This is a genomic window from Nonomuraea sp. B208, assembly GCF_057536035.1.
This window is the reverse complement of sequence record NZ_BAAJOU010000022.1, coordinates 113,651-210,657: the sequence shown is the minus strand read 5'-3', so window position 1 is coordinate 210,657 and position 97,007 is coordinate 113,651. Positions and strand designations below refer to the sequence as shown.

96 protein-coding genes and 1 pseudogene are annotated in these 97,007 nt (G+C 72.5%); 55 read left to right on the top strand and 42 right to left on the bottom strand.

The window, feature by feature from the left end:
• Positions 1–92 precede the first annotated feature (92 nt).
• On the top strand, positions 93–827 hold the full coding sequence (locus AC27IY_RS23820; protein WP_364451826.1) for a GntR family transcriptional regulator: 735 nt from the start codon (positions 93–95) through the stop codon (positions 825–827).
• Positions 828–917: 90 nt separating this feature from the next.
• Positions 918–1,109 (top strand): hypothetical protein, encoded by a 192-nt coding sequence (locus AC27IY_RS23815; RefSeq protein ID WP_344204760.1) that lies wholly within the window; start codon positions 918–920, stop codon positions 1,107–1,109.
• A 42-nt stretch (positions 1,110–1,151) separates the two neighbouring features.
• Here the strand turns inward: AC27IY_RS23815 and AC27IY_RS23810 are convergent, their stop codons facing one another.
• The 7 genes from AC27IY_RS23810 to AC27IY_RS23780 all read right to left on the bottom strand — a co-directional run bounded on the left by AC27IY_RS23810 (position 1,152) and on the right by AC27IY_RS23780 (position 10,529).
• A complete protein-coding gene (locus tag AC27IY_RS23810; protein ID WP_487179198.1) occupies positions 1,152–2,171 on the bottom strand; it encodes a TerC family protein in 1,020 nt (339 codons plus the stop codon).
• Positions 2,168–2,659: a hypothetical protein gene (locus AC27IY_RS23805; RefSeq protein ID WP_344204763.1), complete on the bottom strand. Its 492-nt coding sequence runs from the start codon at positions 2,657–2,659 to the stop codon at positions 2,168–2,170. The genes AC27IY_RS23810 and AC27IY_RS23805 overlap by 4 nt, the downstream gene beginning before the upstream one ends.
• Positions 2,659–4,149 carry an Nramp family divalent metal transporter gene (locus tag AC27IY_RS23800; RefSeq protein ID WP_364451331.1) on the bottom strand — a complete coding sequence of 497 codons (1,491 nt, stop codon included), beginning with the start codon at positions 4,147–4,149 and terminating at the stop codon, positions 2,659–2,661. The genes AC27IY_RS23805 and AC27IY_RS23800 overlap by 1 nt, the downstream gene beginning before the upstream one ends.
• A gap of 80 nt (positions 4,150–4,229) precedes the next feature.
• Positions 4,230–6,344: an acetate--CoA ligase family protein gene (locus tag AC27IY_RS23795; protein WP_487179197.1), complete on the bottom strand. Its 2,115-nt coding sequence runs from the start codon at positions 6,342–6,344 to the stop codon at positions 4,230–4,232.
• Positions 6,345–7,568, bottom strand: coding sequence for a formyl-CoA transferase (gene frc / locus AC27IY_RS23790; RefSeq protein WP_344204767.1), 1,224 nt, complete (start codon positions 7,566–7,568; stop codon positions 6,345–6,347). It abuts the gene before it with no gap.
• A gap of 28 nt (positions 7,569–7,596) precedes the next feature.
• On the bottom strand, positions 7,597–9,267 hold the full coding sequence (locus AC27IY_RS23785) for a thiamine pyrophosphate-binding protein (RefSeq protein WP_487179196.1): 1,671 nt from the start codon (positions 9,265–9,267) through the stop codon (positions 7,597–7,599).
• Between the two features lie 92 nt (positions 9,268–9,359).
• Entirely contained in the window at positions 9,360–10,529 is a 1,170-nt protein-coding gene (locus AC27IY_RS23780; protein WP_487179195.1) for a molybdopterin molybdotransferase MoeA, read from the bottom strand.
• Between the two features lie 75 nt (positions 10,530–10,604).
• On the opposite strand from AC27IY_RS23780, the gene AC27IY_RS23775 reads away from it, so the two are divergent.
• From AC27IY_RS23775 to AC27IY_RS23735, 9 genes are all read left to right on the top strand, one after another.
• Positions 10,605–11,582 (top strand): 2-dehydropantoate 2-reductase, encoded by a 978-nt coding sequence (locus tag AC27IY_RS23775; protein ID WP_344205290.1) that lies wholly within the window; start codon positions 10,605–10,607, stop codon positions 11,580–11,582.
• Positions 11,583–11,620: 38 nt separating this feature from the next.
• Positions 11,621–13,522: a molybdopterin oxidoreductase family protein gene (locus AC27IY_RS23770; RefSeq protein WP_487179194.1), complete on the top strand. Its 1,902-nt coding sequence runs from the start codon at positions 11,621–11,623 to the stop codon at positions 13,520–13,522.
• A 3-nt stretch (positions 13,523–13,525) separates the two neighbouring features.
• Positions 13,526–15,343, top strand: a complete 1,818-nt coding sequence (locus AC27IY_RS23765) for an NAD(P)H-dependent oxidoreductase subunit E (RefSeq protein ID WP_487179193.1) — start codon at positions 13,526–13,528, stop codon at positions 15,341–15,343.
• Positions 15,340–16,182, top strand: coding sequence for a 2Fe-2S iron-sulfur cluster-binding protein (locus AC27IY_RS23760; RefSeq protein ID WP_423445156.1), 843 nt, complete (start codon positions 15,340–15,342; stop codon positions 16,180–16,182). The genes AC27IY_RS23765 and AC27IY_RS23760 overlap by 4 nt, the downstream gene beginning before the upstream one ends.
• 11 nt (positions 16,183–16,193) lie before the next feature.
• The gene (gene fdhD / locus AC27IY_RS23755; RefSeq protein WP_487179192.1) at positions 16,194–17,003 is read left to right on the top strand and encodes a formate dehydrogenase accessory sulfurtransferase FdhD; all 810 of its coding nucleotides are present in this window, start codon (positions 16,194–16,196) and stop codon (positions 17,001–17,003) included.
• Between the two features lie 351 nt (positions 17,004–17,354).
• Positions 17,355–18,296 (top strand): metal ABC transporter substrate-binding protein, encoded by a 942-nt coding sequence (locus AC27IY_RS23750; RefSeq protein ID WP_487179191.1) that lies wholly within the window; start codon positions 17,355–17,357, stop codon positions 18,294–18,296.
• A complete protein-coding gene (locus AC27IY_RS23745) occupies positions 18,293–19,072 on the top strand; it encodes a metal ABC transporter ATP-binding protein (RefSeq protein WP_423445159.1) in 780 nt (259 codons plus the stop codon). The genes AC27IY_RS23750 and AC27IY_RS23745 overlap by 4 nt, the downstream gene beginning before the upstream one ends.
• A complete protein-coding gene (locus tag AC27IY_RS23740; protein WP_344205292.1) occupies positions 19,072–19,941 on the top strand; it encodes a metal ABC transporter permease in 870 nt (289 codons plus the stop codon). The genes AC27IY_RS23745 and AC27IY_RS23740 overlap by 1 nt, the downstream gene beginning before the upstream one ends.
• Positions 19,938–20,330: a Fur family transcriptional regulator gene (locus AC27IY_RS23735; RefSeq protein WP_364451301.1), complete on the top strand. Its 393-nt coding sequence runs from the start codon at positions 19,938–19,940 to the stop codon at positions 20,328–20,330. Before AC27IY_RS23740 ends, AC27IY_RS23735 begins: the two co-directional genes overlap by 4 nt.
• Here AC27IY_RS23735 and AC27IY_RS23730 read toward each other — a convergent pair.
• Positions 20,267–21,169, bottom strand: a complete 903-nt coding sequence (locus AC27IY_RS23730; RefSeq protein WP_487179190.1) for a DMT family transporter — start codon at positions 21,167–21,169, stop codon at positions 20,267–20,269. The genes AC27IY_RS23735 and AC27IY_RS23730 overlap by 64 nt on opposite strands.
• A gap of 91 nt (positions 21,170–21,260) precedes the next feature.
• Between AC27IY_RS23730 and AC27IY_RS23725 the strand changes: the two genes are divergently transcribed.
• On the top strand, positions 21,261–21,809 hold the full coding sequence (locus AC27IY_RS23725; protein WP_344204782.1) for a CGNR zinc finger domain-containing protein: 549 nt from the start codon (positions 21,261–21,263) through the stop codon (positions 21,807–21,809).
• Positions 21,810–21,829: 20 nt separating this feature from the next.
• Here the strand turns inward: AC27IY_RS23725 and AC27IY_RS23720 are convergent, their stop codons facing one another.
• Positions 21,830–22,189, bottom strand: coding sequence for a hypothetical protein (locus tag AC27IY_RS23720; RefSeq protein ID WP_449943267.1), 360 nt, complete (start codon positions 22,187–22,189; stop codon positions 21,830–21,832).
• A 206-nt stretch (positions 22,190–22,395) separates the two neighbouring features.
• Here AC27IY_RS23720 and AC27IY_RS23715 point away from each other — a divergent pair.
• The 3 genes and pseudogenes from AC27IY_RS23715 to AC27IY_RS23705 all read left to right on the top strand — a co-directional run.
• Positions 22,396–22,476, top strand: a pseudogene (locus tag AC27IY_RS23715) (sigma factor-like helix-turn-helix DNA-binding protein); the annotation flags it as partial.
• Positions 22,477–22,540: 64 nt separating this feature from the next.
• Complete coding sequence (locus AC27IY_RS23710; protein ID WP_487179189.1) at positions 22,541–23,242, top strand: DUF2975 domain-containing protein; 702 nt, start codon at positions 22,541–22,543, stop codon at positions 23,240–23,242.
• The gene (locus AC27IY_RS23705) at positions 23,242–23,481 is read left to right on the top strand and encodes a helix-turn-helix domain-containing protein (RefSeq protein ID WP_344204786.1); all 240 of its coding nucleotides are present in this window, start codon (positions 23,242–23,244) and stop codon (positions 23,479–23,481) included. The genes AC27IY_RS23710 and AC27IY_RS23705 overlap by 1 nt, the downstream gene beginning before the upstream one ends.
• A gap of 44 nt (positions 23,482–23,525) precedes the next feature.
• Here AC27IY_RS23705 and AC27IY_RS23700 read toward each other — a convergent pair whose 3' ends face one another.
• Together AC27IY_RS23700 and recO are read right to left on the bottom strand one after the other, a co-directional pair.
• Positions 23,526–24,299, bottom strand: coding sequence for an isoprenyl transferase (locus AC27IY_RS23700; protein WP_423445164.1), 774 nt, complete (start codon positions 24,297–24,299; stop codon positions 23,526–23,528).
• Positions 24,296–25,030: a DNA repair protein RecO gene (recO, locus tag AC27IY_RS23695; RefSeq protein ID WP_344204789.1), complete on the bottom strand. Its 735-nt coding sequence runs from the start codon at positions 25,028–25,030 to the stop codon at positions 24,296–24,298. Before recO ends, AC27IY_RS23700 begins: the two co-directional genes overlap by 4 nt.
• Positions 25,031–25,181: 151 nt before the next feature.
• Here recO and AC27IY_RS23690 point away from each other — a divergent pair, with 151 nt between their 5' ends.
• From AC27IY_RS23690 to AC27IY_RS23675, 4 genes are all read left to right on the top strand, one after another.
• The gene (locus tag AC27IY_RS23690; protein ID WP_344204790.1) at positions 25,182–26,714 is read left to right on the top strand and encodes a CDP-alcohol phosphatidyltransferase family protein; all 1,533 of its coding nucleotides are present in this window, start codon (positions 25,182–25,184) and stop codon (positions 26,712–26,714) included.
• Positions 26,711–27,430 carry a DUF5941 domain-containing protein gene (locus tag AC27IY_RS23685; RefSeq protein ID WP_329582716.1) on the top strand — a complete coding sequence of 240 codons (720 nt, stop codon included), beginning with the start codon at positions 26,711–26,713 and terminating at the stop codon, positions 27,428–27,430. Before AC27IY_RS23690 ends, AC27IY_RS23685 begins: the two co-directional genes overlap by 4 nt.
• Positions 27,431–27,611: 181 nt before the next feature.
• Complete coding sequence (locus AC27IY_RS23680; RefSeq protein WP_487179188.1) at positions 27,612–29,024, top strand: glycoside hydrolase family 16 protein; 1,413 nt, start codon at positions 27,612–27,614, stop codon at positions 29,022–29,024.
• A gap of 70 nt (positions 29,025–29,094) precedes the next feature.
• A complete protein-coding gene (locus AC27IY_RS23675) occupies positions 29,095–30,048 on the top strand; it encodes an isopenicillin N synthase family dioxygenase (RefSeq protein ID WP_487179187.1) in 954 nt (317 codons plus the stop codon).
• Here AC27IY_RS23675 and AC27IY_RS23670 read toward each other — a convergent pair.
• Positions 30,045–32,393 carry a GH1 family beta-glucosidase gene (locus AC27IY_RS23670; RefSeq protein ID WP_487179186.1) on the bottom strand — a complete coding sequence of 783 codons (2,349 nt, stop codon included), beginning with the start codon at positions 32,391–32,393 and terminating at the stop codon, positions 30,045–30,047. The genes AC27IY_RS23675 and AC27IY_RS23670 overlap by 4 nt on opposite strands.
• 93 nt (positions 32,394–32,486) lie before the next feature.
• Between AC27IY_RS23670 and AC27IY_RS23665 the strand changes: the two genes are divergently transcribed.
• The 3 genes from AC27IY_RS23665 to rocD all read left to right on the top strand — a co-directional run bounded on the left by AC27IY_RS23665 (position 32,487) and on the right by rocD (position 35,090).
• Positions 32,487–32,960, top strand: a complete 474-nt coding sequence (locus AC27IY_RS23665; RefSeq protein ID WP_329582728.1) for an Lrp/AsnC family transcriptional regulator — start codon at positions 32,487–32,489, stop codon at positions 32,958–32,960.
• A 113-nt stretch (positions 32,961–33,073) separates the two neighbouring features.
• Complete coding sequence (gene ddaH, locus AC27IY_RS23660) at positions 33,074–33,871, top strand: dimethylargininase (protein WP_423445168.1); 798 nt, start codon at positions 33,074–33,076, stop codon at positions 33,869–33,871.
• A 1-nt stretch (position 33,872) separates the two neighbouring features.
• The gene (gene rocD, locus AC27IY_RS23655) at positions 33,873–35,090 is read left to right on the top strand and encodes an ornithine--oxo-acid transaminase (RefSeq protein WP_487179185.1); all 1,218 of its coding nucleotides are present in this window, start codon (positions 33,873–33,875) and stop codon (positions 35,088–35,090) included.
• 23 nt (positions 35,091–35,113) lie between these two features.
• Here rocD and AC27IY_RS23650 read toward each other — a convergent pair whose 3' ends face one another.
• On the bottom strand, positions 35,114–36,670 hold the full coding sequence (locus AC27IY_RS23650; RefSeq protein ID WP_423445170.1) for an alkaline phosphatase D family protein: 1,557 nt from the start codon (positions 36,668–36,670) through the stop codon (positions 35,114–35,116).
• Between the two features lie 214 nt (positions 36,671–36,884).
• Here AC27IY_RS23650 and AC27IY_RS23645 point away from each other — a divergent pair, with 214 nt between their 5' ends.
• A complete protein-coding gene (locus tag AC27IY_RS23645; RefSeq protein WP_371251103.1) occupies positions 36,885–38,162 on the top strand; it encodes a Glu/Leu/Phe/Val family dehydrogenase in 1,278 nt (425 codons plus the stop codon).
• A gap of 62 nt (positions 38,163–38,224) precedes the next feature.
• On the opposite strand, the gene AC27IY_RS23640 is transcribed toward AC27IY_RS23645, so the two are convergent.
• On the bottom strand, positions 38,225–38,671 hold the full coding sequence (locus AC27IY_RS23640) for a MarR family winged helix-turn-helix transcriptional regulator (protein WP_091083688.1): 447 nt from the start codon (positions 38,669–38,671) through the stop codon (positions 38,225–38,227).
• 48 nt (positions 38,672–38,719) lie between these two features.
• Between AC27IY_RS23640 and AC27IY_RS23635 the strand changes: the two genes are divergently transcribed.
• The 4 genes from AC27IY_RS23635 to AC27IY_RS23620 are packed head-to-tail and all read left to right on the top strand — an operon-like array spanning position 38,720 to position 43,104.
• On the top strand, positions 38,720–39,799 hold the full coding sequence (locus tag AC27IY_RS23635; RefSeq protein WP_423445173.1) for a substrate-binding domain-containing protein: 1,080 nt from the start codon (positions 38,720–38,722) through the stop codon (positions 39,797–39,799).
• 56 nt (positions 39,800–39,855) lie between these two features.
• A complete protein-coding gene (locus AC27IY_RS23630; RefSeq protein WP_487179184.1) occupies positions 39,856–41,223 on the top strand; it encodes an APC family permease in 1,368 nt (455 codons plus the stop codon).
• The gene (locus tag AC27IY_RS23625; RefSeq protein WP_344204807.1) at positions 41,220–42,224 is read left to right on the top strand and encodes an acetamidase/formamidase family protein; all 1,005 of its coding nucleotides are present in this window, start codon (positions 41,220–41,222) and stop codon (positions 42,222–42,224) included. Before AC27IY_RS23630 ends, AC27IY_RS23625 begins: the two co-directional genes overlap by 4 nt.
• Positions 42,225–42,279: 55 nt before the next feature.
• The gene (locus AC27IY_RS23620; protein ID WP_423445175.1) at positions 42,280–43,104 is read left to right on the top strand and encodes a trypsin-like serine peptidase; all 825 of its coding nucleotides are present in this window, start codon (positions 42,280–42,282) and stop codon (positions 43,102–43,104) included.
• Between the two features lie 2 nt (positions 43,105–43,106).
• Here the strand turns inward: AC27IY_RS23620 and AC27IY_RS23615 are convergent, their stop codons facing one another.
• From AC27IY_RS23615 to AC27IY_RS23605, 3 genes are read right to left on the bottom strand one after another with little or no spacing between them, the layout of a single operon-like run.
• Complete coding sequence (locus tag AC27IY_RS23615) at positions 43,107–43,994, bottom strand: Gfo/Idh/MocA family protein (RefSeq protein ID WP_423473265.1); 888 nt, start codon at positions 43,992–43,994, stop codon at positions 43,107–43,109.
• The gene (locus AC27IY_RS23610) at positions 43,991–44,902 is read right to left on the bottom strand and encodes an NAD-dependent epimerase/dehydratase family protein (RefSeq protein WP_487179183.1); all 912 of its coding nucleotides are present in this window, start codon (positions 44,900–44,902) and stop codon (positions 43,991–43,993) included. The genes AC27IY_RS23615 and AC27IY_RS23610 overlap by 4 nt, the downstream gene beginning before the upstream one ends.
• Positions 44,903–44,904: 2 nt before the next feature.
• Positions 44,905–45,258, bottom strand: a complete 354-nt coding sequence (locus AC27IY_RS23605; protein WP_487179182.1) for a YrdB family protein — start codon at positions 45,256–45,258, stop codon at positions 44,905–44,907.
• A gap of 117 nt (positions 45,259–45,375) precedes the next feature.
• On the opposite strand from AC27IY_RS23605, the gene AC27IY_RS23600 reads away from it, so the two are divergent.
• The gene (locus AC27IY_RS23600; protein ID WP_423445178.1) at positions 45,376–46,077 is read left to right on the top strand and encodes a TetR/AcrR family transcriptional regulator; all 702 of its coding nucleotides are present in this window, start codon (positions 45,376–45,378) and stop codon (positions 46,075–46,077) included.
• Positions 46,078–46,110: 33 nt separating this feature from the next.
• On the opposite strand, the gene AC27IY_RS23595 is transcribed toward AC27IY_RS23600, so the two are convergent.
• Genes AC27IY_RS23595 through AC27IY_RS23585 form a run of 3 tightly spaced genes read right to left on the bottom strand, consistent with a single transcriptional unit; the run spans position 46,111 to position 50,448 of the window.
• Positions 46,111–46,701 (bottom strand): TetR/AcrR family transcriptional regulator, encoded by a 591-nt coding sequence (locus tag AC27IY_RS23595; protein WP_423473273.1) that lies wholly within the window; start codon positions 46,699–46,701, stop codon positions 46,111–46,113.
• Between the two features lie 10 nt (positions 46,702–46,711).
• Positions 46,712–49,054, bottom strand: coding sequence for a PEP/pyruvate-binding domain-containing protein (locus tag AC27IY_RS23590; RefSeq protein WP_487179181.1), 2,343 nt, complete (start codon positions 49,052–49,054; stop codon positions 46,712–46,714).
• Complete coding sequence (locus AC27IY_RS23585) at positions 49,051–50,448, bottom strand: MFS transporter (RefSeq protein WP_487179180.1); 1,398 nt, start codon at positions 50,446–50,448, stop codon at positions 49,051–49,053. Before AC27IY_RS23585 ends, AC27IY_RS23590 begins: the two co-directional genes overlap by 4 nt.
• A 235-nt stretch (positions 50,449–50,683) precedes the next feature.
• On the opposite strand from AC27IY_RS23585, the gene AC27IY_RS23580 reads away from it, so the two are divergent.
• Together AC27IY_RS23580 and AC27IY_RS23575 are read left to right on the top strand one after the other, a co-directional pair.
• A complete protein-coding gene (locus AC27IY_RS23580; protein ID WP_364451240.1) occupies positions 50,684–51,508 on the top strand; it encodes a helix-turn-helix domain-containing protein in 825 nt (274 codons plus the stop codon).
• Positions 51,496–51,708, top strand: a complete 213-nt coding sequence (locus tag AC27IY_RS23575; RefSeq protein ID WP_487179179.1) for a DUF397 domain-containing protein — start codon at positions 51,496–51,498, stop codon at positions 51,706–51,708. The genes AC27IY_RS23580 and AC27IY_RS23575 overlap by 13 nt, the downstream gene beginning before the upstream one ends.
• A 63-nt stretch (positions 51,709–51,771) precedes the next feature.
• Here the strand turns inward: AC27IY_RS23575 and leuA are convergent, their stop codons facing one another.
• Positions 51,772–53,478: a 2-isopropylmalate synthase gene (gene leuA, locus AC27IY_RS23570; RefSeq protein ID WP_423445182.1), complete on the bottom strand. Its 1,707-nt coding sequence runs from the start codon at positions 53,476–53,478 to the stop codon at positions 51,772–51,774.
• A gap of 196 nt (positions 53,479–53,674) precedes the next feature.
• Entirely contained in the window at positions 53,675–54,421 is a 747-nt protein-coding gene (gene ddaH / locus AC27IY_RS23565; protein ID WP_449943230.1) for a dimethylargininase, read from the bottom strand.
• Between the two features lie 37 nt (positions 54,422–54,458).
• On the opposite strand from ddaH (AC27IY_RS23565), the gene AC27IY_RS23560 reads away from it, so the two are divergent.
• From AC27IY_RS23560 to AC27IY_RS23530, 7 genes are all read left to right on the top strand, one after another.
• Positions 54,459–54,704 carry a DUF2630 family protein gene (locus tag AC27IY_RS23560; RefSeq protein ID WP_329582781.1) on the top strand — a complete coding sequence of 82 codons (246 nt, stop codon included), beginning with the start codon at positions 54,459–54,461 and terminating at the stop codon, positions 54,702–54,704.
• Between the two features lie 31 nt (positions 54,705–54,735).
• Positions 54,736–55,425, top strand: coding sequence for a 2-phosphosulfolactate phosphatase (locus AC27IY_RS23555; protein ID WP_487179178.1), 690 nt, complete (start codon positions 54,736–54,738; stop codon positions 55,423–55,425).
• The gene (locus AC27IY_RS23550) at positions 55,422–56,396 is read left to right on the top strand and encodes a GNAT family N-acetyltransferase (protein WP_487179177.1); all 975 of its coding nucleotides are present in this window, start codon (positions 55,422–55,424) and stop codon (positions 56,394–56,396) included. The genes AC27IY_RS23555 and AC27IY_RS23550 overlap by 4 nt, the downstream gene beginning before the upstream one ends.
• 40 nt (positions 56,397–56,436) lie before the next feature.
• Positions 56,437–58,587, top strand: a complete 2,151-nt coding sequence (locus AC27IY_RS23545; RefSeq protein ID WP_487179176.1) for a protein kinase domain-containing protein — start codon at positions 56,437–56,439, stop codon at positions 58,585–58,587.
• Between the two features lie 126 nt (positions 58,588–58,713).
• Complete coding sequence (locus tag AC27IY_RS23540) at positions 58,714–60,024, top strand: MFS transporter (protein WP_423473285.1); 1,311 nt, start codon at positions 58,714–58,716, stop codon at positions 60,022–60,024.
• Between the two features lie 24 nt (positions 60,025–60,048).
• Complete coding sequence (locus AC27IY_RS23535) at positions 60,049–60,714, top strand: response regulator transcription factor (protein ID WP_344204838.1); 666 nt, start codon at positions 60,049–60,051, stop codon at positions 60,712–60,714.
• The gene (locus tag AC27IY_RS23530) at positions 60,711–62,027 is read left to right on the top strand and encodes a sensor histidine kinase (protein WP_423445188.1); all 1,317 of its coding nucleotides are present in this window, start codon (positions 60,711–60,713) and stop codon (positions 62,025–62,027) included. Before AC27IY_RS23535 ends, AC27IY_RS23530 begins: the two co-directional genes overlap by 4 nt.
• Here AC27IY_RS23530 and AC27IY_RS23525 read toward each other — a convergent pair.
• Positions 61,991–63,514: an MFS transporter gene (locus AC27IY_RS23525; RefSeq protein WP_487179175.1), complete on the bottom strand. Its 1,524-nt coding sequence runs from the start codon at positions 63,512–63,514 to the stop codon at positions 61,991–61,993. The genes AC27IY_RS23530 and AC27IY_RS23525 overlap by 37 nt on opposite strands.
• Positions 63,515–63,618: 104 nt before the next feature.
• Between AC27IY_RS23525 and AC27IY_RS23520 the strand changes: the two genes are divergently transcribed.
• Positions 63,619–64,494, top strand: a complete 876-nt coding sequence (locus AC27IY_RS23520; protein ID WP_487179174.1) for a helix-turn-helix domain-containing protein — start codon at positions 63,619–63,621, stop codon at positions 64,492–64,494.
• Here the strand turns inward: AC27IY_RS23520 and AC27IY_RS23515 are convergent.
• Positions 64,485–65,390, bottom strand: a complete 906-nt coding sequence (locus tag AC27IY_RS23515) for a TAXI family TRAP transporter solute-binding subunit (protein ID WP_487179173.1) — start codon at positions 65,388–65,390, stop codon at positions 64,485–64,487. The genes AC27IY_RS23520 and AC27IY_RS23515 overlap by 10 nt on opposite strands.
• 35 nt (positions 65,391–65,425) lie before the next feature.
• Between AC27IY_RS23515 and AC27IY_RS23510 the strand changes: the two genes are divergently transcribed.
• Both AC27IY_RS23510 and AC27IY_RS23505 read left to right on the top strand, forming a co-directional pair.
• Positions 65,426–66,151 carry a Mut7-C RNAse domain-containing protein gene (locus AC27IY_RS23510; RefSeq protein ID WP_487179172.1) on the top strand — a complete coding sequence of 242 codons (726 nt, stop codon included), beginning with the start codon at positions 65,426–65,428 and terminating at the stop codon, positions 66,149–66,151.
• Between the two features lie 45 nt (positions 66,152–66,196).
• Positions 66,197–68,767 carry an AfsR/SARP family transcriptional regulator gene (locus AC27IY_RS23505; protein ID WP_487179171.1) on the top strand — a complete coding sequence of 857 codons (2,571 nt, stop codon included), beginning with the start codon at positions 66,197–66,199 and terminating at the stop codon, positions 68,765–68,767.
• 5 nt (positions 68,768–68,772) lie between these two features.
• On the opposite strand, the gene urtE is transcribed toward AC27IY_RS23505, so the two are convergent.
• From urtE to urtA, 5 genes are read right to left on the bottom strand one after another with little or no spacing between them, the layout of a single operon-like run.
• Positions 68,773–69,465, bottom strand: a complete 693-nt coding sequence (gene urtE / locus AC27IY_RS23500; RefSeq protein WP_487179170.1) for an urea ABC transporter ATP-binding subunit UrtE — start codon at positions 69,463–69,465, stop codon at positions 68,773–68,775.
• Positions 69,440–70,192 (bottom strand): urea ABC transporter ATP-binding protein UrtD, encoded by a 753-nt coding sequence (gene urtD, locus AC27IY_RS23495; RefSeq protein ID WP_364451203.1) that lies wholly within the window; start codon positions 70,190–70,192, stop codon positions 69,440–69,442. Before urtD ends, urtE begins: the two co-directional genes overlap by 26 nt.
• Positions 70,176–71,207 (bottom strand): urea ABC transporter permease subunit UrtC, encoded by a 1,032-nt coding sequence (gene urtC / locus AC27IY_RS23490; RefSeq protein ID WP_423445194.1) that lies wholly within the window; start codon positions 71,205–71,207, stop codon positions 70,176–70,178. Before urtC ends, urtD begins: the two co-directional genes overlap by 17 nt.
• Positions 71,204–72,052, bottom strand: a complete 849-nt coding sequence (gene urtB / locus AC27IY_RS23485; protein ID WP_329582820.1) for an urea ABC transporter permease subunit UrtB — start codon at positions 72,050–72,052, stop codon at positions 71,204–71,206. The genes urtC and urtB overlap by 4 nt, the downstream gene beginning before the upstream one ends.
• Positions 72,052–73,257, bottom strand: coding sequence for an urea ABC transporter substrate-binding protein (gene urtA, locus AC27IY_RS23480; RefSeq protein WP_487179169.1), 1,206 nt, complete (start codon positions 73,255–73,257; stop codon positions 72,052–72,054). Before urtA ends, urtB begins: the two co-directional genes overlap by 1 nt.
• Positions 73,258–73,455: 198 nt before the next feature.
• On the opposite strand from urtA, the gene AC27IY_RS23475 reads away from it, so the two are divergent.
• Genes AC27IY_RS23475 through AC27IY_RS23445 form a run of 7 tightly spaced genes read left to right on the top strand, consistent with a single transcriptional unit; the run spans position 73,456 to position 78,390 of the window.
• On the top strand, positions 73,456–73,758 hold the full coding sequence (locus tag AC27IY_RS23475; protein WP_329582825.1) for an urease subunit gamma: 303 nt from the start codon (positions 73,456–73,458) through the stop codon (positions 73,756–73,758).
• Positions 73,755–74,066, top strand: coding sequence for an urease subunit beta (locus AC27IY_RS23470; protein WP_350781098.1), 312 nt, complete (start codon positions 73,755–73,757; stop codon positions 74,064–74,066). Before AC27IY_RS23475 ends, AC27IY_RS23470 begins: the two co-directional genes overlap by 4 nt.
• Entirely contained in the window at positions 74,059–75,768 is a 1,710-nt protein-coding gene (locus tag AC27IY_RS23465) for an urease subunit alpha (RefSeq protein WP_344204852.1), read from the top strand. Before AC27IY_RS23470 ends, AC27IY_RS23465 begins: the two co-directional genes overlap by 8 nt.
• Before the next feature lie 7 nt (positions 75,769–75,775).
• On the top strand, positions 75,776–76,447 hold the full coding sequence (locus AC27IY_RS23460) for an urease accessory protein UreF (protein WP_487179168.1): 672 nt from the start codon (positions 75,776–75,778) through the stop codon (positions 76,445–76,447).
• Positions 76,448–76,461: 14 nt separating this feature from the next.
• Positions 76,462–77,136 carry an urease accessory protein UreG gene (gene ureG, locus AC27IY_RS23455; protein ID WP_344204854.1) on the top strand — a complete coding sequence of 225 codons (675 nt, stop codon included), beginning with the start codon at positions 76,462–76,464 and terminating at the stop codon, positions 77,134–77,136.
• 14 nt (positions 77,137–77,150) lie between these two features.
• Positions 77,151–77,909, top strand: coding sequence for an urease accessory protein UreD (locus AC27IY_RS23450; protein ID WP_364451184.1), 759 nt, complete (start codon positions 77,151–77,153; stop codon positions 77,907–77,909).
• A 4-nt stretch (positions 77,910–77,913) separates the two neighbouring features.
• The gene (locus AC27IY_RS23445) at positions 77,914–78,390 is read left to right on the top strand and encodes a hypothetical protein (protein WP_423473310.1); all 477 of its coding nucleotides are present in this window, start codon (positions 77,914–77,916) and stop codon (positions 78,388–78,390) included.
• A 4-nt stretch (positions 78,391–78,394) separates the two neighbouring features.
• Here the strand turns inward: AC27IY_RS23445 and era are convergent, their stop codons facing one another.
• The 8 genes from era to AC27IY_RS23405 form a co-directional block, all read right to left on the bottom strand.
• Entirely contained in the window at positions 78,395–79,303 is a 909-nt protein-coding gene (gene era / locus AC27IY_RS23440) for a GTPase Era (RefSeq protein ID WP_329582843.1), read from the bottom strand.
• A gap of 14 nt (positions 79,304–79,317) precedes the next feature.
• Entirely contained in the window at positions 79,318–79,791 is a 474-nt protein-coding gene (locus AC27IY_RS23435) for an NUDIX domain-containing protein (RefSeq protein ID WP_487179202.1), read from the bottom strand.
• Positions 79,792–79,798: 7 nt separating this feature from the next.
• A complete protein-coding gene (locus AC27IY_RS23430; RefSeq protein WP_449943192.1) occupies positions 79,799–80,116 on the bottom strand; it encodes a cytidine deaminase in 318 nt (105 codons plus the stop codon).
• A gap of 24 nt (positions 80,117–80,140) precedes the next feature.
• A complete protein-coding gene (locus AC27IY_RS23425; protein ID WP_423445212.1) occupies positions 80,141–80,797 on the bottom strand; it encodes a hypothetical protein in 657 nt (218 codons plus the stop codon).
• A gap of 295 nt (positions 80,798–81,092) precedes the next feature.
• The gene (locus AC27IY_RS23420) at positions 81,093–82,397 is read right to left on the bottom strand and encodes a hemolysin family protein (protein ID WP_329582853.1); all 1,305 of its coding nucleotides are present in this window, start codon (positions 82,395–82,397) and stop codon (positions 81,093–81,095) included.
• Positions 82,394–82,870: an rRNA maturation RNase YbeY gene (gene ybeY, locus AC27IY_RS23415; RefSeq protein ID WP_344204861.1), complete on the bottom strand. Its 477-nt coding sequence runs from the start codon at positions 82,868–82,870 to the stop codon at positions 82,394–82,396. Before ybeY ends, AC27IY_RS23420 begins: the two co-directional genes overlap by 4 nt.
• Positions 82,867–83,907, bottom strand: a complete 1,041-nt coding sequence (locus tag AC27IY_RS23410; protein WP_344204862.1) for a PhoH family protein — start codon at positions 83,905–83,907, stop codon at positions 82,867–82,869. Before AC27IY_RS23410 ends, ybeY begins: the two co-directional genes overlap by 4 nt.
• A 140-nt stretch (positions 83,908–84,047) precedes the next feature.
• Complete coding sequence (locus tag AC27IY_RS23405) at positions 84,048–84,392, bottom strand: histidine triad nucleotide-binding protein (protein WP_367791338.1); 345 nt, start codon at positions 84,390–84,392, stop codon at positions 84,048–84,050.
• Positions 84,393–84,670: 278 nt separating this feature from the next.
• On the opposite strand from AC27IY_RS23405, the gene AC27IY_RS23400 reads away from it, so the two are divergent.
• Positions 84,671–85,183, top strand: a complete 513-nt coding sequence (locus tag AC27IY_RS23400) for a SigE family RNA polymerase sigma factor (RefSeq protein WP_033408433.1) — start codon at positions 84,671–84,673, stop codon at positions 85,181–85,183.
• A complete protein-coding gene (locus AC27IY_RS23395) occupies positions 85,180–85,821 on the top strand; it encodes a hypothetical protein (protein WP_487179167.1) in 642 nt (213 codons plus the stop codon). The genes AC27IY_RS23400 and AC27IY_RS23395 overlap by 4 nt, the downstream gene beginning before the upstream one ends.
• 21 nt (positions 85,822–85,842) lie before the next feature.
• Here the strand turns inward: AC27IY_RS23395 and AC27IY_RS23390 are convergent, their stop codons facing one another.
• From AC27IY_RS23390 to hrcA, 3 genes are read right to left on the bottom strand one after another with little or no spacing between them, the layout of a single operon-like run.
• The gene (locus AC27IY_RS23390) at positions 85,843–86,571 is read right to left on the bottom strand and encodes a 16S rRNA (uracil(1498)-N(3))-methyltransferase (RefSeq protein WP_487179166.1); all 729 of its coding nucleotides are present in this window, start codon (positions 86,569–86,571) and stop codon (positions 85,843–85,845) included.
• A gap of 1 nt (position 86,572) precedes the next feature.
• On the bottom strand, positions 86,573–87,709 hold the full coding sequence (gene dnaJ, locus AC27IY_RS23385) for a molecular chaperone DnaJ (protein WP_344204866.1): 1,137 nt from the start codon (positions 87,707–87,709) through the stop codon (positions 86,573–86,575).
• 11 nt (positions 87,710–87,720) lie between these two features.
• Positions 87,721–88,734: a heat-inducible transcriptional repressor HrcA gene (gene hrcA, locus AC27IY_RS23380; RefSeq protein WP_344204867.1), complete on the bottom strand. Its 1,014-nt coding sequence runs from the start codon at positions 88,732–88,734 to the stop codon at positions 87,721–87,723.
• 412 nt (positions 88,735–89,146) lie between these two features.
• On the opposite strand from hrcA, the gene AC27IY_RS23375 reads away from it, so the two are divergent.
• The 3 genes from AC27IY_RS23375 to AC27IY_RS23365 are packed head-to-tail and all read left to right on the top strand — an operon-like array spanning position 89,147 to position 91,251.
• Positions 89,147–89,680: a hypothetical protein gene (locus tag AC27IY_RS23375; RefSeq protein ID WP_487179165.1), complete on the top strand. Its 534-nt coding sequence runs from the start codon at positions 89,147–89,149 to the stop codon at positions 89,678–89,680.
• Positions 89,681–89,698: 18 nt separating this feature from the next.
• Positions 89,699–90,508 (top strand): DUF3097 domain-containing protein, encoded by an 810-nt coding sequence (locus AC27IY_RS23370; RefSeq protein ID WP_344204870.1) that lies wholly within the window; start codon positions 89,699–89,701, stop codon positions 90,506–90,508.
• Positions 90,508–91,251, top strand: coding sequence for a DUF4870 domain-containing protein (locus AC27IY_RS23365; RefSeq protein ID WP_487179164.1), 744 nt, complete (start codon positions 90,508–90,510; stop codon positions 91,249–91,251). The genes AC27IY_RS23370 and AC27IY_RS23365 overlap by 1 nt, the downstream gene beginning before the upstream one ends.
• Here the strand turns inward: AC27IY_RS23365 and hemW are convergent.
• Positions 91,248–92,468: a radical SAM family heme chaperone HemW gene (gene hemW, locus AC27IY_RS23360; protein WP_487179163.1), complete on the bottom strand. Its 1,221-nt coding sequence runs from the start codon at positions 92,466–92,468 to the stop codon at positions 91,248–91,250. The genes AC27IY_RS23365 and hemW overlap by 4 nt on opposite strands.
• 124 nt (positions 92,469–92,592) lie before the next feature.
• Between hemW and AC27IY_RS23355 the strand changes: the two genes are divergently transcribed.
• The gene (locus AC27IY_RS23355) at positions 92,593–93,846 is read left to right on the top strand and encodes a glycoside hydrolase family 18 protein (protein ID WP_487179162.1); all 1,254 of its coding nucleotides are present in this window, start codon (positions 92,593–92,595) and stop codon (positions 93,844–93,846) included.
• 16 nt (positions 93,847–93,862) lie between these two features.
• Here AC27IY_RS23355 and AC27IY_RS23350 read toward each other — a convergent pair whose 3' ends face one another.
• A complete protein-coding gene (locus AC27IY_RS23350; RefSeq protein WP_487179161.1) occupies positions 93,863–94,537 on the bottom strand; it encodes an MOSC domain-containing protein in 675 nt (224 codons plus the stop codon).
• A gap of 133 nt (positions 94,538–94,670) precedes the next feature.
• Here AC27IY_RS23350 and AC27IY_RS23345 point away from each other — a divergent pair, with 133 nt between their 5' ends.
• Together AC27IY_RS23345 and AC27IY_RS23340 are read left to right on the top strand one after the other, a co-directional pair.
• The gene (locus tag AC27IY_RS23345; protein WP_487179160.1) at positions 94,671–95,627 is read left to right on the top strand and encodes a D-alanine--D-alanine ligase family protein; all 957 of its coding nucleotides are present in this window, start codon (positions 94,671–94,673) and stop codon (positions 95,625–95,627) included.
• Positions 95,624–97,003, top strand: coding sequence for a UDP-N-acetylmuramoyl-tripeptide--D-alanyl-D-alanine ligase (locus AC27IY_RS23340; protein WP_487179159.1), 1,380 nt, complete (start codon positions 95,624–95,626; stop codon positions 97,001–97,003). Before AC27IY_RS23345 ends, AC27IY_RS23340 begins: the two co-directional genes overlap by 4 nt.
• Positions 97,004–97,007: the final 4 nt, after the last annotated feature.

Below are 97,007 nucleotides of genomic sequence, written 5' to 3'. Positions count from 1 at the left end.
GTTCATGCGGCGAACGGTATGCTGTAGGCAGTCGACCAAAAACAGCGAAACGCCCGAATCCGTACGATACGCAGTTCCCTGGAGAGGTGACCATGTTGCTGTCGGAGCAGGCCGGTCAGCCGGCGGCCACCAAGATCCAGCGCCCCGCCACGCTGCGGGAGAGCGTCATCGAGGCCATCCAGGAGCTCATCGTCTCCGGCCAGCTCAAGCCCGGCCAGCACCTGGTCGAGAGCGAGCTGGCCGACCTCCTCGGCGTCTCCAGGCAGCCGGTGCGCGAGGCGCTCCAGCAGCTCAGCGGCGAGGGCTGGGTGGACCTGCACCCCGGCCAGGGCGCGTTCGTGCACGTGCCCACCGTGGAGGAGGCGGACCAGCTGCTCGCGGTCCGCGCGCTGCTGGAGACCGAGGCGGCGCGCCTGGCCGCCCAGCACGCCGGCGAGGACGGCGTGAAGCGGCTGCGCGACCTCTGCGCGCGCGGCATCGCGGCCGTGCAGGCCGACGACGTGGACGCCGCCGTGGCCACCAACTCCGAGCTGCACGCCCTGGTGACCGCGCTGTCCGGCAACAAGGTGCTGGCCGAGCTGACCAGCCAGGTGGCCAGGCGGGTGCGGTGGTACCACACGCCGGTGGCCCGCCAGCGCGGCATGGCCTCCTGGGAGGAGCACACGAGCCTGATCGACGCCATCGAGGCCGGCGACGAGCGCCGCGCGGCGAAGGTCATGCGCGAGCACACCGAGCACACCCGCGTGTCCTACATGGAGCAGCGGGAGAAGGAGCCGGTCGAGCCCGCTCCCAAGCCGGTGCGCCGGCGCCGCCGTACGGCCGGCTGAATGCCGTTTGACCTGACGTTCACATCGTGACACCCGCCCGGAAACACCTCCGCCGGAGGATGGGGCGGCACGGATGGGAGGTGCATGACCATGAGAGCGTTCCTCCGCTTTCTCCTCGCGGAACCCGCGGGCTCGCCGTCGGACGGCCGCGCGATCGGCCTCGGGCTGAGCACGGCCCTGCGCAGGCAGGGCTCGGCCGACGACGCCGAGCGCTACCTGCGGCTGTGGGCCACGCCGGGCACGACGTCCGGGCACGACGTCCACGAGAGCCCGCGGCACTGAGCCGCGGCGGAAGCGGCACGCCCCCGCCGCGGCCCGGCGCCGCTACGACTGCCCCGATGACCGGCCCGATGACCGGCCCGATGACTGGCCCGATGACTGGCCCGCCGGCTCCGGCTCGCGAGCTCTCCTGGCGTCGCGGGCCGACTTGACCAGGCTCAGCACCGTCGTCACCGCGAGGGTGCCGACGATGACGCCGAGGGAGACCATGATCGGCACCTCCGGCGCCCAGGACACGCCGTCGTGGTGCAGCGCCTCCATGATGAGCTTCAGCCCGATGAAGGCGAGCACCACCGACAGCCCCTTGCTCAGGTAGACGAGCCGGTCGAGCAGCCCGCCGATGAGGAAGAAGAGCTGCCGCAGCCCCATGAGGGCGAAGGCGTTCGCGGTGAACACCAGGTAGGGCTCCTTGGTGAGCCCGAAGATGGCCGGGATCGAGTCGAGCGCGAACAGCAGGTCGGTGGTCCCGATGGCGACCATCACGATCAGCATCGGGGTCACCAGCCTGCGCCCGTTGTGCACGGTGAGGCGGGCGCCGTGGTAGGTGTCCGTGGTCGGCAGCACCCGCCGCACGGTCCGCAGCGCGAGGTTCTCGGAGAACTCCGCCTCCTCCTCGTGCCCGATGAGCTTCCACGCTGTGTAGACGAGGAAGGCGCCGAACACGTAGAAGAGCCAGTCGAAGCGCTGGACGGCGCCCGCGCCGGCCGCGATGAACGCCCCGCGCATGACCAGCGCCAGCACGATGCCGATGAGCAGCACCTTCTGCCGGTACTCCCGCGGCACCCGGAACCTGCTCATGATCAGCAGGAACACGAAGAGGTTGTCCACGCTGAGCGAGTACTCGGTGATCCATCCCGCGAAGAACTCGCCGCCGTGCGCGGGGCCGGACAGCAGGAGCAGTCCGGCGCCGAAGGCCGCGGCCAGTCCGACGTAGAACGACACCCAGCCGACGCACTCGCGCATCGACGGCTCGTGCGGGTTGCGGGCCACCATCCAGAAGTCGAACGCGAGGACCGCGGCGAAGCCCCCGAGGGTGGCCGCCCAGATCCAGAAGGGCAGGTTCACCGCCTGCTTCCCTTCTTTCCTGCACGCAGCGTCGTGGCGTACCTGACGTAGACGGCGAGCAACTCGGCCGCCAGCGGGTTGACGGCCGCGCGGTGGGACAGCCAGTACGGCATGAACCGCTCGTGCAGCCAGACGAAGCCGATGGCGAAGCCGAGCCCCACCATGGCCTGGTAGGCGAGGAAGGGAAGCACGCCGTCGTGCATGCCCACCCCCGCAACGCTCTCCTGGAGCAGCCGGGACAGCGGGAAGGCCGCCATCCAGTACAGTCCGGCCGGCCCGAAGGTGCCGGGCCGGAGCACGCCGTGGCCGACGAGCACGCCGAACAGCCCGCCGAAGAGGGCGAGCGGCGTGGCCAGCGCCAGGGCCGCCTGCGCGGCCAGTCCGGTGGGCGCCCCCGCGAACAGGGTCAGCCCACCGGCCATGGCGCCGGCGACGGCTCCGATGGACGCCCCTGGCAGGGCGAGCTCGAAACTGTGCCGTCGCTCCATCAGCCCACGACCACGCCGTAGGCGAAGAGGCTGTAGAACAGCATGCCGAGGTAGAACACCGCGCCGAAGCCGATGATCACGTTCGACCACCATCGGGGCCTGATCGGCTTGGGCAGCATGCGGTTGTTGACCAGCAGCAGCGTCACGCAGTACGCCCCCATCGCGAACGTCGACAGGAACGCCAGCGTGTCCAGGATCCCGCTCGGCCCGTCGGCGGGGCCGAAGAGCAGGATCAGGATCCCGAAGAGGATCACTCCCCACAGGAAGATCGCGTACAGCTTGGACATGCCGAGCTTCTTCGCGCCGGGGATGAAGTGGAAGGTCATGTCCGCCTGGCCGCGTGAGAACGAGTCGAACAGGCCGAGCGTCGCGTTCAGGCCGATCAGCGCGATGAACCCGAGGAACACGACCCCGAGAACCGAGCTGCCCGCCGAGGAGACGGCGTTCGACATCGCGGTCAGCGCCACCTCCCGGTCGTCGCCCTGAATGACCTGCCGCACGCCCGGGTCAATCCGCACCGCCGCCTGCGCGATCACCGTGAAGGAGATCGTGACCAGCATGGTGATGCCCCAGAACAGCAGCAGCGCGTCGAAGGTGACCCAGCGCCGCCAGCCCTTCCACTTCGCCATCTCGGCCGGGTCGGAGGTGTCGAACATGAACCCGCGGGCGGGCCGCTCCTCCTCCTCGCCGGCGTGCCGCAGCCCGCGGATCTGCGGCTGGTGCGCGCCCATGCCGGCCCCGGAGTCACGCAGGTGCAGGGTGTACCACATCTGCTGCATGCCGGAGGGCCCGGCGAACGCGCACGCCCCGACGATGACCGGGAACCAGGCCGCCGACATCGCCTGCGGCGGCAGGTAGCCGAAGGAGAACATGCCGCTGATCGTGGTCACCACGTCGCTCCAGGAGCCGACCATGGCCGCGACCACGGCCGTGCCGAGCACGAGCGCGCCGATGAGCAGCGACAGCACGTTCTCCAGGAGGTTGTAGATCACCTTGGCGAGGGTGAAGACCACGCCGACGAGGATCAGCCCCGCGATCGCGGTCACCATCCACGGGATGCCGGTGATCTCCTCGAACGCCGCGGCCCCCGCCGACAGGTGCCCCGGCCAGATGTAGACCGCGACGGCGACGACGAAGAAGAACCACATCAGCGGCTTGAACACCCGGGCCGCGCCGGAGAAGATGCTCTCCCCGGTGGCCATGGCGTAGCGCGCCATCTCCAGCATGACCACGGCCTGCAGGGTCACGCCGATCAGGAACAGCCACCTGATCTCGGGCCCGAACAGCAGCACCAGCCGGGGCCACATGTACGACTCGCCCATGCCGACGCCGAGCGCGACCAGGAAGACCGTCGGCCCGAGCAGGTGCACCGAGGGCGGCGCGTCGGGGAGCTTCCTGATGGGCATCGGCTCAAGCCGGCCCGCCTTCCATACTCGTTGATCCTCGACCGGCGGCGTGGCCGTCGCCGGTGGTGTGTTCGATGTGTCCACCTACGGACCTCCTGGGGGGTGTGTTGCCTTCCTCGTGCGCCCCGATCTAGCCCCCTCGCCTCGTCCTGCTCCGCCTGGCTCTAGCGCAGCAGTCCGGCGGCCCTCGCCCAGCGGTACTTGGCGCCGAGGACCGCGACGGGCTTCTCCGTCGTGTACGGGTACGCGACCACGCCGTGCTCGAACAGGTACTCGCTGGCCTCCTCAACCTCGGTGTCCCCGGCCAGGGACGCCACGACGGGCTTGACGTTGCCCTTCTCCCTCTCCTCCGCCACCACCCGCGCGACGAGCTCGGCGAAGACCATCGGCGGCGTCACGATCGTGTGCCAGTAGCCGAGGACGAGCGCGTGGACGCGGTCGTCGCCGAGGCCGAGGCGGATCGTGTTCTCGTAGGTCGCGGGCGGTTCGCCGCCGGTGATGTCGATGGGGTTGCCGGCCGCGCCGAACGGCGGGATGTAGGCGCGGAAGGCGGCGTCGAGGTCGGGCGGGATCTCCATGAGCGTCAGCCCGGCGTCCACGCAGGCGTCGGAGAGCAGCACGCCGGAGCCGCCCGCCCCGGTGATGATGACGACGTTCTCGCCCTGGGGCGCGGGCATGAGGGGCAGCGCGCGGGCGTACTCCAGCATGTCGTTGAGCCCGGGGGCGCGGACCACGCCGGCCTGGCGGAGGATGTCGTCGTAGACCTTGTCGTCGCCGGCCAGCGCGCCGGTGTGCGAGCCGGCCGCCCGCGCGCCCATCGCGGTGCGCCCGGCCTTGAGCACGATGACCGGCTTCTCCCTGACCACGCGGCGGGCCGCCTCGACGAAGCCGCGCCCATCCTTGAGGTCCTCCAGGTGCATGGCCACGGCCTTGGTGTTGTCGTCCTGCTCGAAGAAGGTCAGCAGGTCGTCCTCGTCCACGTCGGCCTTGTTGCCGACGCCGACGATGGCGGACACGCCCATCCTGGTGGTGCGGCTGAAGCCCAGGATGGCCATCCCGATGCCGCCGCTCTGCGAGGTCAGCGCGACGCTGCCGCGCACGTCGTAGGGGGTGCAGAAGGTCGCGCAGAGGTTCTCGGGCGTGTAGTAGTAGCCGTAGATGTTGGGGCCGAGCATGCGCACGCCGTGCCGCCTGGCGATCTCGACGATCTCCTTCTGCCCCTCGACGTTGCCGGTCTCGGCGAACCCGGACGGGATCATCACGGCCCCGGCCACGCCCTTCTCCCCCACCTCCTCCAGCGCGGCGGCGACGAACTTGGCGGGGATGGCGAAGACCGCCACGTCCACCTCGCCGGGCACGTCGGCGATGCTCTTGTACGCCGGCAGCCCCATGATCTCGTCGGCCTTGGGGTTGATCGGCAGGATCCGGCCCCGGTAGCCGCCGTCGATGAGGTTGCGCATGACCGAGTTGCCGATCTTGCCGGTCTCGGCGGAGGCGCCGATGACGGCGACGGAACGCGGCCGGAAGATCCGCGTCATCTGCCGCAGGATCTCCTCCCTGGGCAGCCGGGTGACCTCCTCCGGCCGGTCGCCGACGATGATCCGCACGTCGGCGGCCACGGCCCCCCTGGCGTCGGCGAAGACCGGGTTGAGGTCCACCTCGACGATCTCGGGATGGTCGGTGACCAGCCGGCCGACGCGCTCGATCAGCGCGGCCAGCGCCGCCCGGTCCACGGGCTCGGCCCCGCGCGCGCCGCGCAGCACCTCGGCCGCCCGGATGTCGTCGAGCATCGCGAGCGCGTCGTCGCCGGAGACCGGGGCGAGCCGGAAGGTCACGTCCTTCAGCACCTCGACGAGGACGCCGCCGAGGCCGAACGCGACGACCTTGCCGAACGTCGGGTCGGTGACCGCGCCCACGATCACCTCCAGGCCGCCGCCGACGAGCTGCTGCACCTGGACGCCGTCGATCCTGGCGTCGGGGGCGTGCGCGCGGGCGTTGGCGAGGATGGTGTCGTAGCCCTGGCGTACCTCCTCGGGGGTCCGCAGGCCGACCAGCACGCCGCCCGCGTCCGTCTTGTGCAGGATGTCCGGTGAGACGATCTTCAGGACGACCGGGAGCCCGATCTTCCCCGCGAGCTCCGCCGCCTCCTCCGCCGAGCCGGCCAGCCCCTCGCCGGGGGTGGCGATGCCGTACGCCTCGCACAGCAGCCGGCCCTCGGGAGCGGTCAGCGCGGCGCGCCCCTCGGCGCGGGCCCGCTCGATGACGTGCCTGGGATCCATTCAGATGACTCCGTTCGCCTTGAGCTCGGCCAGCTCCTCGGTGCCGACGCCGAGCCGGCCGTAGATCTCCTCGTTGTGCTCGCCGAGCAGGGGCGGGGTGCGGACCTCCACCGGCGAGTCGGACAGCTGCAACGGGCTGGCGACGGTGACGAAGTCGCCGCGCTCGGGGTGCGGGACCGTGACGACGATGCCCTCCTCGCGCAGGCTCTCGTCCTCCACCAGCTCCCGGGTGGACAGGATCGGCCCGCACGGGATGTTCGCGGCGTTGAGCCGGTCCAGGACCGTCCACTTGTCGTGGCGGATCGTCCACTCCTCGATGAGCTGGAACATCTTGTCCAGCTTGGACAGGCGGGCCTCCGGCGTCGCCCACTCGGGGTCGTCGGCCAGCTCGGGCCGGCCGATGATGCCCGAGAGCGGCTGCCAGCCCACCGGCTGGACGATCACGTAGATGTAGTCGTTCGGGCCGCCGGGCGCGCAGCGCACCGCCCAGCCCGGCTGGCCGCCGCCGCTCGCGTTGCCCGAGCGCGGCACCTCGTCGCCGAACGTCCTGTTGGGGTACTCACGCAGCGGGCCGTGCGCGAGGCGCTGCTGGTCGCGGAGCTTGACGCGGCACAGGTTCAGCACGGCGTGCTGCATGGCCACCTGCACGCGCTGCCCGCGCCCGGTCCGCTCGCGCTGGTAGAGGGCGGCCAGGATGCCGGACACCGCGTGGATGCCGGTGCCCGAGTCGCCGATCTGGGCGCCGGTCGCGAGCGGCGGGCCGTCCTCGAAGCCGGTGGTGCTCATCGAGCCGCCCATCGCCTGGGCGATCACCTCGTACGCCTTGAACTTCGCGTACCGGCCGGCGCCGAAGCCCTTGATCGAGGCGTAGATCAGGCGCGGGTTGAGCTCCTGGAGCCGCTCCCACGGGAAGCCCATGCGGTCCACCGCGCCCGGCCCGAAGTTCTCCACCAGGACGTCGGCGTCCTTCACCAGCTCGGTGAAGAGCTGCTTGCCGCGCTCGCTCTTCATGTTGAGCGTGATGCTGCGCTTGTTGCAGTTGAGCATCGTGAAGTAGAGGCTGTCGACGCCGGGCACGTCGCGCAGCTGCTGCCGGGTGATGTCGCCGGTGGGGGCCTCCAGCTTGACCACGTCCGCGCCGAGCCAGGCGAGCAGCTGGGTGCACGACGGGCCGGACTGGACGTGCGTCATGTCGAGGATGCGGACGCCTTCGAGAGCCTTCATCGTCTGACCGCCCTTCGCTGGTGCGCCGTCACTTGTACATCGTCTGGTTCATGGTTCCGGGGGCGTAGAGCTCCGGATCGACCCAGACGTTGATGAGCGCGGGCTTGCCGGACTCGCGCGCCCGCTCCAGCGCGGGGCGGATCTCGGCCGGGTCGCGTACCTCCTCGCCGTGGCCGCCGAGGAGCTTGGCGAAGTCGCCGTAACGGATGTCGCCGAGGGTGTTGCCGACGCGGGCGCGGTCCTCGCCGTACTTCGCGGCCTGGCCGTACCTGATCTGGTTCATCGAGGAGTTGTTGCCGACGATCCCGATGAACGGCAGGTCGAAGCGGACCATCGTCTCGAAGTCCCAGCCGGTGAGGCTGAAGGCACCGTCGCCGAACAGGCACAGCACCTCCTTGTCCGGCCGGGCCTTCTTGGCCGCCATCGCGAAGGCCATGCCGACGCCGAGCGTGCCGAGCGGGCCCGGGTCCATCCAGTGGCCGGGCGACTTGGGCTGCACGACCTGTCCGGAGAAGGTGACGATGTCGCCGCCGTCGCCGATGTAGATGGTGTCCTCGGTGAGGAACTCGTTGATCTCGTGAACCAGCCGGTAGGGGTCGATCGGCCGGGCGTCGGAGTGCTGGCGGGGCAGGCGCTTCTCGTAGGCCGCGGTCTCGACCGCGCGCAGCTCGTCCATCCACGCCTTGCGCTTGGCCGCGGCGTCGCCGATCCGCCCGCTCGCGGCCTGCGCCGCCGCCGACAGCACGAGACCGGCGTCGCCGACGATGCCGAGATCGATGTCGCGGTTCTTGCCCACCGTGCGGTAGTCGAGGTCGATCTGGACGACGGTCGCCGACGGGGACAGCCGCTTGCCGTAGCCCATCCGGAAGTCGAACGGGGTGCCGACGATGATGATGAGGTCGGCCTCGGTGAAGGCGTAGCGGCGGCTGAGCTGGAAGTGGTGGGGGTCGCCCGGCGGCAGCGTGCCGCGGCCGGAGCCGTTCATGTAGGCCGGCACGTTGAGCGCCCGGACGAAGTCGATGGCCGCGTCGGTGGCCCGGCAGGTCCAGACCTGGCTGCCGAGCAGGATGCACGGCTTCTCGGCGTGGGCCAGCAGGTCGGCCAGCCGCTCGACGGCCTCCGGGTCGCCCTGCTGGCGGGTGGAGGCCCGGTAGTGGCCCGCCTTCGGGATGCGGGCCTTGTCCAGGGGCACCTTCGCGTCCAGCACGTCACGCGGGATCTCCAGGAACGACGGCCCTGGAGCGCCGTGGTAGCACTCGCGGAAGGCCATCGACACGAGGTCGGCCACCCGTTCGGTGCTCGGCACCGTGGCGGCGAACTTCGTGATCGGGGCCATCATGTCCACGTGCGGCAGGTCCTGCAGTGAGCCCATCTTGTGCTGGCTCAGCGCGCCCTGGCCGCCGATGAGCAGCATCGGGCTCTCCGCCCTGAAGGCGTTGGCCACACCGGTCACCGCGTCGGTCGTGCCGGGGCCGGCGGTGACGACCGCGCAGCCGGGCCGGCCGGTGATGCGGGAGTGCCCGTCGGCGGCGTGTGCGGCGACCTGCTCGTGGCGTACGTCGATGACCTCGATGCCCTCATCGACGCAGCCGTCGTAGATGTCGATGATGTGGCCGCCGCAGAGCGTGTAGATCACGTCCACGCCCTCGGCCTTGAGCGCCTTGGCCACGAGATGACCGCCAGAGATCGTTTCCGACATTCCCTGCCACCCTTCGGAGAGCGCTGTCTTCCGCATACTGCATACCGTATGAAGGCAATGGTTACTCTCTCCCGATCGGCCTGTCCAGCCCCTCAGGGCAACTCGATCAGCTCCACCGGTTCGCCGTCCCAGCCCGGAGGGACCACCGCCAGGGCGTCCGCCAGGGCCGCTCCCCAGAGAGATCCCGGCCGGTCATGGCCCACCGGAGCCGCGCCTTCCGGCGTGCGGCGGACCGGCACGAGGCGGGTGTCGCGGGGGTGCGCGCGCACGTCGCCGCCCAGTGTGCCGGTCTCGCGGGTCTCGGGCGTCCCGGTCAGCCCGCGCAGGGCGGGGACGAGCAGCGTGAGCGCCGCGCCGAGGGCGGCGAACGGGTTGCCGGGCAGCCCGGCCACGAGCGGGCCGTGCGGCAGCCGCGCCAGCGCCTGCGGATGGCCCGGCCGGACCGCGACCCCGTCCACGAGCACGTCGGCGCCGAGGGCGGCGAGCACGCCCCGCAGATGGTCGGCGGGGCCCTTCGACGAGGCGCCGCACACCACCACGACTTCCGCTCCCCTTCCCGACAGGGCGGCGTGAAGGGCGGACGGGCCGTCCGGGAGGTGGACGGTGTCGGTGACCCGGCCGCCCGCCCACTCGACCAGGCCGGGCAGGAACGGTCCGATGGCGTCGCGGACCCGGCCCGCGCCGGGCCGCCCCTTGTGCACCACCTCGTCCCCGGTGATCAGCACCAGGACGCCGGGGCGGGGCCGTACGAGGAGGTCGTCGTGCCCGAGCGCGGCGGCCAGCCCGAGCGCGACCGGCGTCACCGGCGCGCCCGCCTCCAGCACCACGGCCCCCTCGGGGATGTCCTCGCCGCGCCGCCGGATGTGCCGGCCGGGCTCCACGGTCCCGTCCACGATCCCGGCGCCCGCCACGGCGCGCTCGTACGGCACCACCGCCACCGCCCCCGCCGGCACCGGCGCCCCGGTGGCGATCTCCACGGCCTCCCCCGCCGCCAGCGGGCCGGGATGGGCCCGGCCCCCCGCGAGCACCCGCCCGACGAGCCGCCAGGGCCCGTCACCGGCCACGGCGTAGCCGTCCATCGCGGAGACGTCCACGCCGGGCACCGCCACCAGGGCCCGCAGCGGCCCGGCCAGCCGGCATCCGAGCGCCTCGGCCGCCGGCACCGGCACGGCTCCGAGCGGCTTCACGCTCCCGGCCGCGACACGTCGCGCGGCCTCCCATGACATCGCGTCCACCACTGGATCATGCCGCACAACCGTCATCCGCAAGCTCCTTGACCCGCGTTTTTCCATACTGTATACCGAATGCAAATCCGACGCGAGAACGGAGCGCGCAGCATGAAGGTCGCTGTTCTTGGCGCCGGCGCCATCGGCGCGTACGTGGGAGCCGCCCTCCACCGGGCGGGAGCCGAGGTGCACCTGATCGCCCGCGGCGAGCACCTCCAGGCCATCCGCCGCGCCGGTGTGCGGGTGCTGTCCCCCAGGGGCGACTTCACCGCCCACCCCCACGCCACCGACGACCCCACGGAGGTCGGGCCGGTGGACCACGTCTTCCTGGGCCTCAAGGCGAACAGCTACGCCGCGGCGGGCCCCATGATCGCGCCGCTCCTGCACGCGTCCACGAGCATCATCGCCGCGCAGAACGGCATCCCATGGTGGTACTTCCACCGGCTCAAGGGCCCCTACGAGGGCTACCGCATCGAGAGCGTCGACCCCGGCGGCGCGGTCACGGCCGCGCTGCCCCTGCACCGGGCCGTCGGCTGCGTCGTGTACGCGGCCACCGAGATCGAGAGCCCCGGCGTCATCCGCCACCTGGAGGGCACCCGGTTCTCCATCGGCGAGCCGAGCGGGCTGCTCACCGACCGGTGCCGGACCTTCAGCGAGGCCGCCGTCGAGGGCGGTCTGAAGTGCCCCGTCGAGCGCGACCTGCGCCGCGACGTGTGGATCAAGCTCATGGGCAACATCGCCTTCAACCCGATCAGCGCGCTCGCCCGCGCCACGATGGCCGGCATCTGCCGCCACGACGGGGCGCGCGAGCTGGTCGTGGCCATGATGCGGGAGACGGTGGAGGTGGCGGGGCGGGTCGGCTGCGACCCCGGCGTCTCCATCGAGCGCCGGCTGCGGGGCGCGGAGAAGGCCGGCGAGCACAAGACCTCCACGCTCCAGGACCTGGAGAAGGGCAAGCCGCTGGAGCTGGACGTGCTCCTCGCGGCCGTGGTCGAGCTGGCCGACCTGACCGGCGCGGACGTCCCGACGCTGCGGGCGATCCACGCCGTGAGCGACCTGCTGAACGCGAACCTTGTCCGCGCGGTGTAGCTCCGAATACCGTAGCCTGTATACAGAATGGAGGGATCATGAGCTATGACCGCCTGACCCGTCCACTGGTGCGCGAGAACGGCGTGCTGCGCGAGGCGACCTGGGAGGAAGCGCTGGACCGCGCGGCCGAGGGCTTCCGCCGCAACGTCGCCGAGCGCGGCCCCGACTGCTTCGCGATGTTGTCGTGCGCCCGCTCCACGAACGAGATGAACTACGTCGGGCAGAAGTTCACCCGCGTGGTCATCGGCACCAACAACGTGGACTCCTGTAACCGCACCTGCCACGCCCCCAGCGTGGCGGGGCTCTCCGCCGTGTTCGGCAGCGGCGGCGGCACCTCCTCCTACCAGGAGGTCGAGGACACCGACGTGATCGTCATGTGGGGGTCGGCGGCCCGCAACGCCCATCCGATCTTCTTCCAGCACGTGCTGAAGGGCATCAGGAACGGCGCCAGGATGTTCGCCGTGGACCCGCGCCGCACCGGCACGGCCCAGTGGGCCGACCTGTGGCTCGGGCTCAACGTGGGCACCGACATCCCGCTCGCCCACGCCGTCGCCCGTGAGATCATCCACGCCGGGCTGCACAACGAGGCGTTCATCGAGCGGGCCACCGTGGGCTTCGCCGCGTTCAAGGAGTGCGTCGAGCCCTGGACGCTCACGACCGCCGAGCAGGTCACCGGCGTGCCGGCCGCGGCGATCAGGGAGCTGGCGCACGCGTACGCCCGCGCCGACCGCGCCCAGCTCTGCTGGACGCTCGGCATCACCGAGCACCACAACGCCACCGACAACGTCCGGGCCCTCATCAACCTGGCCCTGCTGACCGGCCACGTCGGCCGCTACGGCTCCGGCCTGTCGCCGCTGCGCGGCCAGAACAACGTGCAGGGCGGCGGCGACATGGGCGCGATCCCCAACCGGCTGCCCGGCTTCCAGGACATCCTCGACCCGGACCTGCGGGCCCGCTTCGAGAGCGCGTGGGGCGCCCCCATCCAGCCCCGCTACGGGCTCAACCTCACCCAGATGCTGGAGGCCATGGCCGAGGGCGAGGTCACCACCTGCTACCTCATCGGCGAGAACCCCGTGCAGTCCGAGGCCGACTCCCTCGCCTGCGCCAAGCGCCTGGCCATGCTCGACCACCTGGTGGTCCAGGACATCTTCCTCACCAAGACCGCCCAGATGGCCGACGTCGTGCTGCCGGCCAGCGCCGCCTGGTGCGAGGCCGAGGGCACGTTCACCAACAGCGAGCGGCGGGTGCAACGGGTCCGCAAGGCGCTCGAACCGCCGGGCGAGGCCCGCGACGACATCTGGATCCTCTGCGAGCTGGCCCGCCGGCTCGGCCACGACTGGGCCTACGACGGCGCCGAGGAGGTCTGGAACGAGCTGCGCTCCCTGTCGCCGCAGCACCGCGGCATGAGCTACCAGCGGCTGACCGAGCTGCAGGGCATCCAGTGGCCCTGCCCGTCGGAGGACGCGCTGGAGCCGCCGTACCTGCACGGGCGGCTCTGGGAGAGCGACCCGGAGCGGCGGGGCGCGCCGGCGCCGTTCGCGGTGCTGGAGCACTCGCCGCCGGTGGACCTGCTGGACGAGGAGTATCCGCTGCGGCTGACCACCGGCCGCCGCCTCGACTCCTACAACACAGGCGTGCAGTCGTCCGGGTTCGCCTCGCCGCTGCGCCGGGGCGAGACCGTCGAGCTGTGCCCCGAGGACGCCGAACGGCTCGGCGTCGCGGCCGGCGAGGACGTACGGATCACCTCGCGGCGCGGCTCGGTCGTCGCGCCCGTCTTCATCGACCCGGCGCTGCGGCCCGGCCTGGTGTTCATGACCTTCCACTTCCCCGACGACGTGGACGTCAACTCGCTGACCATCGAGGCCACCTGCCCGATCGCCGGCACGGCCGAGTTCAAGGCGGCCGCGGTCCGCGTCGAGAAGCTCGTCAAGGCCGGGTGAGACATGGACATCCGATTCCGCGACGCAGAACCGTCCGACGAGGAGCGCGCGGCCGTCGACGCCGTGCTCGGCCCGCCCGCCACCGGCTGGGAGGGCGGCGCCAGGTCCGCGGCCGACCTGCGCTTCGCCGCCCGCGCCGAGCCTCGGCGCGACCTGCTGCTGCCCGCGCTGCACGCGGTCAACGACCGGGTGGGCTGGATCAGCGAGGGCGCGCTCGACTACGTCTGCCGGCGGCTCACCGTGCCGCCCGCGGAGGCGTACGGGGTGGCGACGTTCTACTCGCTGTTCTCGCTGCGGCCGCGCCCGGCGCGGGTGCTGCACGTGTGCACCGACCTGGCCTGCCAGGCCAAGGGCGGCCGGCGGCTGCGCGAGCAGGTCGAGGAGCGGCTCGGCCCGCCCGGCGAGACCTGGCAGGAGAGCCCCTGCCTCGGCCTGTGCGAGCGGGCCCCGGCCGCGCTCGCCCTGGAGGCGGGGGCCACGCCGCGCGCCGAGGTGTACGCCCCGGCGGACGCCGACGCCATGGCGAGGACCCCCGCCGACGCGGTCCCGGGCTCCCCCAGCCCCAACGGCAGCGGGCCGCGACTCGACGTGGCCGGCGACGCCCCCGCCGTGGCCGCCGTGCCGCAGGCCGGCCAGGACGGGCTCATCCTGCTGCGGCGGGCCGGCCTGGCCGACCCCGCGAGCCTCGACGACTACCGCGCCACCGGCGGCTACACCGCGCTCCGCCGCGCCTTCGAGCTCGGCCCCGCCGGGGTGATCCGCGAGGTGCTGGAGTCGGGTCTGGTCGGCAGGGGCGGCGCGGCCTTCCCGACCGGCCGCAAGTGGGACGCCGCCGCCCGCCAGCCCGACCACCCCCACTACCTGGTGTGCAACGCCGACGAGAGCGAGCCGGGCACGTTCAAGGACCGGGTGGTCATGGAGAACGACCCGTACGCGCTGGTCGAGGCCATGACCGTGGCCGCGTGGGCGACCGGCTGCGCCCGGGGCTACCTCTACGTCAGGGGCGAGTACCCGAGGGCGGCCGCCCGCCTGGCGCACGCCATCGCCACCGCCCGCGCCCGCGGCCTGCTCGGCCCCGACATCCTCGGCAAGGGCTTCTCCTTCGACATCGAGCTGCGCAGGGGCGCGGGCGCGTACATCTGCGGCGAGGAGACCGCGATCTTCAACTCCATCGAGGGGCACCGCGGCGAGCCGCGCAGCAAGCCGCCGTTCCCCGTGGAGAAGGGCCTGTTCGGCAAGCCGACCGTGGTCAACAACGTCGAGACGCTGGTCAACGTGCTGCCGATCCTGGAGCGCGGGGCGCGGGCGTACGCGGCGGCCGAGCCCAAGCTGTTCTGCGTCTCCGGCGCGGTGGAACGGCCCGGCGTGTACGAGCTGACGTTCGGCGCGACCCTGCGCGAGCTGCTGGAGCTGGCCGGGACCACCGGCACCACCCGCGCGGTGCTGCTCGGCGGGGCCGCCGGGGCGTTCGTCACGGACCTGGACATCCCGCTCACCTTCGAGGGCACCAGGAACGCGGGCGCCACGCTCGGCTCCGGCGTGGTCCTCGTCATCGACGACACCGTGGACCTCAAACAGCTGCTCCTCCGCATCGCCGAGTTCTTCCGCGACGAGTCCTGCGGCCAGTGCGTGCCCTGCCGGGTGGGCACCGTACGCCAGGAGGAGGCCCTGCACCGGCTGTCGCGGCGGGTCTCGCACGACGACCTGGTGCTGCTGCGCGACGTGGGGCGGACCATGCGCGACGCCTCGATCTGCGGCCTCGGGCAGACCGCGTGGAACGCCGTCGAATCGGCCATCGACCGCCTGGGAGTTTTCGAATGATCCCGCTGCAGCCGCCCCGGCGGCTCATCGACGTACAGATCGACGACGAGACCGTACGCGTGCCGGAGGGCGCCACCATCCTCGACGCCTGCCGGGCGGCGGGCAAGGACGTGCCCACCCTCTGCCACGGCGACACCCTCACCCCGAAGAACGCCTGCCGGGTGTGCGTGGTGGAGGTCGAGGGGGCCCGTACCCTCGCCCCCGCCTGCTCGCGCAAGGCCGAGCCGGGCATGAAGGTCGGCACCGGGACCGAGCGCGCCCGGCACAGCCGCAAGGTGGTGCTGGAGCTGCTCGGCTCCTCCGTCGACATGTCCACGACGCCGCGCGCCGCCGAATGGAACGCCGAGTACGGCGCCGACCCCGCCAGGTTCGGCGCGGACGCGGCCACCGTCGAGCAGCCCGCCAAGGTGGACAACGACCTCTACGTCCGCGACTACAGCAAGTGCATCCTCTGCTACAAGTGCGTGGACGCCTGCGGCGAGCAGTGGCAGAACACCTTCGCCATCGGCGTCGCCGGCCGGGGCTTCGACGCGACGATCTCCACCGAGTTCGACGCCCCGCTCACCGACTCGGCCTGCGTCTACTGCGGCAACTGCGTCGAGGTCTGCCCGACGGGCGCGCTGTCGTTCAAGACCGAGTTCGACATGCGGGCCGAGGGCACCTGGGACGAGACGCGGCAGAGCGAGACCACCACCATTTGCAGCTACTGCGGCGTCGGCTGCAACCTCACCCTGCACGTCCAGGACAACAAGATCGTCAAGGTGACGTCGCCGCACGACAACCCCGTCACGAAGGGCAACCTCTGCGTGAAGGGCCGCTTCGGGTACGGCTATGTCTAGGGTCCCCGCCCATGTCTAGGGTCACCGTGAAGCGCAGGATCGTCCGCGTCAAGGACCGGGCCAGGCTGCCGGCCGTCGACTCGCTCGCCGCCGAGGAGCCGCTGGAGATCCGGCTCGACGGCACCCCGCTGACCGTCACCATGCGCACGCCCGGCGACGACTTCGACCTCGCCGCCGGCTTCCTCGTCAGCGAGGGGGCCGTCGGCGCGCCCGGCGAGATCGCCACCATCCGCTACTGCGCGGGCGCCACCGTGGACGGCGGCAACACCTACAACGTGCTGGACGTACGGCTCGCCCCCGGCGTGCCCGCGCCCGAGCCGCGCAACTTCTACACCACCTCCTCCTGCGGCGTGTGCGGCAAGGCGTCGCTGGAGGCGGTGCGCACCGTCGCCCGCTGGAGCGCCGCCGACGACCCCGTCACGCTGCGGCCCGCCACGGTGACGAGCCTGCCCGACCGGCTGCGGGCCGCCCAGCGCGTCTTCGACCGGACCGGCGGCCTGCACGCCGCCGGCCTGTTCACCGCCGACGGCGAGCCCCTGTGCGTGCGCGAGGACGTCGGCCGGCACAACGCGGTCGACAAGCTCCTCGGCTGGGCGCTGCGCGAAGGACGGCTGCCGCTGCGCGGCTGCGTGCTCATGGTGTCCGGGCGGGCGTCGTTCGAGCTGGTGCAGAAGGCGGTGATGGGCGGGGTGCCGGTGCTCGCCGCCGTCTCGGCGCCGTCGTCGCTGGCCGCCGAACTCGCCGCCGAGGAGGGGCTGACGCTGATCGGGTTCCTGCGCGGGAACTCGATGAACATCTACACCGGTGAACGGCGCGTTTAATGGCCCGCGCTCCGCGCGGGCGGCTCGGTCGCCGTGCTCAATGCCCGCGCTCCGCGCGGGCGGCTCGGTCGCTCAGACCCGTCGCCTTCCCTCGTCGCTACGGTCGCTTCGCTCCCTGCGCTCCTCAGTCCAGGCGACGGCGCTCCCTCGCAAACCCCTGGCGCGCAGCGCCACCAATCCCGTACGCGCGGCGCCCCTCAATCCCGTACGCGCGGCGCCCCTCAATCCCCTACGCGCAGCGCCACCAATCCCGTACGCGCGCGGCGCCCCTCAATCCCCTGCGCGCCTTCGTAGCTGCGCCCGGGGGACAGATTTTGACAACCGTTTTCATTTTGGCGCATACTGACTCCCATGATGTCAGGATTTTCCCGGCTGGGTGCGCTCGGTCTGTTGACCGCCGGCGCCCTGCTCAGCGCCACGGCCTGCGGCGGCGGTTCCGGTGTGTCCGAGGTCGGCGCGACCTCCGACGGCAAGCCCGAGGTGGTCGCCGCCTTCTATCCGTTGCAATGGCTGACCGAGCAGGTCGGGGGATCCGACGTCCAGGTGACCGGCCTCACCGCCCCCGGCGTCGAGCCGCACGACCTGGAGCTGGGCATCCAGCAGGTCACCGACCTCCAGAACGCCGCGCTCACCGTCTACGTCAAGGGCGTCCAGCCGGCCGTGGACGACGCGGTCGACCAGGAGAAGAGCTTCGACGCCGCCACCGCCGTCACCACGATCCCCGCCGGCGAAGGCCACGAGCACGAGCACGAGGGCGAGGAGGAGCACGGCCACGACGAGGTGGGCTACGACCCGCACCTCTGGCTCGACCCGTCCCGCATGGCCACCGTCGCCGGCAAGCTCGGCGAGCGCCTGGCCGCCGCCGACGCCACGCACGCCCAGGCGTACCGGGATCGCGCCGCGAAGACGGCCGCCACCCTGACCACGCTCGACCAGGAGTTCACCAAGGGCCTGACCACCTGCCGGTCCAGGACGATGGTGACGGCGCACGAGGCGTTCGGCTATCTGGCCGACCGTTACAAGCTGAAGCAGGTGGGCATCACCCTCGACCCCGAGACCGAGCCGTCCCCCGCGCGCCTGTCGGAGGTGGCCAAGCTCGCCAGGGCCGAGGGCGTGACCACGATCTTCACCGAGGCCCTGGTGAGCCCGAAGGTGGCCGAGGTGCTCGCGAACGAGGTCGGCGCGAAGACCGCCGTGCTCGACCCGCTGGAGAGCAAGCCCTCCGGTGACTACGTCTCCGCCATGCGCGATAACCTCAAGACTCTTCAAACAGCACTGGGGTGTACGGCATGAGCGAGACGGCCTTCGCGATGACCGGCGGCCGGGTCGCCTACGACGGCAAGCCGATCCTCCGCGGGATCGACCTGACCGTTCACACAGGCGAGGTCGTCGCACTCCTGGGGGCCAACGGCTCGGGCAAGTCGACGCTGGTACGCGCCCTGCTCGGGCTCACGCCGCTCTCGGGCGGCAACACTCTGATCTACGGCCGGCCACCGGCGCGCTTCCGCGACTGGTGGCGCATCGGTTACGTCCCGCAGCGCCTCCAGGTCGGCGGCGGCGTGCCCGCCACCGTGCGCGAGGTCGTCGCCTCGGGCCGCATCGCCCGCCAGCGCCGCCTGCGCCGCACCAGCGCGGCCGACCGGGCGGCGGTGGCCGCGGCGCTGGAGGCCGTCCGCCTGACCGACCGCGCCGGCGACCCCGTCCAGTCCCTGTCGGGCGGCCAGCAGCAGCGGGTGCTCATCGCCCGCGCCCTGGCGGGCGAGCCGGACACGTACGTGATGGACGAGCCCACCGCGGGCGTCGACGCCGGGACGCAGCACCTGCTCGCCGACACGCTGGCCGGGCTGGTGCTCGGCGGCAAGACCGTGGTGCTGGTCGCGCACGAGCTGGGCCCGCTGGAGCCGGTCATCACGCGCGGCGTCGTCATCGGCGGCGGCAGGATCGCGCACGACGGGCCGCCGCCGCGTCCCGAGGGCGAGTGCGCGCGGCCGGGGCACGAGCACCAGCATCCGCACGCCGCCGAGCCGGTGGCCGGGCCGCTGACCGGGTGGCAGGGGGAACCAAGGTGATCTTCGAACTGCTGGGCGAGCAGCTCTTCCAGCTCGCGCTCGTCGCGGCGCTGCTGGTGGGGCTGTGCGCGCCCGCCGTCGGCACGTTCATCGTGCAGCGGCGGCTCGCGCTGCTCGGCGACGGCATCGGGCACGTGGCGCTGACCGGCGTGGCGCTCGGCTTCCTGACCGGCACGGCGCCGGTGCTGACCGCCGTGCTCGTCTCCGTCGTCGGGGCGGTGGCCATCGAGCTCGTACGCGCGCGCGGACGCACCAGCGGCGACGTGGCGCTGGCGCTGCTGTTCTACGGCGGCATCGCGGGCGGCGTCATGCTCATGGCCGTCGCGCCCGGCGGCAGCAACGCCAAGCTCAACTCCTACCTGTTCGGCGCCATCGCGAGCGTCACCCCGGCCGACATCTGGGTCATCGCCGCGCTGGCCGTGGCCGTGATCGGCGTGGTCGTGATCTTCGGCAGGGAGCTGTTCGTGCTCTGCCAGGACGAGGAGATGGCCCGCGCGAGCGGCCTGCCGGTGCGCTTCCTCAGCCTGCTGATCGCGGTCACGGCCGCGCTGACCGTCGTCATCGCCATGCGGGTGGTCGGACTGCTGCTGGTCAGCGCGCTGATGGTGATCCCGGTGGCGACGAGTCAGCAGCTCACGCGGGGTTTCCGCGCCACGATGGCGACGGCGATGGTGTTCGGGGTGCTGGCCTCGGTGGGCGGGCTGCTCGCCTCCACCGTGTCCCCGAAGGTGCCGCCGGGCGCCTCGATCGTGCTCATCGCTCTCGCCGGCTTCGTCCTGGCCCTCGCTGTCGGTAAATTCGTACGCCGAGGCCGGAGCGACGAGGAGTCCAGAGTGGGTCCAACAATGCGCGTCGAGGAGGTCGCATGACGACGAGACGCGACGCCGTGCACGACACCCTTCGTCAGAGCGAGGGGTTCCGCAGCGCGCAGGACGTCTACGCGGAGATGCGCCTGCACGGCGCCAAGATCGGCCTGACCACCGTCTACCGTGCGCTGCAGGCGCTGGCCGACAACGGTCAGGTCGACGTGCTGCGCACCGACGACGGCGAGTCCGTCTACCGGGCCTGCGCCAGCGAGGTCCACCACCATCACCTCGTCTGCCGCAAGTGCGGGCGCACGGTCGAGGTGGCCGGTCCCGCGGTCGAGCGCTGGGCCGAGGCCGTGGGCAGCGAGCACGGCTTCACCGAGATCACTCACACGGTGGAGGTGTTCGGCACCTGCGCGTCCTGTTCGCCGTCCGCGCCCGCCGCCGGCTGAGCGCCGCGGCGCGAGCCCCACAGCACGCCGAGCACGATCACCGCGCATCCGGCGAGCTGCCAGGGCGAGGGCCGCTCGCCGAGCGCCACCGCCGACAGCGCCACGGTCGTCAGGGGCTGCACGAGCAGCAGCAGCGCGGTGAGCGCGGCCGGCTGCCGCGGCAGCGTGAACGTGATGAGCGACCACCCCAGCACCTGCGGCCCGAGCGCGAGCAGGAGCAGCCAGCCGTGCGCGGGCCAGCTCGGGGCGAGGTCCGCGCCGCCGAAGGCGGGGCTGAGCGCGGCGATCGCCACCGTGGCCACGACGGTGGCGTGCGCGAGCGGCCCGGCCGCGCGGTCCGAGCCGCCCTTCATGAGCAGCAGGAACGCCGCGTACGACACCGACGTGGCCACCCCGGCGAGCACCCCCATGACGGGGTCGTCGCCGTACGCCGCGTTGTCGAACACCCCGGAGATCAGCACCACGCCGCCGAACACCACCGGCGTCGCCACCATGAGCCGCCTCGACGGCCGCTCCCCGAACACCGCCCAGGCCGCGAACGCCACCAGGAACACCTGCAGGTTGCCCAGCACGGTCGCGAGTCCCGCGCCGACGTACGCGATGGCGTGGTGCCAGAACAGCAGGTCGAACGCGAACGTCAGGCCCGCCGCCCAGGCCGGCAGCACCGCCCGGCGCGGCAGCGGGCCGTGCCTGCGCCGCTCCAGCCAGGCCAGCGCCAGCATGGGCGGGATCGCGTACGCGCAGCGGAACAACGCCGACGTCGCCGGCGACACCTCGGCCAGCCGGACCAGCGGCGCGGAGGTGGAGATGACGAGCGCGCCGACGATCGCGATGATCACGATACGACGGTGTGCCCCCATGAAAACCCCCGTGGCCGCAGTAAGAGATACAGTTCGACCACGCTAGGATCCGGCGCGGACAGGAGTCAACATGCCGTTTGGCCATGACATGGTGCATTCTCTGGCCACTGTCGTCGAACTGGTCAACACCTCACCTGCCACGGGCGGCGACGAGGGGCTGCCCGGCCTGGCCGAGCTCCAGGCGTTCGTGGAGTCCCGCGAGGTGAGCGGCATCGGCAAGCTGACGGCCCGCGACCTCGCCCAGGTCCGCGCGGTCCGGGAGGCCTTCCACCGCGTCTTCACCGCGCCCGACCAGCCGACCGCGGTCCACACGCTCAACTCCCTGCTCTCCTCGACCCGCATCACGCCGCGCCTGACCGAGCACGACGGCCACCCCCTGCACGTCCACTACTTCGCCGCCGACTCCAGCCTGGCCGAGCACCTGGCCGCCGACTGCGGGGTGGCGCTGGCGCTGCTGCTGGTGGAGGGCGAGGGCGAACGCCTGCGCACCTGCTCGGCCCCCGACTGCGACCACGTCTTCGTGGACGAGTCACGCAACCGGTCGCGCGTCTACTGCGACAGCCGTACGTGCGGTAACCGCATGCACGTAGCCGCCTACCGCGCCCGCCGCCGCGCCTGACCCCCTTCTGAAGCGCGGGGTCAGTGACCGGGAGCCGTCAGGCAGCCGCCGTCGTTGATGTAGCCGCCCACCTCCACCTCCGACTCCCGCTCGTCGTAGAAGCCGGTCAGGCATCCTCCCCGCAGTTCGATGGCGAACACCACGGCGGAGCGAGCGCCCCCCGCCCTGATGATGACGTTCGTCCCCGGTGGAGCGACCGCCCGGACCGCCTTCGCGACGTGGGCCTCGCCGTGCAGTTTCCGCTCGCGCAGGCCGGCGAATCTGTCCCGCAGAGCCTCGGCCACCGGCTCGGCCTCCGCAGCCACCTCCGGAGGAAGCGCGGCGCGCTGGCGGTACGCCCTGTTGCCGGCGTGCTTCTGCTCCCAGGAGGGCATCGTCACACAAGGGCTCGGCATCGGCGGCTCAGCGATCTCCGGGCAAGGGCGTAAGGCCGACGGCGACGCCGACGACCCCGCTCCTCACATCCGCTCCTCACCGCAACCGCTCAGGACGGCCGACAGCAGGATGACGACAAGGACGGTCAAGATTCTCATGCCTCAACGGTCGGGCACGACGATCCGGGACACAAGCCGCGTCGGCCACGAACCGGGAGATCGCGGCGCGGCTGCGCATCACCGAGGGCACGGTGAAGAACCACGTCTCAAGGACCCGGGGCGACCGCGTTTGACTCCTTATCGTTCTTCGATACTATCGAGAAGCAATAATATCGAGCAACGATATGGAGCTGTGCTGTGTCCCTCGACTCATCCCCCTCCCTGAAGTGGACGGCGATCGTCGTCCGCCTCCTCCTGGCGCTGTTCGCCGCCACCCTGGTCTACGAGATCGGGCGTGCCGCCCTGACCGGCGGAGAGAACGCCACCGGATCCCTCGGCGACCGGAGCTCGGTGTGCGTGGCGTCACCGAGCATCCTCGACGTGGAGGGAAACGTCACCGAAGACCCCCGACGCGCCAGGGCGGTGGCGCAGAGCAGCGGAGTCGACGGCACCCCCTATCCCGTGGAGAAGGGAGTCGAGTTCGCCTACGGACTGCCCCAGCTCTGCAAGGACGACGCCGGCCTCGGCACGCAGTCGCTCTACCAGACCTCGCGGTTCGCCACCCCGCTCGTCGTGCTCGTCGCCCTCTTCCTCCTCGACCGGCTGATCGCGGACGCCCGGCGGGACAGCGGTTTCGATGAGACGATCGTCCGCAAGCTGCGCTTCCTCGGCGTGTTCCTCATCGCCGGCACGCTCGCGGCGTCGCTTTACACCACAATTGTGGAGACCGGCCTGGCCGTGTCGATGGTGGCCGGGACCGTCAGGGAGGTGGGGTCGATGGCTCTGCGCGGTTGGAGCTTCCCCTGGGCGTACCTGATCGCCGGGCTCGGGCTCGTCGTCATGTCCAAGGTCGTCCGCGTCGGCGCGCACATGCGCGAGGAACTCGAAGGAACCGTCTGATGTCACCCGCGGAGAACCCCGAGCACGCCATCGAGGTGCATCTGGACCGGCTGCTCGAAGAGCGCGGCATGACGGTGGTCGAGCTGGCCGACAAGGTCGGCATCACCAACGTGAACCTGTCGATACTCAAGAACAACCGCGCCAAGGCGATCCGGTTCTCGACGCTGAGCAAGATCTGCGAGGTGCTCGGCTGTCAGCCCGGCGACCTGCTGTCCTTCAGGCCCCGCTCCTCGGACTGATCGCGCACGGCCCCGCGCCACCACGCCGGGGCCGTACGCGGCGGTCAGACCTTGTTGGGGAGGGCTCCGCCGTAGCGGCGGTCGCGCTTGGCGTAGATCTCGCACGCCTCCCACAGGTCGCGCCGGTCGAAGTCGGGCCAGAGCCGGTCGAGGAAGACCATCTCGGCGTAGGCCGACTGCCACAGCAGGAAGTTCGAGAAGCGCTGCTCGCCCGACGAGCGCACGAACAGGTCGACCTCGGGGATCTCCGGCTCGTCGAGGTAGCGGGCGAAGACCTTCTCGTCCACCTTGCCGGGTTTGACGCGGCCGGCCGCGATGTCCTGGGCGAGTTTGAGCGCCGCCTCGACGATCTCGGCCTGCCCGCCGTAATTGACGCAGAACTGCAATGTGAGCTTGCGGTTGCCGACCGTCATCTCCTCGGCGGTCTGCAGCTCGGAGATCACGCTCTTCCAGAGCCGGCCGGGGCGGCCCGCCCAGCGCACGCGCACGCCCATGGCGTTGAGCTCGTCGCGCCGCCGCCTGATCACGTCGCGGTTAAAGCCCATGAGGAAGCGGACCTCGTCGGGCGAGCGCTTCCAGTTCTCCGTGGAGAAGGCGTAGGCGCTGAGGTAGGGGATGCCCAGCTCAAGCGCGCCCTCGATGACGTCGAACAGGGAGGATTCGCCCGCCTTGTGCCCCTCGGTGCGCGGCAGGCCGCGCATCTTGGCCCAGCGGCCGTTGCCGTCCATGACGATGGCCACGTGCCGGGGCACCAGCTCTCGCGGGATCGGCGGCGGCGTGGCGCCGGACGGATGAGGGGTCGGAGGACGGACGTTCACACTGGCTCCCTTTCGACGTGTCGGAGAGAGCGTATTCCGTGTTCGAGGTGCCATTGCAGGTATGCGGCGACCAGCCCGCTGCATTCGTTGCGGTGGCGCGAGTCGGAGGCGTCGGCGGTGACCCAGTCGCCGCGCAGCAGCGCCGCCATGAGCCCGATCGTCTCCCCGGCGGGGACCGCCGCCCCGGGCGGGCGGCACGACCCGCACACCACACCGCCCGCGACGATGGCGAACGCCCTGATCGCCGGGGTCTGGCAGCGGGCGCACGCCTCCAGGGCGGGCGCGTAGCCGGCGACCGCCAGGGAGCGCAGGAAGTAGGCGTCGAGCACCAGCCGGGGCTCGTGGGTGCGCTCGGCGAGCGTGCGCAGGCCGCCCACGAGCAGCAGGAACTGCCGCAGCGCCGGCTCCTTCTCCCCGTGCGTCAGCCGGTCGGCGGTCTCCAGCATGGCGCTGCCCGCGGTGTAGCGCGGGTAGTCGGCGGCCAGCGCCTCGCCGTAGGGCCTGAGCGTCTCGGCCTGGGTGACGACGTCGAGCGTGCGGCCGGTGTGGAGCTGCAGGTCGACGTGGGTGAACGGCTCCAGCCTGGCCCCGAAGCGCGAGGTCGTCCTGCGCACGCCCTTGGCGACGGCGCGGATCTTGCCGGTGCGCTTGGCCAGGACCGTGACGATGCGGTCGGCCTCGCCGAGCTTCTGCGTACGCAGAACCACGCCTTCGTCACGATAGAGACTCACTCCGACATCTTACGGCCGCCTTGTGTGCCGAGGAGTCCGGCGTTACGGGCATGCTCGGATGACGCGACTTTGCGTGACTCTCACTAGACTTTGACGCCTGTCCCCGCATTACCCGTTGTTCAACCCCCCGCTACCGCCTCGAAAGGGAGTCATGACCCGCGTGGTCCTGCTGGGCGCCTCGCCCGGCCCCGACACCTCTCCGACCGGCCTGAGGCTGGCCGCGCTGCCCGGCAATCCCACCGTGGCCGAGCGGCTGCGCGGCCAGTTGGCTTCTTACGACCCGAGGCCCGCCACCATCGCCGCCGGCGACGTGGCCGCCGCCCTGCGCGCGCTGGCGGAGGTCGCCGAGTCGGCGACGGAGAGCCTGCTCATCATCCCCGAGAACTCGGTCACCCACGACGAGCTGATCTACCAGATCACCAAGACCAAGCGCGGTGCGCTGGCGCTCGTCGCCAAGGAGCCGCGAGCGGGCAGCACGGACGAGGAGGCTCCGGAGGACCCCGCCGAGGCCGAGTCCGAGCTCGTCCCCATCGACGAGGCCGATCCCGAGATCGGCCTCAACCGGCTGGAGGGGCTGCCGGTGCGCGCCCGCATCGGCAAGTCACGGGTGGTCTCGGTCGGCACCGCGACCCACGCCGTGACCCGCCCCAACGGCGCGCTGCTCGGCCCGCTGCACGTCAGCGCGCGCAACGCGCCGGTGCTCGCGGAGACCTGCCGCGAGCTCGCCGCCATGGCCCACACCTTCGGCCCCGACGACGACCTGGTGCAGCTCGTCGTGTTCGGCCTGGTGCGCAACGGCGTGTCGGTCGGCATCAGGGGCCGCCGCGACCTCTTCTACCGCCGGGTCACCACCCAGGAGGAGGTCAACGAGGCCGGCCCCGAGATGGCCGCCATGGACGAGGACCGCGCCCGGCTCAACAACGCGGTCAAGGGCGCCGACGGCTTCTTCACCACCTACTTCGTCTCCACCTACTCCCGTTTCATCGCCCGCTGGGCGGCCCGGCGGGGGCTGACGCCCAACCAGGTCACGCTGATCTCGATCGCGCTGGGCGTGGCCGCGGCCGCCTGCTTCGCGACGGGCGACCGGCCGTGGATGGTGCTGGGCGGGGTGCTGATCTACTTCGCGTTCGTCTTCGACTGCGTCGACGGCCAGGTAGCCCGGTACGCCCGCAAGTTCGGCGTCCTCGGCGCCTGGCTGGACGCCACGTTCGACCGGTTCAAGGAATACGTGGTCTTCGCCGGCCTCGCCCTCGGCTACGTCATCGCGGGCAACGGCGAGGACATCTGGATCCTCGCGCTGGCCGCGCTGGGCCTGCAGTCCATTCGCCACCTGCTCGACTTCTCCTTCGGCGCGGCCAACCGCCGCAAGCCGCCCGCGAAGCTGCCCACGCTGGCGCTCGACGCCCCCGACGACCGCGAGCTGCGGGCCGCGCTGTCGCGCCGCCGGGAAGAGCGCAGCCAGGGCCTGCGGGGCGTGCTCAAGATGTGGACCAGGGCCGGCAGGTTCCGGGCCGTCCACTGGGCGCGCAAGATGATCGTTTTCCCCATCGGTGAGCGGTTCGCGGCCATCGCGATCACCGCCGCCCTCTTCGACGCCCGGATCACCTTCCTGACGCTGGTGATCTGGGGCTCCGTCGCCGCCGCCTACTCCCTCACCGGACGCCTCATGAGGTCGCTCGTATGATCACCCAACCGCAGGCCATGGCCACCCCCACGCCGGACCCCGACGAGGAGCGCCGGCGCATCCAGACCGCCCGCCTGCTCGCCTACCGCGACGACGGCCCGCTCGTGCAGGCGCTGGCGCCCCGGCTGGGGCGGGGCCTGCCGCCCGTGCCGGCCGCGCTCGTCGCGCTGCTCGCCGTGGCCGGGGTCACGGTCGCCGGGCTGCCGGAGTCCGGCCCCATGCTGCTCGTGCCCGTCGCCATCGCCCTGCTGCTCATCCTGCCGACGGCGCCGCGTGACCACCTGGGCCGGCTCGACTGGCTGACGCCGCCGCTGCTGCGCGGCACCGAGTTCCTGGCCACGATCGCGATCGGCCTGGCCGCCGACGCGCCGAAGTGGCTGCTGTTCGTGCTGGTGTACGTGGTGGGCTACCACACCTACGACACCGTCTACCGGACGCGGCAGAGCATCTGGCCGCCCGCCTGGGTGTTCCGCGCGGGGCTCGGCTGGGAGCTGCGGCTGCTCATCATCGGCGTGGGCGCGGCGGCCGGTTTCCTGACGCCCGTGCTGGCGGTGCTGACGGCCTACCTGTTCGTGCTGTTCGCGGTGGAGAGCGTGACGAGCTGGGTGCGTCTCGACAAGGCGAGCGCGCAGGCGGGGGCCGACGCCGAGCAGGACCTGGAGGCGTCCCCCGAGGAGGCCATGGAGCAGGCCACCGGCGAGGCCGAGAAGGCCTGACTCCTGTCGTCGTCCCGGACGGCGTCGCCCCCCGGGGGCGGCGCCGTCCGTTTTGTGCGGACCCGGAGCGGAGAGCGCTCTCACCGACTGCTTGACGGGAAGTGAGCCGTGTGCTCAGATCATCCCAGAGAGCGCTCTCTGGCTTTCCCGCCTCCCCGCACCCCCCTAGGAGAGACGCGCCATGACAACCACAGCAAGCAGGCCACGACGCCGCCTGGCGCCCCTGGCCACGGTGCTCACCGCGCTGGTCGCGCTCACCGGTCTCCTGGTCAACGCCGCGGTCAGCGCCTCCGCCGCCGTCCCGGCCACCCCCTCGGGCTGGTCGCTCGTCTGGTCCGACGACTTCAACGGCTCCGCGGGCACCCTCCCGTCCTCCAGCAACTGGATCATCGACACCGGCCACGCCTACCCCGGCGGCCCGGCCAACTGGGGCACCGGCGAGATCCAGAACTACACCTCCAGCACCTCCAACCTCAGCCTCGACGGCTCGGGCAACCTGCGCATCACGCCCCTCCGCAGCAGCTCGGGCGAGTGGACCTCGGCCCGCATCGAGACCCGGCGCGCCGACTTCAAGCCCGCCGACGGCCGCATCCTGCGCATCGAGTCCCGCCTCCAGATGCCGAACGTCACCGGCGACGCCGCCCTCGGCTACTGGCCGGCGTTCTGGGCGCTCGGCGCGCCCTACCGGGGCAACTACTGGAACTGGCCGGCCATCGGCGAGTTCGACATCATGGAGAACGTCAACGGCATCAACTCCGTCTGGGGCGTCCTGCACTGCGGCGTCAACCCGGGCGGGCCGTGCAACGAGACCACCGGCCTCGGCGCCAGCCGCGCCTGCCCCGGCTCCACCTGCCAGTCGGCCTTCCACACCTACCGCTTCGAGTGGGACCGCAGCGTGAGCCCCAACCAGCTGCGCTGGTACGTCGACGGCCAGCAGTTCCACGGCGTCAACCAGTCCCAGTTCGACGCCACGACCTGGGCCAACATGACCGGCCACGCCGGCTACTTCCTGCTGCTGAACGTGGCCATGGGCGGCGCGTTCCCGAACGCCCTCGGCGGCCAGACCCCGACCGCGGCGACCGTGCCCGGCCGTCCCATGGTCGTGGACTACGTGGCCGTGTGGCAGAGCGGCACCGGCAGCACACCGGACCCGACCATCACCCCGACCTCACCGGGCGGCGTGGACGCCCGCTCCACCATCCAGGCCGAGCGCTACCAGGCCCAGTCGGGCACGATCGTCGAGACCACCACCGACAGCGGCGGCGGCCAGAACGTCGGCGCGATCGGCAACGGCGACTGGCTCCGCTACGACGGCGTGAACTTCGGCTCCACGGCGGCCACCCAGTTCAAGGCCAGGGTGGCGTCGGGCGCGGCGGCCGGCGTCAGCGGCCTGGTGCAGGTACGCCTCGACAGCCCCACGGCCACACCCATCGGCGACTTCGCGCTCGCGAACACCGGCGGCTGGCAGAGCTGGCGCACCATCCCGGCCAACATCTCCGGGGTGACCGGCACGCACACCGTCTACCTGACCTTCAGCAGCGGCCAGCCCGCCGACTTCGTCAACGTCAACTGGTTCACCTTCTCCACCTCCTGACCGGCGGTCGCGCCCGCGCAGGGGGGCCCGCGCGGGCGCGGCATCCGTCCATCTGGGCAACAATGGGGCGATGAGCGAACTGCCGGTCATCGACATCGCGCCCCTCTTCGGGGAGGACGAGGCGGGCAAGGCCGCCGTCGCCGGCGCCATCGGGGCCGCCTGCCGGGACAACGGCTTCTTCTACGTCGCCGGCCACGGCGTGCCGGCCGGGCTGATCGCCGACCTGGACGCCGCCGCCCGCCGCTTCTTCGCGCTGCCCGAGCCGGTCAAGAACGAGATCGCGATGGACCGGGGCGGCCGGGCCTGGCGGGGCTTCTTCCCCGTCGGCGGCGAGCTGACCTCGGGCCGGCCCGACCTCAAGGAGGGCGTCTACTTCGGCGCGGAGGAGCCGCCGGGCCCGCTGCCGCTGCACGGCCCCAACCTGTTCCCCGCGCAGGTGCCGGAGCTGCGCGAGGCGGTGCTGGCCTACCTGGACCGGATGACCGAAGTGGCGCAGACGGTGATGTCCGGCGTCGCGCTCAGCCTGGGGCTGGCTGAGGACTACTTCCGCACCGGCTGCACGGCCGACCCGACGATCCTGTTCCGCGTCTTCCACTACCCGCCCGCCCCGCCGGACCCGGAGAGCTGGGGCGTCGGCGAGCACACCGACTACGGCCTGCTCACGCTGCTCCTCCAGGACGCCAACGGCGGCCTCCAGGTCCGCACCCGGGACGGCTGGATCGACGCGCCGCCGCTGGAGGGCACGTTCGTGTGCAACATCGGCGACATGCTCGACAAGCTGACCGGGGGCCACTACCGCTCGACCCCGCACCGGGTGCGCAACCTCAGCGGGAACGAGCGGCTCAGCTTCCCGTTCTTCTTCGACCCCGGCTGGGACAGCGAGGTGCCGCCGCTCCCCTACGCCCCCGGCCACCGCTGGGACGGCCAGGTGGACTTCACCGGCACCTACGGGGAGTATCTGCTGGCGAAGGTCGCCAAGGTCTTCCCCCGCCTGTTCGAGACCCTGGACGAGCGGCCCAACTAGGCAGACTCCCGCACGACCAGCCGGACCGGCAGCGCCACCGACTCGGTGTGGCGGCCCTCCAGCCGCGACAGCAGCAGCCGGGCCAGCGCCAGCGCCTGCTCGGCCACCGGCACCCTGACCGTGGTGAGCCCGGGGACGACCGCCGAGGCGGCGTCCACGTCGTCGAAGCCCACGACCGCCAGGTCCTCGGGCACCCGCCGCCCGGCCTCCCGCGCCGCCTGCAGCGCACCGAGCGCGAGCTGGTCGGTGGCGGCGAAGACCGCGTCGAGCGCGGGCTCGTCGCCGAGGAGCCGGCGGGTGGCGGCGGCCCCGGAGGAGCGGGTGAGCTCGGCGGGCGCGAGCAGCGGCTGCCGGTCGGCCCGGCGCATCGCGTCGCGGTGGCCGGCCAGGCGGTCCTGCATGGCGACCAGGTCCAGAGGGCCGGTGATCATGCCGATCCGGCTCCGGCCGCCGGCCAGCAGGTGCTCGGTGGCGGCCGCGGCGCCGCCCGCGTTGTCGACGTCCACGTACGGCACCAGCGAGGCGATCGCGGGCTTGCCCAGCAGCACGACCGGCACCCCGGTGCGCGAGAGCCGCTCGGCCAGGGTGTCGCCGCGGTCGGGCGGCAGCAGCACGACGCCGTCCACCAGCCGGGCCTCGACGTGCTGGACGATGCGCCGGTGGCTCTCGGCGGTGTCGGCCAGCATGAGCGTGATCTGCTTGCCGGCGCCTTCCAGGACGCTGGTGACGTACTGGACGACGGCGGCGGTGAGCTGGTCGCCGCCCTGGCGCGGCACGGACAGCACCAGCGCGACGGAGTTCGTGCTGCGGGTGACGAGGCTGCGGGCGGCGGCGTTGGGGACGTACCCGAGCTCCTTGATCGCCAGCAGCACCGTCTCGCGGACCTCGGGGCGGACGGACGCCTCGCCGTTGACCACCCGGGAGACGGTGGCGCGGGAGACGCCGGCACGGGCGGCCACGGTCTCCAGCGTGGGCCGCTTCGGGCGCGACTCCAGCAGGCCGTTACGCCGGATGACGTCGCGGTACCAGAGCGCGCTGTCCTTCATCCGCCGCCGCTGGGTGGCGAAGTCGACGTGCACGAGGCCGAACTTGCGCCGGTAGCCGTCGGCCCATTCGAGGTTGTCCAGCAGCGTCCAGACGAGGTAGCCGCGCACCGGCACGCCCTCCTGGACGGCCGCGCGCACCGCGCGCAGGTGCTCCTCGATGAAGCTGATGCGCTCGACGTCGTGGATGCCGTCGCCGGTGACGACGTCCACGAAGTCGGCGCCGTTCTCGGTGACCATCAGCTCGGTGCCGGGGAACTCGGCGGCGAGGCGGCGCAGCACGAGTGACAGGCAGCCGGGGACGATGGGCCAGCCCATGGCGGTGACCGCCGTGGGAACGGTGCAGAACAGCACGCCCTCGCTGCCCGGGTAGGTGGGGTCGGCGGGCTCGCTGGGCTGGGCCTGCACCACGAGCGGGGTGTAGTAGTTGACGCCGAGCAGGTCGATCGGCCGGCCGATCAGCTCCAGGTCGCCGTCGCGCACATGGTCGAGCCCGGCCGTCCGCTCGACGATGGGCAGCAGCTCGGCGGGATAGGCGCCGCGCAGCATGGGGTCCAGGAACTGCCGGTTGACCAGGGCGTCGATGCGGCCCACCGCCTCGGCGTCCTCCTCCGACAGCGGCCGGCCGGGGTCGCCGACCTGGCCGGGGGTCAGCACCGGCGAGATGTTGAGCACGCCGCCGACCTTCGCCGCGCCGGCCGCGCGCAGGGCCTGGACGCCGAGTCCGTGCGCGAGCAGCAGGTGGTGGGCGGCGCGGAAGGCGTCGGCGGGCGAGGTGCGGCCGGGGGCGTGGATGCCGGAGCCGTAGCCGAGGAAGGCCGCGACCCAGGGCTCGTTGACGGTGAACCAGGTGTCCACGCGGTCCCCTAAGCGCGCGGCGACGGCCGCCGCGTAGTCGGCGAAGCGGTGCGCGGTCTCGCGCTCCGGCCAGCCGCCCGCGTCCTCCAGCGCCTGCGGCAGGTCCCAGTGGTAGAGGGTGGCGTACGGCGTGATCCCCTCCTCCAGCAGCGCGTCCAGAAGCCGGTCGTAGAAGTCGAGCCCGGCGTCGTTGGGCTTGCCCGAGCCTTCGGGGAAGACCCGCGCCCAGCTCACCGAGAAGCGGTAGGCGGCGATGCCCAGGTCCTTCATCAGCCGCACGTCTTCGCGGTAGCGGTGGTAGTGGTCGCACGCCTCGGCGCCGTCGGCGGAGAAGGTTTCCCAGATGGACCGGCCGCGCCCGCCGGCCGTCGTCGCTCCCTCGATCTGGTAGGCCGAGGTGGACACTCCCCAGACGAAGCCCTCGGGGAAGGCTGCGGTGCTCATTACGGCGGAAACCCTTCGTCATCGATCGCGAGGGACCAGTCTCCCGCGCGCCGCTCGTCGCGCGCCAGCCTGGCCAGGCGGTATACAGGGCGCGTGGAACTGGACCGGCTCGATCGTGACATCATCGCGGCGCTCGTGGACGACGCCCGCGCGACCTACGCGGAGGTGGGGCAGCTCGTGGGCCTCAGCGCCTCGGCGGTCAAGCGGCGGGTCGACCGGCTGCGCGAGAGCGGCGCGATCACCGGGTTCAGCGCCAGGGTGGCGCCGGAGGCGCTCGGCTGGACCACCGAGGCGTACGTCGAGCTGTTCTGCCAGGGCAAGACCAAGCCGTCGGACATCGCGTTGGCCGTCGCCAAGTTCCCCGAGGTGGTGGGGGCGGCCACGATCACCGGCGAGGCGGACGCCTTACTCCACATCAGGGCCACCGACGTGCGGCACGTGGAGCGGGTGATCGAGCGCATCGCGGCGGAGACGTTCGTGGTCCGCACCAAGAGCGCGATCGTGCTGTCGCGCCTGGTGGACGCCCCTTCCGGGGTGCTGCGCAACGAAACGCGGCTCATCGGGTGAAACTCGCAACAGACCCGCGCGAGCACGCAATGCCACCCGCTTGGCCTGCGCAAATGTGATTCCTAGGCTGTGTCCGTCCCCATGTGCCCGCATAAGTGCGACGGAGAAGCCGCATGCCCAAACACTTCCTGATGTGCCGTCCGGACTACTTCACGGTCGAGTACGCCATCAACCCGTGGATGCATCCCGAGGCCGGCGCGGACCGCGACGTCGCGGTCCGCCAGTGGGAGGGCCTGAAAGCGGCCTACGAGGAGCTCGGGCACCGGGTCGACCTCATCGACCCGATCGACGGCCTGCCCGACATGGTCTTCGCCGCCAACGGCGCGCTGGTCGTCGGCGGCCGCGTCTACGGCGCCCGCTTCGCCTTCCCGCAGCGCGGCCCGGAGGGCCCGGCCTACCTGCGGTGGTTCGCGGAGCGCGGCTACCCGGTGCTGGAGCCCGCGCACGTCAACGAGGGCGAGGGCGACTTCCTCACGCTCGACGAGGTCGTGCTGGCCGGCACCGGCTTCCGCACCGACGTGGTGGCCCACAAGGAGGCGCAGGAGTTCCTGGGCCGCCCGGTCGTCTCGCTGACCCTGGTGGACCCACGCTTCTACCACCTCGACACGGCGCTGTTCCCGCTGGACGGCCGCAACGTCGCCTACTACCCGCAGGCGTTCTCGCCGGGCAGCCAGGAGGTGCTGCGCCGGATGTTCCCCGACGCCGTGCTCGCCGGGGCCGAGGACGCCGAGGTGCTGGGGCTCAACGCGGTCAGCGACGGCAGGAACGTGGTGATCAACGCCGAGGCGTCCAACCTGCAGCTGGAGCTCAAGCGCCGTGGGTACGAGGTGATTCCGGTCGACCTGTCGGAGTTGCGCAAGGCGGGCGGCGGGCCGAAGTGCTGCACACTGGAAATCAGGGGGGAAAACTGACATGACCAGCAGCGCAGAGCTGATCGAGCTGAGCGAGCGCCGCAGCGCGCACAACTATCACCCGCTTCCCGTCGTGGTCCACGAGGCCGAGGGGGCCTGGGTCACCGACGTGGACGGCAAGCGATATCTGGACTGCCTGTCCGGCTATTCGTCGCTGAATTTCGGCCACCGCAACCCGAAGATCATCGAGGCGGCCCAGGAGCAGCTCCAGCGGCTGACCCTGACCAGCCGGGCGTTCTACCACGACCAGTTCGCGCAGTTCTGCGCCGGGCTGGGCGACCTCACGGGCAAGGACCTGATCCTGCCCATGAACACCGGCGCGGAGGCCGTGGAGACCGCCATCAAGGTGGCCCGCAAGTGGGGTTACGACGTCAAGGGCGTCGAGCCCGACCAGGCGAACATCATCGTGATGGAGAACAACTTCCACGGCCGCACCACCACGATCATCAGCTTCTCCACCGACCCCGACGCGCACGACGGCTTCGGGCCGTACACCCCGGGCTTCCGGATCGTGCCGTACGGGTCGGTCGAGGCGATCAGGGCGGCGATGGACGCGAGCACCGTGGCCGTGCTGGTCGAGCCCATCCAGGGCGAGGCCGGGGTGCTGGTGCCGCCGGACGGCTACCTGAGCGACGTGCGCGACCTGTGCACCGCCGAGGGCGTCCTGATGATCGCCGACGAGATCCAGTCGGGGCTCGGGCGCACCGGCCAGACGTTCGCCTGCGACCACGAGGGGGTCGTGCCGGACATCTACGTGCTGGGCAAGGCGCTCGGCGGCGGCGTCGTGCCGGTGTCGGCCATCGCCGCGAACCGCGACGTGCTCGGCGTGATCCACCCGGGACAGCACGGCTCCACCTTCGGCGGCAACCCGCTCGCCTGCGCGGTCGCCAACGCCGTCATCGAGATCCTCGCCACCGGTGAGTTCCAGGCCAGGGCCGCCAAGCTCGGCGAGGTGCTGCACACCCGGCTGCGCGAGCTGGTCGGCAAGGGCGTGGTCGAGGTGCGAGGGCGCGGCCTGTGGGCCGGCGTGGACATCGACCCCGACCTCGCCACCGGGCGCGAGGTGTCGAAGGCGCTGATGAAGCGGGGCGTGCTGGCCAAGGACACGCACGGCTCCACGATCCGGCTGGCCCCGCCCATCGTGATCAGCGAGGACGACCTGGTCTGGGCGGTGGACCAGCTCGCCGACGCCGTCTACGAGTTCAGGAACAAGGGTTAGCGGGCGCACCCTGCGCCGGCGGCTCAGCGCAGCCGCACCGAGTCGATCCGGCGCAGGGTGTCGTTGCGGGACTCGTACCAGCTCACCTCGTCGGGGAGGGCGAGCTCGGCGATGGCGTTCTGGAAGAACGGCCCCTTGGTGATCCGCCAGCGGAACGGCGGCCGGCGGACGCCCGCCAAGCGGGCCAGCAGGCCACCGACCAGCGTGGCCACCGAGAACTGCGTGACCACGTTGGCCCAGCGCAGCAGGCGGCTGAGCGGGTTGCGGATGGGCGAGCAGACGATCTGGAAGATCTGCCCCCTGTTGGTCCTGGCGAGGTAGGAGTAGTGGACGTCGCCGGAGAGGATCATCACCGGCTTGCCGGTCCTGACCAGCAGCCTGGCGAGGTCCTCGAACGAGCGCCGGAACGCCGCCCAGTGCTCCAGGTCGATCGCCTGCCTGAACCGCTCCGACCACTCCCGCACCCGCGACCCCCACTTGCCGTCGGCGAGGGCCTCGTTCCAGTTCTGGACGCCGTGGACGCCCTCGGGCAGCAGGAACGGGATCGACGAGCCGATGATCAGGCGCTCGGCCGGCGCGGCGAGCTGCTCCTCCAGCCAGGCCCACTCGTCGGGGTCGAGCATGCGCCGGTCGCCGGGCGTGAGCTGCCTCGCGCACCGGGTGTCGACCATGATCAGCCGGGCGCCGCCGAGGTCGCGCGCGTAGCTCCAGCGGTTGCTGCTGGGCTCGGCGTCGGCCTTCTCGGCGAAGGCGTCGAGCTCGGCGGCGCCGTCACGGCCGCCGAGGTCGAGCAGCGTGCGCATGAGCGGGTCGGCGGCCCGCTCGGCGGGCGAGAGGTTGCCGAGGTGCTGGTAGACCCAGTAGGCCCCGAGCCCGGCGACCACCCGCCGCTGCCACCAGGTGGTGCGGGCCATCTGCTCGCGCCAGGGCTGGGAGGTGTTCCAGTCGTCGCGCAGGTCGTGGTCGTCGAAGATCATCGCGGTCGGCACGGTGGACAGCAGCCACTGGATGTCGGGCTCGGTCCAGGCCTGGCGGTAGAGCTCGGCGTACTCCTCGAAGTCGGCGATCTCGTCCTGGGGCGCGGTGTCCCTGCGGGCCCGGATGAAGGCCAGGATGTCCTGGGAGGGGGCGTCGGCGTAGACCTGGTCGCCGATGAGCAGCAGCAGGTCGGGCCACTCCTCGTCGGGCGCCTCGTAGAGCCGGCGGCCGTAGGAGCGCAGCACGTCCTCGCCGTGGACGCGCACGGTGGCGGGGTCGTGCGGCACGCTGGTGCGGCACGAGCCGAACGCCAGCCGCCGGGCCCCGCTCTCGGGCATCAGCCGGATCCGGCTCGGCGGGCGACCCGCCAGCGGCCATACGCGCTCCCCCTCGAGGGTGACGGAATACGACGGGATATCCTGGGTGAGCTCGACGAGATCCACGATCGCATAGTGGTGTCCGTGCACGGTGAAGGTAGGCGACCGGTAAGTCCTGCCCTCCGCCTCGATGGCGACCGTGCAGGGTTCGGCGGTCTCCACCCAGATCGAGGCGCTATGGGAATCGACGTGTCTGAGCATCGGCCCCACCACGAGTGCGGGCATCCGACCCTCCGTTTCGATGTTTCGGCACATTGTCGCGGCCCAGCCTGCCAGAGTGGCAGGGTCACGGCATCTCGATCATCGGCTTGGATTTCTACCAACGGCTAGGCAACCTGAAACGCCCCGCCCTAGGATGATCGTGACAACCTCGCCCTAAGTGGAAAGCAATGGCGCTTTCTGCGCAAAACGGGCGTAAATACCAGGAGGACACTCTTCCATGAGCATCATGGTGCCGTCAAAGACGCCGGCCCTGATCACCCCGGGCCAACAGGCCCTCGACTCCGCCCTCCACCAGCTCCACCAGGCCGCCGAGCACCTCGGGCTCGACGACGGGCTGCGTACGGTGCTGGCGACGCCGCGCCGCTCGCTGACCGTCTCGGTCCCGGTGCGGCGCGAGGACGGACGACTCGACGTCGTGCAGGGCTTCCGCGTCCAGCACAACGTCTCCCGCGGCCCCGCCAAGGGCGGCATCCGCTTTCATCCCGGCACCGACATCCACGAGGTCACCGCGCTCGCGATGTGGATGACCTGGAAGTGCGCGCTGGTCGGCATCCCGTACGGCGGCGCCAAAGGCGGCGTCGCCGTGGACCCGGCCACGCTCACCGTGGTCGAGCAGGAGCGGCTCACCCGCCGCTACGTCAACGAGATCCTGCCGCTGATCGGCCCGGAGAAGGACATCCCGGCGCCCGACGTCGGCACCGACGAGCAGACCATGGCCTGGATCATGGACACCTACAGCGTCAGCGCCGGCTACTCCGTGCCCGGGGTGGTCACCGGCAAGCCGATGACGCTGGGCGGCTCGCTCGGCCGCGCCGGCGCGACCTCGCGCGGCGTGCAGATCGCCACGCTGGCCGCGCTCGGCCGCTCGCCCGAGGGCGTGAGCGTGGCCGTGCAGGGCTTCGGCAAGGTGGGCGCGCTCGCCGCCCAGTACCTCGCCGACGCCGGCTGCAAGGTCGTCGCGGTCTCGGATGTCGGCGGCGCCGTGTATGCGAGCGGCGGCCTCGACGTCTCCCGCCTGCGCGCCTTCGCGGCCGAGCACGGGACCGTGCGCGGCTACCCGCACGCCGACGAGCTGCCGCTCGACGACCTGCTGGAGCTCGACGTGGACGTGCTGGTCCCGGCGGCGCTGGAAGGCGCGATCACCGAGGCCAACGCGCCCCGCGTGCGCGCCCGCCTGATCGTCGAGGGCGCCAACGGGCCGCTCACGCCCGAGGCCGACGAGATCGTGAACGCGAACGGCGCCACGGTCGTGCCGGACATCCTCGCCAACGCCGGCGGGGTGATCGTCTCCTACCTGGAGTGGGTGCAGAACATGCAGGCCTACTCCTGGAGCTCCGGCGAGGTCGAGGTCAAGCTGCGCGACCTCATGGAGAACGCCTTCGCCGAGGTGCGCTCGCTCGCCGGGGCCCGCGGGCTCACGCTGCGGCAGGCGGCGCACGTCATCGGCGTCGGCCGGGTGGCCGAGGCCCACCAGATGCGCGGGCTCTACCCGTGAGCTGACATTCGAAAGGCTCCGGCCGCCCTCGGCGGGCGGCCGGGCCGTCGCGATCGGGCGGCTCAGACGCGCAGCTCGGCGTAGTCGAGCGCGGCCGTGAGAGTCTCCAGGTCGCGCATCAGCCGCTCGGTGCGCTCGTGGCCGAAGGCGTCGGCGATGAGCCGGTGGTGCTCGGCCACCGCGCCGTCGGTGCGGGCCAGCAGCTCGGCCCCCCGGTCGGAGACGAACACCGCCACCCGCCGCCGGTCGCCCTTCGACGGCCCCCGGTAGACCAGCGCCCGGTCGATGAGCCGGTCAACCGCCTTGGTCAGGGTCGGATGCGGCATCAGCACGGCCTCGGCCAGCTCGCCCATGGAATGCCCGCGGCCCTCGGCCAGCGCCCGCAGGATGCGCCACTGTTCGACGGTGACGTCCTCGCCGGCCAGCACGGCGGCGAGGCCGCGGGTGACGCTCCGCTCCGCACAGCTCAGCAGGTAGGCGAGTGAGGACCCGAGACCGGAGTCGTTCATGGACAAGGTCCTTTCTTAGGGGAGCTATTCCGGAGGATACTCGTCGGCGTGGCGGCGGTCGTCGATCCCTTAGAAGCGCGGCTCCTCCCCTCCGACTCGCTCAGGATCGGCCTCGTCGTGCCGGTGTCCGGGGTGCTCGGGCTGGTGGGCCCCTGCGCGATCAACTGCGCCGTGCTGGCCGCCGAGGAGCTCAACGCGGCCGGCGGGGTGCTCGGCAGGCCGGTGGAGCTGGTCCTGGTGGACGGCGGCCGGCCGGCCCGCGAGGTGGCCGCCGAGGTCGCCGGGCTGGTCGCCTCGGGCACGGTCCAGGCGGTCGCCGGCACGCACGCCAGCGACGTCCGGGTGGAGGTGGTGGCGGCGCTCGCCGGGCGGGTGCCGTTCGTGTACGCGCCCCCGTACGAGGGCGGCGGCCACGCCCCCGGCGTCTACTTCCTCGGCGAGACCCCGCGCCGCCAGCTCGAACCGGCCATCGACTGGCTGATCCGCACCCGCCGGGCCCGCCGCTGGTTCCTGCTGGGCAACGACTACGTCTGGCCCCGGCTGGTGCACGCGGCCGCCCGCGCCCGTCTGGGCGCGGCCGGGGCGAGCGTCGTGGGCGAGGGCCTCGCCGGCTACGGGCAGGCGACGCGCTGGCTGGACCGGGTGGCCGGGGCCCGGCCCGACGCGATCCTGCTCACGCTGATCGGCAGCGACCTGGTGGCCTTCAACCGGGCCTACGCCGCCGCCGGGCTGGGCGCGGCCCGGCTCTGCGGGGCGCTGGAGGAGCACGGCCTGCTCGGCATCGGCGGCGACGGCACCGGCGAGCTGTACGCGTCCATGGGCTACTTCCGCGACCTCACGACCGAGCCGGCGCTGGACTTCGCCGAGCGGTACGCGGCCCGCTTCGGCCCCGACGCCCCCATGCTCAACGCGCACGGTCACGGCTGCTACGAGGCGGTCGCCATGCTGGCGGCGCTGTGCGGGCGGGCGGGCTCGCTGGCGGTGCCCGCACTGGACGCGGTGGCCGAGGGCGCCACGATCACCAGCGGGCGGGGCCGGCTCACGCTGCGGGACCGGCAGGTGGCCCACCCGGTCCACCTGGCCCGCGCGGACGGCCTCCAATTCTTTCTGGAGAAACCTTTTCTCTAGAAAGCTTTGGCTCTAAGGTGCCAATCGCCCCCCTGACGCAGCTAGGAGCCACGTCCATGAGCACCGTCGAGCAGTTCGGCTATCGCCAGGAACTTCAGCGGTCCCTGGGTTTCGCCGACCTCATGATCTACGGCCTGATCTTCATGGTGCCGATCGCGCCGTTCGGCATCTTCGGCAACGTCTTCGCCGTCTCGCACGGCATGGTCGCGCTGGCGTACCTCATCGGCCTGGTGGCGATGGCGTTCACCGCGCTGTCGTACGCGCAGATGGCCCGCGCCTTCCCGATGGCCGGGTCCGTCTACACCTACGCCGGGCGCGGGATCGCCGCGCCGGTCGGGTTCATCGCCGGATGGGCGATCCTGCTCGACTACGTGCTCGTGCCGTCCCTGCTCTACCTGGTCGCGAGCGTGGCCATGAACTCCTTCGTGCCCACCGTCCCCGTCGTGGCCTGGCTGGCGGCGTTCGTGGTGCTCAACACCGTCGTCAACTACCTCGGCATCCAGATGACCGCGAGGATCACCCGGATCATGCTGGCCGCCGAGCTGGTCGTGCTGGCGATCTTCCTGGTGGTCGGCGGCGTCGCCCTGGCGCAGGGCAAGGCGCAGACCGGCGCGCTCACGCCGCTGTTCGACTCCGCCGGGTTCAGCTGGAGCGTGGTGCTGGCCGCGGCGTCGGTCGCGGTGCTGTCGTTCCTCGGCTTCGACGGCATCTCGACGCTCGCCGAGGAGAACCGCGAGGACGCCCGCAGGCTCGGCCGGTCCATGCTGGCCGCCCTCGCCGTCGCCGCCGTGCTGTTCGTGGTGCAGACGTGGGTGGCCGCGCTGCTCACTCCCAACCGGGCCGACCTGATCGCGAACGGCGACGAGGCCGGCAACGCCTTCTACGACACCGCCGAGTTCGCCGGCGGGCCCTGGCTGGCGGCGCTCACCGCCGTGGCCACCGCCGTCGCCTGGGGCTTCGCCAACTCGCTGGTCGCGCAGGCGGCCACCTCGCGGCTGCTGTTCGCGATGGGCCGGGACCGGATGCTGCCGTCGTTCCTCGCCAAGGTGCATCCCAAGCACAAGGTGCCGGTCAACGCCACGCTCGTGGTGGCCGCGATCTCGCTCGTCCTCGGGATCTTCATGTCCACCCGGGACAACGGCATCGGGGAGCTGGCCTCGCTGGTCAACTTCGGCGCCATGTTCGCGTTCCTGATGTTGCACGTCTCCGTCGTGGTCCACTACCTGATCAGGAAGCGCAGCGGTAACCTGCTGGCGCACCTGGTCGTGCCCGTGGTCGGCTTCCTCGTGCTGGCCGCCGTCGTCATCAACCAGAACGTCGCGGCCCAGTGGGTCGGCGGCCTGTGGCTGCTGCTCGGCCTGGTCGTGCTCGGCATCACCTATCTGGCGGGCCGCCGGCCCGAGCTTCCCAAGGAGGTCGTGTGAACGTCGTTTCCTACCGTCCGAAGCCCGAGGAGCTGAGCTACACCTTCGGCGGCCGGCCGCCGGTGGGCAAGGTGCGCCCGGGCACGATCCTGGAGATCTTCACCGAGGACTGCTTCGGCGGCCTGGTGCGGACGGTGGACGACCTGCCGTCGCGGGTGTGCGAGTTCCCCTACCTCAACCCGGTGACCGGGCCGTTCCACGTGGAGGGGGCCGAGCCCGGCGACACGCTGGCGCTGCACTTCGTACGGATCACCCCGGCGCGGGACTGGGCGGTGTCCACGACGTTCCCGCACTTCGGCGCGCTGACCGGCACCCACACCACGGCCATGCTCCAGCCGCCGCTGGAGGAGCGCGTCTGGCGCTACGACCTCGACCTCGACAAGGGCGTGGCCGTCTACCACGCCCGTTCCAGCGACTTCAGCGTGGAGCTGCCGCTCGACCCCATGCACGGCACGGTCGGCGTCGCCCCCGGCGCGAACGAGGCCCGCATGACCATCACCCCCGACGCGCACGGCGGCAACATGGACACCCCCGAGCTGCGCGCGGGCGTCACCGTCTACCTGGGCGTCAACGTCGAGGGCGGCCTGTTCGCGATCGGCGACGGGCACGCCAGGCAGGGTCACGGCGAGGTGTGCGGCACCGCGGTCGAGTCCGCCATGAACACCGTGGTCGCGGTCGAGCTGATCAAGGGCGTGGCCACGCCGTGGCCGCGGCTGGAGGACGACCTGCACCTGATGTCCACGGGCTCGGCCCGGCCGCTGGAGGACGCCTACCGGATCAGCCAGCACGACCTGGTCACCTGGGCCGCCGAGCTGACCGGGCTCGACACGCTGGACGCCTACCAGCTCGTCAGCCAGGCCGGGGAGGCGCCGGTGGGCAACGTGTGCGACACCAACTACACGATGGTGGCCAAGCTGCCCAAGGCGTACCTCGGCGGGCCGGGCGTCTACGAGTCCGCGCACGAGCGGCTGCGCGCGCTCGGTTCCCAGTACACGAGTTAGTAAACCCGGATGTCGCAGGTCGGGGCGCTGATCATCTTCTGCTACCTGTTGGAGGGTGCTCAGGTTGGTGCTGTCCCTGCTCCTGCTCGATCCAAGCGCCGTCATCGAGGTGTCCCAACGCAACATCCCCGCCCCGCGCGTGCTCACCCCCGACGGCGACCGCCTCGGCTACGCCCCGGTGCCGCGCCCCTTCACGGGGGCGCGGCAGCTCACCGGCGTGCTGGTCGGGCGTGACGCGGCGACCGGCCAGGACATCATGTGCGGCGGCACCGTGATCGGCTCGCGCAGCCGCAGCCTGGTGCTGACGGCCGCGCACTGCCTCTACCACCAGGGGCGGCAGCTCGGGCGGCTGACCTTCCTGCCCGGCTACGACCGGGGGCGGGCGCGGCACGGCGTGTGGCCGGTGGTGCGCTCGTGGGTGCCGGCGCGGTGGCGGAACCGGCCGTACTCGACGGAGCTGCTGCCGTACGACGTGGGGCTGGCCGGCGTCACCCGGCGGGGCCGCCCGCTGGAGGCGGTCACCGGGCGCGGCCTCGCGCCCATGCCGACCACGCGCGGGACCGCGCTGCGCGGCCTGGAGCTGCTGGGCTACCCGGCCGGCAAGGGCTATCCGGGGGTGCGGCTGCACCGGTGTCTGGGCGACACGACCGAGGGCGTCTCGGAGGGGCCGGGGCTCATGGTCACCCGCAACTGCCACGCCGCCGCGGGCGGCAGCGGCGGGCCCGCGCTGTACGGCGGCGCGGTCGCGGGCGTGGTGTCGTCGTCGAGTCCGCTGAGCGACGCCAAGGGCTACACGGTGCTGACCCGGCTGGGCGGCCGGCCCTTCGAGCGGATGCTGGCGAGGGCCGACCGGGAGATGCGCGCCGAGCGCGAGGACTGACCTCAGCCGGCCTGCGCCACGATCTCCTCGCACAGGGCGTGGGTGGCGAGGGCGTCGCCCGCGTCCAGCACCCGGCCCGCGCGGACCGCGTCCAGGAATTCCACGCAGATCTGCTCGATGCCGCGCTGACGGGACACCGGCACCCAGTCGGGCCGCCGGGTGAGCGTCTCGCCGCCGCGGTAGTCGACCACGTCGCCGAGGTTGACCACCCGCCGCTTGACGCCGTCGCCCATGACCTCGCAGGACTCTTCGCTGGCGCCGCTCACCCTGTTCATGATCCCGAGGGCGGTGCAGCCGTCGCCGGACAGCTCCAGCACGATGTGCTCGATGCGGCCGTCCCTGACCCTGGTCCTGATCGTGGTGTCCGTGACCGGGCCGGGCAGCAGGAACCTCAGCGTGTCGGCGACGTGGATGAAGTCGTCGAAGACCGCCCTGCGCGGGTCGTCGGGGTGGTTCTCCCTGTTCTTCTCCATGACGACCAGGTGCCGGGGCAGCGCGGCGAGCGCGGCGTAGCCGGGGGCGCGGCGGCGGTTGAAGCCGACCATGAGCGACCTGCCCTCGGCCCGCGCCAGGCGCACCAGCCGCTCGGACTCGGCCAGCGTGTACGCGATCGGCTTGTCGACGTAGACGTGCACCCCGGCGGCCAGCAGCGGCTCGACGATCTCCGGATGGGCCTCCGTGGCCGCGTGCACGAACGCCGCCTCCACCCCCGCCTTGATGACCTCGTCCACGCTGGTGGAGCGGCGGGCGACGCGGTAGGCGTCGCCGAGCCGGTCCAGCCGGGCGGTGTTGCGGGTGCACAGGTGCAGGTCGAGGCCCGGCTGGGCGGCGAGCACGGGCAGATAGGCCTTCTCCGCGATGTCGCCCAGGCCGATGATTGCTGTCTTCACAGGCCGAGCGTAGCCTTCAGCGCCTCGTCCACCGGCGTGGGCGCGACGCCGAACGTCCGCTGGAAGGCCGAGGAGTTCAGCACGTACGGCGCCGTGAACTGGTGACGGACGTGCCCCAGCTCCCGCATCATCGGCGAGAACAGCCCGCCCGCCCGCAGCACCGGCCACGGGATCCGGACGAGCCGCGGCGCGGGCCTGCCGAGCAGGGCGGCCATCCGCTCCCCCATCTGACGGAAGGTCAGCGGCTCGGCGGTCGGCACGTGCCAGGGCCGGCCCCAGGCCCGCTCGTCGCCCCCGGCCACGATGAGCGCGTCGGCCACGTCCGGCAGGTACGTCCAGGCGTGCGGCACGTCGGCCGGCCAGACGATCGGGACGGCCCGGCCGGCGCGCAGCGGCTTGAGGAAGCGGTCGCCGAGGTAGGACTGGTCGGTGGCGCCGGGGCCGTAGTAGTCGGAGCCGCGCACCTCGGTGACCCTGATCCGGCCCGCCCGGTGGGCGGCGAGGGCGTCCTCCCACATCGTGGCCCGTACCCGGAACTTGGGGTCGGTGGAGGCGAGCGGCAGGTCCTCGGTCATCGGGCCGGCGACCGGGCCGTAGGGGTAGAGGTTGCCGAGCATCACGTACACGGCGCCGCTCGACTCGGCGGCGGCGAGGAACGACGCGGCCATCGGCGGCCAGTCGGTCAGCCAGCGGTGGTAGGCGGGGTTGACGCAGTTGTAGAGGACGTCCGCGCCCTGGGCGACCTGGACGAGCCTGGCCTGGTCGGCGATGTCGGCCGCGACCTTGACCGCGCCCTCGGGGCCGCGGCCCGAGCGGGTCACGACGACGACCTCGTGCCCCTGGTCGAGGAGCTTGGCGGCGAGATGGCCGCCGACCTGCCCGGATCCGACGACGACGTGCTTACCCATGATCAGACCTGCTTCCATGCGAGACGGAGGACGGCGTTGACGACGAAGAGAACGGCGAGGACGGCCGCGGGGGTCGCGGCGCCGGCGGCATAGAACGCGAGCGCGCCGCCGCCGAACCAGACGATCTCCAGGGCGGCGCGGGCCAGGCCGGTGAGCGGGTAGACGGCGTTCGCGCCGCCGCCCGCGCCGAACAGCGCCCAGGCCGCGATGAACAGCGCCGGCGCGCCGAGCCCGGCCAGCGGCTTCAGCGCCCAGTTCTGGCTGACCGTGAAGCCCCAGTAGCCGGCGCCGAACAGCACGGCCAGCTCCAGGAAGAACATCAGGGCGGCGTTGGCGTGCTTGGCCAGGGTGAGCATCGAGACTCCAGCGGTTGTTACTGCCGTTCACTTACGAGAGCAATGCTCTCTCAAGAGAGCGACATTCGTCAAGAGCAGTGCTCTCGTTTTTTCGCACCGCTCTGATAGCCTGACGTCATGACCGCAAGCCGCACCGCCAGAGAACGTGTCCGGGCCGAGCTCACCAGGGAGATCACCGACATCGCGCGCCGCCAGCTCGCCACCGAGGGCGCGGGCGGGCTCTCGCTGCGCGCGGTGGCACGGGAGATGGGCATGGTCTCCTCGGCCATCTACCGCTACTTCCCGAGCCGTGACGACCTGCTGACCGCCCTCATCATCGACGGCTACAACGCGCTCGGCGAGGCCGTCGAGCAGGGCGAGGCCGCCTGCCCGCGGGAGGACCACCTGGGGCGGTGGCTGGCCGCCTGCCACGCGGTGCGGGACTGGGCGCTCGCGCACCCCCACGAGTACGCCCTGCTCTACGGCTCCCCCGTGCCCGGCTACCACGCCCCTCAGGACACCGTGGCGGCTCGGGCGCGTGACGTCACCGTGCTCGGGGCGCTCATCGCCGACGCCTGGCGGGCCGGGACCGTGCGCCTGCCCGACCGCCTGCCCGCGCCGCCGCCCGAGCTGGCCTCGCAGGCGGGGGCGTTGAGCCAGCTGATGCCCGACGTGCCGCACGAGGTCGTGTGGGCGGCCGCCGCGGCGTGGACGACGTTGTACGGATGGGTCAACTTCGAGGTGTTCGGCCAGTTCAACAACGTCATCGACGACCGCCGCCCCGCCTTCGACCACGCCATGCGCCTCACCGCCGCCACCATGGGCCTCACCCTTCCGTGAGCGGCGGCACCGGGCAGTGGGCCGGGGTGCCCCTCACCCTCTCGTCAGGAGCGGCACCAGCACCTCGTCCACGATCTGCACCACCAGCTCGTCGGGGACGGGTGTGCCGTCGAAGAGGAAGTGGTGCCGCAGCAACGCATGCCCCGCGTCCAGCCGCCTGGGTGTGACCACGCCGGGATCGACCTCCCCCCGCTCGACCGCCCGCCGCACCACCTCCTCCATGGCCTTCCTGCCCATCCCCTGCGACGTCCTGCGCATCGCGCCGAGCTGCGAGCCGCTGCTCAGCGCCTCCCCGAGGAGCCCGCGCAGCGCCTCCCCCGCCGGCCCCGACAGGGCCCGCGCGGCCTGACCCAGCATGGCGATCAGGTCGCCGCGCAGCTCCCCGGTGTCGGGGACGGACTCGGGCGTGGGCAGGACGGTCCGCACGGCCTCGGCCACCAGCTCCAGGCGTGACGGCCAGCGCCGGTAGAGCGACGCCTTGCCGGCCCTCGCCCGCTCGGCCACCCGTTCCATGGTGAGCCCGGCGTAGCCGCTCTCGGCCAGCTCGTCGAGCGTCGCCCGGTAAATCGCGGCGTCGAGCGCCTCCCCTCTGCGGCGGGGCAGCTTGCGGTGGTCGGTGACCATGACAGCCATCCTAGGCAGCGGGGACGACCGTGCCCGCGTCGCCGTTCACGGTCACGACCTGGCCGTCCGCCAGCACGGACGTCCCGGTGCCCGTGCCCATCACGGCGGGGACGCCGTACTCCCGCGCCACGATCGCCGCGTGCGAGGCCGTCCCTCCGCTGTCCACGACCACGGCCGCGGCGCGCTGGAACAGCGGCGTCCACGACGGGTTCGTGTAGGGGCAGACGAGCACGTCGCCCGCCGCCAGCCGGCCGAAGTCGGCGGGTTCCCTGATCACCTTCACCGGCCCGGTGGCGGTGCCCGCGCTCGCCGGGGCGCCCGTCACCAGCGCGTCCCCGTCCGCCGCCGCGGGAGGGAAGACGGCGGCGGGGTCGATGAGGCGTACGCCGACCAGTTCCTCCCGTTTCGCCGCCCGCGCCCGCGCGAGCTCGCGCAGCCGGGCCCCGTCAGCACCGCTCAGCGCGGTCTCGCCGCCGATCGACTCCAGCTCCTCCAGCCGCAGGTGGAAGACGTCCTCGGGGCGGTCGAGCAGGCCGGCCGCGCACAGCCGCCGGCCCAGCTCGACGAGCGAGCGGCGCAGGACGGGCTGCGGCAGCGTGAAGTAGAAATGGCTGTCCTCGCGGAAGGCGATCCCGGCGCGGGCGGCGGCCACCCAGCGCCGCATCCGCTCCCGCCGCCTCGGAGCACGCAGGAGCGGGTGGCCGAGCAGCCGGTCGAGGGCGTCGCCCGGCTCCCCGGCCGCCGGCGCGGGGTGCGCGGCCAGCATCCGGACCAGGCCGAGCACGGTCTCCGGCGCGTCCGCCCAGGTGGGCGGGGTGACGAGGATGGGGCTGGCGGTCTCGCGGTGGCCGTACTCGCGCAGGAACTCCTCGAACGCGGCCAGGAACTCGGCGGGCTTCGGGCCGTCGTCGAGCGCGCCGGTGCGGACGGCCAGCTCGGCCAGCCGTTCCAGCGCCTGGTTGGTCTCGCTGGTCCGGGTGACCGCGCCGGCCAGCAGCCCGGGGAAGAGCGCACCCCGGCGCAGCAGCTTGACGGCCGCCAGCAGCCGCAGCAGCGCGAGCCCGGTGCCCGGCAGGTAGTCGATGCGCAGGTCGGCCACCGGGGCGACCAGGTCGAGCGCCTTCCTGGGCACGCGGATCAGCTCCTCCCACGGCAGCGTCCCGAGGTCCAGGGCGGCCAGGTCGCGCGCCGCCGCCAGGTAGCCGGTGAAGCGGCGGTCCTCGGTCCAGCGGGCGGGGTCGTACCTCCTGGCCTTGGCCGCGAGGCGGAACGGCGCGGTCAGCGCCCTGGCCGTCGGGCGGGGCGCCGGCGGGACGAGCGCGACGACCACGCCGTCCTCCTCGCGCAGGAACCCCTCGAACCCGCCCCGGATCCCGAACGCGCCGGTCACCTTGCCCATCAGCCCCGCCGGCCCGTACGGCAGCCAGGTCGTCATGTCGATCGGGTACGGCCGGACCGGCAGGTATTCCATCAGGATGCCGGTGAGCCGGCGCCGCACCGGGTTGAGCCGGCCCGGCGGGGGCGGCGGCAGGGCCGTCATGGGCCGCGCCTGGAGCAGGTGGAGGCGGCCGCCGGCATAGGCCCACTCGATGTCCTGGGGGCGGCCGTAGTGGGCGGCGACCCGGCGGGCGAGCCCGGCCAGCTCGGCCACGACCGCGTCCGGCAGCCGTGCCGTCCGGCCCTCCGGGCGGGTCTCGTGGACGACGCCGCCGCCGGGAGCGCTGCGCACGACCACCTCGCCCCGGCCGGGCCGGTAGGCGATGCGGCCCCGGCGGTCCACCTCGTAGTGGTCGGGTGTGACCAGGCCCGACACGACGGCCTCCCCGAGACCGGCGCCCGCGTCGACGACGATCCGCTCCCGGTCGCCGGTGACCGGGTCGGCGGTGAACAGGACGCCCGCCGTGTCCGCCTCGACCATGCGCTGCACGACCACGGCGATGCTCACCCCGGCGTCGTCGATGCCGAGCCTGGCCCGGTAGGCGACGGCCCGTTCGGTGTGGAGCGAGCCCCAGCAGCGGCGTACCGCGTCGAGCAGCGCCTGCTCGCCCACCACGTTGAGGTAGGTGTCCTGCTGCCCGGCGAACGCGGCCCCCGGCAGGTCCTCGGCGGTCGCGCTCGACCGTACGGCCACCGGCCCGGCGCCGAGCGCCTCGTACGCGGCGGCGATCTCCCGCCGCAGCCCGGCGGGCAGCTCGCCGTCCCGGCCCGCGAGGTCGTAGGCGTGCGTGGTGACGACGAAGCCGGACGGCACGGGGAATCCGTTCCTGACCAGCTCGCCCAGGTTGGCGCCCTTTCCTCCGGCCAGGGGCAGGTCGGCACGGCCGACGGCGTCCAGGGGCGCGACGAGTCTCACGAGTTCTCCTTCACGGGGATGTCATCGGCGTGCGCCGTGGTGCGGAGCGGGCGCGCCGGCAGCGCCAGCGCCAGCCCGAACGCCACGACCAGCAGCGGCGCCATGGCCCCGAACACCGGGGGCACGGCCGTCGCGAACGACTCGCGCACGCCGTCGGGCAGCGCGGCCGGGGTCTCGGTGGCGGAGATCCCGGACCGCAGGGTGATGAAGGCGCCCACGACCGCGACCCCGGCCGACGCCCCGATCTGCCGCACGAACGTGACCGCCGAGGTGGCCGTGCCGAGGTCGGCGTAGGGGACGGCGTTCTGCGCGGCCAGCAGCATGACCTGCATGACCAGGCCGACCCCCAGCCCGGTGACCAGCATGGACGCGGCCAGCGCGGGCGGCGAGCCGGCCGTGAGCCCGACGAGCGCGAGCCCGGCCGCGGCGACGGCGGTCCCGGCGACGGGGAACGGTTTGTACCGGCCGGTCCTGGTGATCAGCCGCCCGGAGACGATCGTGGCGGCCAGCACGCCGCCCATGAGCGCGGTCACGAGAAGCCCGGCCTGGGTGGCGCCGGCGCGGTGCGCGATCTGGAGGTAGGCCGGCATGTACGTGATCGTCCCGAACAGCGCGAACCCGATGAGCAGGCTGATCGCCACGGGCACGGCGAAGGCCCGCTCGCGGAAGAGCCGCAGCGGCATGATGGGGTCGGCCGCGTACCGGGCGCTGACCAGCCAGCCGGCCAGCCCGCCCGCGGCCACCAGCAGGTAGACCGGCTCGCGGGTCTGCCCGACCAGCACCACGCCCACGACGAGGGCGCCCAGCGCGAGCGCCCCGGCCACGTCGAGGGGCCGCCGCCCGCCCTCGGGCCGCGGCAGCCGCAGCGCCACGGTGAGCAGGACCAGCGCCAGCAGCCCGAGCGGCGGGTAGATCGCGAAGATCCACCGCCAGCTCACCCGGTCGATGAGGAACCCGCCGATCAGCGGACCGCCGACGGCGGCCACGACGTACGCCGAGCCGAAGTAGCCGAGGAAGCGTCCCCGCTCGCGCGGGCTGACCAGCTCGCCGATGGTCGCCTGGGCGCCGATCATCAGCCCGCCGCCGCCCAGCCCCTGCACCACCCGGAACGCGATGAGCTGCGGCATCGACGTGGCGAGCGCGCACAGGACGGCCCCGGTCACGAACACGACGACGGCGGCCTGCAGCGTCGGCTTGCGGCCGTAGCGGTCGCCGAGCTTGCCGTAGACGGGCATGGAGACGGTGGCGGCGACGAGGTAGGCGGTGACGACGCCGGGCATCTGGTCGAGCCCGCCGAGGTCACCGGCCACGACGGGCAGCGCGGGAGCCATGATCGTCTGATCGAGCGCCGCGAGCAGCATGGCCAGGATCAGCCCGGTCACCACCAACCCCATGACGCCTCCCTTAGTGAACGAACCGTTCTCTAAGGAGCGTAAGTCTGCCGCCGCCCGAATTCAACACCTCATGAATATCTGCCACGGGAGGCCGGCCGGTCCCACGGGATCGAGCCGATAACCCTCGGCTCCACGCCGACCCTTGGCTACATTGTGTAGCCGATTGACTTCACGACGCCATCAACCGTTTCGACAAATATCCTGTCGGAACGGCGGTGACCCCCCAGGAGGTCAGATGCCAAAGGAAAGCGAGCTATGTCCCTCTGACTCGCCGACCGCACTCTTCGGCTTCGAACTGCGGCGCCATCGCAAGGCCCGAGGCTGGTCCCAGATCCGCCTGTCGAAGGCGGTGCCCTACTCCGTCGGGACGATCAGCATGATCGAGACGGCCAGGCGGTCACCGACCGAGGAGTTCGCCCGCCACTGCGACGAGGCGCTGGAAGCGGAAGGCGCGCTGATGCGGCTCTGGCCGATGGTCAGCCACGCGTCGGCGCCCCCATGGTTCCGGCCCTGGCTCGACGCGGAGGCCACGGCGGAGGCGATCCGCACATGGGAGCCCCTGGTCGTCCCCGGCCTGCTCCAGACCGAGGACTACGCGCGAGCGATCCTCAGCGGCGAGCCCGGCGTGACGACGCAGGAGATCGAGGCGAACGTCACGGCGCGCATGGAGCGCCAGTCCATCCTCCGCCGGCCCAAGCCCCCGATGCTCTGGGCGGTTCTCGACGAAGGAGTCCTGCACCGCCCGATCGGCGGTCACGCCGTGATGGCCGCCCAACTCGCCCACCTCGCCGAACTCGGCACGGCGCCGCGGATCACCATCCAGATCCTTCCGCTCAGCGCGCGCTCCACGACCGGGCTCCTCGGCGGCTTCGCCATCAGCCAGGCGCACGGAGCCCCCGACACGGCGTACGTCGAGGCCGCTTGCGACGCCCAGGTGACCGACGGGACAGAGAGCGTAAGGATCCTGGCATTCAGGTACGAAGGAATCCGCTCCGAAGCTCTGTCTCAACGGGAATCCATCAGATTGATCGAGGAGACGATGCAACGATGGACGAGCTGACCCACGAACTGCGCGCAGCCACGTGGACCAAGTCTTCTCACTCGGGCAGCAACGGCGGCAACTGCGTCGAGATCGCCACCCTCTCCGGAGGACGCCGCGGCGTACGCGACAGCAAGAACCCCACCGGCCCGGCCCTGGTCTTCACCCCGGGCGAATGGGACGCCTTCGTCAACGGGGTGAAGGACGGTGAGTTCGACTAGCCGCAGCCGACGACCATCCGAGAAGGTCCTCAAGGACCTTCTCGGAGTCTCGTCCCCGCGGTCTCAGCGGGAGGCGCGGTTGACCGCCGAGATGATGGCCTTCAGCGAGGCGGTGGTGGTGTTGGCGTCGATGCCGACGCCCCACAGCATCTCGCCGTTCACGTCGCACTCCAGGTAGGAGGCGGCCTTGGCGTCGCTGCCCGAGCTCATGGCGTGCTCGGAGTAGTCGAGCACCCGTACGTCGATGCCGACGCCGCCGAGCGCGTCGATGAAGGCCGAGATGGGGCCGTTGCCGGTGCCGCTGACCTCGCGGATCTCGCCGTCGAGGCGGATGTCGGCGCTGATGCGGTCCTTGTCGTCGACCGTGGACTCGCTGCGGTGCGCCAGCAGGCTCAGCCGGCCCCAGCGGTTGGCCGGGTTGGGGAGGTATTCGTCGCGGAAGATCTCGTACATCTCCGCGGGGCTGACCTCGCCGCCCTCGCTGTCGGTGCGGGCCTGCACGACCTTGGAGAACTCGATCTGCAGCCGGCGCGGCAGGTCGAGCTGGTGGTCGGACTTCATGATGTACGCCACGCCGCCCTTGCCGGACTGGCTGTTGACCCGGATCACGGCTTCGTACGTGCGCCCGATGTCCTTCGGGTCGATCGGCAGGTAGGGGACCGCCCACGTGAACTCGTCCACCGGCGTCCCGGCGGCCGCGGCGTCGCGCTCCAGGTGCTCGAAGCCCTTCTTGATGGCGTCCTGGTGGGAGCCGGAGAAGGCGGTGTAGACCAGCTCGCCGCCCCACGGGTGGCGCGGGTGCACGGGAAGCTGGTTGCAGTATTCGGTGACGCGGCGGATCTCGTCGATGTCACTGAAGTCGATCTCGGGGTCGACGCCCTGGGAGAACAGGTTCATGCCGAGCGTGACCAGGCAGACGTTGCCGGTGCGCTCGCCGTTGCCGAACAGGCATCCCTCGATGCGGTCGGCGCCGGCCATGTAGCCGAGCTCGGCGGCGGCGACGGCGGTGCCGCGGTCGTTGTGCGGGTGCAGCGACAGCACGATCGAGTCGCGGTGGCGCAGGTTGCGGCTCATCCACTCGATCTGGTCGGCGTAGACGTTGGGGGTGGCCATCTCGACCGTGGCGGGCAGGTTGATGATGACCTTGCGGTCGGGGGTGGGCTGCCACACCTCGTTGACGGCATCGCAGACCTCGACGGCGTACTCCAGCTCGGTGCCGGTGAACGACTCCGGGGAGTACTCGAAGAAGACGTCCACGTCGCTCGCGTCGGCGAGCTTCTTCACCAGCTTGGCGCCCTCGACGGCGATCGCGGTGATGCCCTCCTTGTCCTGGCCGAAGACGACCCGGCGCTGCAGGGTGGAGGTGGAGTTGTAGAGGTGGACGATGGCCTGCTTGGCGCCCTGCAGCGACTCGAAGGTGCGCTCGATGAGCTCGGGCCGCGCCTGCGTCAGGACCTGGATGACGACGTCGCCGGGGATGCGGTCCTCTTCGATGATCTGCCGGACGAAGTCGAAGTCGGTCTGCGAGGCGGCGGGGAAGCCGACCTCGATCTCCTTGAAGCCCAGGCGTACCAGCAGCTCGAACATCTGGAGCTTGCGGTGGGAGTCCATCGGGTCGATCAGCGCCTGGTTGCCGTCGCGCAGGTCCACCGCGCACCAGCGGGGCGCCTTGGTGATGACCTTGTCGGGCCAGGTGCGATCGGTCAGCTTGACGGGCTGAAAGGGCTGGTAGCGATGGATCGGCATCCGGCTGGGCTGCTGAGCGGTCATGGTCGTTGCTCCTCGTCGGGCGGTTCGGAAAGGAAGCGGCCGACGCGCATGACTGGCTCCGCGGCGAGGGAGCCGGCCTTAAAGGCCCCCGCCGCGGCAGCTAAGAAGGAGCCCGCGCAGCATGTCCTGCACGCTATCAGACGTCTCGGTATGCGCTGTGCGTTATCTCAGATCGCGAGAAACGGTGTGTCGCGGCTCACTCCTCGATGAGCACGCTGAGGCAGGTCACGCAGCCTTCGAGCTTCTCGAACTCCGAGATGTCCACGGCCGTGACGGCGAGCCCGCGCCGCTCCAGCAGCTCGGCGGTACGCGGGGCGGAGGCGGCGATCAGCACGCCCTCGCCGCCCAGCGGGACGACGTGGGCGCCCGGCTCCTCCGGCGGCACCAGCAGGCCGGGCAGGTCCACGTGGCGGGGGTCGCCGATGAGGGTGCCGTCGGGCAGCGCGGTCACGGCGGACTTGAGGTGCAGGACGCCGCGTACGTCCACGGGCACGACGCGGCGCTCCGGCAGCAGGGCCGCGAGCTGGCGGATGCCCTCCTCGTTGGTGCGGGCGGAGCGGCCGACGTACACGGTGGGGCCGGACTGCAGCACGTCGCCGCCGTCGAGTGTGCCCGGCCGGGCGATCATCACGGTCTTCAGCCCGAGGTCGCGTACGGTCCGCGCCACGGACTCCACCTCGGGCCGCCGCTCGGCCGCGCCGGGCCGGGTCAGCACCGCCACGCGGCCCGACACCACGACCGCGTCCTCCACGAACGGCGCGTCGGGCAGGTCGTCGGCGGGCTCGGCGTACACGGCCCGCCATCCGGCCGCCTCCAGCGCGGCGACGTACGCCTGGTGCTGGTCAAGGGCCCGACCGGGATCCACCGGCTCGCGCTGGAGGTGGGTCACGATGCCCTCGGCGATACGGGGGCCGGGCTTCCTTACCAGCGCGATACCAGACATAGGGCGTGTTCTATCACGTTCGGATTAGAGTCTTGGCATGAGTGATGACGAGATTCTGACGAGGATCAGCGCCCTGGTCGACGAGGAGCACCAGTTGCGCGAGAAGCTCTCGAACGGCGAGGTGACGACGGACGACGAGCACAACCGCGTCAAGGAGCTGGAGACGGCGCTCGACCAGTGCTGGGACCTGCTGAGGCAGCGCCGGGCCCGGCGCGGCGCGGGCGAGGACCCGGACGAGGCCGCGGTCCGCCCGGCCGGCCAGGTGGAGAACTACCGGCAGTGACCCGCGCTCCGGAGTGCGCGATCATCATGGAGTGAACCCCCGTTTCCTCGGCATCACTGAGTTGGTCGAAACCCCGTCCGTGGCGGTCGTGGTGGACGTCATGCGCGCTTACACCGTGGCCGCCTGGGCCTTCGCCCAGGGGGCGGAGAAGATCGTCCTCGCCGAGTCGCTGGACGACGCCCTCGCGCTCAAGGCCCGCCACCCGGACTGGGTGGCGCTCAAGGACGGCCCGCCCGCGCCCGGGTTCGACGCCGTCAACTCGCCGGCCCTGCTGCGCTCCCTTGACCTCGGCGGACGGACCGTCGTGCAGAAGACCACGGCGGGGACGGTCGGCGCCCTCGCCGTCAAGGAGGCGTCGCTGGTGCTGTGCGCCGGCTTCGTGGTGGCGGAGGCGACGGCCCGGCTCCTGCGGGCACGCGGGTGCGACAGCGTCACGTTCGTGGTCACCGGCGAGGACGGGCAGGCCGACGAGGATCTGGCGTGCGCCCAGTACATCGCTCGCAGGGCCACCGGGGCCGGGACGGATGCGGCCGCATTCCTCCGCCGCGCCGCCGGGTCACGTGCCGCCGCCGAGCTGGCGGAGGGGGTGCGTGAAGGAGCCCATCCTGACGACGTCGCCCTCTGCCTTGAGCTCGACCGGTTCCCCTTCGCCATGGTGGCGACCCTGGAAGACTCGATCATGGTCCTCCGTCCGCACGCCGTGCCTATGCTGACCGGATGACTGTCCAGCGAGTCGATCTCGGCCGGGACGAAGGCATGGTCGCGGGCCTGTACGACGCCTACGTGGCGGCCAGCGCCGACGACCCCGGCCCCCTCCCCACCCTGCCCCGCTTCCGCCTGAACTTCGGCGCCGACCGGCCGGGCCAGGGCGTGGAGATGTGGGTGGCGGTCGAGCGCGGCAACGTCGCCGGCGGCTACAGCCTGGGGCTGCCGCGCCTCGACAACACGCACACCGCGTCGGTGTTCCCGCTGGTGGTGCGGCCCGAGCGGCGCGGGCGCGGACTGGGCGCCGCGCTGTTCGAGCACGCCGTGGGCCGGGCCCGCGCGCACGGCCGCCGGCTGCTGCTCACCGAGACGCCGGCCACGGGCGCGGGCGCGCGGTTCGCGCGGGCGCACGGCATGACGCCCTCGGTCACCGAGGCGCGCCGCACGCTCGACCTGCGCGCGGCCGACCCGGCGGCGCTGCGGGCGCTGACGCCGGCGGTCGAGGGCTACACGCTCCAGCAGTGGGTGGGCCCGGCGGGGCCGGAGCTGCTGGACGACCTCGCCACGCTGTTCGACGGCATGAACGACGCGCCGCGCGACGCCGGCGTCGAGGCGAGCCGCTACGACGCCGAGCGGGTCGGCGAGCGCGAGCGGAGCATCGCCGAGGCGGGCCAGACCTGCTACACGACGATCGCCCGCCGCGACGGCGACGGCGCGCCCGCCGCCTTCACCCGCATCGTCCTGAAGGCCGACCGATCCGACGGCTGGGCGAGCCAGGTGGACACGGTGGTGCTGCGCCCGCACCGGGGCCGCCGCCTCGGCCTGCTCGTCAAGCTCGCCAACCTGCTGTGGCTGCGCGAGAGCGAGCCGCACCTCGACCGCGTCATCACCTGGAACGCCGGCACGAACGTCCACATGCTGGCCATCAACGAGGCCATGGGATTCCGGCTGCTCGACGAGTGGCACACCTGGCGGCTTGAGCTGTGACCCTCCCCAGGCTCCTGCGGGCGGGTTACCCTGACGCCTTATGACCTTGGACGCGCTGCGCGACGGGGATCCACGCCAGGCCGGGCCCTACACCCTGCTGGGCCGGCTGGGCGAGGGCGGCATGGGGACCGTCTACCTCGGGCGGGCGCCGGACGGCGCTCGGGTGGCGGTCAAGCTGATCAACGCGCGGATGAGCGCGGACCCCGGGTTCCGCCGCCGCTTCGCCAGGGAGGTCGCCGCGGCGCGGCGGGTCGCCCGCTTCTGCACCGCCCCGGTCCTCGACGCCGACGTGGACGGCGACCCCGCCTACCTGGTCACCGAGTACGTCGAAGGCCCGAGCCTCGGTGACGCCGTACGCGCGTCGGGGCCCCTGACGGGGTCGGCGCTGGACGGGCTCGCGGCGGCCATGGCGGTGGCGCTGCGGGCCATCCACGGGGCGGGCGTGGTGCACCGGGACCTCAAACCGTCCAACGTGCTGCTCTCCCAGGTGGGGCCCAAGGTCATCGACTTCGGGATCGCGCGCTTCACCGAGGCGGAGGTGAGCAGCGCGATCGTGGGGACGCCCGCGTACATGTCGCCCGAGCAGGTGTCGGGGTCGCGGGTGGGGCCCGCGTCGGACATCTTCTCGTGGGGGTGCACGGTGGCGTTCGCGGCGTCGGGGGCGTCGCCGTTCGGTACGGGCTCGGTGCCGACGATCCTGCTGCGCATCGTGAACGAGGCTCCGGAGCTGCACGGGCTGTCGGGGGTGCTGCGGGAGCTGGTCGAGGCCGCGGTCACCAAGGACCCGGCGCGGCGGCCCACGGCCCAGGACCTCCTGGACCGTCTCAGCGCCGCCAACCCCTCGGCCCTCCCTGCGGACGCCTTTCCCGCCCCTCCCCCGCCGGCCTCTCAGGGCGGGGCGGAGGGTGGGGATTCGACCGGCCTGCCTGGTGGCACGGCGGAGGGTGAGGGCGTGGCGGGAGACGAGGGCGCGACCGCGCCGTCCGGTGGCCGGAGGCGGGGCAGGGTCGTCGCGGGAGCGGCGGCGGTGACCGTGGCCGTGGCCGGGGTGACGGTGGGGCTGGTGCTGAACGGGGTGGCCGGGCCCGGCGGCGGCTCGCCCGCCGAGAACGCCTCGCCCGGCGCGGCCTCCCGGGTGAGCGGCCGGGGCGATCCCACGACGACGGCCACCACGCCAGAGAACGGGAACCCGCTGCGCGCCACCCGTCCCGTCGCCTTCTACTCCCCGGAAGAGCCCAACGCGGCCGACCAGGCGGCCCTCTGGAAGAAGGACCGCCCCCAGGACGCCGCCCTGATGGAGAAGCTGGCGAAGGTCCCGCACGCCATCCGCCTCGGCAACCCGGAGGTACGCGACAAGGTGGCCCAAGCCGTGGACAACGCCGCGGGCGGGGTCCCGGTGTTCCTGGTCAACTACCTGCCCGGCAGCGACCAGTGCCGGCCCGCCACCCCGGCGGAGCTGGCGGCGTACCAGAGCTGGATCAAGGGGATCGCCGGCCAGATCGGCGCGTCCCCGGCCGTGGTCGTCCTGGAGCCGGGCAGTCTGGTCAAGCTGCCCGGCACGAAGAACTGCGACCCGCAGGGCTCCCCCGACCAGCGCTACGCGGCCCTGCGCGCGGCGGCCGGGGCGCTCAAGGCGAACCCGCGCACCGCCGTCTACCTCGACGGCGCCCAGGACCTCTACCCCGGCACCGAGGTCATGGCCGAGCGCCTGCTCAAGGCGGGCGTCGGCGAGACCGACGGCTTCTTCGTCAACGCCGCCGCCTTCCAGCGCACCGCGAAGGCCGTCGGGTACGGCAAGCAGCTCTCGGCCTGCGTCGCCCTGCGCCGCGCGGGCCGTTCCGACTGCCCGCCCGACGCGCCGGTGGACCCGGCCACGCTGCCGCACTTCGTCGTCGACACCGCGCGCAACGGGCAGGGTTCCTGGGCGCCGAAAAAGCACTACGCGGACCCGCAGACCTGGTGCAACCCGCCGGGCAGGGGTGTCGGCGAGCGTCCGACGACCGAGACCGGCGAGGAGCTGGCCGACGCCTACCTGTGGATCGCCCGTCCCGGCACCTCCGGCGGCCACTGCCGGCGCGGCACGAAGGGCGACAAGGACCCCGAACGGGGCGTCGTCGCGCCGGAGGCGGGCACGTGGTGGGCGGAGATGGCCCTGGAGCGGGCGAAGCTGGCGAACCCGCCGTTGCGCTGACGTTTCCACCGGAAGGCGCCGATGTTAAGCGGACGTTAGATCTCGGCCCCTCCACCTTGTCCGGGCTCCTTCCTGGGGTGAGGCTCTGACCTGCAGGTACTCCCCCAGCCCCCTGGAGGTCCCCAAGTGAGCAAACCCCGTGTGCCGTGGAAGGCGGTGGTCGGCGGCTCGGTCGGCAACCTGGTCGAGTGGTACGACTGGTTCGTCTACAGCAGCTTCGCCGTCTACTTCGCCGCGTCCTTCTTCCCGGAGGGCGACGACACGGCCAAGCTGCTCAACACCGCGGCGATCTTCGCCGTCGGCTTCTTCATGCGCCCGCTCGGCGGCTGGCTGCTCGGCCGTTACGCCGACCGCCGGGGCCGCAAGGCGGCGCTCACGCTGACCGTCACGCTGATGTCGGCCAGCGCCCTGCTGATCGCGATCGCGCCCACGTACGAGTCGGTCGGCTACTTCGGCGCGCTGGTGCTGGTCGTCGCCCGGCTGCTCCAGGGCCTGTCGGTGGGCGGCGAGTACGCGGCCAGCGCCACGTACCTGACGGAGGCGACCCCGCGCGGCCGCCGCGGCCTGGCCTCCAGCTTCCAGTACGTCTCCATGACCGCCGGCCAGCTCGTCGGTCTCGGCCTGCAGATCATCCTGCAGAACACGATGTCGAAGGAGGCGCTCAGCTCCTACGGCTGGCGCATCCCGTTCGTGGTCGGCGCCCTCGCCGCCGCGGTCGTGTTCTACCTGCGGCGGAGCCTGCTGGAGACCGAGGCGTACGACGAGGAGCGGCACGCCGAGGAGAGCTCGGACCGGGGGACGATCCGGGGGCTGCTCGCCCACAAGAGGGAGGCGCTGCTGGTGATCGCCCTGACGATGGGCGGCACGGTGGCGTACTACACCTACACGACGTACCTCACCAAATACCTGTCGAACACGGCGGGCCTGGCGAAGGAGACGGCCACGCTGGTGAGCTTCTGCGCGCTGTTCGTCTTCATGTGCCTGCAGCCGCTGGCGGGGGCGCTGTCGGACCGGATCGGGCGGCGGCCGCTGCTGATCACGTTCGGGATCGGGTCGATGCTGGGGACGGTGCCGCTGATGACGGCGCTCGGCGGGGCGAGCGGGTTCGGCGGGGCGCTGGCGCTGTCGCTGACCGGGCTGGTGATCGTCACCGGCTACACCTCGATCAACGCGGTGGTGAAGGCCGAGCTGTTCCCGACCGGGGTGCGGGCGCTCGGGGTGGCGCTGCCGTACGCGATCGCGAACGCGCTGTTCGGCGGCACCGCCGAGTACGTGGCGCTGTGGTTCAAGAACGCGCAGATGGAGTCCGGTTTCTTCTGGTACGTCGCCGGTTGCGCCGCCGTCTCGCTCGTCGTCTACCTGTTCATGCGCGAGACCCGGGACGCGGCCCTGTCGCGGGCCGAGCAGACGGCGGGGGCCGTCCCGGAACGCGTGTAGCCCGCGCGCGTCTACCCTGGCGGCATGCGAGTTCTGCTGGTCGAGGACGATGACCGGCTGGCCGCCGCGCTGACGACGGCGCTCGCCCGGCACGGCCACCGGGTGACGCGGGCGGGTCTGGCCGTCGACGCCCTCCGCCTGGCGGGGGGCGTCGACTTCGTCCTGCTGGACCTGGGGCTGCCCGACATGGACGGCCTCGACGTGCTGCGCCGCCTGCGCCGGGTGTCGGCCGTGCCGCTGATCGTGGTGACCGCCCGCACCGAGGAGCGCGAGGTGCTGCGCGGCCTGCGCTCGGGGGCCGACGACTACCTGGTCAAGCCGTTCCGTACGGCGGAGCTGATGGCCCGCATGGAGGCGGTCGTGCGGCGCGGCACCCGCCCGCTGCCGCGCCGCGACGACGTGGTGCAGGTCGGCGACGTGCGCATCGACCTGGAGACCCGGCAGGTGACGGTGGCCGGGGAGGCGGTGACGCTGACCCGGCGGGAATTCGACGTGCTGGCGCTGCTGGCCAGGGAGCCCGGCGTGGTGCGCAGCCGGGAGGAGATCCTCGACGAGGTGTGGGGCGACCCGCTGCTGTCGGCGTCGCGGTCGCTGGACGTGCACGTGGCGGGGCTGCGCGCCAAGACGGGCCGGCCGGGGCTGGTGGAGACCCTGCGGGGCACGGGCTACCGGCTGGGCTCGGCCGGATGAACGCGCGGCTGGTGGTCACGTTCACCACGCTGATCGCGATCCTCATCGCGGCGCTGGCGGTGCCGCTCGGCTGGGCGTACGCCTCCCATCGGACGAACCGGCTGCTCCTCGACCGCCGCGCCGACGCCACCCGCTTCGCCGAGCTGGCCGACCAGGCGGCGCGCGAGGGCGACTACGCGGGCCTGGTGCAGGAGGTGCGCCGCTACGCCGACCTGTACGGCGCGGCGGTCCGCGTCCGCGACCGGGACGGCTCGGTCCGCTTCACCGCCGGCTCCTTCGCCGCCGACGACCGCGAGGCCACCCGCCTGGCGCTGTCCGGCCGCACCACCGAGGACCTGCCGATGACGACGCCGTTCGGGCCGGCGTACGCGCTGCTGGCCGAGCCCGCCGGGCGGGACGCGCAGCTCTCGGGCGTGGTGCTGCTCCAGGCCCCGGCGGGCCGCGCCCGGCTGGACGTGTCGCTGGTGTGGGGCGCGCTGGCGCTCGGCGCGCTGGCCGCGCTCGGGCTCGGCGCGCTGGTGGCCAGGCGGCTGGCCCGCTGGATCCTGCGCCCGGTCACCGAGCTGGACCGCACCACGCGGGCCATCGCCCGGGGCCGGCTGGACGCGCGGGCGCATCCGGGGGCCGGGCCGTCGGAGCTGCGGCGGCTGGAGGAGCGCTTCAACGCGATGGCCGACGCCGTGGCGGGGGCGATGGAGCGGCAGCGGGCCTTCGTCGCCGACGCCTCGCACGAGCTGCGCACCCCGCTCACCGTGCTGGGGCTGCGGCTGGAGAACCTGGAGCCGCATCTGAAGGCCGAGGGCTCGGCCGAGTACGCCGAGGCGATGGCCGAGCTGGACCGGCTGGCGCTGCTGGTGGAGGACCTGCTGACCCTCGCCAGGGTGGAGGCGGGAGCGGGCCTGGAGTCCCGGCCGGTCCCGCTGGGGCCGCGCCTCGCGGTCTGGCGCGAGGTGTACGCGGCCAAGGGGCTCGCCCTGGTGGCCCCCGAGCACGGCGAGGTGCCGGAGGCGGCGGCCAGGATCGCCGACATCGCGCTGGACAACGCACAGAAGTTCGTCCCCGAGGGCGGGACCGTGACCGTCACCCTGGCCGGCGGGGTGCTGCGGGTGGCCGACGACGGGCCGGGGCTGGGCGAGGAGGAGCGGGCCGAGGCGCTGGGGCGCTTCTGGCGGGCGGGCTCGCACGCGAACGTGCCGGGGAGCGGGCTCGGCCTGGCCATCGCCGCCGAGCTGGCCCGCGCCTGCGGCGGCGCCCTTCACCTCCTGCCCACCGTTCCTCACGGACTGACCGTGGAGCTCCGTCTCCCCTCGTGAGCTCCGTGTCGGATTCCGGGGCCGGTCCGCGCCGAGCTGGAGAGCCGGCGGACAGCGAAGACGCCGAGCGCCAGGTGCAGGACGCCGGCCACGGCGGCGGCCACGTGCAGGCCGGTCACGAACGCCGTCTTCGCCTCCTCGGCCGCCGCCGCCGCGAGGCCGGGAAGCCGGAGGGTCTCGCCGAGGGTGGGCGCCAGGTCCGGCCCCTGGAGGCGGAAGACCAGGGCGGCGAGCGAGCCGAGGAGCGCGATGCCGAGGGCGTTGCCCAGCTCGTTGCTGGTCTCCGCGATCGCGCCCGCCGAACCCGCTCGTGCCGGAGGGACGGCGCCGACGGCGGTGTCGGCGACGACGCTGAAGGAGATGCCGTAGCCGACACCCGCGACGACCGTGGAGGCGACGTACCAGCCCGTCCCGCCCGTGACGGCCGTGGGCAGCAGGAGCAGCAGACCGGCCGCGATGGAGAAGTGGCAGACCGCGAGGGCGGCGCGCTTCCCGACGCGGGCGACCACGAGAGGCGTGACGACGCAGCTGACGGTGAGGACCACGGCGCCGGGCAGCGCGAGCAGGGCCGCGCGCAGGACGGGCAGGCCGAGGACGGACTGCAGGTAGACGCCCGCCAGGTACGCGGTCGCCGACCAGGCCGCCAGCGGCAGCAGCCCGGTGATGATCGCCACCGTGAAGACCCGGTCGCGGAAGAGCGAGAAGTCCACCAGCGGGTGCCGGAGATTGCGCTGCCTGCGGGCGAACCACACCAGCAGCGCCAGCCCGGCGAGTCCCGGCACGACCGCGACGGCCGACGGGCCTTCGGCGGCGGCGTGCTTGAGCGCGTAGATGACGAGCAGGAGACCGGCCGCGGAGGTCACGACGCTGAGCACGTCGACGCGACCCGGACGAGTCGCCCGGACCTCGCGCAGCAGGATGGGCGCGAGGAGCAGGAACAGGGCGACGACGGGCAGGTTGATCAGGAAGACCGAGCCCCACCAGAACCGCTCCAGCAGGATGCCGCCGACGACCGGGCCGATGGCGAACCCGGCCGCGAACGCCGCCGCGAAGACGCCGATGGCCTGCGCCCGCCGCCGCGGGTCGGCGAACAGCTCGCTCAGCACCGCGAGGGCCGACGGCAGGAGCGTGGCGCCCGCCACCCCCATCAGCGCGCGGGCGACGATCAGCAGCTCGGGGCCGGGCGCGAACGCCGCTCCCGCCGAGCCGATCCCGAACGCCGTCGCGCCGATCATGAGCAGCTTCAGCCGGCCGTACCGGTCGCCGAGGTTGCCGAACGCGATCAGCAGGGAGCCGACGGCGAAGCCGTAGACGTCCAGGATCCACAGGGCCTGGTCGGCGGTCGGCGTGAGGTCCTGGCTGATCCGGGGCATCGCCAGGAAGAGGATGGACCCGTCCATGGAGACCAGCAGGACGGGCCCGAGGATCACCACAAGGCCGAGCCAGGCCCGCGGCCCCGGCGAGGTGTGCGTGTGCTGTCGAGACATGGCATCGACGGTCCGCCAGGAGGGGGCCCGGCAACCATCCCCCTGGCGTGGGTGCACTTGACAGGGACACCCTCCGGGGCGCCGCTCAGCCTACGATCGACGGCGTGGAGAGTTTCGGAGCGTTTCTGAAGAGCCGGCGTGACCAGGTGACGCCGGCCGCGATCGGTCTGCGCACCTTCGGGACCGCCCGCCGGGTCCCGGGTCTGCGGCGCGAGGAGCTCGCCCAGCTCGCGGGGGTGAGCGTCGGCTACTACACGCGCCTGGAGCAGGGGCACGCGGACACCGCCTCCGAGCAGGTGCTCGGCGCGCTGGCGCGGGTGCTGCGGCTCGACCCGGTCGAGACCGTGCACCTGCACAACCTCGCCCGGCAGCCCGCGCGGTCCGGCCTCTCGGAACCGCCGCCGGAGGAGCCGCACCCGCGGGTCCTCGCGCTCCTGCGCTCCCTGGCGGACGCGACGCCGGCGATCGTGCTCGGCCGCCGGGGCGACGTGCTCGCCTGGAACCGCGCCGGTCACGCGCTCGTCGCCGAGCACCTTCCCTTCGACGCGCCGTGGGAGCCGGCGGGCCGCCCGTCCGTCCCGCGGATGTTCTTCCTCGACCCGCTCACCCGCGACCTGCACCGCAACTGGGACGAGCTGGCCCGCGTCCACGTCGCCTACCTGCGGCTCACCGCCGGGCGGTTCCCCACGGACGCGCGCCTGGCGGAGCTGATCGGCGAGCTCACGATGCGCAGCGACGCGTTCGCGACGATGTGGGCGGCCGGCGAGGTCGCCGACTGCACCGTGGGGGCCATGCGCCTGCGGCACCCCACCGTCGGCGCCGTGAACGTCACCTACCAGGTCTGGCTCCAGCCCGAGAGCCCGGACCACCGGCTGGAGTTCTACACCCCGGACGACCCGGGCTCCGCCGACGCCCTGCGCCTCCTGGCCCACCAGAGCCGGGCCAGGCTGGACGCCGGCCTGGAGGCACCTCAGCCGTAGACCGACCGGTAGTACCGGATCGCGCCCGGGTGCAGCGGCACCACCCCGGTGCCGATGGCGTAGCGCGGGTCGAGCCGCCCGCCGGGCGCGGACGGCGCCTGGAGCCGGTCACGGGCCCTGAACACCGTCTCGACCACCGTGTACGCCACATCCTCCCCCAGCGAGGCCCGGCACATCAGGTAGCTGGGCGTCCCGACGGTGGCCACCGGCCCGGCCGCGCCGTACGCGCCGGCGGGGACGGTGCCATGCTCGTACACGGGGCCGAACTCCCGACGCAGCACCGTCACCATGGGGTCCAGCGGCACGAGCCGGATCCCGCCGGCCGCCTCAAGCGCGGGCGTCGGCACCCCGCCCGACCAGAAGAACGCCTCCACCTCCCCGGCCCGCAGCGCCGCGATGGACGCGTCCAGCTCCAGCCGGACCAGCTCGGCCGGGCGGGCGAGCCCGGCCGCGGCGAGCACCCGGGTGGCGGTCACCGCGGTGCCCGACCCCTCCGCCCCGATCGCGACCCTGCGCCCGGCGAGGCCGCCGACGGCGGCGATCCCGGACCCGGCGGGCACGACGAGGTGGACGTAGTTCATGTAGACGCGGCCGAGCGCCGCGACCGCCTGGTGGCGTACCCGGATCGCGTCGTCGGCGGTGTCGGCCAGCGCGAAGCCGACGTCGGCCCGCCCGTCGGCCATCATCGTCAGGTTCTGCACGCTGGCCGCCGTGGACAGCACCCGTACGCGGAGCCCGTCCCGCCGCAGCTCCCCGGCCAGGCGGTCGCCGAGCTGCCCGTACGCGCCGCCGGTCTGCCCCGTGACCAGCCGCAGCTCGGCCTCGGGCGGGCCGCCGCCCGAGCAGGCGGCCGCCGCCAGGGGCAACGCGAGCAGCGACCGGCGGGTAATGGACATGAACTCACGTTATCCGCCGGAGCAGAATGGACCTTGTGACCACCGCTCGCCTGCGCATCGCCCCAGAGCTGAGGATGTTCCTGCCCGTGAGCCGCCGCCAGGAGTGGCACGAGGTGACGCCGGACGGCACCTCCACCCTGGGCCATCACGTGGAGTCCACCGGCGTCCCGCTGACCGAGGTGGGCCAGCTCACCGTGGCCGGCCGCCCGGTGCCCTTCTCCTACCAGCTCGTGCCCGGGGACGTGGCGGAGGTCCCGCCCAAGCCCCGGCCCCAACGCCTGCCCGACGATCCCCGTTTCCTGCTGGACGTGCATCTCGGCACCCTGGCCCGCCGCCTGCGCCTGCTCGGCGTCGACGCCGCCTACCACAACGACATGGACGACCCCTCGCTCGTGGCGCAGGCCAACGCGGAGCGCCGGGTCCTGCTCACTCAGGACCGCGGCCTGCTGCGCCGCCGCGCGCTGTGGCTCGGCGCGTACGTCCGCGGCTCCGACCCCGCCGACCAGCTGCACGACCTCCTCGACCGTTTTGCGCCGCCCCTGCGCCCGTGGTCGCGCTGCACGGCCTGCAACGGCGAGCTGGACCCGGTCGACAAGCAGGAGATCTCCCGTCAGCTGGAGTCGGGCACCAGGCGCAGCTACGACGCCTACGGCCGCTGCCGCGACTGCGGCCAGGTCTACTGGCGCGGCGCGCACAGCGGCCGGCTGGAGGAGATCGTGCGCTCGGCCCTCGCCTGGACCGGCGGCTCGACACCGGGTTGACGCCTCCGGGTAGCCGGAGCTCCAGCGGCCTGATAAGGAAGGGCGGTGGAATTCCGCATCATGGGGCCGCTGGAGGTCCGGGACGCCGACGGCGCGGACCGCACCCCGGCCGTGCCCAAGCACCGGGATCTGCTGGCGATGTTCCTGCTCAACGCCGGCCGGCCGCTCACCGCCGAGCGGCTGCGGCGGCTGCTGTGGCCGCGCGAGGGCGGTGAGCGCTCCGACTCGCTGATCCGCGGCTACGTCGGGCAGCTCCGCAAGCTCATCGGCCAGGACACGATCGCGACCGTCTCCGGCGCGTACGTGCTGCACCTCGGCGACGGCCGGCTCGACGTGGACCGGTTCCGGCTGCTGGTGGGCGAGGGCGCGTACGAGGAGGCTCTGGGCCTGTGGCGCGGGGAGGCGCTGGAGGACCTGGACCCCGACGGCGTGCGGTGGGTGGAGACGCGGCGGCTGCGCGAGGAGTTGGAGGAGCTGCGGCTGCTGGCCCTGGAGCGGCGGGTCCAGGCCGACCTGGACGCCGGGCGGCACCGCGAGCTGCTGGCGGAGCTGCGTCAGCTCACCAAGCGGTATCCGCTGTGGCAGCGCTTCCGCGGCCAGTACATGCTGGCGCTCTACCGGAGCGGGCGGCGGGTGGACGCGCTGGCCGCGTACGCGGTGCTGCGCGACCGGCTCGACGGCGGGCACGCCATCGAGCCGGACCCCGAGCTGCAGCTCCTCTACCACCGCATGCTGCACGATGACGTGTCGCTGCACGTCTCGGCCGGCCCGCCGGTGCTGCTGCCGCCCGACGTGGCCGACTTCACGGGCCGCGAGGACCTGCTGGGCGAGGTGGTCGGCGGGCTGGTCGTGGTGCACGGGCAGGCGGGGGCGGGCAAGTCGGCGCTGGCGGTGCACGCGGCCTGGCGGGCCCGCGAGCGTTTCGGCGACGGCATCCTGTACGCCGACCTGCGCGAGACCACGACCCCGGCCGCCGTCCTGGAGGACTTCCTGCGCTGGCTCGGCTGCCCCGCGCAGGCCATCCCGGCCGGGCTGGAGCAGCGCGAGCGATTATTCCGCGCCTACACCGCCAACCGGCGGCTGCTCGTGCTGCTGGACAACGCCGTCGGCGAGGCGCAGGTCCGGCCGCTGCTCAGCGCCTGCCCGACGGTGGTGACCAGCCGTTCGCCGCTCGGCGGGCTGCCGGGCGCGCGGCGGCTCTCGGTGGGCGTCCTCGACGACGCGGCGGCGCTGGAGCTGCTGGCCAGGAGCTCGGGCCGGGCGGGCGACGACGGGCTGCGCGGCCTGGCCCGCTTCTGCGGCGGCCTGCCGATCGCGCTGCGCATCGCGGGCTCGCGCCTCGCGGCCCGCCCCGAGTGGACCGTCGGCTACCTGGTCCGCCTGCTGGAGGACGAGCACGAGCGGCTGGACCGGCTGCACGCCGGCGACCTGGCGGTGCGCAGCGTGTTCGCGATCGGGTTCGACGGGCTGCCGGAGGCGGCCAGGCGCACGCTGCGCGGCCTGGGCGCGCTGTCGGCCCCCGACTTCGCCGACTGGGTGACCGACCTGCTGGGCGGTCAGGCCGAGGCGCTGGTGGACGCGGGGCTGCTGGAGACGCACGGCGTGGACGTGGCGGGCCAGGTCCGCTACCGGCTGCACGACCTGACCCGGCTGTTCGCCCGTGAGCAGCCGGCGCCCGAGGTGCTGCCGCGGCTCGCGGAGGTGGTGCTGGAGCGGGTCCGCGCCTCCCGCTTCCAGCTGGTGTCCGGCGACCCCGCGACGACCGTGGCGACCCGCGACATCCGCGAGTCGGTGGAGTGGCTGGCGGCCGAACGTGGCTTCCTGGTGAGCCTGGTGGCCGACCTGCACGCGGCCGGCCTCGACGAGCCGTGCTGGCGGCTCGCGCACCTGCTGGCGCCCTACCTGGAGCGGCAGCGCTTCCTGGACGACTGGCGGGCCGTCACCTCGCTCGCGCTGGTGTCGGCGCGACGCTCCGGCGACGGCGAGGGGCTCGTCCTGCTGGACCTGGGCGATCTGCACCTGGCCGAGCGGGACTGGGCGCGGGCCGAGGAACGGCTGCTCGCGGCGCTGGCCAAGCTGGCCGGACAGCCCAGGGAGAGCGCCCGCGCCACCCGCAGGCTCGGCCGGGTGCACCTGGAGCTGGGCCGGCTGGAGGAGGCCGAGCGCACGCTGCTGGCCTGCCTTTCACGGGCGGAGAACCAGCGCGACGCCGCCGACGCCGAGCAGGCCCTCGGCATGGTGCTGCGCCGAGCGGGACGCCTGGACGAGGCCGCCGACCGGCTGACCGCCGCCGTGGACCGGCTGGCCGCGCTGGGCGACCGGCACCGGCAGGCCGACACGCTGCTGGAGCTCGCGGCTGCCCGCCTGGCGCAGGGGCGCAAGCCGGACGCCCGCGCCGCCGCCGAGCAGGCGAGAAGCCTCGCGGTACGCCTCGGCGACCGGCTGCTCGACGCCCACGCCCTGCTGGCCCTCGCCCGGGTGGGCCGGGCGGAGGGCGCGGCCGGGCGGGCCGGCGAACTCGCGAGGGCGGCGCTGGAGATCTTCGACAGGACGGGCGAGCGCCGGGGCGCCGCGAACGCCCGCAGCCTGCTCGCCCTCCTGGGCTCCTCCGCGTAAGCGGCTTAGACCGCCAGCAGCCTGCGTACGTCGTCGCGCCGCAGCTCCTCGGCGTCCCCGGTGCGGACGACGTGCCCGGCGTCGAGGATGACGAACCGGTCGGCGAGCCGCAGCGCGATGTCCAGATACTGCTCGACGAGCAGCACCGCCAGCCCGGCGGCGTGCAGCCGCTCGATGGCCGCCTCGATCTCCAGGATGATCGACGGCTGGATGCCCTCGGTCGGCTCGTCCAGGATGAGCATCCGGGGGCGGGTGACCAGGGCGCGGGCCATCGCGAGCTGCTGCTGCTGGCCGCCGGACAGGTGCCCGGCGCTCCGCCTGAGCATGGGCTTGAGCGCCGGGAACAGGTCCAGGGCCTCGTCCACGGCCTCCTTCGGCTGCTTGGCGGCCTCGACGGTGACCAGCAGGTTGCCGAGCACCGAGAGCTGGGGGAAGCACTGGTGGCCCTGCGGGACGTACCCCATGCCGAGCCTGACCCGCTCGTGCGGCTTCAGCCTGGTCACGTCGCGGCCGTCGAAGGCGACCGTGCCGGCCGTGGCGGGCAGCACGCCCATGACGGTGTTGAGCAGGGTCGTCTTGCCGACGCCATTGCGGCCCATCACGCAGACGAGCCGGCCGGGCTCCACCTCCAGCGACACTCCGAACAGCACGCGCGCCCGTCCGTACCCCGACTCAAGTCCGTTCACCGACAGCAGCATCGCTCGGCCTCCTCCCGAGATAGACCTCCTGCACCCGCGGGTCGGCGCTGACCTGCTCCACCGACCCCTCCACGAGCACCTTGCCCTCGTGCAGCACGGTCACGGTGGACGCGTGCCGCCGCAGGAACTCCATGTCGTGCTCGACCACGATCACCGTGTGGTCCGCGGCGATCTCGGTGAGCAGCCGGCCGGTGCGCTCGCGTTCGTCGCCGGACATGCCGGCCACCGGTTCGTCCAGCAGCAGCAGCCTCGGCCGCTGCGCCAGCAGCATCCCGATCTCCAGCCACTGGCGCTGGCCGTGCGAGAGAACGCCCGCTGAACGTTCGGCGAGCTCTTCGAGCCCGGTCCTGGCCAGGGCCTCGGCGACGGCCTCGGAGACGCCGCGGCGCCGCCGGGCGAGCGACCAGAGCGGGCTGCGGAAGCCGGCCGCCAGGTCGAGGTTCTCGAGGACGGTCAGCTCCTCGAACACCACCGACGTCTGGAACGTCCGGCCGACGCCGAGCCGGACGATCTGGTGCTCCTTGCGGCCCACCAGGTCGTGGCCGGCGAAGCGCACGCTGCCCGCGACCGGCCGGGTCAGCCCGGTGATCACGTCGATCAGCGTGGTCTTGCCCGCGCCGTTCGGCCCGATGAGGAAGCGCAGCTCGCCCTCGGGGACCGTCAGGTCCACGCCGTCGAGCGCCCGGTAGCCGTCGAACTCCACCCGCACGTCACGCAGTTCGAGCACGGCGCACCCTCCCGAGAAGCCCGGCGATCCCCTTGGGCGCCAGGGTCATGACCAGGATGAACAGCGCGCCCTGCAGGTAGAGCCAGCCGTCGGCGAACTGCTCGCTGAAGGCGGTCTTGGCGTAGCCCATGACGACCGCGCCCAGCACGGCCCCCGCCAGGGCGTGCCGCCCGCCGACCGCCACCGCGACCACCAGCTCCAGCGACGGCACGACGCCGAGCAGCGCCGGCGAGATGATGCCGACGACCGGCACGAACAGCGCGCCCGCCAGCCCGGCCATGCCGGCCGAGATCGCGAAGGTGACGGTCTTGACGAGGGCCGGGTCGTAGCCGAGGAAACGCACCCGGTCCTCGCCGTCGCGCACCGCCACCAGCAGCCGGCCGAAGCGGCTGTTCACGAGCTGCCGGGTGGCCAGGTAGAGGACGCCGAGCACGCCCGCGGTCACCAGGTAGAGCCCGCGCTGCGTGGAGTCCTCGGCGAGGTCCTGGCCGAACAGCTCGAAGAAGTTCGTCATGCCGTTGGTGCCGCCGGTCAGCCCCTGCTGACCGACCAGCAGGATGACCAGGGCGGCGGCCAGCGCCTGGGTGAGGATCGCGAAGTACGCCCCGCGCACCCGCTGCCGGAACACCAGCGTGCCGAGGACCGCCGCGAGCGCCATCGGCCCGAGCACGGCCATCGCGAGCGCGAGGACCGGGCTGGCGAACGGCGCCCACAACGCCGGCAGCTCCTCCACGCCGCTCCACACCATGAAGTCCGGCAGCCCGCCGGGGCCGGCCTCGGTGAGCTTGAGGTACATCGCCATCGCGTAGCCGCCGAGCCCGAAGAAGACGCCCTGCCCGAGGGTGAGCATGCCGCCCTTGCCCCACGCCAGCCCGATGCCGAGCGCGACGATCGCGTAGCACAGGTACTTCGCCAGCAGGCCCAGCCGGAACGGCTCCAGCAGCAGCGGCGCGGCGACCAGCGCCACCACGGCGACGGCGGCGAACGGCAGGTTGCGCCGGATCAGCTCCCTCATGTGAGCACCCGCGATCTGAGGACGAACATCCCCTGCGGGCGCACCTGGAGGAACGCGATGATCACGGCGAACACGATCACCTTCGCCAGCGAGGCGTCCGACCAGAACTCGGCGTAGGAGTTGAGCAGGCCGAGCCCGGCCGCCGCGAGCACCGCCCCGCGCAGCTGCCCGAGCCCGCCCGCGACCACCACGAGGAAGGCGTCCACGATGTAGTACGTGCCGAGCCCCGGCCCGACCGGCCCGATGAGGGTGAGCGCCACCCCAGCCACGCCGGCCAGCCCGGAGCCGACGAAGAAGGTCAGCATGTCCACCCGCCCGGTGTCGATCCCGCTGGTCGCGGCGAGCCGCCGGTTCTGCACCACCGCCTGCGTACGCCGCCCGAGCGCGGTGCGGTTGAGGTAGACCCAGACCGCGACCACGCCGGCGACGGCCAGCGCCATGATGAACAGCCGGTTGTAGGGCAGGATGCCGACGCCCCCGGCCAGCCAGGAGGGGGCGGGCACCTGCACGTTGGGCGCGCCGAACAGGTCGCGGGCGAGCTGCTGCAGCACCAGGCTGACGCCCCAGGTGAGCAGCAGCGTGTCCAGCGGGCGGCCGTAGAAGTGGCGGACGGCCGCGCGTTCCAGGACCAGCCCCATGGCCCCGGCGACGAGGAACGCCGCCGGGAGCGCGAGCACGAGGTCGCCGATGAGGAACGCGGTGTACGCGCCCGCCATGATGAACTCCCCGTGCGCCATGTTGATCACGCCCATCTGGCCGAACGTGAACGTCAGCCCGAGCGCCACGAGCAGCAGCACCGCCCCGATGGACAGCCCGATGGGAAGCTGGTTGACGAAGGCCGTCATCAGGAGGCCGCCAGCCCGGCCGCCCAGGGGTAGGCCTTCAGGTAGGGGTCGGGCTTGATCGGCTCGCCGGAGTCCCACACCTGCTTGATCAGCCCGTCGGGCTGGATGATGCCGATGCGGGCGGTCTTGTACAGGTGCTGGTTCTCGCCGTCGATGGTGACCTTGCCCTCGGGGCGGTCCAGCGAGATGCCGGGCGCGGCCTTCTTCACCGCCTCGACCTCGGTGGTGCCGGCCTTCTTGACGGCCTCGGCCCAGAGGTAGACGGCGTTGTAGCCGGCCTCCATCGGGTCGGAGGTGACCTTGTTCGCGCCGTACTTGGCCTTGTACGCCTTGACGAACGCCTCGTTGGCCGGGGTCTCGGTGGTCTGGTAGTAGTTCCAGGCGACCGGGTGGCCGGCGATGTTGTCCACGCCGATGCCGGTGACCTCCTCCTCGGCGACGCTGACCGACAGCACGGGCATCGCCTCGGCGGTGACGCCGGCGCTCTTGAGCTGCTTGAAGAAGGCGACGTTGCTGTCGCCGTTGAGGGTGTTGAACACCGCGTCCGGCTTGGCCTGGACGACCTTGTTGACGAGGGTCGAGTATTCGGTGTGGCCGAGCGGGGTGTACTCCTCGCCGAGGACCTCCATGCCGTTGGCGGCCGCGTACGCCTTGATGATCTTGTTGGCGGTGCGCGGGAAGACGTAGTCGCTGCCGACCAGGAAGACCTTCTTCTTGCCCTGCTCCTTCAGGTAGTCGAGGCCGGGGATGATCTGCTGGTTGGTGGTGGCGCCGGTGTAGAAGATGTACGGCGAGCTCTCCAGGCCCTCGTACTGCACCGGATACCACAGCAGCGCCTTGTACCGCTCGAAGACCGGGAGCATGGCCTTGCGGCTGGCGGAGGTCCAGCCGCCGAAGACGGTGGCGACCTTGTCCTGCCTGATGAGCTTGGTGGCCTTCTCGGCGAAGGTCGGCCAGTCGGAGGCGCCGTCCTCGGCCACGGGGACGAGCTTCTTGCCGAGCACCCCGCCCGCCCGGTTGATCTCGTCGATGGCCAGCAGCTCGGCGTCGCGTACGGTGACCTCGCTGATCGCCATCGTGCCGCTGAGCGAGTGGAGGAGGCCGACCTTGATCTCCTGGGCCTCGGCGGCCGGCTGGGCGTTGGATCCGCAGGCCGCTAAGGCCAGGACGAGGGCTCCTGAGACAATCGGGCGGGAGATGCGCACGGCGGTTCCTTCCTGCCGACCGGTTCTGCGAGAAAGGTGACCCCGGCGCGTTTCGCGCGCGGATCCCGGGCGTTAATACGCCTTTGCCGGATCTTCACAAGCGCACATAACCCGTCATGTGCGCCTTCTCCGCAGCGCGAAACAGACCCGACATCCCCCGGCAACGGCGGCGAAACCCCCGGTTCCTATGGTCCGGCCATGCGGCTTACCTCACACGAGCAGGAACGGCTGCTCATCCACGTCGCCGCCGGGGTGGCGCGCGAGCGGCAGGCCAGGGGCCTGCGGCTCAACCACCCCGAGGCCACCGCCGTCATCGCCTCGTTCCTCATGGAGGGCGCCAGGGACGGGCGCACCGTGGCCGAGCTCATGGAGGCCGGCCGCGCGGTGCTGAGCCGGGCCGACGTCATGGAGGGCGTGCCGGAGATGCTGGAACGCGTGCAGATCGAGGCCACGTTCCCCGACGGCACCAAGCTCGTGACCGTGCACAGGCCGATCCCGTGATCCCCGGCGAGTACGCGCACCCCGAGGGCTCCCACCCGCTCAACCCCGGGCGCGAACGGGTGACGCTGCGCGTGGTCAACACGGCAGACCGGCCGGTCCAGGTGGGCTCCCACTACCACTTCGCGGCCGTCAACCCGGGGCTGGAGTTCGACAGGAAGGCGGCGTGGGGGATGCGGCTGGACGTGCCCGCGGGCACCGCGATCAGGTTCGAGCCGGGCGTCGAGCGCGACGTCACGCTCGTGCCGCTGGCCGGCGGCCGGATCGTCCCCGGCCTGCGTCCCGAGTGGGCGGGGCCGCTCGATGGCTGACCTCTCACGGGCCCGCTACGCCGCGCTCTACGGCCCCACCACCGGCGACCGGATCCGGCTGGCCGACACCGACCTGTTCATCGAGGTCACCGAGGACCTGTCGATGGGCCCGGCGGGCGCCGGCGACGAGGCCGTGTTCGGCGGCGGCAAGGTCATCCGCGAGTCCATGGGGCAGTCGCGCGCCACCCGCGCCGAGGGCGCCATGGACCTCGTCATCACCGGCGCGGTCATCCTCGACCACTGGGGCGTGATCAAGGCCGACGTCGGCATCCGCGACGGCCGCGTCCACGGCCTCGGCAAGGCCGGCAACCCCGACACCATGGACGGCGTGGACCTCGTCATCGGCCCGTCCACCGAGATCCTGTCCGGCAACGGCAAGATCCTCACCGCCGGCGCCGTCGACTCGCACGTCCACCTGATCTGCCCGCAGCTCCTCGACGAGGCCATCGGATCGGGCGTCACCACGATCGTCGGCGGCGGCACCGGACCCGTGGACGGCACCAAGGCCACCACCGTGACCGGCACCTGGTATCTCGGCCGCATGCTGGAGTCGCTCGACTCCTACCCGCTGAACTTCGCGCTGCTCGGCAAGGGCAACACCGTCAGCGCCGAGGGCCTGCTGGAGCAGCTGCGGGCCGGCGCCTCCGGCTTCAAGCTGCACGAGGACTGGGGCACCACCCCGGCCGCCATCGACGCCTGCCTGCGGGTGGCCGACGCGACCGGCGTACAGGTGACGATCCACACCGACACCCTGAACGAGGCCGGGTTCGTCGAGTCGACCCTCGCCGCCATCGGCGACCGGATGATCCACGCCTACCACACCGAGGGCGCGGGCGGCGGCCACGCCCCCGACATCATCCGCGTCGCCGCCTACCCCAACGTGCTGCCCTCCTCCACCAACCCCACCCGGCCGCACACCGTCAACACGCTCGACGAGCACCTCGACATGCTGATGGTCTGCCACCACCTCAACCCGTCGATCCCCGAGGACCTCGCCTTCGCCGAGTCGCGCATCCGGCCCACGACGATGGCCGCCGAGGACGTGCTGCACGACATGGGCGCGATCTCGATGATCGGCTCCGACTCGCAGGCCATGGGCCGCATCGGCGAGACGATCATCCGCACCTGGCAGACCGCGCACGTCATGAAGACCCGCCGCGGCCGGCTCGGCGACGGCCCCGCGGACAACCTGCGGGCCCGCCGCTACGTCGCCAAATACACCATCTGCCCGGCCGTCGCCCACGGCCTCGACGGCGAGGTCGGCTCCGTCGAACGCGGCAAGCTCGCCGACCTCGTCCTGTGGGACCCGGCGTTCTTCGGCGTCAAGCCGGACCTCGTGCTCAAGGGCGGCGTGGTCGCCTGGGCGCAGATGGGCGACGCCAACGCCTCCATCCCGACGCCGCAGCCGGTGCTGCCGCGGCCCATGTTCGGCGCCTCACCGGTCACCGCCGCGGCCACCTCGCTGCACTTCGTGGCGCCGATGGCGCTGGAGTCGGGGCTCGCCGACCGGCTCGCCGTGCGGCGGCGGCTCGCTCCGGCCGCCGACGTACGCCGGCGCGGCAAGTCCGCCATGCCGCTCAACGACGCCCTGCCGAGGATCGAGGTGGCGGCCGACACGTTCGAGGTGCGGGTCGACGGCGAGCTCATCGAGCCCGCCCCGGCCGTCAGCCTGCCCATGGCCCAGCGTTACTTCCTGTTCTGATGACCTCATGCTGAGTCCAGGTCTGCTGCTGCTCGCCGACTCCCGCCTGCCGGCCGGCGGCCACGCGCACTCCGGCGGCGCCGAGCGGGCGATCGCGTCGGGGGCGGTGCACGACGTGCCGTCCCTGGAGCGGTTCCTGCGGGGCCGCCTGCACACGGCGGGCGCGCTGGCCGCCGCCCTCGCCGCCGCCGCGCACGCCGCCGCCGCCGTGGCCGAGCGTCCCGGGTGGGAGCTGCTGGACGAGGAGGCCGACGCCCGCACCGCCTCCCCCGCCCAGCGGGCGGCGTCCCGTACGCAGGGCCGCCTGCTGCTGCGGGTCGCCCGCCGGGTGTGGCCGGCCGAGGCTCTGGAGGAGCTGGCGCGGCGGACGCCGAGCCCGCACCACCCGGTCGCGCTCGGCGTGGCCGCGTACGCCGCCGGAGCCACGGCCGGGGAGGCGGCGCTCGCGGCGGCGTACCACGCGGTCAGCGGCCCGGCCACGGCGGCGGTCCGGCTGCTCGGCCTGGACCCGGTCGCCGTGCACGCCCTGCTCGCCGCCCTCGGCCCCGACCTCGCGGCGGTGGCCGGACGGGCGCACCCGCCCGGCTCATGGGCGGAGCTGCCCGCGTGCTCGGCCCCGGCCCTGGACCTGCTCGCCGAGCAGCACGCCAGGGCCGAGGTCCGGCTGTTCGTCTCCTAGGAAGGACCCTTCACATGGGCGCTCGACACGACGACCACCACCACGCTCCCGACGGCCACGGCCGGGCGCTGCGCCTCGGCGTGGGCGGCCCCGTGGGCAGCGGCAAGACGGCCCTGGTGGCCGCGCTGTGCCGGACGCTCGGGCCCGTCATGTCCCTGGGCGTGGTGACCAACGACATCTACACCACCGAGGACGCCGACTTCCTGCGCCGCGCGGGCGTGCTCGACCCCGAGCGCATCCTCGCCGTCGAGACCGGCTGCTGCCCGCACACCGCCATCCGCGACGACATCGCGGCCAACCTCGACGCCGTCGAGACGCTGGAGGACCGGTTCGGGCCGCTCGACCTGGTCATCGTGGAGAGCGGCGGCGACAACCTCACGGCCACGTTCAGCCGCGGGCTCGCCGACCGGCAGATCTTCGTCCTCGACGTGTCGGGCGGCGACAAGGTACCGCGCAAGGGCGGGCCCGGCGTCACCACCGCCGACCTGCTGGTGATCAACAAGACGGACCTGGCGCCGATGGTGGGCGCCGACCTCGGCGTGATGGACCGCGACGCGGCCGCCGTACGCGGCGAGCGCCCGGTCCTGTTCACCTCGATCCGCGAGCAGCCGTCGGCGGGCGCGGTCGCGAGCTGGGTCAGCGACCAGGTGACCACCTGGTCCCACGCGCACGCGGCCCCCGCGTCCTGATGCGTGGGGCCGGGATGCGGGCGGCCGCGGCCGTGGGGACGGCGCTCGGCCCCGGCGGGCGGACCGTGCTGCGGCGGCTGGCCTCGGCGCCGCCGTTGACGCTGCGCCAGACCGGCCCGCACACCGTGCACCTGGTCTCGACGGCGGCCGGTCCGCTCGGCGGTGACCGCCTGTGGCTGGACCTGGACGTCGCTCCCCGTACGACGCTGGAGCTGGCGTCGGTGGCCGGCACGCTGGTCCTGCCCGGCACCGGAGAGTCGGAGCTGCTGGTCACCGCCCGGGTCGGCGCGGGCGCGCGGCTCCGCTTCGTCCCCGAGCCGACGGTGCTCGCCGCGGGCTGCGCGCACCGGCTGATCGTCCGCCTGGAGCTGGAGCCGGAGGCGAGCGTGCTGTGGCGCGAGGAGATCGTGCTCGGCCGGCACGGCGAGCGGCCCGGCCGCTGCCGCACCCGCTTCGACGCGACCCTCGCCGGCCGCCCGCTGCTGCGGCAGGAGCTCACGCTCGGCGATCCCGGCCTCGACGCCTCCCCGGCGGTGCTCGGCGGGGCGCGCTGCCTCGGCACCACGTTCCTCACCGCCACCGCGAAGGAGCCCCTGGTGTCCGACGGGCTCGCGGTGCTGCCGCTGGCGGCGTCCGGCACGGTGGTCTCGGCCCTCGCCACGGACGCGGTGGAGCTGCGCGCCCGCCTGGAACGCGGGGAGCGCGCGGTGTCCGGAGATGGTGACGACACTGTCGCAGGCCGTGGCGGTGGCGCGCGGCCCGGCATACCCTGATCGTGTGGCCGAAGACCTGCAGCTCGTCCGCCGCCCCGGCCGCGGCTATCCGCTGGCCGTGACCGTCGTCGCGGCGCTCCTGGTGTTCTGTGCGATCCTGCCCTGGGCCGGCGTCGAGGCCAGGATCGGCGTGCTCGGCGCCGGGGTGTCGGGCGACGTGCGCGGCATCGACGACGGGCTCGGCGTCTATGCCCTGCTGGCCGGGCTGGCGGCGCTCGCCTGCGGGCTCGCCGGGCTGCTGGCGCATCCGCGCCTCGCCGCCCTGGCCGTGCTGCCCGGCGGGCTGGCCGTGGCCGCCACCCTGATGTTCCAGCTGCAGGGGGGCGGCGTGCGGGACCGGATCTCGGTGGACCTCGGCCTGCTGTCGGTCACGCCGGTGATCAGGGCCGGCTGGTTCGCCACGCTGGCCTGCGCGCTCGCGCTCGTCGTGCTCGGGGTCCTCGCGCTGGTCAGGAGGGCCAGGCCCGCAGGCCGGTCGTAGCCGGTCAGTCGTAGAAGCCGAGGCGGCGCAGCTGCTTGGGGTCGCGCTGCCAGTCCTTGGCCACGCTGATGCGCAGGTCGAGGTAGACGCGGGTGCCGAGCAGCGCCTCGATCTGCTTGCGGGCCTTGGTGCCCACCTCGCGCAGCCGCTCGCCCTTGTGCCCGATGACGATGGCCTTCTGCGAGGGCCGTTCGACGAACATGTGGGCGTAGATGTCGAGCAGGTCGTCACGCCCCTCGCGGGGCAGCATCTCGTCGACGACCACGGCGATGGAGTGGGGCAGCTCGTCGCGTACGCCCTCCAGCGCGGCCTCTCTGATCAGCTCGCCGACCAGCACCTGCTCGGGCTCGTCGGTGAGGGTGCCGTCCTCGTAGAGCGGCGGCGACTCCGGCAGGTGCTTGATCAGCACGTCGCCGACGACGTCGAGCTGCTCGCCGGACTGCGCCGAGACCGGCACCACGTCGGCGAACTCCGCGATCTGCGACACCGCGAGCAGCTGCTCGGCGATCTGGTCGCGCGAGGCCAGGTCGCACTTGGTGACCACGGCCACCACCGGCGTCTTCTTCACCGCCGACAGCTTGTCGGCGATGAACCGGTCACCCTTGCCGATCGGCTCGTTGGCCGGCACGCAGAAGCCGATCACGTCCACCTCGGTCAGCGTGGACAGCACCAGGCTGTCCAGTCGCTCGCCGAGCAGCGTGCGCGGGCGGTGCAGGCCGGGGGTGTCCACGATGACGAGCTGGGCGTCGGGACGGTGCACGATGCCCCTGATGGCGCGCCTGGTGGTCTGCGGCTTGGAGGAGGTGATCGCCACCTTGGAGCCGACCAGGGCGTTCATCAGCGTGGACTTGCCGACGTTCGGCCTGCCCACGAAGCAGGCGAATCCGGCGCGATGGCTGTCTGGCGAGGTCACCTCTGCATTCTGTCCTATCGGCGGGCGTGTTCACGCCACCAGGCGAACGCCTCGGGCGCCGCCAGCGGCATCCAGGCGGTGGTGTCGAGGCCGGCCAGCTCCTGCTCCCTCACCCACCGGCACTCGTTGATCTCGTCGCCGTCGGGCTCGGGGTCGCCGGAGACGATCACGCAGGCGTAGCCAGCGATGACGTAGCCGACCTGGTGGCCGTTGGGGTAGCGGACGCGGAACTCCGGGCCGCCGTAGACGCCGACCAGGCCGTGTACCTCGATCTCGATGCCGAGCTCCTCGCGCAGCTCGCGCGCCACGGCGTCCTGGGGGCGCTCGTCGGGGTCGACGCCGCCGCCGGGCGCCGCCCACAGGCCCACGTCGCCGTGCCTGGCCACCAGCAGCCGCCCCGTCCCGTCGAAGACGAACCCGGTCACCGAGGGCAGCATGAGCAGGTCGCCGCCCACCTTCTCGCGCAGCCTGGCGAGGAACGGGGACATCGGCACGTCAGCTCCGCAGCGTGCCGTCGGGGCCGGCCACGAGCAGTGACGGCACGCCCAGCTCGGCGGCCACGGCCCGGTCGGCGTCGCCCGGCTCGCCCTCGGTCACCACCGCGACCGCCTCCAGGGACCGCGCGCCGCTGGAGATGGCCATGGCCACCGCGACCTGCACGGCCGAGAGCGAGAGCGCGGCCAGCTTGACGTCGGTCGCCGAGTAGGTGCGCCCGGTCTCGTCGCGCACCGCGGCGCCCTCGGCCGAGCCGTTGCGCGCCCGCGCGGCCCGCGCCAAGGTAATGATCTTGCTGTCTTCAGGGTCGAGAGTCACGCGCTCTAGATTAGGCGCCCCGGATCAGGTGCCGGCCATCGCCATGGCCGCCTCGACCACCTGCCTGGTGCGTGCCGGGTCCACGTCGTTCATGCCCGTGTGCACCACCGACACGAGCGTGTCGTCCACGCGGGAGAAGACCACGTCCAGCGCGTACGGATACCCGTGCAGCCGCCCCTGCAGCCGCGCGCCGACGGCGTCGTCCCCGGCGGCCTCCGGCGGCAGCTCGCTCAGCCACAGGTCGGTCCCCGACGAGGTGCGCACCACCTGGCACTCCCTGCGGGCCCTGTCCAGCTCGTCGAGGTGCGCCCCGGCCTCCCCGCCGGCGTACCGGGCCAGGCCCACCCCGGCCTGCTCCCCCAGTCCGTCGCCCTGGTAGCTGACCGCCGCCTGGGCGGTGAGCGCCTGGCCGGGCGCGTGCCCGGCGGCCGGCTCCAGCAGCGCGCGGCAACTGCGCTGCGCCGGGCCGAACGGCATCCGCCACGCCTGGTCGGGCCGGGCCGTGAAGCCGTCGGGCAGGCTCGGCTCCTTGCTGAGCGCCTCACGCAGCTGCGCCATGGCGCGCGGGTCGATGAAGCTCTCCCCGCCTCCGCCGCCGCAGCCCGCCAGCGCGCCCGTGAGCACTCCGGCGAGCGCCCAGGCGAGCAGGGCCGTGGCGGCGGTCCTCCGTCTTCGTCTCATGATTCCCCCAGCGCGGAAAATGCCCTGGGCGCTCACCAGGGGATCTCGGCGACACGCAAAAAGGGTGTCCTCATCCGGTATGCCGGACAAGAACACCCTTTACGCCGATCAGCGCCTCAGCCGGCCGCCCGGCCGGGACGCTGTCGTCCCCCCTGGAGTCGTCCTCCCGCCGCGAACCCCACCCGGCGTTCGGACGCCTCCCCCTTGACACCCACCGCACTGGATGTCGTGATTCACAGAGTGCCCGACGGTGCTTGCAGAAAACTTGTAGATCGCTTGCGAGCGGCCTTCCCGCCTACTCCTGCCCCGCGTTCGCCGGGACCGACTCCTCGTCCTCCTCGGGAGAGGCCACGCGGCGTACGACGACGGTGCTGATGCGGTTGCGCCGGCCGGCCAGCGTCTCGGCGGTCAGCGACAGCCCGGCCACCTCCGCGTGGGAGCCCGCGATGGGCACCCGGCCGAGCGCGTGGGCCAGCAGGCCGCCTACGGTCTCCACGTCGTCGACCTCGATCTCGGTGTCGAACAGCTCGGCCAGCTCGTCGACGGGCATCCGGGCGGTGACCCGCAGGGCGCCGTCGGGGACCCGCTCGACCCGGGGGGCCTCCTGGTCGTACTCGTCGGTGATCTCGCCGACGATCTCCTCCAGGACGTCCTCGATGGTGACCAGGCCGGCGGTGCCGCCGTACTCGTCGATGACGATGGCGATGTGGATCTGCCGGGCCTGCATCTCGCGCATGAGCTGGTCGATGGGCTTGCTCTCCGGCACGTACGCGGCCGGCCGCATGATCGTCTCGACCGGCTCCTTGCCGCCGCCCTCGCCCGACTCGTGGATCTTGCGGGCGATGTCCTTGAGATAGGCGATGCCGACGACGTCGTCCTCGTTCTCGCCGGCGACCGGGATGCGGGAGAAGCCGCTGCGCAGCGCCAGCGACAGCGCCTGGCTGATCGTCTTGCCGCGCTCGATGTAGACCATGTCGGTGCGCGGCACCATGACCTCGCGCACCAGCGTGTCGCCCAGCTCGAACACCGAGTGGATCATCTCGCGCTCGTCCGGCTCGATCACCCGGCGCTCCTCGGCCAGGTCGACCAGGTCACGCAGCTCGGCCTCCGAGGTGAACGGGCCGTCGCGGAACCCCTTGCCGGGCGTGAGCGCGTTGCCGAGCAGGATGAGCAGCTTGGGCAGCGGGCCGAAGATGCGGGTGAGCCCGTAGACGACCGGCGCACTGGCCAGCGCGACCGGCTCGGCGTGCTGGCGGCCCAGCGTGCGGGGCATGACCCCGACCACCACGTAGCTGATCACGATCATCACGACCGCGGCCCAGACGTACGCCCAGCCCTGGTCCTCCATGACGTCGATGAACAGCAGCGTGGCGATGACCGTGGCCACCAGCTCGCAGCTCAGCCGGAGCAGCAGCAGCAGGTTGAGATAGCGCGGCGGGTCGGTCACGATGGCCTGCAGCCGCCGCGCCCCCCGCCGGCCGTCGCGGACGAACTCCTCGGCCCGCACGCGGGAGATGCGCGTCAGCGCGGTCTCCGCACTGGCGATCAGGCCACCGATGATGACGAGCGCGACGGCCAGGAGCAACCAGGGCACGTTCACCGCGAGTCGCGCACCTCCTGCCACGACTCCAGGAGCTGCGCCTGGAGCCCGAACATCTCCTTGTGCTCCTCCGGCTCGGCGTGGTCGTAGCCGAGCAGGTGGAGGATGCCGTGCGTGCACAGCAGCTCGAGCTCGTCGGCGGTGGCGTGGCCGGCCTCCTGGGCCTGCCGGGCGGCCACCTGCGGGCAGAGCACGACGTCGCCGAGGAGCGCCGGGTCGGCCGGGCTCTCGGAGTCGCCGCGCGCGCCGCCGCCGGGACGCAGCTCGTCCATCGGGAAGGCGAGCACGTCGGTGGGGCCGGGCTCGCCCATCCACTTCTCGTGCAGCTCGGCCATGGCGTTCTCGTCGATCACGACGATGGACAGCTCGGCGAGCGGGTTGATGCCCATCTCGCCGAGCACGTGCGTCGCCAGCGCGACCAGGCTCTCCTCGTCGACGCCTACGCCGGACTCGTTGTTGATCTCGATGCTCATGGCCGGCGCTTCCCCCGCTGCTGGATGGCCTTGGGCTCCTGGGCCGCCTGCGAGGCGTCGTAGCGCCCGTAGGCGTCGACGATCTCGCTCACCAGCTTGTGGCGGACGACGTCGGCGCTGGACAGGCGGGCGAAGTGGATGTCGGGGATCCCGTCGAGGATCTCCTGGACCACCCGCAGCCCGCTGACCGTGCCCGAGGGCAGGTCGACCTGTGTGACGTCACCGGTCACCACGATCTTGGAGTTGAACCCCAGCCGGGTGAGGAACATCTTCATCTGCTCGGCCGAGGAGTTTTGTGCCTCGTCGAGGATGATGAAGGCGTCGTTGAGCGTCCTGCCGCGCATGTAGGCGAGCGGCGCGACCTCGATCGTCCCTGCGGCCATCAGCTTGGGGATGGAGTCGGGGTCGACCATGTCGTGCAGCGCGTCGTAGAGCGGGCGCAGGTAGGGGTCGATCTTCTCGTAGAGCGTGCCGGGCAGGAAGCCGAGCCGCTCGCCGGCCTCGACCGCCGGGCGGGTCAGGATGATGCGGTTGACCCGCTTCTCCTGCAGCGCCCGGACCGCCTTGGCCATGGCCAGGTAGGTCTTGCCGGTGCCGGCGGGACCGATGCCGAAGACGACCGTGTGCTTGTCGATCGCGTCGACGTAGCGCTTCTGGTTGACGGTCTTGGGCCTGATCGTGCGGCCGCGCGAGGACAGGATGTCGAGCGACAGCACCTCGGCGGGACGGTCGGACGTCATGCGGAGCATGGCGATGCTGCGCTCGACCGCGTCGGGGGTGAGCTCGCCGCCGCTGCGCAGCACCTCGACGAGCTCCTCGAACAGGCGCACGACGACGCCGCTCTCGTCCGGGCTGCCGGTGACGGTGATCTCGTTGCCCCGTACGTGGATGTCGGCCTTGAAAGCGCCCTCGATGACGCGAAGCAGCTCATCACGGGAGCCGAGGAGGCTGACCATCGGGTATTCGTCCGGAATCAGCACCTTGGCTTGAGTGCGCGAGGGAGGTGCCGTGCGTCGGGATTCGTGTAGTTCGGACATGGGCAGGCCAGTGGCCTGATGCCTCCCGGTCTCTTGCGGAGTTCTTCTCCGCCCATCGTATCCGGGGCCAGGCGGTTTGCTCGCGTCAATATCACCGCACCGGCCCCTCTCGACACCACAACAGGTCTAATCGGGCGGCTCTAACCGGGCGGCCAGGTGAGGTCGCGGCCGCCCAGGACATGGGCGTGCGTGTGGAAGACGGTCTGCCCGGCGGCGGGTCCGGTGTTGAAGACGACGCGGTAGCCGCTCTCGGCCACCTGGTCGAGCACGGCCACGGCGTGCGCGGCCTTCAGCACCTCGTCGGCCAGGCCGTCGTCGGCCTCGGCGAGCGCCGCCGCGTCCGCGTGGTGCTCCTTGGGGATCACCAGGACGTGGGTCGGCGCCTTGGGGTCGATGTCGCGGAACGCCAGTGTCCTGCCGGTTTCGTAGACGATCTCGGCGGGAATCTCCTTGGCGACGATTTTGCAGAAGAGGCAGTCCTTCACAGCAGCACCATACCGACCCGCCTCCCGCCCGCCGGTCCGTTGCGAATCGGTAATCGGCGGTGTCGTGCGCGGGAAGATCAACGCGGTTAGGGTGGGTGTGCGACACTTCAACAAAAAAGACGATTCAGGGTCGGGCGAGCGCCACCTGGCGAGGACACGACTGGGTAATGCACCCTAAGGAACCGGGGAAACCTCAAGAACCGGAAGAGCGTAAACCCACTGGGAAGGCCGCGCGTCCCACTGATGTGACCACCGAAACCCTTCTGGCCGACAGGTCGATGGGGGCGGTGCCGGTCGAGTGGGATGCCGACATGGCCGTTACCGCGCTCTACAGCGCGCACTTTCGGTCGTTGGTGCGTCTCGCTGTGTTGCTGGTGCGCGACATCGCGACCGCCGAGGAGGTTGTGCAGGACGCGTTCGTCGCCATTCACGGCGCCTGGCGCAGGCTGCGCGACCCCGACAAAGCACTCGCCTACCTCCGTCAGTCCGTCGTCAACCGCTCGCGTTCGGTGCTGCGCCACCGCGCCGTCGTCGAGAAATACGCGCCCAAGGGCCTGCCCGACGCGCCGAGCGCCGAGAACGGCGCGATCGGCGAGCTGGAACGGTCCGCCGTCATCGAGGCGTTACGAGCCCTCCCGACCCGGCAGAGAGAAGCACTGGTTCTGCGGTATTACGGTGATCTGTCCGAAGCTGAGATCGCTCACGCGATGGGCATCAGCAAGGGCGCGGTCAAGAGCCACACCGCCCGTGGCATGGCCGCGTTGCGATCCGTCCTGGAGAAAATGTCATGACCCTTCGCCCCGACGAGCACGGCGACCTCCTGCGCCGTGCGCTCCGCGCGGAGGCGGACGCGGTCGTGCCCTCGCCGGACGGTCTGGAGATCATCCGTGCCAGGATCGAGCGGCGCGGCGTGCGCAACCTCTTCTGGTGGCGGGCCGGCGCGGCCGCGGCCAGCGCCGTCCTGGTGGCCGGCACGATCGTCATGGTGGTGCCCGAGCTGCGGTCCAAGGTGATCAACGAGAGCCCGATCACGGTGGTCGATCAGGAGACCACGGGCAGGGTGCCGTCCAACTCCTCCACCACCCGCTCCCATCAGCCGCCCCCGCCTCCGCCCAGCCAGGACAACCCGGTCGTCGTGCCGCCGGAGCCCACCACCGAGTCGCCGAGCAAGCCGCCCAGGACCGCCGGGTCCACGAGCCGGCCGTCGCCGACCCCGCGTACGGAGACCACCACCACCTGCCCGCCCGTGGCCGCGACCCCGGGCGACGACTGCCCGGCCACGTCGGCGTCGCCGGCGCCCACGGAGGCCGACCCCGCCGCTCAGCCCTCGACGTGCCCCACCGAGCAGTGCCCGGCCGACAGCATCAGCGAGAGCCCCGCCGAGATCGCCACCCCGCTCATCGCGACCGGCGGCGGCACCACCCCTTGACACCACGTGTCGACCGGCGGCTCACCACCGGCCCGTGCGCGTGAGCAGCACGGCCGCCGCCGCCACCCCCGCCGTGGACGTGCGCAGCACCGTCGGCCCGAGCAGCACCGGCGCCGCCCCCGCGGCCTTGAACCGGTCGAGCTCCTCGTCCGAGACGCCGCCCTCCGGCCCGACGACCACCACGATGTCGCCCTCGGCCGGCAGCGTCACCTTCGACAGCGGCTCGGCCGCCTCCTCGTGCAGCACCAGCCCGAGCGCCGCCCCGGACAGCAGCTCCGCCACCCGCGCGGTGGTGGCCGGCTCGCTCAGCTCGGGCAGGTGGAAGCGGCGGGACTGCTTGCCCGCCTCGCGCGCGGTCGCACGCCAGCGGCCGAGGCCCTTGGCGACCTTGTCGCCCTTCCACTGGGCGATGCTGCGCGAGGCCGACCAGGGGACGATGACGTCCACCCCGGCCTCGGTCATCATCTCGACGGCCAGCTCGCCCCGGTCGCCCTTGGGCAGCCCCTGGACCACGGTCAGCCGCGGTCGCGGGGCCGGCACCTCGTAGCGGCGCAGCACGTCCAGGCCGAGCGCGTCCTTGGACGCCTCGCGCACCACGCACTCGGCGACCCGGCCGGCCCCGTCGGTGAGATCGACCCGCTCGCCGGCCCGCAGACGGCGCACGGAGGCGGCGTGGCGCCCCTCGGGGCCGTCGAGCGTCAGCTCCGGACCGTCGCCCAGCTCGGGGGCGATGAACACCGGAACGCTCACGTCACCTGCCGTTGAACGCGTCGCGCAGGCGCGAGAAGAAGCCCTGCTGACCCGGCGCGAACTTGCCCGGCGGGCGCTCCTCGCCCCGCAGCCTGGCCAGCTCGCGCAGCAGGTCCTCCTGCTGGGTGTCGAGCTTCGAAGGGGTCTCGACGTTGACGTGGATGAGCAGGTCGCCCCGGCCGGACTCGTTGAGGCGCTGCACGCCCCGTCCGAACATGGTGATGACCTGGCCGGACTGGGTGCCGGGCCGGACGTCGACCTCCTCGGTGCCGTCGAGCGTCTCGACCGCGAGCACCGTGCCGAGCGCGGCGGCCGTCATCGGGAGCTGGACGGTGCAGTGGAGGTCGTCGCCGCGCCGCTCGAAGATCTCGTGGGCGCGCTCGACGATCTCCAGGAACAGGTCTCCGGGCGGGCCGCCACCGGGGCCGACCTCGCCCTCGCCGGCGAGCTGGATGTGGGTGCCGTCCTCGACGCCCGCCGGGATGCGGACCTTGATGGTGCGGCGGGTGCGCACCCGGCCGTCGCCCGAGCACTCCTGGCAGGGGTGGCGGATGATGGTGCCGAAGCCGCCGCACTGCGGGCACGGCCGCGAGGTCATGACCTGGCCCAGGAACGAGCGGGTGACCTGGGAGATCTCGCCGCGCCCGTTGCACATGTCGCAGGTGTCGGGGTGGGTGCCGGGCGAGGCGCCGGCGCCGTGGCAGACCTCGCACACCACGGCCGTGTCGACGACCAGCTCACGAGTGGTGCCGAACGCCGTCTCGCGCAGGTCGAGCTCGACCCGGATGGTGGCGTTGCGACCCCGGCGGGCGCGCGAGCGCGGGCCACGGGCGCCCGCGGCGGTGCCGAAGAAGGCGTCCATGATGTCGCTGAACGGGAAGCCGGCGCCGAAGCCCCCGGCGCCCGCTCCCGCGCCGGCGAAGGAGGAGTCGCCCCCCAGGTCGTACATCTGGCGCTTGTTCGGGTCGGACAGCACCTCGTAGGCCTGCGTGATCTCCTTGAACCGCTCCTGGGTGTCAGGATCGGGGTTCACGTCGGGGTGCAACTCGCGGGCGAGCCGGCGGTATGCCTTCTTGATCTCGTCCTGACTCGCGTCACGCCGCACCCCGAGGGTGGCGTAATAGTCGCTGTTTGCCACTTATCGACCTCTTATGATGCAGCCAGGATCTGGCTGACGTAGCGAGCCACCGCGCGCACGGCGCCCATCGTCACGGGATAGTCCATCCTGGTGGGACCCAGCACACCGAGCCGGGCGAGTTGGTTGTCGCCAAGACCGTATCCGGTCGCGACCACGGATGTGCCCTGGAGGTAGGGGTTTTCCGAGCCGATCCGTACGGTGAGGGCGGACGGGGTGTCGGGGGAGGTCTCGCCGAGCAGCCGCATGAGCACGACCTGCTCCTCCAGCGCCTCCAGCACGTCGCGCAGGCCGACGGAGAAGTCCGCTCCGGCCAGGTTGGCCGCGCCCGCGAAAACGATCTTTTCGTCGTACCGCTCCACCAGGGTCTCCAGCAGCACGGACAGGATCGTGGCGGCGGCCGGCCGGTCCTCCACGGGCAGCCGCTCCGGCAGGTCGGCGACCAGCTCGGGAACGCTGCTGAGCTGGCAGCCGTCGAGGCCGGAGTTGAGCACCGCGCGCAGGTGCGCGATGCGGGTGTCCTCCAGCGCCTCGGGCAGCTCGACGACGCGCTGCTCGACGCGGCCGGTGTTGGTGATGAGCACCAGCATGACGCGGCGCTCGCTCAGCGGCACCAGCTCGACGTGCCGGACGGTCGAACGGGTGAGCGTGGGGTATTGCACGACGGCCACCTGCCGGGTGAGCTGCGCGAGCAGCCGCACCGTGCGCATCACCACGTCGTCCAGGTCGACGGCGCCGGCCAGGAACGTCTCGATCGCCCGGCGCTCGGCGCCGGACAGCGGCTTGATCTGCGAGAGCCGGTCGACGAACAGGCGGTAGCCCTTGTCCGTCGGCACCCGCCCCGCACTCGTGTGCGGCTGGGTGATGTAGCCCTCCTCCTCCAGCGCGGCCATGTCGTTCCTGACCGTCGCCGGGGAGACCTTCAGATTGTGGCGCTCGGCCAGCGCCTTGGAGCCCACCGGTTCGTTGGTGGACACGTAGTCCTCGACAATGGCGCGGAGCACCGCCAGCTTCCGTTCGTCGAGCACGTGCTCACCTCCTGCCTCTGCCCGTAGGGAAAACGCGGTGCCTAGCACTCTGTGTTCCCGAGTGCCAAGTGTACGGCTCTCGCCCACAGGGTGCGATGACACCGGCTCCCATCCTCTTGCTAGCGTCTTACAAGCGACAGGCTTCACACTTGCGGACATGTCGGACGAAGCACAGCCCCCGTACGGGCCACCGCCCGGACAGGGTCCGTACCACCATCAGCCATTCCCGCCTCAGCCCGGATACGGCCCGCAGCCCGGCTCCCAGCCCGCATACGGGCCGCAGCCCGGATACAGTGGGCAGCCGGGATACGGCACGCCTCCACAGCCGTATGGTCCGCCGCCTCAGTACGGACAATACGGCCAACAACCACAGTTCCCACCACGAATCGATTCCAAAGCCATCAAACCCAGCTTGTGGTGGGTCGGCGGCGCCTGGATCGTGGCCGTGCTCTGCGGTGTCCTCGGCATCGTGCTCTTCGTGAACGGCGTCGCCGGCGGCGTGAGCGACCTCGCGCCCACCAAGACGTTCACCTCGGGGGAGAACGTCACCGTCACCGTGGACCCGGCCGACAAGCCCGCCGTCTACCTCTCCTCCGACACGCCGGTCACATACTCGTGCCAGATCGCCGGCGGATCGGGGCAGGCCAAGCTGGCCAAGACCAGCGGCTCGCAGACCGTCACGGTCAACGGCGTCGTGTGGGAGCAGATCCTCGTGGTCAACGCCCCCGCCAAGGGTGACTACCAGCTCACCTGCAGCAACGAGGGATCGGCCGCGGTCAAGTACGGCGTCGGCAAGCCGCTGTCGTCCGCCGCCGGCGGGGTGGTCGGCGGGGTCGTCGCGCTGCTCGCGATCCCCGGCGCGGGCATCCTGCTCGCGATCATCGCCACCATCGTGGTCCTGGTGCGCCGCTCCTCCGCGCGCAAGCGCCTTGCGGCCGCCGGGTGATTTGCTACGGTCCCCCCTGTGTACGACGGTGATGTTCTGGCGGGTAACTGGCGGCGGCCCGGCAAGGGCAAGATCCCGAAGGTGCCCGCCGAGCCGGACCTCGTCGTGGAGGACGCCGACAGCGGCTTCTGCGGCGCCGTGGTGGCCTGCGACAAGGAGGCCGTCACGCTGGAGGACCGGTTCGGCAGGCGGCGGCTGTTCCCGCTGGCGCCGGCCGCGTTCCTCCTGGAGGGCAGGCCGGTGACCCTGGTGCGCCCCGCGCCGGCCGCCGCCCCCGAAGGCCCCCGGCGCAGCGCGTCGGGCTCCATCGCCGTCGAGGGGCTGCGGGCCCGCGTGGCCAGGGAGAGCCGCATCTACGTCGAGGGCGTGCACGACGCCGCGCTCGTGGAGAAGATCTGGGGCCACGACCTGCGGGTCGAGGGGGTCGTGGTCGAATACCTCGAGGGCGTGGACCACCTGCCGGACATCGTCGCCGAGTTCGGCCCCGAACCGGGGCGGCGGCTGGGGGTCCTCGTGGACCACCTCGTCCCCGGCTCCAAGGAGAGCCGGATCGCCGCCGAGATCACCTCGCCGGACGTGCTCGTCGTGGGGCATCCGTTCGTCGACATCTGGCAGGCGGTCAAGCCGTCCGTGCTGCGCATCCCCGCCTGGCCCGAGGTGCCGCGCGGGGTGCCGTGGAAGGAGGGCGTGATCGCCGCCCTGGGCTGGCGCCTGGAGCCGGCCGACGCCTGGCGGCGCATCCTCGGCGCCGTCTCGACCTTCACCGACCTGGAGCCCGAGTTGCTCGGCCGGGTCGAAGAACTGATCGACTTCGTTACGGAGACATGATGAGCCAGGATCCCCACGCCCCGCCGCCGGACGACGACGCGACCCGGTACGTCCCGCCGTCGGCCGTCCCCCAGCAGCCGGGCTACGGCTACGGCCAGCAGCCGCCCTCCCAGCCCGGTTACGGGTACGGGCAGCAACCCCCATCCCAGCCCGGCTACGGATACGGGCAGCAGCCCGGCTCCCAGCCCGGCTACGGGTACGGCCAGCAGCCCCCGTCCCAGCCCGCCTACGGGTACGGTCAGCAGCCCGGTTACGGGTATGGCGAGCAGCCCGGTTACGGGTATGGCGAGCAGCCCCCGTCACAGCCGGGCTACGGCTACGGCCAGCAGCCGGGCTACGGCTACCAGCAGCAGTCCCCGCCCGGCTACGGCTACGCGAAGCCTCCCGGCGGCCCGTACGTGCCGGGCATGCACGGCCCCCGCCCCGGCACCGACGACACCACGATGGCGATGCTGGCGCACCTGCTCGGCCTGCTCGCCTCCTGGATCGGCCCGCTGATCATCTACCTGATCAAGCGCGACCAGTCCCCCTACGTCCGCGACCAGGCGGCGGAGGCGCTGAACTTCCAGATCACGATGTTCATCGGCTACGTCGTGGCGGGCGTCCTGTCGGTGGTGTTCATCGGCGTCCTGCTGCTGCCGGTGATCTGGGTGCTGTCGCTGATCTTCCACATCCAGGCGGCCGTGGCCACGAACAAGGGCCAGCGCTACCGCTACCCGCTCTCCATCCGGATGATCACCTAGACCAGCAGGTCGCGTACGAGGGCGTCGGCCAGCAGCCGCCCCCTCAGCGTGAGCACCATCAGCCCGGCCTTGAACGGCTCGGGCTCCAGCAGCCCCCGCGCCAGCGCGTCCGCCACCACCGGGCGCGCCCGCGGCGCCACGTCGCCGAGCGGGTAGCCGGTGACCAGGCGCAGCTCCAGCATGAGGCGTTCGGCCGCGCGGTCGTCCGCGTCCAGGACCTCACGGGAGTGGGCGGGCGAGACGCCGGCGGCCAGGCGCTGGGCGTAGGCGGCGGGGTGCTTGACGTTCCACCAGCGGGTGCCGCCCACGTGGCTGTGCGCGCCGGGCCCGGCGGCCCACCAGTCGCCGCCGGTCCAGTAGAGCAGGTTGTGCCGGCAGCGGGCCTGCTCGGAGGTCGCCCAGTTGGACACCTCGTACCAGTGGAAGCCGGCCTCGGCCAGCAGCTCGTCGGCGATGAGGTAGCGGTCGGCGGCCACGTCGTCGTCGGGCGAGGGCAGCTCGCCGCGCCGGATGCGGGCGGCGAGCCTGGTGCCGTCCTCGACGATGAGTGAGTAGGCCGACACGTGGTCGGGCCCGGCCTCGATCGCGGCGGCCAGCGAGGCCCGCCAGTCGTCGTCGGACTCCCCCGGCGTGCTGTAGATGAGGTCGAGGTTGACGTGCTCGAACCCGGCCGCCCTGGCCTCACGCACGGCCGCCGCCGGGCGGCCCGGCGTGTGCTTGCGGTCGAGCACCCGCAGCACGTGCTCGCGGGCGCTCTGCATGCCGAAGCTGATGCGGTTGAACCCGCCGTGGCGCAGCTTCTCCAGCGAGGAGGGATCGACGGACTCGGGGTTGGCCTCCGTGGTGACCTCGGCCCCCGGCCGCAGCCCGAACTCGGAGTCGATCGCCGCGAGGATCCGCGCGAGGTCCTCGGGCGGCAGAAGCGTCGGGGTGCCCCCGCCGAAGAACACGGTGTCCACCGGCAGCTCGCGCTCGCCCAGGACGCGCCTGGCGAGGCGCACCTCCTCCACGACCGTGTCGGCGTAGTCGCGCTGGGAGGCGCCGGGGCCGAGCTCGGCGGCGGTGTAGGTGTTGAAGTCGCAGTAGCCGCAGCGGGTCACGCAGAACGGCACGTGGACGTAGAAGCCGAACGGCCGCTCGCCGAGGCCGCGCAGGGCGCTGTCGGGCAGCTCGCCCGTGCTGGGCGCGGGGTCGCCGTCGGGCAGGGTGGATGGCACCCTTCCAGTCTGCCGGTCGTCAGGGGGTGGTCCCGCCTGCGAAATCGTTGACGCCCTGGTACGCGGGCTCTACCATCACGTCAACTTATAGGAAAGTTTCTTATGAGTTGACGGGAGTCGTCCGGTGAAGAAGAAGACCCTGATCATGCTCTCGCTCTTACTGGGACTCACGGCGGTCTCCGCGCCCGCCGAGGCCCAGACCCGCAGCGGCTTCAAGCGGGTCGCGTACTTCATCCAATGGGGTGTCTACGGCCGCGACTACCACGTCAGGGACGTGGACGTCAGCGGCGCCGCCGCCAAGCTCACCCACCTCAACTACGCGTTCGGCTTCGTCGACGCCGGGGGCTCCTGCTACTCGGCGGACCCGTGGGCCGACTGGCAGCGTCCGGTGCCGGCCGAGCAGAGCGTGGACGGCGTGGCCGACGCGCCCGGCCAGGCGCTCAACGGCAACCTCAACCAGCTGCGCAAGCTCAAGGCCAAGCACCCCGGGCTCAAGGTGCTGATCTCGCTCGGCGGCTGGACCGGGTCCAAGTACTTCTCCGACGCCGTGCTCACCCCGGACTCGCGCGCGAAGCTGGCCCGGTCCTGCGTCGACCTGTGGCTGCGCGGCAACCTGCCGGGGCTGGAGCCGGGCGCGGGCGCCGGCGTCTTCGACGGCATCGACCTGGACTGGGAGTGGCCCGGCTCGGCCGGAGCCGAGGGGAACGTCATCCGGCCCGAGGACAGGCGCAACTTCACGCTGTTCGTCGAGGAGCTGCGCGGGCAGCTCGACGCCTACGCCCGCGACGCCGAGCTCAGCGCCTTCCTGCCGGCCGCCGCCACCAAGATCGACGCCGGGTACGAGGTGCGCCGCGTCTTCAAGCAGCTCGACTTCGCCACCGTCCAGGGCTACGACCTGCACGGCACCTGGGAGCCGCAGACCGGCCACAACGGCAACCTCCTCACCGACCGCCGCGACCCGAACCCCGTCAGGTACAGCGTCGACCAGACCGTGCGCGACTACCTGTCGCGGGGCGCGCCCGCCCGCAAGCTCGTGATCGGCGTGCCCGCCTACGGCCAGGGCTGGACCGGCGTGACCGGCGGCGGCGACGGCCTCTACAAGCCCGCCACCGGCCCCGCGCCCGGCAAGTGGGCCGCCGGGAACGAGGACTACAAGGACCTGGTGAACAAGCCGGGCAAGCGCTACCGGGACCTGCTGACCGGGGCGATGTGGCTGTACGACGGCAACGAGTTCTGGTCGTACGACGATCCGGCGGTGCTGGTGCAGAAGGCGGCGTACATCCGGCTCAAGGGGCTGGGCGGCTCGATGATGTGGTCCATCGACCAGGACGACTCGCGCGCCTCCCTGACCTCGGCGTTGTACTCGGTCCTCCGCTGACACCCCGGCCGGGGACTCAGCCGGCCGGAGCCGCCGCGGGCTCGTCCTGCCCGGCGCTCCGGACCGGCGTCCCCAGGGTCCTCGCCGCCAGCTCGTCCCAGTGCGGGTCGCGGCCCGGCAGCGTCAGCACGCGCCGCAGCGCGTCCCCGTCGCCGTGGCGGGCCAGGAACCAGTCGGAGATCGTCACCCTGTGCCCGGGCCGTGCGACGATCGCCACCTCGTCGCCCGCCCCCACGTCGCCGGTCTCGATGACCCGCAGGTACGCACCCGGCCGTCCCGCCTGGGTGAACCGCCTGACCCACGCCGGCTCGTCCATCCAGTTGCGGAACACCACGCACGGCACCCGGGGCCTGGTCACCTCCAGCAGCGCGCCGCCGATCCGCCACCGCTCGCCGATGACGGCCCCGTTGACGTCGAGCCCCGCCGTGGTGAGGTTCTCGCCGAAGAGCCCGTCGCGCAGCTCCCGCCCGAGCCGTTCCTGCCACCAGTCGTAGTCCTCCCTGGCGTAGGCGTAGACCGCCTGGTCGGAGGAGCCGTGGTGCTTGTGGTCGGCGCGCTCGTCGCCGGCGAGCCCGTTGAGGAGCACCGGGACGCGGTGCCCGGCGGGCCGCTTGTCGATCGCGGTCCGTCCGAGCCTCCCCGACCACTCAGCCGTCACCGCGACGCCGACATTTACCGAGATGATGCGCATTCCTGAACGGTAGCCGAGCTTCCTGTCGCGAGCGAGTCCGTGACACAACGATGACAGGGCGCTGACGAGGCGCGGACATGATCAGCCGACAGTGGTGGGGCCGTGTCCCGCTGCCGAGAAAGGCTGATCGATCGTGGCCCGACGCATACGTGTGGCCGTGCTGGCGGGCGGCCCGTCCGCCGAGCACGAGGTGTCCCTCCAATCGGCGCAGTCCGTGCTCGCCGCCCTGCCGAGGGATCGGTACGAGCCCGTCCCCGTCATCATCGACCGCGACGGCGGATGGCCGGTGGACCTGCGGCGCGACGTGGCGGACGTGGTCTTCCCCGTGCTGCACGGCCCGTACGGCGAGGACGGCGTGCTCCAGGGGCACCTGGAGACGCTGGGCATCCCGTACGTGGGGTGCGGCGTCCTGGCCTCGGCCGTGGCCATGGACAAGGTCGCGATGCGGCGCGCGTTCCTGGCCGAGGACATCCCGGTCACCCCGTACGTGTGGTTCAGCGCGCACGAGTGGCGCACCGCCACCGACCACGGGGAGCTGGTGAAGTCGCTCGACTGGCCGATGTACGTCAAACCGGCCGGCCTGGGCTCCTCCATCGGCGTCTCCCGCGTCACCGGCATGGCGGAGCTGCGCGCGGGCGTGGAGCTGGCGCTGGCCCACGGCCGGACGGTCGTCGTCGAGCAGGGCGTGACCGCGCGCGAGCTGATCTGCGGCGTCCTCGGCGGCCACGACGACCCGGAGGTCTCGGTGCCGGGCGAGCTCATCGTGCCCGGCGACTGGCTCGACTACGAGGCCAAATACCTCAGCGGGGCCGAGATCGCCACCATCCCCGCCGTCCTGCCCGAGCGGGTGGCCGGAGAGGTGCGCGAGCTGGCCCTGCGCGCCTTCCATGCGATCGGCGGCTACGGCCTGGCCCGGGTCGACTTCCTCCACGAGGAGGACACGGGACGCCTGTACGTGCTGGAGATCAACACCATGCCCGGCTTCACCTCCAGGTCCGTCTACGCCAGGGCCTGGGCCGCGAGCGGCGTCCCGTACCCGGAGCTGCTGCGCCGCCTCATCGACCTCGCGTTCGCGAGGAGCGGCTCGTGATCCCGATGACGCTGGACGAGATCGCGCGGGCCTGCGGCGCCAGCCCGCACGATGTGTCCGACCCCGTGGCGCTGGTGACGGCGCCCGCGGCGGTCGACTCCCGCGAGGTGGCGCCCGGCGGGCTGTTCGCCGCGACGGCCGGCACCCGTACTGACGGTCACGATCACGCGGCCGCCGCCGTCGCGGCCGGGGCCGTGGCCGTGCTGGCCGCGCGGCCCGTCGGCCTGCCGGCCCTCGTGGTGGACGACGTGCGGCTCGCGCTCGGCCTGCTGGCCAGGGAGCTGCTGCGGCGCATCAGCCCGACGGTGATCGGCCTGACCGGCTCCGTGGGCAAGACCACCACCAAGGACCTGCTGGCCCAGGTGCTCGAACGGCACGCGGCCACGGTCGCCACCGACCGGTCGTACAACAACGAGCTCGGGCTGCCGCTCACCGTGCTGCGCGCCGACGCCGCCACCCGCCACCTGGTGCTGGAGATGGGCGCGAGCAGGAAGGGCGACCTGACGTACCTGACCGGGATCGCGCCGCCCCGCATCGGGCTGGTGCTCAACGTCGGCACCGCGCACCTGGAACGGATGGGGACCGGGCGGGCCGACGTGGCCGAGGCGAAGGGCGAGCTGGTCGAGGCGCTGCCCGCGGACGGGTACGCGCTGCTCAACGCCGACGATCCGTACGTGCTGGGCATGGTCGGCCGCACCGAGGCCCAGATCCTGCTGTACGGCAGGTCGCCGCGGGCGCGGGTGCGCGCCGAACGCGTGCGGATGGACGATCGGGCGCGGACGGCGTTCGAGCTGGTGACGCCCTCCGGCCGCGCCCCGGTCGCGCTCGACCTCATCGGCGAGCACCAGGTGAGCAACGCCCTGGCCGCGGCCGCCGTGGCCACCGCGCTCGGCCTGGACGCCGCCGAGATCGCGGACGGGCTGACCGCCGCCCGGCGGCGCTCCGCGGGCCGGCTGCAGATCACGGAACGACCCGACGGCGTCACCGTCGTCGACGACGCCTACAACGCCAACCCCGAGTCCATGCGGGCCGGGCTGCGCGCGGCCAAGGCCCTGGCCGGCGCCCGCCGTACCGTCGCCGTGCTCGGCGGGATGGGACAGCAGGCGGACGCCTCCCGCGCCCGGCACGCGGAGGTGGGCCGGCTCGTCGCCGGCCTCCGCTTCGACGTGCTGATCACGGTCGGCACGGGCGATCCGCTCGCGACGGCGGAGGCGGCGCGGTCCTCGGGCGTGGCCGTCCACGCCGTCGAAGACGTGACAGAGGCGATCGAGCTGGCCACCGCCCTCCTCGAACCGGGCGACGTGGTGTTCGTCAAAGCCTCCAGCGAGTACGGGCTCGGCGCCTGCGCCAGGGCCCTGGCCACCGCAAACCAGTGAAACG

Coding starts and splice junctions, on each gene's coding strand:
- AC27IY_RS23820 (WP_364451826.1), top strand. CDS start 93: ATGTTGCTGTCGGAGCAGGCCGGTCAGCCGGCGGCCACCAAGATCCAG.
- AC27IY_RS23815 (WP_344204760.1), top strand. CDS start 918: ATGAGAGCGTTCCTCCGCTTTCTCCTCGCGGAACCCGCGGGCTCGCCG.
- AC27IY_RS23805 (WP_344204763.1), bottom strand. CDS start 2,659: ATGGAGCGACGGCACAGTTTCGAGCTCGCCCTGCCAGGGGCGTCCATC.
- AC27IY_RS23795 (WP_487179197.1), bottom strand. CDS start 6,344: ATGGATCCCAGGCACGTCATCGAGCGGGCCCGCGCCGAGGGGCGCGCC.
- frc (WP_344204767.1), bottom strand. CDS start 7,568: ATGAAGGCTCTCGAAGGCGTCCGCATCCTCGACATGACGCACGTCCAG.
- AC27IY_RS23785 (WP_487179196.1), bottom strand. CDS start 9,267: ATGTCGGAAACGATCTCTGGCGGTCATCTCGTGGCCAAGGCGCTCAAG.
- AC27IY_RS23780 (WP_487179195.1), bottom strand. CDS start 10,529: ATGACGGTTGTGCGGCATGATCCAGTGGTGGACGCGATGTCATGGGAG.
- AC27IY_RS23775 (WP_344205290.1), top strand. CDS start 10,605: ATGAAGGTCGCTGTTCTTGGCGCCGGCGCCATCGGCGCGTACGTGGGA.
- AC27IY_RS23770 (WP_487179194.1), top strand. CDS start 11,621: ATGAGCTATGACCGCCTGACCCGTCCACTGGTGCGCGAGAACGGCGTG.
- AC27IY_RS23765 (WP_487179193.1), top strand. CDS start 13,526: ATGGACATCCGATTCCGCGACGCAGAACCGTCCGACGAGGAGCGCGCG.
- AC27IY_RS23760 (WP_423445156.1), top strand. CDS start 15,340: ATGATCCCGCTGCAGCCGCCCCGGCGGCTCATCGACGTACAGATCGAC.
- fdhD (WP_487179192.1), top strand. CDS start 16,194: ATGTCTAGGGTCACCGTGAAGCGCAGGATCGTCCGCGTCAAGGACCGG.
- AC27IY_RS23750 (WP_487179191.1), top strand. CDS start 17,355: ATGATGTCAGGATTTTCCCGGCTGGGTGCGCTCGGTCTGTTGACCGCC.
- AC27IY_RS23745 (WP_423445159.1), top strand. CDS start 18,293: ATGAGCGAGACGGCCTTCGCGATGACCGGCGGCCGGGTCGCCTACGAC.
- AC27IY_RS23735 (WP_364451301.1), top strand. CDS start 19,938: ATGACGACGAGACGCGACGCCGTGCACGACACCCTTCGTCAGAGCGAG.
- AC27IY_RS23725 (WP_344204782.1), top strand. CDS start 21,261: ATGCCGTTTGGCCATGACATGGTGCATTCTCTGGCCACTGTCGTCGAA.
- AC27IY_RS23705 (WP_344204786.1), top strand. CDS start 23,242: ATGTCACCCGCGGAGAACCCCGAGCACGCCATCGAGGTGCATCTGGAC.
- AC27IY_RS23690 (WP_344204790.1), top strand. CDS start 25,182: ATGACCCGCGTGGTCCTGCTGGGCGCCTCGCCCGGCCCCGACACCTCT.
- AC27IY_RS23685 (WP_329582716.1), top strand. CDS start 26,711: ATGATCACCCAACCGCAGGCCATGGCCACCCCCACGCCGGACCCCGAC.
- AC27IY_RS23680 (WP_487179188.1), top strand. CDS start 27,612: ATGACAACCACAGCAAGCAGGCCACGACGCCGCCTGGCGCCCCTGGCC.
- AC27IY_RS23675 (WP_487179187.1), top strand. CDS start 29,095: ATGAGCGAACTGCCGGTCATCGACATCGCGCCCCTCTTCGGGGAGGAC.
- AC27IY_RS23670 (WP_487179186.1), bottom strand. CDS start 32,393: ATGAGCACCGCAGCCTTCCCCGAGGGCTTCGTCTGGGGAGTGTCCACC.
- ddaH (WP_423445168.1), top strand. CDS start 33,074: ATGCCCAAACACTTCCTGATGTGCCGTCCGGACTACTTCACGGTCGAG.
- rocD (WP_487179185.1), top strand. CDS start 33,873: ATGACCAGCAGCGCAGAGCTGATCGAGCTGAGCGAGCGCCGCAGCGCG.
- AC27IY_RS23650 (WP_423445170.1), bottom strand. CDS start 36,670: ATGCCCGCACTCGTGGTGGGGCCGATGCTCAGACACGTCGATTCCCAT.
- AC27IY_RS23645 (WP_371251103.1), top strand. CDS start 36,885: ATGAGCATCATGGTGCCGTCAAAGACGCCGGCCCTGATCACCCCGGGC.
- AC27IY_RS23640 (WP_091083688.1), bottom strand. CDS start 38,671: ATGAACGACTCCGGTCTCGGGTCCTCACTCGCCTACCTGCTGAGCTGT.
- AC27IY_RS23630 (WP_487179184.1), top strand. CDS start 39,856: ATGAGCACCGTCGAGCAGTTCGGCTATCGCCAGGAACTTCAGCGGTCC.
- AC27IY_RS23610 (WP_487179183.1), bottom strand. CDS start 44,902: ATGGGTAAGCACGTCGTCGTCGGATCCGGGCAGGTCGGCGGCCATCTC.
- AC27IY_RS23605 (WP_487179182.1), bottom strand. CDS start 45,258: ATGCTCACCCTGGCCAAGCACGCCAACGCCGCCCTGATGTTCTTCCTG.
- AC27IY_RS23600 (WP_423445178.1), top strand. CDS start 45,376: ATGACCGCAAGCCGCACCGCCAGAGAACGTGTCCGGGCCGAGCTCACC.
- AC27IY_RS23595 (WP_423473273.1), bottom strand. CDS start 46,701: ATGGTCACCGACCACCGCAAGCTGCCCCGCCGCAGAGGGGAGGCGCTC.
- AC27IY_RS23585 (WP_487179180.1), bottom strand. CDS start 50,448: ATGGGGTTGGTGGTGACCGGGCTGATCCTGGCCATGCTGCTCGCGGCG.
- AC27IY_RS23580 (WP_364451240.1), top strand. CDS start 50,684: ATGCCAAAGGAAAGCGAGCTATGTCCCTCTGACTCGCCGACCGCACTC.
- AC27IY_RS23575 (WP_487179179.1), top strand. CDS start 51,496: ATGGACGAGCTGACCCACGAACTGCGCGCAGCCACGTGGACCAAGTCT.
- leuA (WP_423445182.1), bottom strand. CDS start 53,478: ATGACCGCTCAGCAGCCCAGCCGGATGCCGATCCATCGCTACCAGCCC.
- ddaH (WP_449943230.1), bottom strand. CDS start 54,421: ATGTCTGGTATCGCGCTGGTAAGGAAGCCCGGCCCCCGTATCGCCGAG.
- AC27IY_RS23560 (WP_329582781.1), top strand. CDS start 54,459: ATGAGTGATGACGAGATTCTGACGAGGATCAGCGCCCTGGTCGACGAG.
- AC27IY_RS23550 (WP_487179177.1), top strand. CDS start 55,422: ATGACTGTCCAGCGAGTCGATCTCGGCCGGGACGAAGGCATGGTCGCG.
- AC27IY_RS23545 (WP_487179176.1), top strand. CDS start 56,437: ATGACCTTGGACGCGCTGCGCGACGGGGATCCACGCCAGGCCGGGCCC.
- AC27IY_RS23535 (WP_344204838.1), top strand. CDS start 60,049: ATGCGAGTTCTGCTGGTCGAGGACGATGACCGGCTGGCCGCCGCGCTG.
- AC27IY_RS23530 (WP_423445188.1), top strand. CDS start 60,711: ATGAACGCGCGGCTGGTGGTCACGTTCACCACGCTGATCGCGATCCTC.
- AC27IY_RS23525 (WP_487179175.1), bottom strand. CDS start 63,514: ATGTCTCGACAGCACACGCACACCTCGCCGGGGCCGCGGGCCTGGCTC.
- AC27IY_RS23515 (WP_487179173.1), bottom strand. CDS start 65,390: ATGTCCATTACCCGCCGGTCGCTGCTCGCGTTGCCCCTGGCGGCGGCC.
- urtE (WP_487179170.1), bottom strand. CDS start 69,465: ATGCTGCTGTCGGTGAACGGACTTGAGTCGGGGTACGGACGGGCGCGC.
- urtC (WP_423445194.1), bottom strand. CDS start 71,207: ATGAGGGAGCTGATCCGGCGCAACCTGCCGTTCGCCGCCGTCGCCGTG.
- urtB (WP_329582820.1), bottom strand. CDS start 72,052: ATGACGGCCTTCGTCAACCAGCTTCCCATCGGGCTGTCCATCGGGGCG.
- AC27IY_RS23475 (WP_329582825.1), top strand. CDS start 73,456: ATGCGGCTTACCTCACACGAGCAGGAACGGCTGCTCATCCACGTCGCC.
- AC27IY_RS23465 (WP_344204852.1), top strand. CDS start 74,059: ATGGCTGACCTCTCACGGGCCCGCTACGCCGCGCTCTACGGCCCCACC.
- AC27IY_RS23460 (WP_487179168.1), top strand. CDS start 75,776: ATGCTGAGTCCAGGTCTGCTGCTGCTCGCCGACTCCCGCCTGCCGGCC.
- ureG (WP_344204854.1), top strand. CDS start 76,462: ATGGGCGCTCGACACGACGACCACCACCACGCTCCCGACGGCCACGGC.
- AC27IY_RS23450 (WP_364451184.1), top strand. CDS start 77,151: ATGCGGGCGGCCGCGGCCGTGGGGACGGCGCTCGGCCCCGGCGGGCGG.
- AC27IY_RS23435 (WP_487179202.1), bottom strand. CDS start 79,791: ATGTCCCCGTTCCTCGCCAGGCTGCGCGAGAAGGTGGGCGGCGACCTG.
- AC27IY_RS23425 (WP_423445212.1), bottom strand. CDS start 80,797: ATGAGACGAAGACGGAGGACCGCCGCCACGGCCCTGCTCGCCTGGGCG.
- ybeY (WP_344204861.1), bottom strand. CDS start 82,870: ATGAGCATCGAGATCAACAACGAGTCCGGCGTAGGCGTCGACGAGGAG.
- AC27IY_RS23410 (WP_344204862.1), bottom strand. CDS start 83,907: ATGTCCGAACTACACGAATCCCGACGCACGGCACCTCCCTCGCGCACT.
- AC27IY_RS23400 (WP_033408433.1), top strand. CDS start 84,671: ATGGGGGCGGTGCCGGTCGAGTGGGATGCCGACATGGCCGTTACCGCG.
- AC27IY_RS23395 (WP_487179167.1), top strand. CDS start 85,180: ATGACCCTTCGCCCCGACGAGCACGGCGACCTCCTGCGCCGTGCGCTC.
- AC27IY_RS23365 (WP_487179164.1), top strand. CDS start 90,508: ATGAGCCAGGATCCCCACGCCCCGCCGCCGGACGACGACGCGACCCGG.
- AC27IY_RS23350 (WP_487179161.1), bottom strand. CDS start 94,537: ATGCGCATCATCTCGGTAAATGTCGGCGTCGCGGTGACGGCTGAGTGG.